The following is a 95506-nucleotide window of genomic DNA, read 5'->3' on the forward strand; positions in this document are numbered from 1 at the left end:
GTTAGGAAAACAAGTTGAGTACGAATACGAGTACAACCCCGGCTTGCTACAAGGCGTACCAAGAAGCTTAAGTCGCGATACATTAAGCCTTGGTGAATCGCTACCTTTCACTGGTGTTGACACTTGGACTGGCTATGAGCTTTCTTGGCTAAACGCGAAGGGTAAGCCTCATGTTGCTATCCTTGAGTGTAATGTTCCGATTTCGTCTGAAAACCTCATAGAGTCTAAATCATTTAAACTGTACTTAAACAGTTTCAATCAAACTAAATTTAACTCTGCAGATGACGTAAAAGCGACGTTAACCAAAGACCTTTCTGCTTGCGCCGGCGAACCCGTGGAAGTCACACTCACTTTGCCTAGTGCATTTGGGCAACTGGAGTTTAGGGAGTTTGCAGGAGAACTGTTGGATGATTTGGATATAGAAATTACTGACTATTCGCCCAATACACAGTATTTATCGTTATCACCTTCAACTGAGATTGTTAATGAAACGCTTGTATCTCATCTACTTAAATCAAATTGTTTGATCACAAGTCAGCCAGATTGGGCTAGTATTCAAATAAGATATGAAGGCAATAAAATTAATCGAGAAGGTTTACTGAAATACTTGATTAGTTTTCGCCAACATAACGAGTTCCACGAACAATGTGTTGAGCGTATATATAATGACATTATGCAACACTGTGCCCCAGAAAAGTTAACAGTGTGCGCACGTTATACACGAAGAGGCGGTTTGGATATCAATCCTTTCCGTTCTAATTTTGAAGCGCCTTATGGGAATTACCGTCAAGCACGCCAGTAGCTTGTGAGTTGTTAACTTGCAGCACTAGTTACTCGTTTCAGGCTAAGCTAAATTATAAAGACGAAAATAATGGAAGCAAAACAACTACAGGCTCTAAAACAAAATAACGCGCTTCTTTGCCAATTTATTGTGAGGCTCTCAGCGTTTTATGAAGGTTTCTCCGACAAACTTGATGACGAGCTTCGGACGTTGCGCGGCCACCTTTCTGGCCCCCCTAACTTCAGCCTTGCTGCAGTTAGTATTGATAAGCTAAATAAAGCGCTTCAACATCAAGAAGTAACGCTTAGAAAATACAGTGTCGAAACGCTCTCTTCACTTGAAGACGCAATGAAGCAATTGCAGAAGATTGTTTTTGAAGATGAAGAGCTAAAGACCCTCACCACCAATGAGCTTATAAAGTTAAATCAACCACATAACGATATCTTTGGAATTTATAAACTTTTCTCTAAAGCGATTGCACTTCACCGCATTGCACTAAACAAGAAAATTGTCGGCCTAAAACATTCTGAAAAAGAAATAGCCTTAGAGCCGGGGACGAGTGCTTCTACACAAAATGAAAACCCACACTATCGTTCAATATTGGTTGAGCTGAATCAACTGATAGCGTCGTATGCGCAAAAGAAGCCTAATGATAAACAACTAATGGATATCAAGCAGCGACTAGAACAAGGCATGGACGAAGATCAGTTACTGAAAAGTTGCGTTGTTATTTTACGTATGATTGTGCAGGACGCTATGTCAGAGGCCAGTTTCACCGGAAAAGTGATTCAGAGCTTACATAACTCACTGGGTCAGATAAACGATGAAGTGGGTGAGAGTATAAAGGGCAGCCAAAGCCAGTTTGAACAGCGCAAAGCGGGCAATGAACAACTAAAATCTCATATCGATAGTATTGAAGAAGCCGTGTCGGTAAGTGATTCGTTAGAGACACTTAAAGAACAAACTCAATTTTGTGTGCAAAACCTTGTTAACACCCTAAGTGAACAACAAAACAACGACGAACAAGGCCAAGAAGCTTTGATGGCGTTGCTTTCTTCTATGCAGGAAAAAATAGATACGCTGCAACAGCAAACAAGTGTATACAAGAAAAAACTCGCTGAACAAGTAATGCAAAGTCGCACCGATTCGCTAACTCGTTTACCAAATAGACAAGCATACAATGAGAAGTTAGACGAGGCCTTTGCGCAATATAAAGAAACAGGTAAGCCCCTGGCGGTAGCGGTTGTCGACATTGATCACTTTAAGTCGGTTAACGATAGATTTGGTCATGCTGCTGGTGACAAAACACTTCAAGTAGTGAGTAAGTTTTTAAAACAGCATTTAAAACGCCCAGAGTTTATTGCACGCTGGGGCGGAGAAGAGTTTGTTATGCTCTTCCCAGATACCACTATTGAAATGGTGGAAGATAAACTCAACACGTTACGCAATAAACTTGCTTCAATGCCTTTCAAATTTAAACAGGAAAAAGTCAAGATAACCGCCTCTTTCGGCGCTACGTGTTTCAATACAAATGACAGTACTGAATCTGTTTTCGAGCGCGCAGACGAGTATCTCTATCAAGCCAAACGAGATGGCCGTAATCGCGTAGTGACGGATTTAAGTACTGCGCAATAGGACGCAGATGTATGAAAAAAGTGCAGCTTAACCCTGTTGGTTCAATGAGCCAGCTCTCTCAAGTTGAAGTAGCTAAATTGCAAGACACGACCAATAGTGAACTTTTCTCTATGTTCAGGAATTGTAGTTTAGCGGTACTCAACAGTGGTGTTGATGAAGACAATTACGAAACCCTGTTTGCGCCATATGAAAACTTCGATATCAGACTGATTCGAAGAGAGCGAGGCGTTAAGATTGAGCTTGTGAACCCGCCAGAAGTTGCTTTTGTTGACGATAAGTTGGTCAGAGGAGTGCATGAACACTTGTTTGCGGTTCTTCGTGACTTGCTTTATATGGGCAACAAATACGCGTTTTTGCATCAAGCTCACCCAGCCGACAGTTCTGAAATCACCGACATGGTATTTGACATGTTACGCCACGCACAGGCACTTGAAGGCAACGATGGAGTAAATACCATCGTATGTTGGGGCGGCCACTCAATCAATCAGGTTGAATATAAGTATACAAAAGAAGTGGGCTACCAACTGGGCTTGCGCGATATGCATATTTGTACCGGATGCGGCCCTGGTGCCATGAAAGGGCCAATGAAGGGTGCCACTATAGGTCATGCCAAACAAAGACATAAATCAGGTCGCTATATTGGCATATCAGAACCAAGTATTATTGCAGCTGAACCTCCTAATGCTATTGTGAACGAACTTATCATCATGCCGGATATTGAAAAACGTCTTGAAGCATTTGTTCGCTTGGGGCACGGTATTATCGTATTTCCTGGTGGTGTAGGTACGGCAGAGGAACTTCTGTACCTTTTGGGAATTTTAATGAATGAGCGCAACGCACAACAGCCCTTTCCGGTAGTACTGACAGGACCCGCTGGCAGTGAAGGCTACTTTGAGGCAATCGATACTTTTATTGGTGAAACACTAGGTAGCGAAGCCCAGGATAAGTATCAAATTGTTGTGGATGATCCTGAAGAAGTAGCACGAATACTGTGCACAGGTTTAGAAAAAGTGAAAAAATTTAGGGGGGCTATGGGCGATGCTTTCAGTTTCAATTGGTCACTTAAAATTGAAGCCGATTTTCAACAGCCCTTTGTGCCAACACACGAAAGTATGGCTGCACTTCAACTTAATCATAACCAGAGTAAAAGTGATCTAGCAGCAAATTTACGAAAAGTGTTTTCGGGCATCGTCGCTGGTAACGTTAAAGCAGAGGGCATTAAACAGATTAAAGAACGCGGTCCTTTTGAGATTACGGGTGACGCGATATTAATGCAAAAAGTAGATACCCTGCTTGAATCGTTTGTTGCTCAACATCGAATGAAATTACCAGGCTCTGCTTACAAACCCTGCTACGTGGTTAAAGAAGCATAAGCAATTTTTTACATTTTTAGCATAACACGACGCATTTGCTTACGTTTGGCACTTATGTTTACAGACAAATTTAGGTTACACTAACTGATAGATTGTTACCGAATTTGTTATGCAGTGTGCCTACAGTAACGATCTGCCTGTATTTGTTATCTTATATTTTTATACGCTCATAGGGTTTTAACGACTATATGGGCTAAAAACGCGTCTCTACATAGCGTTAAGAACACGAGAAGTAACGGTTATGAATAGCAAAGTTATTCGTTTAATTTTGGCTGGCATTGCATTGTATGCGGTGTTTGTTTTTATGGTCATCGCATTTTATCCAGACAAACCTGAAAATATGGACTGGAAAGACCGTGAAGAATACAACCGTGTTCAAATTACCAAGCTAAAACTCGGTAGCACCCGTGAAGAGGTGCTCGCTCTGCTTGGTACGCCAGATATTACGGAAGCGAAACAACAAGGCGCGACCGTTATTCAAGTTATGTTCTTTAGAACCCAACACGTTAGAGCAGACGGATTAACAACCCAGGACGAATGCACACCGCTTTTATTTGAGAATGATAAGCTCATAGCGTGGGGTGAAGGGGCCTACTCAAGCTATCAAAATAGTTGAGTTTAAATGGAAGTGAACAATATCATTTCCGCCCTTTCGCGTCTTGTACACCCTCCCAAACATTCAACGCCAATAGACCAGTGTGTTAATCACTGGCTCAAGAATGCGAAACGGATTTTAACAATCGTTAATAGTGATCCCGCTATTGTTGTACCTATCATTCATATTGAAACACCGATGAGTGAAATTTCACGGCATGTGTTATTGCTTGCGTTATTTGGAAAATTAAATCAGTTTAACGAGCACTACCTTCAACACATTATTGCCGCACTACTTGCAACGCACTGGATCACTACGAATAGCGTGCACGAGGAACGCAAAGCACTTATAAGCTTTTTAACCAAGCGCCAATTGTTTGTCTGGCGCGACATCATTCGATTGCAGAAAGCATTTGCTAATACTGCTAGTTTACGTCGTATGTTGGCTGACTTGCGGTTAACGCAAGCGCAACGCTTGAGTGTAATTTCGCGATTGTGCGCAACAAGGAGTGTCAATTCCAGTGCCAGTACGATATTTGAAATTGTCGTCCGAAATATTGCTCCATTACACAGAGCGCTCGTATCAAATCTCGCTACGCTTTTTACACGCGCCGGTCCTGGAGCGAAAGTGTTCGTTGGCGGCAAGGCTGGCGTAGTTGTTGATATCCAGAAAGATCACGCTTTTGTTATTGCATTAAGTGATAATGATATAGATGGCACATGGCAACCATTCACTCGTTTGATGTTTCCAAAACCGCTATTTATACCCTACGAACACTTGGTAGCCTTATATTCCCAAACCTCTGACAACAGGCAGTACAAGGGAGGAAACGGATTTCTACCAGCCACATATGCAATTCAAGCTCCGCCTGCTTCACTTACCGCCATCATAGATGAGTTACAAAAGCGGGATTGCCAAATTCCCTCACTGTGCGAGAAAATAGAAAACGTTGAATCCTTTAACCGATTTCTAATGCATACCGCGAGTCAGGACAACCGGCTACAGTTACAGGTTAAAAATATAAAACAGGCCGTAATGACCTATGGCATTGAACGCGTTGGCGACATGCTCGTTCAGTTTGCTTTAATGGAAAGGCTCACGCAAAAACAATTTCCACTTATGTCAACGTGCAAGCAATTTACATTGCTTTGCTGCGCAATAGCCAGTTCCGTTGCCAGTATGACTAATACCAAATTCAGCCCTCAATCTGCAGCGCTAACAATGACATTTTTGTGCTCTCCGCTTTTTACCCTACCTGGTTTGAAAATAGCGCGTAAGCTTCCTGTAAACCCAGAAAAACCCTTTTCATTTAATCACGCTTTTCACGTTAAGAGTGAGATACCTTGGATAACGAGTGCAGGTGAGCTTGCTGGGAACTGGCATCAAAGTGCCTCATGGCGTGCCGTTATTCATCACTGCAACAAGCAAAATGAAGAGATTCCATCGTCATTGAAAAAAGAACACGCACTCATGCAACTGGCGTTTGCACTTGGAAAAATCAGTCTATTTCATGGCAACATTTTTACTTTAGGCCAAGACATCACGTTTAAAACACTTTTAAATCAACTTTCGCTTAGTCAAAAAGACATACAATCGATAATCACATCCCAATCGGCGCTACTTTTCTGCCCGCTCGCTTAAAAAAGTACATCGACCTTTATTGTTCATCATTTTTGTAAATACGGTTTATGCGAATAAATCTCGATAAGTGGCTATAACTTGCGCCGACTATCGTATAAAATACGGCAACTTTTGCGCTGCTTTACGCAACATCCCTACAAAATCAATTATAATAAGCTAGCAGGCAGACTTTGGCGCATTTCGCTCGCCAGACTACAATTTAAACCTAACGATTTTGACAACAGAATTATCAGAGGATCCCTCAACATGACTCAGCAACGCATTACAGTCATTCGTGGCGACGGCATTGGCCCGGACATTATCGATGCAACCACAAAAATTCTAGATAAGGTTGGCTGTGACTTTGCCTATGATTATGCCGATGCAGGTTTAGTGGCATTAGAAGAGCACGGTGAGCTTCTACCACAAGAAACGCTAGACCTTATTGCAAAAAACAAAGTTGCACTGAAAGGTCCTCTAACTACGCCAGTAGGTGAAGGCTTCACCTCAATTAACGTAAGCCTTCGCAAGCAGTTCAAACTGTATGCGAACCTTCGCCCTGTAATGTCATTCAAAGGCACCAAAGCCCGTTATGAAGACATCGATATCATTACGGTTCGCGAAAACACGCAAGGCATGTACTCAGGTCTTGGTCAGGTTGTTTCTGAAGACGGTAATGAAGCTGAAGCAATGAGTAAAATTACTCGTGACGGCGCAGAAAAGATCGTTACGTTTGCTTATGAGCTTGCTCGCCGTGAAGGTCGCAAGAAAGTAACCGCTGTTCACAAAGCAAATATCCTTAAATCAACTTCAGGTTTGTTCCTAAAAGTAGCCCGTGAAGTTGGTGAGCGTTACCCAGATATTGAATCTGCAGAGATGATCGTAGATAACTGCTGTATGCAGCTTGTTATGAACCCTCATCAGTTCGACGTAATTGTAACTACCAACCTATTTGGTGATATCCTTTCAGATCTTTGTGCAGGTCTTGTAGGTGGTCTTGGTATGGCACCTGGTGCGAACATCGGCGAAGATTGTGCAATTTTTGAAGCGGTTCACGGCTCTGCACCAGATATCGCAGGTAAGAACCTTGCAAACCCTACATCAGTAATTCTTGCTGCGGCGCAAATGCTTGAATACCTTAATATGGGTGACAAAGCTGAGAAAATTCGCGCAGCACTTAAAGATGTGATTGAAACGGGTGATCGTACTACTCGCGACCTTGGTGGTGAAGCTGGTACAACTGAATTCACAGAAGCGCTTCTAGAGCGTCTATAAAGATCATTGGTTACTGCAACTAGCAGTAACCATGTGATATTCATATTTAAAATAGCGAGCGTGTGCTCGCTATTTTTTTACCCTCGATAAAACTGTACTAAAACTGGTCTACCTTTTTCTCTCAAACTTCGTACCATCTCACTTGTACACATTTTGTACGCAAATCTACTACGATGTAATGCGTGCCTTTCTCGGAACAACAGCATTACAAATGCATGACAAGGAATGACAATGAAGAAAAGACTAATTGGTTTAGCTGCATTAGTAGCAATAACAATACAATCACCTGTAGCAACAGCGGCAGTATTCAATGATGATGACAGCCCTTCTACATACAGTGAGGTGACGAGCAAGCGAATTGACCTGAACAATGCTTCTATTGAGCAGCTAACCTCTCTGCCTGGCGTAGGTAGCGCTAAAGCACAAGCGATTATTAAATATCGAGAAGAGATTGGCCCCTTTCTGGAAGTTGCGCAACTTACGCAAGTAAAAGGAATTGGCGAGAAAATGTTGTCGAAAATACAACAGTATGTAGAAGTAAAACCGTAGAAATAAAAAATGCGCCTAAGTAGGCGCATTTTCAATAGGAGTTGTAAACTAAAGTAGCGCTAGCCAACAACAGAAGCAAGGTATTCTTTAAATTCATCTGCAAGTGCTGGATGACGAAGTGCGTACTCTACGTTCGCTTTCATATAACCTAGCTTACTACCACAATCATGGCTCTTACCTTTCATGTAATAGGCATCAACTTGTTCAAGTTTCATCAGCGCATCAATAGCATCTGTTAGCTGAATTTCTCCACCCGCGCCTGGCGGTGTGAATTCAAGTAAGTCCCAAATCTTTTCAGAAAGTACATAACGCCCCACTACGGCTAAGTCAGACGGTGCCTCATCCAATGGCGGCTTTTCTACCATTTTATGGATTTTAGCTGATTCACCGGGTGCTATAGATGCTCCGTCAAGGTCGGCAATACCAAACTTTGATATATCTTCTTGTGGTACCTGTTCAACCATTACCTGACTTACGCGACTCGTATTAAACTTAGCGACCATATCCGCTAAATTATCTTTTTTAGGATCGCTTGCAGCATCATCAATGATGACGTCTGGAAGTACTACGGCAAAGGGCGCGTCGCCAATAACCGGACGAGCACACAAAATAGCGTGGCCAAGACCGTTGGCAACACCTTGACGAACTTGCATAATCGTTACGCCTTTCGGGCAGATTGATTGCACTTCTTCTAGCAACTGACGTTTTACACGCTTTTCAAGGGTAGCTTCTAACTCGAATGATGTATCAAAGTGGTTTTCGATACTGTTTTTACTTGCATGAGTAACCAGAATTATTTCTTTGACGCCCGCTGCAACACATTCACTAACGACATACTGAATTAATGGTTTATCAACAACCGGAAGCATCTCTTTTGGAATTGCCTTGGTGGCTGGAAGCATTCGTGTACCCAAACCTGCAACAGGGATGACCGCTTTTTTAACCTGACTCATAAGTTAATATCCTTTTTTAAAATCCTAGTCACACGCCAATGACACATTTCGTGGCCAATTTTCAAGATCGTGTTCGAATTATCTATCATTACTCGTTTAGGTAATGCAATGGGTGTTCCAATTACCATTTTGGTACGCCATTGTATTAAAACAGGGCATTTGGCTAATTTTTTACCATAACAAGCACTTTTTTTGCGCTCAATTTTAGCGAATGCACTAAAATGGTGAAAGTGATTCTAGTAAAAATTTCGTAAAGTGTCTCTCATTTACCACATTTAGTATTGCAACTTAGTCAATTGGGCCTGAGCGTTTTTTCACGCCATCTAGGAGACCTTTACGCATGTAAGTGCCACGTAAATCGCCTTGCTCAAAGCAGTACCTATTAACAAGGTAACGCAGAGGTATTGCTAAAAGATGACGACATTTCCAATAAAGCGGTACATAACTTCTTTTTGCCAGTGTAAGGACGTTGCGAAATTGATAATAAAGGCGAATTGGTGAGCCTTGCTTGAAAGTCACCCCCATCACTTTAACGCGTGCGTCACCTTGGCGGTGGGGCATACACGCAGTTTGAGACTGAAAAACCTTAAACCCCTTGCTTCGCGCACGCCAACACCACTCGTGATCAACACCGTCAATAAACAGTCCTGTCTCTTTTTCACCTACGCATTCAAACGCATGCTTAGATATTAACATTCCAGAGGCGATGATCTGTTTTACTTCCTTCAAACATGCCGAATACGCTTTACCCTTCTGAAGAACGCCTTGGTCAACACACTCTGAAAACTGGCAGAAGATAGAAGGGCCAAGCGCAGCAATAGATTCTTTGTTTTCTACGTCTTTAAATTGTCCAAAGAGCGTCAAAGCGACGTCAGGCGTAAAAAGGCTATCTTGGTCGAGTAAAAAAGCGTAATTGCATGACGTCGAAAATAACGCTCTTAACCCAATATTCTGCGCCTCAGCAATGCCCACATTGTTGGGGCAATGTATATAAGTTAAATTGCCCTTGATTTGCGCTTCACAAGATGTTGGAGAATTGTCGACAAGCAATATTGGCCATAAGCTTATATCGAACATATCAACGAAGTGATTAATATGCGCAATATCTGGATGATACAAAATGACTACAATACCCGCGTTCAATGCTTTCCAAACCTTTCTAAGAAATGTCTATCTACCTTGTACGCTAATTTTACAACTTTTCCCGGCATTATGCGTAAAGATAATACTCCGCACGCATAGAAAAGGTTGTAAAAGGAGTACTGTCTCAGCGCTTTTATTGCGTAGAGTCGAGCCTTAAATTCATTGAGAGATTTACTCAGACCTCGACGTTTATAGAAATTATTGACTCGTCTAAATTTCAGCAATCTGTCTTTTAGATTCCTGAAAACATAACCTTTAGAAGCCAGTCGAATCCATAAGAAGTAGTCTTGCGTGTTACGTAGCTGCCCATCATATCGATGCCCATCAGTGAACACATTATATCGAACAACTACGGTTGGGTGATTGAGTGAACAACGTCTAGGTAGAATTCTGACAATCTGGCGATGAGATGCAGGCATAACCCGAGCACCGACCTTTTTCCCTCGTTCGTTAATTTCTGTTAATGCTGAACCGAGTACCGAAATATTATTGTGACGCTTTAAATAGTGTATTTGCCGAGAAAGGCGATTTACTTCAGAGACATCGTCCGCATCCATTCGAGCAAAGTAGGAGGGCTGATATTTTAAGCCAAAATCAATGGCAAAATTCATCGCTGTAGCCAAACCCTTATTCTCTTCACTAGAGACGAGAACAATTCTTTCATCGCGGGCAGATGCCGCGGTTACTGACTCCAGTATTGAACCAGGAACTGGGCCATCGAGCACAATGATAAACATGAAATCACGGTAAGTTTGGTGCTCAATACTTTCGATAGCCTCATTTAACCACTGGGCATTATCAGCCTCATAGACAGACATCGCCACTATGGTCTCTACTTTCTCATATTTAAAATTGTTATTGAGAATGGAAAATTGATTTTTCAAATAAAGACACCAAGGCTAGAAATAGTAACAATGCTAGGGAAAACACAATAAGCGCAGTACACTACGCTTTTTAAAAACAGCATGTTACAGAGAAAATACAGAGGATTCCATGACTTTACTGAAGCTATGCGGTAAAACGTTTAACGAACCGCAATACACTCCAAATGTGTTGGATAACTAAGCTGTATACGATGAGCATACCAATAAAGCCCCAAAACATTACGGGTTCTGGCACTTGATATACTTCACCTAAAATACCGATCAGGCAATAGCATGCCCCCAGCATTAAAATGGCAACTAATGACTTTCTACTACTTAGTCCTGCACGCATAAAAATATTATGCAAATGCTGACGATCAGGCTTAAGCATAGACTGCCCTTTTCTCGCTCTGCGATACATAATGGCAGCCATATCCATCAAGGGTAGGCCTACTAACCAAACTGCGGTGATTGGTCTGAATGCTGCTGCTTCATTCTGTGTATGATCAACCAACAACCAAACAATGGTGAGGCCAACGAACATACTGCCCGCATCGCCCATAAATATCTTATTGCCTTTGAACCCCTTCCAACTCAAGTTAAATGCAAGAAAAGGTACGATCGCGGCGACAATAATCAGGGGTTCCATGATCGACGCGCCATTGCCTGTAGCTATCAAAAAGCCAGCAACCGTCAACAAAATAACCAAGCTCATCCCGCCGGCGAGACCATCAATCCCATCGATCATATTGAACGCGTTGATTACGCCCACCACACAGATGATAGTGAAAAAATACCCGCCGATACCAAGCACAACATCGCCAGTACCAAAGATATTCCCCAATGATGTTATGTAGTTTTGCGCGCTCCAAGCCATAATAGCGGCAACACCGAATTGACACATAAGACGCCCCTTTGCACTTAAGTCAAAGCGATCATCTAACATGCCCAGCAAAACAACAAATGCAGACGCAGTAAAAAAGAGAGGATCATTTTTCATCCAGACATCAGTGGCAACACTTGCCACCAACACTGCCATAAAAATGGCCACGCCTCCCGTCAACGGGACTATACCTGAGTGGCGTTTTCGCGCAGAGGGCTGATCAACCAACCCAAATTGATGCGCTAGCGGCGTCATCACAACTAATAGTATGAGAGCCACAAAAAATGCAGTAAACAAAGGTACAAACTGCAAATATGCTAACATAAAACGTACAACCTCGAGCCTCCGCAAGTTCCGCTCCAGAACGTTTGCAGCAAGCTAAAAAATTTAGATTTTAAAAACGCTATCGATTCCATTTAATTACAACTTCCATTTCATCCAACATCATGAGGGTTTCGTTATTATGAGTTTGTGGATAGAAAACTGTACTATGATATAAGACATTTGCGCTGCTCACCACCCTCTCATGTAAAAATAACTGCTTCAACGCAACGCAAATTTGTTTTTTAGAGCCACTGTGGTCATTTCATACTCGCAAAAAGAGCCTAGCAACTGTATTACAGTCACTCCAAAAACGCTTACAGGCATTTCTACAAACATGCTTTTTCATAAACTTGTGGTATCCTAGCGCCAAATTGCTATATGGATATCAAAGCTAATGTTAAAACAAATTACGCGCTATATTCTTCCAGTCGTACTTACTATCAGCGTAAGCGGGTGCACAAGCGCCCCTAAAACGACGCATGCCGATATTCCACTGGTGCATTCATCTCTGGCTTACTCGTTAACGCCAGACTCAGAACATGCAATTAATATTCCCAAAGCCAATCTATTATTTAATAACCAAGAATCATTCGAGATACTTTTTAATGGTCAGCAATACAATGCCTATAAATACTATATCTCGGCTACTGGTAATAAATGTATACGCTTTATGTTACAAGACAGTGGGATACAAAAAACAGAAATTGAAAATCGATTAACCACGTGTCAACGAAATGGGCAATGGAAGGTCATTGCACCATTAGTGGAGCCATCATCCTTGGCTGCGAAGTAATCCGTGGAGAGTTTAACAATGAAAAAAATAATTACGCCGCTACTGCTATCTTTTTGCGCTTTTTCCATGACAACGTCTCTTGTAACAAACGCGCAGTCTATTGAGCAATTGCAAGAGTTGCGTCAGCGTGCACAGCAAAACGACACAACATCGAATGCTGCAAGACCAATATCGCCATTAGATATTTCTAGCCAGCGCACACTTCCTGGCGCGACTGGCGTTGAGAGCACCATGGGCCAATTTTCTACGCAGCCTAGAAACGGCATGCGTCTGCCTGGCGAGCCTACTATTGATACGGTATTTCCCGCTCAAGCCCCAATGGAAAACCCTCCGTTTGCGGCTAATCTATTCATCGGTGGTTTTGAGTCTGAGAGAACCTCAGGCTTAAACGATAACTACCTTGTTGCGCCGGGTGATAAAATCGCTATTTATTTGTGGGGTGCGGTCAATTTTTCAAATGTAGTCACCGTAGACAATCAAGGGAATATTTTTATTCCCAATATCGGGCCAATAAGCGTCGCAAATACACCAGCAGGTAGTGTAAATCAAACGGTGACAAGCAGAATCAAACAAGTCTACACCAATGACGTAAATATTTATGTCAATCTGCTTACCTCAACCCCTGTTTCAGTATTTGTTTCTGGCCCCGTTTTGCGCCCTGGTCAATACGCTGGCTTGGCGTCTGATAGCGTACTTTATTACCTTAAACGCGCTGGTGGCGTTGATTTCCAGCGCGGAAGTTTTCGTCAAATTGATGTTGTCAGAAACGGCGAGGTGGTAGCAACGGCCGACCTTTACGCGTTTTTTAGAAACGGAAAGTTACCAGAATTGTCATTTAAAGATGGCGACACCATTTTAGTGCATCCGATTGGCAATACCATCGTTGTTGAAACTGGTGCGCGCAACAGCTTTACCTTTGAATTTCTTAATGAAGAGCTAAATGGTAGCGTGGTAAATTACTTTGCGCGCCCAGGTGAATTCGCCTCACATGCATCTGTTGCAGGTGTGCGTAATAATAAACAATTTGCTCGCTACCTGAGTATTCAAGACTTTGCGGCTTTGCCGTTAAAAGCAGGTGACACTGTTGAGTATGTAGCCGATCACGAACCGCAAATTTATCGTATAAACGTAGCCGGTGCCTTCTCTGGCGCTTCACAGGTAATGGTAGATAAGGGCGCACGATTAATAGACGTACTCGATCACATTGAAGTTGATACTAAACTATCTGACACTCAGAATATCTACCTTTTGCGTGAAAGTGTTGCGATAAAGCAAAAAGAAATTATTGAAGAAGGGTTACAACGCTTAGAAAGAAGTATGTATACCGCACCAATAAGTTCAACGGGAGAAGGTACAATTCGAGCACAAGAAGCACAGCTTGTTGCCGATTTTATCGCGCGAGCACGACAGGTTGAGCCTCAAGGCCGCGTAGTTGTGTCTGAAAACGGTGACGTTGCTAATATTTTGCTTGAACCAAATGACACCATTGTTATACCTGAGATCACCGATCTCATTCATGTAGGCGGGGAAGTACTGCTACCGCAATCTGTTGTATTCAACCCAGATGCGACGACAGAGGATTATGTTGCATGGGCTGGAGGCTTTACAGAACGCGCTGAAGATGAGCGAATCCTTATTATGCATAAGAATGGGAATGTGTCCTTTGCAAGTGTCAGCGGTACATTTTTATCTGACGAGCACACTATGCTACAGCCTGGCGATCAAATTATCGTGCTTCCTGCAATCGACACCAAAATCATGCAAGCGGTTAAAGATGTCTCGCAAATTATCTTTCAGATCGCCGTTGCAGCAAACGCTATCGACAGATAGACAGTATGATTACATTTAAAGAACAACTCTATGCATGGAGAAGCGTGATATTCGCGCTTTTTCTACGTGAGTTGCAAAGTAAATTTAATGATAAATTTGGACTGGGATGGGCATTTCTTGAACCGTTTGCATTTATTTTCGCACTCTCCTATTTGAGAGGGTTAGTTAGCGGCGGAGATATCCACACTATTCCAATTTTTATCTTCATGATGATTGGAATGGTTGGCCTTCAGTCGCTAACCGTGTGTCTGCAATCTGTTTCAACATCTGTAAGGCGCAATAAGCCTCTCTATGCGTTTAGGCAAGTGCAACCAATATCTGCAGTGATCACCGCGGGCTTCTTGGAGTTCTCAATAAAGGTAATTGTAGTTGCATTATTAATATTAGCGATGTACCTCATGGACACCGAAGTATCTATTCACGACCCGCTACTATTAATAGGCCTCTTTTTATTGCTCTGGGTATTTTCAATTTCGATTGGCCTTATGTTTGCCATTGCAGCAGCTTTTGTACCGGAAGTGGATAAAATAAAGTCTATGCTTACCCGGCCGCTTATGTTTATCTCATGTGTATTTTTTAGCCTGCAAGATTTACCTGATGAATTTTGGCCCTATTTAACCTGGAATCCTCTCGTGCATTTTAATGAGCTAGCACGCTATGCCTGTTTTGAATCCTACGGACAAAAAGGCGTATCGCTCAGCTTTCTCATTGAAGTTACTGTCGCATCACTCTTTTTGAGTTTGTCGATGTACCACATTACTTGGAAAAAGGTGCTATCTCGATGATAAGAATAGAGAATCTCACTAAGAGTTATCCAAGTAAGATGGGGCCACAGTATATTTTCAGAAATCTAAATTTTGATTTTCCAACTGAAAATAACGTGGCCATTTTAGGTAAAAATGGGGCAGGTAAATCAACCTTGTTTAGGATGCTTGCTAAAAGCGAATATCCCGATAAAGGCCGCGTGTTGACCAACAAAGCTATGTCGTGGCCAGTAGCACTGCAAACAGGAATTCACCCTCAAATGACGGGGCGAGAAAACACTCGCTTTATTGGGCGAATCAATAATGTAACGTCACTTCCAGACTATGAAACAAGAGTACAAGCTTTTGCTGAATTGGATAAACGCTTCGACTTACCCGTCAAAAATTACTCTTCAGGGATGCGTGCGAAACTTGTTTTTGCGTGCTGTATGAATATTGATTTCGATATTTACCTTATCGATGAAGCGACATCTGTTGGCGATCCGCTTTTTAGAAAGAAAGCCCGCGAATCTCTTAAAGAAAAAAGTGAAACGGCGGGCGTTATCATGGTAAGCCACGAGCTAGACCAAATTCGCGAGTTTTGCACTTCAGCTGTCATTATCGATGATGGAAAGCTTACATATTATAACGATCTCGAAGAAGGCATCGACGTTTATACGCAGGATGCAGACAATAAGAAAACACTAAAATAGGTTAAAATAACAGTGGAAAAATCTCTTACTCAGCTCAATGCTCTTCTCAAGAAAAACAAAACGCTCATTCTTGTTTTGCCTTGGGCATTGTACGCATTTTATCTCATTCTTTGGGCTGCGCCCCAATATGAAAGTCAAAGCCAACTTATTGTAAAATCAACTGATGGTGGCAGTAGCTTTGATCCCTCGTCGCTATTAATGGCTGCTGGTGTGCCCGGCGCAGCTTCAGCAGGCGAAAGCCAGTTAATTGAGGCTTATATACAATCTGCCGATATGATTAACTATTTAGACGAAACTATAGGTCTTCGAGAGCACTATATCTCTGATGAAGCTGATTTTTTTAGTGGCCTGGCAACCTCTCACACTCGAGAGAGCTTTTATGAATTCTACTTATCACACATCGACGTCAGTGTTGACTCTGCATCTTCCGTAATCACCTTAAAAACCCGAGCATTTAACGCTGAGTTTGCACAAGTAATCAACCAGGCTATCGTCGATAAAGCTGAACAATTCATCAACAATATCAATAACAACCTAGCCAAATCGAAGTTGGCATTTGCGAAAGGTGAACATGAAATTGTTGAACAGAAACTTCAGCAGGCCAAAACTGACATTTTGGCCTTCCAGTCAAAATACAACGTATTAGACCCAACAGCCGAAGGCGCTGCATTTCAGCAAATAGCATTTTCACTAGAAGCCACGCTGGCACAGAAAAAGGCGCAATTGAGTACCATGTCTACTATGATGTCTGACGCTGCGCCTGAAATAATTAACGTTAAACGCGAAATAGCCGCCCTACAAAAGGAAGTAGAAAAACAAAAAGAACGCTTAAGCACTGCCGAAGATGAAAGTGAGGCACTTTCTGTCACCGAGCTTATGGCACAGTACAGCAACCTGCAAGTGCAACTTCAGTTGGCTATTCAGGCATACTCCTCATCGCTAATCACACTTGAAAACGCACGGGTAGAAACCTACCAAAAACTTCAGCACCTTGTCACGGTTGAGTCACCCACCTTACCCGATGATAACGCCTACCCCACCGTTATTTACAACTTGGTACTGTTTGGCGTAGCACTGTTACTTATCTATGGCATTGTTCGCATTGTTGTTGCCACTATCCGCGAACTGTAATTTTTTTAGCTTTCTAGTAATGACAACAACCGACTAAGTGATTAATCCTTAGTCGGTTGACAAACCTTTGATGAAGTTTATCGTCGAAATCTTGTGTCTTTATGCAAGCTCTAGTATAAGAAGCTATCCGCCTAAGGACCTATATCAAAGAGCCTGAGCAAATAAGTGCTCTACAATAACAACCATAAGCAATATGGAATAGAAATATAATTATGAAATCATCTAACGATACTAGCTTTTTCGGCCATCCAGGGGGCCTAAGAACGCTATTTTTTACAGAGATGTGGGAACGCATGAGTTATTACGGCATGCGCGCGCTTCTTGTACTTTTCATGACAGCAAGCCTACAAACCCAAGGGTTGGGCTTCACTGTGGCAACAGCTGGCGCTATCTATGGCCTATATACCGGTGCGGTATATTTTCTAGGTTTGCCCGGCGGTTGGCTGGCAGACCGCTTAATTGGTGGTAAAAAAGCCGTTTGGTACGGTGGTCTTATTATTTTTGCTGGTCACGTTGTGCTGGCGATAGACTTACAGAACTTATTCTTTGTTGGCCTTATCCTTGTTGCTACAGGTACGGGTCTACTTAAGCCAAATATCTCAGCAATGGTGGGGCAGCAATATGGCGACGACGATGGACGCCGAGACAGTGGCTATGCGCTTTACTACATGGGTATTAACATTGGTTCTCTTATTGCTTACCTAGTAACTGGCTACCTTCAGGAAAACTGGGGCTGGCACTATGCCTTTGGTGCAGCAGCTGTGGGCATGGCTATCGGTCTAGTTCAATACTACTTTAGCAATCGTTCGCTATCTGCTGAGTCTGTTGCGCCAGCTAACCCTTATGAAGGTGCTGCAAAGCAGCGCGCATGGATGAGTGTGTTTGGTGTTATAGCAGCCGCTGTTGTAGTTATTGTTTTAGCGCACATGGGTACCATTGTTATCGAGCCTGTTGTACTTGCTCAGCAAGTCGCCATCGCGTTTACTGTGATCTTCTTTTTATACTTCGGATTCATTTATTTCAAAGGTAAGCTAAGCGACAACGAGAAAAAGCGCATGTGGGCGCTGTTTTTGGTGTGTGTTGCTTCGGCGTGCTTCTGGTCTGGTTTTGAGCAAGCAGGCTCATCTCTTAACCTGTTTGCACAAAATTATACTGACCGAGTACTAGAAAACGGCTCTTTGCTTACTTCATGGTTCGGAATGGACGCAATTCCAACCGTGTGGTTCCAGCTTTCTAATTCACTATTTATCATTATTCTATCGCCTTTCTTTGCTGCACTTTGGATTAACTTAGCCAAGCGCATGATTGATCCGTCGTATACGATTAAATGTGCAGTCGGTATCATCATTATGGCGTCGGGTTTCCTTGTAATGTTTATGGCATCGCAGTATGCGGCACAGGGATTAAAAGTAGCACCTATGTGGTTGGTTACTACATACTTTCTACACACAGTTGGTGAGCTTTGCTTAAGTCCAGTTGCACTAAGCGCAGTGAGTAAATTGTCACCAAAACGCTTTGCCGGCCAAATGATGGGTGTGTTCGTACTGACCTACTCTATCGGTAACATAATCGCTGGTTTACTTTCAGGAAACTTCGATCCCGAAAACGTGCAAGAGATGCCAAACCTATACTTACAAATTGCCCTGTTTAGCATTGCTATCGCAATCGTGATTGGCTTGTTTAGCATAAAGTCTCGATTCTGGGAAAAAGCAGGTATGGAACAGAAGGCATAACTTACCTTGTTTAAATAACAAGTAGATTGCCATACAATGACCGCCGCAACGTCTAGTTTCGGCGGTTTTTTATTTTAAGAGCAATGTATGAAGTTTTATTTTTCCACTCGTGACATCCCCGCTCTAAAAGAGCTCCCTCTCACAGAGCGAATGAAGCTGTTAGATAAAGCATCAAAACGTCTATCTGTTCCTGAGAAAACCATGCTCAATGTGTTGAAGTTACTTGTGATAGTGCCAGTCTTTGCACTTATTTTGCAGACAGCAGCAAATTGGACCTCGTTACTGTGGGCTTTTGTGGTATTTTTATGTTATCCGCTATTTATCAAACCCATTCAATATTCAATGTGCGCTAAATATATAGCGTCTTCATCAAGCAAGGAGAATGCATGAAAACTATCTTAGTTACTGGTGGTGCTGGCTATATTGGTAGCCACACGGTATTACAGTTACTTGAGCAAGACTATGGCGTTGTGGTTTTAGATAATTTATCAAATGCCAGTGCAGAATCTTTGCGCCGCGTAGAATCACTTACCGGAAAGTCTGTCACCTTTGTTCAAGGTGATATTCGCGACACTGCCGTACTAGACGATATTTTCAGTGAGCACAGTATCTTTGCTGTCATCCATTTCGCGGGCCTAAAAGCTGTCGGAGAGTCTGTTGAAAAGCCACTTTCCTACTACGAAAACAATGTATACGGTACACTGACTTTGTGTAAGGCAATGCAAAAGCACAATGTGAAGAACATTGTATTTAGCTCGTCGGCTACTGTGTATGGCGACCCTGCTTCACTTCCACTTCGTGAAGATATGGCTACTGGTCAACCTACTAACCCTTACGGCATGTCCAAGCTAATGGTTGAACATATGCTAAGCGACCTCTATGTGTCGGATAATGAGTGGAATATTGTACTACTTCGCTATTTCAACCCAGTAGGCGCACACCACTCTGGTCAAATTGGCGAAGATCCAAATGGTATTCCCAATAACCTCATGCCTTATATTTCCCAAGTTGCTACAGGAAAACTCCAACAGCTAAGCGTGTTTGGTGATGACTACGACACGGTAGATGGCACTGGCGTGCGTGATTATATTCACGTGGTTGACTTGGCAAACGGGCACTTGAAAGCACTAGACCGTTTAGTGCTCAATATGGGATTAGACAAGTACAACTTAGGTACAGGTCAAGGCTATTCGGTACTAGAAATGGTTAAGGCATTTGAAAAAGGCTCGGGTAAAGCGGTGCCTTATAAGATTGCACCACGCAGAAGTGGCGATGTCGCAGCCTGTTATGCAGACCCTACAAAAGCCGCAACAGAGCTTAACTGGCATGCACAAAAAGGACTGGACGAAATGTGCGCCGACACATGGAACTGGCAGTCTCAAAACCCCATGGGCTACCCTAAAGATTAAGTAATCCACCTGTCGAGCACTTCATTACCTAAGTGCTCGACTTTTGACTAATTTCTTCTATCTTTTTTCTTGGCTACTATAAATAAAAAAATTTTGGTTGTCCTGTGAAACACCTTGTTTATTCTCTCTTTTTCCTTTCAATTTCGTCCAGCCTTGACGCAATTACCATAAGTGAAATTGCACCTGTACATTTTGGTTCGGTCTCTGCTCAATCTGGATTAACATGCACAATGTCCGAGTTTGGCGTTATTTCTGGTGCGTGTGACACAACGGATATTGATATTACCCTTGGAGAGGTTTTGGTGACTAACTTGCCAAGAAACGGCAATGTTGAAGTAATGATTACGGGAAGCACAAACACAGCGCTACAATACGCGCCCATCGCAGAACTTACAGGAGCAAAGGGCGGAACCGTTTTGTTATATGATAACCAGCCTGTTAACGTGACCGTAAAAGGAAACGGTGCCGATTTCACGATAACCGTTTTTGGTACCCTAACCTTACAAGATGATTTGTCGTTGTCAGGGGCATACACCGCCGATTACACACTGGAAGTTAATCAACTTTAAGCGTGTATCAGCGGCGATAATAACTAGAACGCATCTACTTATTGTCTATATCGTCTTTTTCTTTATCTTCTTTCTTGTCTTCTTCCGGAAGGTCGTAAGAATCAAAATCATTGCCTTCAAGCATGGCTTCGAAATCGGCAAAGTCATCAAGCTGTTCTTCACCTAATGCTTTATCAGCACTTTTTCCATCGGTAACTCTAAATTCTAAACGCTCAAAATAAGCGTTTTTGATAAAGGCATAATCATCTACAGCTTGCTCTAGTTGAGCTTCTTGATCAATAAGCTGCGCGCGTGTTTCTAATAATGATATACCAATACGCGCAAGGTTGAGTGTTCCGTCAATAAGCGTCATCGGAAATGCAAAACCATCTACATAATCGCCGGTGAAACTTCTTGGGTCACTTGGGCCTAAAAACGGCAACATAAGATAAGGGCCTGTTTCAACACCCCACACGGCCAGCGTTTCACCGAATTGCTCTTCTTTGCGTTCCAGTCCAATTTTAGACGCAACATCAATTGTTCCTACCAAACCAACTGTCGTGTTTATTAAAAAACGTGCCAAGCTATCTAAGCTATCATCAATCTTTCCTTGTAATAGATTGTTGGTGAAGTTTGCAGGTTCTCTTAAGTTTTCGGCAGCGTTTACCAAACCAGTGCGAGCAAACTGAGGCATAACAGTCACGTAGGTGATGGTTACAGGTCGAAGGATATAGGCGTCTAATACTTCCCAGTTAAAATCCCATACTTCACGGTTTACCGACTCAAAGGGGTCGCGAGGATCAGAAGTATCCACGGTCGTACTAGAATTGGTAGTTGCAGCCTGCTCTTGTGCGTTATTACTCGCACACCCACCCAAAAAACTGCTAGCAATTAGCAGTCCTGCAACGAGCGACTTTGAAAAATTCATAACTACAATTCCTTATTAATCGTGATATTGATTGGTGTAATCTGGCCTTGCTTGACAGGGCTCTCTACACTACCTTGCCACTCTCCTTGTGCCACAGCCACATTTTCATCGAGTGAAAGCCTAGCAGTTATACGCACGTCTGATAATGATAAAAGCGTATACTGGGGCATCATAGCATTGTCAGCGGTTAACCTAACAGACAAAGGGAATTCACCGATAGGTAACTTAACCACCGCAGCGGGCATTCTATTGCCCGAATTAAGGTCCTGTGCAAATACAATGAGATGACCCGATGTAGGCGCTTTTTCTTTCGCGCTTTGCGATAATTCTATTGAAACAGTAAAACCTGTCTGGCTGTCTTGCGCATCTCGCTCTATCTCGCCTTGAGAAGGTAACGCGCCTAATGCGATAGACTGCCCCTCAAGTTCATTCAAGCGTGCAGTTAAACGCTTAGACATGTCACTGTCTTTTGGTAGTTTATCTTTTACTTGATTGAAGAAACGCTTCGTATTATCCAAATCACCGAGTTGCGCCGATACCACAGCCATCATTAATGCTAAATTGTCGTTTTGTGGATTCTCATCGAGCAATCCTAAAAGCAATTGTTGTGCACGTTCTAGGTTGTTTACGTCACCTGTTGTCATTAACGCTTGGGCTAGGGTAATTCGACTGCTTGAATTAGTCGGGTCGAGACTCACAGCCTTATCAATTGCCTCAATTGCCTGCACCTCTTGCCCAATACTGAGCATAAGCCTGCCAAAATACATCCAACCCGTATCGTCTTCAGGCTCATTACGCAATCGCTGTCTAATTGCTAATGCAAGGTTTGCGATATCTTGCTGAGTAAGATTATTCGCATTACCACTGGTTAATTGCTGACTGAGCTCTGGCAACGCGGCTATCGCTTCGCTTGCTTGTACTACACGAGACATTTGGTTTACTTGTGAATAAACCACAATACCAGCACCTAATGCCAACGCACCGCCTATGACCAAAGGCAGCTTTGCGTTGCCTTTTTTGTGTGCTTGAAACGCGCTTTCATCAACAAGGGCGAGTTTTAACTCATCAACCGCTTGACGTTTGTCGTGCTCACTGATGAGTCCTTCATCCACTTCGCGTTCTAACTCAGCCAAACGCTGTTTGACGATTTGTGTGTTACTTAAGCTGTCTTGCTTCGCGTGGTTCTTTCTCTTTAGCCACGGAAAGGCAATAATCAACAACACTAACGTGATAAGTCCGGAAACGACGAGATAAAATTCAGACCAACTCATTCTTTTTCTTGCTCCAGCATAGCGTCGGCTTTTGCGAGCTTAGCCGCCATATCTTCTGGCGGCGTTACAGATTTACGTCTAACAATCACAACAAGTGCAATAAATATAAACAGCACTGGCCCCGCCCAAAGCCAGAGTGTTGCTGCAGTTACTGGTGGCTGATAATGTACAAAATCACCATAGCGCGCTTTCATGAAGTCGATAACCTCCTGCTCAGTTTTACCTTGTTTGAGCAGGCTATAAACCTTACGTCGCATGTCATGCGCTATCATTGCATCGCTATCAGCAATGTTCTGATTTTGACACATCGGGCAGCGCAACTCGGCGGTTAATCGCAAGAAACTGGCGCGTTGTTCGGCTGAGTCAAAACTAAAGCTCTCTTCAACCGCCTGCGCAGATGACAGGCTTAATACACCCAGCAGGATGAGCAGCATAAACTTACATGTTCGAATCATTTACTCTCTCCCTGCATGTCTACCTCGTAGGTATTGCTTGAAGTCATTTCAGCTTGAGTCACCAACTTGTTATATAGAGGACCTATTTTATTGTTCCATACCCTTTCGTTGATATCGCCAATATGATGCATACGGATAATTCCTTCGGCATCTATAACAAAGTGCTCTGGTGCGCCAGTCACCCCTAAATCGAGTGACGTATCACGGTAGACATCAAAAATGTTGAACGCATAAGGGTTACCATAACGACTGAGCATCTCTGTCACTTCTTGCTGAACACGACTTAGCGTCTTAGTACCAAAATCAGGATCTAAGTCTTGATCAAAGTACAAACCCACAATATGAACACCTTGCTCGTTTTTAAGCTGTGTTAAGTAGGGCATTTCCACAGCGCATGTTACGCACCATACACCCCACACATTCAGAATGGTCACCTTGCCTTTAAGATCGCTTGGCGTGTACATTTTCTCTGGATTCATTAAATCAGGCAGAGAAAACGCTGGCAGCGTTTTGTCTTGCACTTGCGAGTCCAACTCACGCGGGTCCGAAAAGAGCCCTTTGAACAAGAAAACTACCAGCAATATGAAAAGCACCAAAGGAATGGCCACTAACGAAGTCTTTTTCATTATGCCTCTCCTTTTGTCGCAGAGTTTTGTGCAACGTTATCAACACTAACGTTGCTTTTGTTCGAGACACCGCGTTTGCTTGCAGTCATTTTATTCAACACTGCGCTCACTTTCTTAACCTTCGCCATACGATAGCGCTTGTCACAAATTGAGAAAATCCCACCAATTGCCATTACAACGGCACCGGCCCATAGCCATATAACAAATGGCTTAATGTAAATACGAATCGCCCAAGCCCCGTTGTCTAATGGTTCACCCATTGCAATAAACAAATCCCTGGCCACATTTGAGTGGATAGCCGCTTCCGTCATTGGCATTCGCTGCACGATGTATAGGCGCTTTTCAGGCATAAGATGAGCCACTTTCTCTCCGTTTTTATAAACATCGAAAATGCCTGCATCAGCTTGATAATTGGGCCCCTGAACTTTCTTTACATCTTTAAAGGTAAAGTCATAGCCACCCAAACTTACCGTATCGCCTACATCCATTCGCACATCTCTTTCCAACTCATAATTAGATACCAACGTGATACCAATAATGACAATGGCAAAACCGACATGACCTAACACCATTCCCCAGTGACTTGGCGTTAATTTGCGAAGTTTGGTCATCAAGCTATTTTTGTCAGCGCCTTTTTCGGGCATAGCACTAATACGCTGAACCACTTCTTGAACAGTTGTGACGAGGATCCAAAATACCAGCACCATCCCCAATACACCCATATAGGTGGGTGCATCGTAAGCAAAATTCACCAGCACGCCAGCACTTATTGCAATGCCACCGGCAACAAGTAACTGTTTTTGAAGTTCACTGGCCTTTTGTTGCTTCCAACGTGTTAATGGTCCAAGGCCAAGTATCAGTACAAAAGGCACTATCAAAAGGGTAAACATTTGATTAAAAAACGGCGCGCCAACAGAGATACTTCCCAGTCCCAGTTCCTTGTGAATTAACGGTAAAAGCGTCCCTAACAGCACAACTAATGTCGCTGCACAAAGAAACACATTATTGCCCATTAGCAATACTTCACGCGAAAATGCTTGATAACGACCAGGGCTTTTCAGTGACGCTGCACGGAGGGCATAAAGCAGTAACCCTAACCCGCTTAATACAATTAAAATACCAAGGATGAACAGTCCCCGCGTAGGATCACTGGCAAAGGAATGAACGGAAACAATAACACCTGAGCGAACTAAAAACGTTCCCAACAAACTGAGGCTGAATGCCGCTATGGCTAATAACACTGTCCACGATTTAAAGGCTTTTCGCTTTTCAGTTACCGCAAGAGAGTGCATTAGCGCAGTACCTACCAACCACGGCATAAAGGATGCGTTTTCAACCGGGTCCCAGAACCACCAGCCTCCCCAGCCGAGTTCGTAATATGCCCACCAGCTACCAAGCGCAATACCTACGGTAAGAAACGCCCAAGCAGCAATCACCCATGGACGTGACCAACGGGCCCATGTTGAATCTAATTGACCAGAGATAAGCGCTGAAATAGCAAAAGCAAAAGCAACAGAAAAACCAACGTAGCCCATGTACAACATGGGCGGATGGATTATCATGCCAAAATCTTGAAGTAACGGGTTTAAATCCCTTCCATCGACAGGGAAAAACGGCAACATGCTATTAAATGGATTAGAGGTTAATAACATAAACAGATAAAAGCCGATGCCTACCATTCCTAGCACGGCAAGCACACGTGCGACCATCGCAAGCGGAATGCCCTTACTGAAAATAGCGACCGCCACTGTCCATACTGACAGCATCAAAACCCACAGCAAGAAAGAACCTTCGTGTCCGCCCCACACTGCCGTTATTTTGTAGTAAATAGGCAATCGACTATTAGAATGCTGTGCTACGTAAGCCACGCTAAAATCATCTGTCACAAAGGCGTAGGTAAGACATACATAGGCAATAAGCGTGAAGATGAATAACCCTATCGCCAAAGGTTTTGCCGTCGCCATTAGCGCTTCATGTTGGCGATGTGCCCCCCACAGCGGATAAACGGCGAGGAGGATAGATAATACTAATGCGAGTGTTAGTGCAATATTTCCAATCTCGGGAACCATGCCTTAGTATCCTTGTGTCGATTGACTTGCATCACTGCTATCAGAATTCGCGCTCTTGGGCATATTGTCAGGTTTGACGTGCTTTATGCCTTTCATTTTTTCAGCTAATTCTGGCGGCATATATTCTTCATCATGCTTTGCCAGTACTTCTTGCGCTTTTATGTGTCCAGTTTGGGTTAAAACACCTGTCGCAACTATGCCTTGTCCCTCACGAAATAAATCGGGCAAAATACCTGTGTAAGTTACCGTTACTGTAGGGCCCGTGTCGATTAAGTCGAAGCTCACCGCCAAGCTTTCGCTGTCACGCTTAACACTGCCAGGTACGACCATACCGCCTATGCGTAAACGCTGTCCAATTTGTGGCTTCTGCCCGTTTTTACCTTCAATAATTTCGCTAGGCGTATAAAACAGGTCAATACTGTCGTTTAATGCATAAAGCATTAATCCAATTGCACTTACAACCAAAAAACCGATAATTCCAACTACGGCTAATCGCTGCTTTCGTCTCGGGTTCATGCAACTATCTCACTTCGAATTTCTAATACTAAAAAAATGGCACCTCGGTGCTGTGCCTTCTTGAACTTTATTCCACTTGAACACGTTTGCTACGCAGTACGTGTATGCACAATAAATACACTAATACTTATCGTCCTGCGCTTCCTGTAAACGTGCTTTCTTGATGCGTGCTTTGCGCGCTTGCTCGGTTATCACTGCTTTAAGCAAAGACTTTTGCTTGATATAGCTTTGAATTACTACCAGCGCCATTGCACCAAAAGTAATACCGAAAGATAGCCACACATAAAAAGCGTATCCGCCCATGTTGAGAAAGTCGGTAACGGAATCAAACTGCATATTACTTACCTGCCTTTAGTGCATGCTTCGCTAATTGTTGCACCCAAGGGCGATGCATTTCTCTTAAAACAATTTCATTTCGCAATCTTACGGTTGTGACTGCACCAATAAACAACGCAAACCCTAATAAGTTAATCAGCAATGGCCATAACATTTCCGGCGCAATTGACGGGTTATCAAATTTACTGATTGTTGCTCCCTGATGAAGCGTATTCCACCACTCTACTGAGTAATGAATAATGGGGATATTCACCACGCCTACAAGTGCCATAACACCTGCCGCTTTGCCAGCCTGCTGTTTATCTTCAAATGCACCGTATAGCGCAATAACTCCCATATACAAAAACAATAGAATTAGCTCAGAAGTTAACCGAGCATCCCATACCCACCACGCTCCCCACATAGGTTTGCCCCATGCTGCGCCGGTAAATAACGCAATAAAGGTCATCACTGCACCCACCGGCGCCATGGCAATCATGGACATGTATGCAGTACGCCACTGCCACACCATACCAACTAATGCAGCCACTGCCATTGCAACGTAGGTCCCCATGGACAAAATAGCGCTGGGTACATGGATATAAATAATGCGAAAAGAATTGCCTTGTTGATAATCTTGCGGTGCGAATGCCAAACCCCAAACGGTTCCAACACTCAAGCACAATGCTGCACCAACCCAAAACCAAGGTTGTAATGTTAAACAAAGTTGGTAGGCACGCTCAGTTTTAGCGTAGGGGTGTAACCACTTCCACATTAGTTTTGACTCACTTTTAACGAATACGCTATGGCGAACGGAGCTAAGGCCGCTGCCAGCAAAAGCATAGCGGCGATGATAGCAAGTTGTGAATGATAAGGTAATTGCAGTGCGGCAGAATCCACAGCAGATGTGGCAAATATCAGTAACGGAATGAAAACAGGAATGAGCAACAGGGCTAAAAGTACGCCCCCTTTCTGTAACCCCACTGTCAGACCCACTGCAATGGCACCAATTAGCGACAATAACGGTGTGCCTAGTAACAACGTAAGCAACAACGCCAAGTACATATCAAATGATAAATTCAAAAACATCGCCAATAAGGGCGACAATAAGAGTAAAGGAACGAAACTCACTAACCAATGTGTTGCAACTTTCACCGCGCTAATGGCTGGGAGTGCCATGCCCGACAAAACGTACTGCTCTAACGAACCATCATTAAAGTCATCTCGGAACAAGCGTTCCATCGCCATCAATGACGATAATATCGCTGCTATCCAAATAACGCCTGGACCGATACGTTGCAACGTATCAGGTGACGGGCTTACGCCAAGGGGAAAGAGCGTTACCACCATTAGCAAAAACATGAGGGGCTGCACCAATTCAGCTTTTTGCTTAAACGCGATGTGTAAATCACGTTTGAAAATCCCGTGATACAATGACATTAAAATCGATACTCCAAGTCAAACACGCGATGCGCACCCGCCAAATCTGATAAAGGTTGATGCGAAGTTGTCAGCACAATCCCCCCTTTATCGACATGTGACTTCATTGTTTGTTCAAGTAATGCAATGCCTTTTACATCAAGCGCCGTAAAGGGCTCGTCTAAAATCCAGACTTTTGCTGGCTTAAGCCAGAGGCGAGCAAGCGCCACACGTCGCTGTTGCCCTGCGGATAAATATCGAACCGGAACATCCTCAAGACCAACCAAGCCAACGCGAGCAAGGGCGTCATACAATTTATCTTGCGTAACACTAACACCATGCTGTAAGAGCCAAAATGACAAGTTATCTAGCGCGGAAAGACTATTGTTATTACCTGTTTTGTGGCCGAGATAAAAAAGGGCTGCGTAGTAATGCGCTTTTATCTCCTTGATATTGCTCCCGTCGTATTTAACTTGTCCAGCGTCAGCATCGCTTAACCCTGTTAAAATACGCAGTAAGCTGGTTTTTCCAGCGCCGTTGGGACCGCGCAAGTATAAGAGTTCACCAGAGTTAACTACCAGCGAAAGCCCTTCAAACAGGCTTCTATCTCTTTTAATGCACGTTAAACTGCATGCTTCTAACACAGCCTATAAACCCCAAAAAATCGTCAATCTGAAAAAACCGCAATAGTTTACCACATGACGGCTTTTTCGCAGTCGTGAATTCCAATTAAATATGATTTACTTCAATGACAAAGCACGAGTTTGTGTGCTGGCTGCTGTGTATTGTGCTTAAATGAATTAAATAATGTTTGCCCGCTAGTTGCCGATACGCTTTCTATGACATCACACCTGACCTCACTCATTGCCAACGCAGTTCGCCAAGAATCGGCCTCTGTGGCAAACGTTGCAGGGCAATCAACGTTAGCCAATCAAGCAACGGGAAATCAAGTGGCCCTCTCTCAAGCTGTCGCATTGGCTAATGCTGCGAGGGTAACCGTGGCGCGATTGCCAGAGCATATTCTTGCAATAAGAACACCTTCATCAACATCACAGTCGCTCAACATTAAAGTACCCGTTGAGGTAACACAGCAAGCGCACCAAAACCCGCAACTTGCAGTGCTCCCCAATAACAATATTGGTGACAAAAACGTTCCAGCTATTCTAAGCGCCACGACGAACACCACGCATCAAATCGAGTTACCCCATGCGCAGCGTGGTGCATTATTTAAAGCTCTAATGCAGGCACTGGAAAGCGGCAGCTCAGCGGCTTCTGTCAATGGAAAATTAGTTACCCTAGCAAATGGTCAGTTTGCCCTTGATACAAACAATAAGAGCTTACCAAATTCTTCTTCCAATGTATCTTCGGCGACACTTTCGGCACAAACACAAGGTGCAATAGCGCTGTCCATCAGCAGCGCAGAGCAAAAAGCGTTACTGCAAAAATGGCTGGGTTCTCACGTTACCCTGACTCTAGCGAATGGCACAAATTCAGGCGCTAGCACGCTACAAGCAACGCTCTCGCCTACCAGCGCAAATACATTAGACGCACAAAATCGCACACAGCCTCTCAGGCTCAGTAATATGACTGGCGCAACTCACACCCAAGTTATTGAAGCTGCGTTAAAGCAGGGTACAGTAGCACTTGAGTCTAAAAGTCTTAATAGCACTTCTTTAAAGTTTTTTTTACCGAGCGACATCACGCAAACGCCCAACGTTTTAAAAAGCGCAACATTAATTGGATTAAGTGACAATGCAGGCAAAACTCGCGATGGCTTTATTACCATTCAGTCGGCACACCATAGAGCCTTAGTTTCTATCGCACTTTCTCAAACTCAGGCGCAAGCACTGCCCGTATTAGACAACAAACAAGTAGCGCAAATCGATCTAACATTGCTGCCAAAAGCAACGCTTATCGACGGTAAAACGCCTTTGGAGAATCCGTCTCTCCAGCAACAAGATAGGATCAATAAACACGCAGCTACTGCGGTTTCACATGCTTCGCTAAAAGACAGTGATGTACACCGCGCTATTATGACCTTATCGCGCGTTTTGCTCAGTCAAACGGGAAATACTCAACACGCTTTATCTCAACTACTTTCTATTGTAGAGGGAACAAGTAATATTGCGGTCAATCCCCCCCAAAACGCCACGGCTAGCCCTACTGAAAAACTGGCAATAGAAAAGCTCTCACAGCAATTAAAATCCCTTGATGTGCTAAACGCAAAACCTTCAACCCGACAGGTGTTGAATATGGGCAGCAAAACGCAAAACACCGATACTTCAACAGCGGCGACCAACAGCCTGCAACGAGATAGCGCGCATCAACCCGAGCAGCAAAAAACAGAAACTACCGCGAAACATGACCTTGCAGCACTTGCAAAACTACTGGGTAATCAAGCAAAGGCGGCTTCAAACAGTTTACTTTCAAATGCGTTACAACAACTCACCGGCACTGGCACCAAGATTAACGTAACCTCGTCTGTCATGGCAGACGTAGAGCAAAAATTGCAATCACCTGCGCAGGGCAGCGTTTCTGGTGAACAAATAGCGTCGTCCAAACCAACCTCCGAGTTGGCAGAGCAAGGTTTATCACAACGAATTCAACAGGTATTTACCGCCAATGCACTACTTATGACACCATTGACGCTGACCTCTCCGGTAGCGTCATCAAGCTTTGTTCAGGGGTTAGTCGCTTTAGTTCAGCTTGCTCTAGCTGGTCGCGCAATACAGCGCCAACCATCGCTAAAATCACTTGCTGACGCCCCCGACTCAATCATTTCGAAAACACTAACAAACATGGGCGTGCCCGGGCAGCCAAGCAAAGTAAGCCAGGAACTAAATCAATTAGATGGTCGCCATCAACTGTTATCCCAATTGAAAACCTTATTGGCCTCACATCAGCAAGCAAAATTAGCCAGTGCAGAAAGCAGAATTCAAGGGCAAGATAGTCTTTACTACGTATTTCCCTCGCTATCTCAACAGCATTCGCCTACCGAACTGCTTGTTCAGCGCGAGCAAGAAAAGCCTAATCAAGCACGGCAAGAAAAAGGCGAACGCAAGTTATGGAACGTTACAATGAAGTTAGATATCGGAAGTACCGGAGCAGTGTTGGCAAAATCCAAAATAGACAATGACACCATTACCCTCGACTTGTATGCGTCTAACGATGTGATACTTAAGCGACTGGCAGATACCCTTCCCTACCTCAAAAAACGCCTTACCGAACTAGGCTTAACCGTTGAGCAAACTACCTTTCAGCGAGGCCATATTCCCGAGTCGTTAAATACACGTCCTCATCAAATATTTGAGACGCGCGTATGAGTGACACACAAAAAGCAAAACGGGCTATAGGGCTTAAATACGAAGGGGGTGATAAGAAAAACACCCCAAAAGTAGTTGCAAAAGGCTACGGCGATCTCGCTGAGGCAATTATTGCGATGGCGCAGGAAACCGGGATCCTCATACACGAAGATCCCTACCTTAGTGAAGTACTCGCTACGTTAGATGTTGGGCAAGATATTCCAGAATCCTTGTACTACGTAATAGCTGAGTTACTAGCGTATTCCTATGTACTTCAAGGAAAAATCCCTCCCGGCTGGGAGGGAATAATTAAACGTATAGACTTTGAGGTATAAGGTGTGCTGAAGCAGCGTATACCGTAAACGCTTTATACGCGTTAGTAAGGACCGTCTATGACAGGCTCTTGCTGCCACAAAGAGTGATAGATGTTGTTGCCTCTTAGGTAATACACATGATCGCTATGCAACACGCTTCTATCTTCGTAGCTGCCATAATAATTGTCATTATCTTGAGGCTGAGTGATGCTTCCCACTAGGGATAATGCTCTTTCTTCGCTATCAACCGCTAACAATTGCAAAGCATAGTGTATTGAAAATATACCTTCATCGCTTATCCATGATTCAGATGGCAATGCAAAGCGATACCCCGTTGGCGTTTTTAACACCGATAACGCTCTATAATCGTATTCAGCCCCAGTATACGTATCAGGCCACACGTACTCGTTAAGTAATATAGGATTTTCAGGGTCTACGACATCAAACAAACTTACCTTCATCCCATCTTCCACCGGCGTTGTCATGGGTTGCTCGCCAGCGCTGGGAATATTCGCCCCAATAACTTGTTGCCCTATTCCTAACAGCAAGCCATTTTCCATTGGATGTAGATAGCTTGAAAATCCAGGAATTGTAAGTTCTCCGCGTATAAATGGTGCTTCTACATCAGAAAGATCAATAACGTAAAGCGGGTCGATTTGCTCAAAAGTAACCACATATGCCTTATCGTCAAAGAAGCGTACTGCATAAACATCTTCTCCGGGCTTTCCTATTGGCGAGGGCTCGTTGTCATTAGGAAGTGTGGTCACTTCAACTAACTGGCGACCTTGCTGCTTAAGAACATGTAGATAGTGTTCAGGGTCATCCGCTAAAAGGCCTTGTGTTGTGAGTGCCATAAAATAATTATCACGCTCAGACATCTTGAGTTGGGCAGAACTACTCCAGCCAAATATGCCTTGCACCTTCCCCGTAGCTTGATATTCAATGCCGTTGTCCAATGATACCTTATGAAAAACAGTATCATTGCCTTGGGTTGCATGTAAGTACATATTGTTATGTGTCATGAATAAGCCATGTGCTTCTACAATGGTACATAGAGCCGAATATGTTGAAGGCGATGACATATCAATTTTTACCACACTAAGCATTTGCACGTGGCCATTCTTATTTCTCGCATTTTCGGGCACGAGACAGCTATCTAAGTCATAAAGCGGTGAAGACTGATCATTGATAGTGATGTATGGCACTAACGACGCATTATCCAATGCGAGTAGATGTTGGTAATACTTAATGCGGCTGCTTGTAGTGTCATCAACGGCTGGCAGGTTGTCAGCAAAAGGCACATACTGCATCGCAAGATATAAATCATTCCCTATTCGCCTAGAGCTAATGAGACGCCCATCAATTTTGACTTTGTGAGGTGTTGTTGGCGCATTAGGTAAGGTAACGTCAATGAATTCTATCTGAGTGTCGTTGTCTGGGCTGTGCCATGGGCTTGAGGTGGCAACAGCGTCTTCTAATGGGTAGTAGCCAAACTTACGGGTAATCACACCGAGGCGCTTGTCATGAAGATACATGCCAGCCATTTCTTGCTCAGACTCAAGCGGAATTTCAGCAATAACGTCAAGAGAAAAATCATTTTGTCGTTTCAATATTCTCACGCGATTTTCTATGCCTGATTGTGAGTCCCAGGTAGGTAAATTGGCGACATAAAAATACTCGCCGTCATATTCAATACGGTCGGCCTCGTCTACGCCATCAATCTGCGTTGTGGTCGTTGAAAACTCAGGGGCTTCTGCGGCTACATCACCACTTCCATCACTGGAACTTTCGCGTTGTTGCACATTTACTAAATACAGACCATTTTTGACATACTGGCTCGCCGATATATGTGGACTTTGTCCCAATGGTGAATCAGTAGAGGTGGTTAACGTAAGCTGTGGCGCTTGTTCTTCATCGCCGCCATCTCCACTGCTACACGCGGTTATAACGCAAGTAGAGAAAATAAGTACCGCCATGCATTTTGAAATGCCGTCTATCCCGTGTTTCGATTTCATGTTCCATATCCTTGTTTGAGTGAAACCCTGAAATCCATAATAGAATCGCATTGCATATCAATCAGATCCAAACTGAATATAAATGTGACAATTTGTAATCGAGTACTGTTTCACGCTTTACAGTTTGGTAGTCTTAGCACCTCAATGTTGTTAAAGGGAATTTGTGTGCTGCTGCGTTTCGCTCTTTGTGTGTTATTCACAAGTATTTATCATGCATCTGCATGGGGCTGTGAAAACTCGCTAGTCTGTATTGAAGAAGACAACTGGTCTGTTGGCGTCGCCTTTGGTGTCGGCGCGCGCACAAACCCATTGGTTGATGGCGACGCAATTCCACTTATCATTTTGCCCGATGTTGCATGGTATGGTGAGCATGCCTATTTCGACAATGGTGAGTTTGGCTATCAGTGGCAACCTCACCAAGATATAACAACCGAAGTATTCTTTCGTGCCAATACAGAACGCGCGTATTTTGCTTTTTGGCAACCTAGTAACATTCTATTACCCACAACAAGTGTGACTGATGGCGTGGACACGCCAAACCCTAATGAACCAGAGGAAGCGCCGCCGCGCTATATTTCAGTTAATGATATTGCTAGCCGCAAGTGGTCGTTGGACGCAGGTGTTCGCACTAATTGGTTTAATGACCAAGACAGATGGTCACTGACTTTCATTCATGATGCGCTTAATGTACACAATGGATTTAGCGCCACAGGCCGGTATCAGCACGATACAAAGTGGCAAGATTGGACTTTCTCTACCCACTTCTCGGTCACCTACAAAAGCAGCGCGCTTATAGATTACTACTACGGTATCAGCGAACGAGATACAAATGATGAAACGCTGTGGTATAGCGCCGATAGTACATTTCAATTTACTGGCGGCCTGCTTTTTAACAAACCACTAAATCAGCAATGGCATTGGCTTGGTAGAATTCAATTCACCACGTTGGGCAGTGGAATGACTGATAGCCCATTGGTATCAAAACGCTTCGTTACCAATATGTTTTTCGGCGTTGGCTATCGGTTTTAGGGTGACGTAATGCGTAATTCACTGTTTGTCACTTTCTCACTACTGTGGTTGCCAGTTTTCGCTACAGAGCAAAACCCTACCTCATTTTCCGTATTCCCAAATGAATGCATAGCGACTCAAAAAGGGGATATTTGCGTTTTGCCTATCACATTGACCTACCCTGAACTAAGTTCACACGAGCACTGCTTGCACATGAATGAACAGGTTTTAGGGTGCTGGTTACCCAACCAGCTCCCCACTGAGCTTAACGTAGAGTTAGATGCGGACTCTACACTCACTCTTGTTAATGAGGACAACAAAAAAACTCCCTCTGTATTACTTAAAGTAAAGTACCGACAAGCCTCTACACATCGACGGCGTGTTAGAAATCCGTGGAGTATATTCTAATGAAAAAGTTAGTTTTGGTTGAAGATGACGAGCGTTTAGCCTCATTAGTTGTTGAGTATCTCCAGCGCAATGGCTTTAGCGTTTCGCGACTAGCCTGCGGTGAAGGCCTTGTGGAATTGGTTAAGTCGGTAAGGCCAGACATTGTCATACTTGACGTTATGTTACCCGGTGAAGATGGCTTTGCCTTGTGCAACCAACTACGACAATTCTATACGGGCCCATTACTCTTTATGACCGCCAAAAACGAAGACTTTGATCAAGTGATAGGTCTTGAACTAGGTGCAGATGATTATGTCGTCAAACCCGTAGAACCCCGCGTGCTTTTGGCGCGGCTCAATGCATTGCTTCGACGAACAATGTCTACAATTCCACAAGATAGCAAAAGTGATGTCTTAAATTTTGGTTCGCTTTCTATTGATAAAACATCGCGTCGAGTAACACTTGCCGGTAACGTCGTTACGCTAACCAGTCACGAATTCGACTTACTTTGCCTCCTTGCTGACAATGCCTCGCAGGTCGTAGACCGAACGACTCTGTATAGAGAACTCATTGGTCGAGAATACGATGGACTTGATAGGTCCGCTGATGTACGCGTATCACGCCTTAGAAAAAAGCTATCTGACGACCCACAAAATCCCTATCGCATCAAGACAATATGGGGTAAGGGTTTCTTTTTTGTCAGTGATGCTTGGAACGAGTAATGACCCGTCTATTTGTAAGCTTTTATCTCTTTGTCGCCATCGCACTTGTGCTTATAAGTAGTACATTAGAGATCGTATTACCTAACGAAAATCATGAAAAAACGAGAGAAACCCATATTTTAGAGTCTGTACTGCCACTTGTTGTTTCAGACAGAACATCACTTATTGAACGACTTGATAGCATTGGTGTGGACTATGATATAAAGCCGATAGACTCTATTGGCTGGTCGTCTAACGAACGTGATGCATTTTCCGAAAAACGCGTCATAACTTTATTCGATGAAGAGGCCAAATATATCTATGCACCAATTGGGAACGAGGAATTCATTGCGCTTACACTGCCCTACGAAAAAGTATCCACTCCCTATCTCATTGTTTATCTGTTTGTTTTCCTCGTTTTGCTTGGCTTAGCAATGGCGGTATGGCTTTGGCCTTTATGGCGGGATCTCTCTCATATAACTCGTGAAGTAAGCCATTTAGGTCAAGAAACAGAGCGCTTTTCTATTTCACTTAAAAAACGTTCTATCATGCAGCCTATTGCTAATCGGCTAAATTTACTAAGCGATCGCGTACACAGTTTACTTCGCGATCAACGAGAACTAACCGGTGCCGTCGCACATGAATTTAGAACACCGATTGCAAGACTAAAATTTGCTTTGGAGATGAATCCTTATCCAAATAGTGAAGCATTCGACGGGATCCTTGCCGATATCGACGAACTAGAAGGCCTCGTTCAAGAGATGCTCGACTATACGCAGTACGATGCCATTACACCTGAACTCAGCATCTCTGATATTCCCATCAAAGAGTTATGCGAAAACCTTGTTGAACGTCTTGCTATGACAACGGGTAAGTCATTAACTGTACAGGGAGAAAACGTTGTAATGCGTGGCGATGGCCATTTTGTCGAGCGGGCGGTGTCTAACTTACTTACTAACGCCATTCGACATGCACATAATATGGTGTCTATACGAATTCAGACAAACGCAAATACTATTAGCATTTCAGTATGTGATGACGGAGACGGTGTCTCTGAAGACTTAGCAGAGCGCATATTTGAACCTTTTTATCGACCCGACAATAGTCGCGTTCGCTACTCGGGTGGCGCAGGATTGGGCCTGGCGATTGTGCAGCGGATCCAAAGTTGGCACAAAGGCACGGCAAGCGTAGTTCCTAGCGATTTAGGTGGTGCGAGTTTTATCCTAACTTATCCAAAATAGTACTAATTAAAAAAACCGTTTAGTACTAGTACCAAACGGTTTTTTATTTATCGCGTTAATGTGTTCAACGTCATAGTCAAACAATAAACATTATCTAAATAGTACTTTCTCTTTGTTGAACCAGTGAATACAGAACATTATTAGACCCGCCGCAATCACCGCTGTTGAGGTAAAAATACCAAACAACGCAAAGTAGTCCATTGTACCTTTAAACAATTCCTTCATTGCTAATGCAACGTTGGTTAATGGCACCCAAACCCATCCGCCTTTTAACTCTACGCCAGGCATCATGGCAATAATTACTGGAAAGATTACTACCATAATTAATGAGCCCATGTAGCTTTGTGCTTCTTTGAACGAGCGCGCATAGATCGATAGCGATAATAAAACCGCGGCAAACACAGCAACAACAGGTACCAACATCAAGAAAATAAGTAAAAAGTCCACAAGACCAATCATCGACATGATTTTTACGACAAACTCTACGGCCATACCTTGGGACAGCACCAGCCCCCACAAGGCCATGGATGACACTGTAATAAGCGCCGTAATAATCCCTGCCGTGGCAATGGTAATAAACTTACCCAATACCAGTTTATGACGATCCATTGGAGAAATAAGCAGGGTTTCAAGCGTGCCTCGCTCCTTTTCACCTGCACCTAAATCTGCTGCTGGCGCCATTGCCCCTTGCAAACACAAGATAAAAATAAAGTACGGTAACATACCGCCTAAGCGCTCACCCCATACCTCTCGGTCGTCTGCAACATTTTGCTTTTCAATTTCAATGGGCTTCAGCAAAGCTGTTTGTTGCGTTTCGTTGAGACCCAACTGAGAGAATGCTGTTTGTTGGTAAGCATCAGAGAATTCATCAACAATGTCAGATACACGTCCCATCACCTTGTTGAGCCCAGCATCATTCAAGTACAGCTGTATTTTATGCTGTCCTGATTGCAGAACATCACTGTTAAACGTCTCTGGAATCACTAACACAAAGTCTAACGTCTCGTTTTTGATAAGCTTCGCATAGTCTGTTTCATTACCAATGGATACTGATTCAAACTTGTCTGAAGCATCATTGAACGACTGTACGATAGCAGGTGCATAGGCTTCACCAACAATGGCATATTTCAGCACTTTGTTCTCAGCTTTATCGGCGGCAGAGCTCATAAAGAAGAAAGCCACACCAAAAATAGCTGGAAACAACAAGAGCGGAAGACCAATCATAAAGATAATGGTTTTTTTATCGCGCAATAGCTCTTTAAATTCCTTCTTAAAGATTAACCACATTGCTCATCTCCTCAGAATCCATTGATAGTGTTTTTAGGAAGCTCTTGTGCATCTGTCCGCCAGACAGCTCACTAAAGGCTGATAACGTGTCGTTAAACACCGTTTCACCCTGATTAATAACAGTAACCTTGTCGCAAAGGGTTTGTACTTCGTCTAGATGGTGAGTAGAAAAAATAACAGGCGTGCCTTTATCTTTTAGACGCTGAATAAACTCCATTACCGTGCTGGTTGCCATAATATCCAAACCAGTAGTAGGTTCATCAAGCACTACAAGCGCAGGCTCGTGGATCACAGCGCGAGCAATAGACACTTTTTGTTTCATACCAGACGAGAAGTTTTCCGCGCGTCTGTCTAAGAAGCTTTGCATATCAAGTAAGTCTGCCATCTCTTCAATACGCGCGTTTATCACGTCTTTTGAGATACCGTGCAGTTCGCCAAAGTAGCTAATATTTTCACGGCCACTCAAGCGTCCGTACAAACCGGTAGAGCTTGACAAGAAACCAATTTTCTTGCGAGCAATATTAGGGTTAGCTAACACGTCTTCACCGCCAATTAACACTTTACCGCTGTCTGGCTTAAGCGCGGTCGATAGCATACGAAGTGTTGTTGTTTTACCCGCTCCGTTAGGCCCTAACAGACCAAGCACTTGGCCTTTTTCACATGTAAAAGACACATCTCTTACAGACTGAAAATAACGCCCCTTTAATCGCGGATCCTTCTTCTCTTGCTCACTTAGCTTTTTGGGGTTTTCTACCTCAAAACGCTTTGCGAGACCTGATATTTCAATCATTTCCCTTCCCTCTTTTAAACCTAATTTTTAGCTTTTTCGTTATTTATTGATAGAACAAGCAATATGCCCACTAAGTCAGTGAGAACTGTGCTTAAACATTGCTTAGGTAGTCTTTGCAATTTTATTTTTATTACAGCATCCCTACTTTTTTTTGATTGCACAAGCTTCTAAAGGAAAAGAAGTGTTAACAAATATGTTGTACTCGCATTTGATTTCCACAAAATCGTACACATAAAAAAACCCACCTAAACGGTGGGCTTCTTAATTATATATGAGCGCTACTTTTTATTCTGGCAACACATCATCTTCTTGCTGAGGAATTGCTTCTTCTGCTTTCATCGTCTTAGAAAGTAATAATTCCTGACGAATCTTAGTTTCAATCTCGTTGGCAATTTCAGGGTTCTCTTTAAGGAACTTCATTACGTTCGCTTTACCCTGACCAATGCGGTCGCCCTTGTAGCTATACCATGCGCCCGCTTTATCAACTAACTTTTGCTTAACGCCTAGGTCGATAAGTTCAGCTTCTTTACTGATACCTTCACCGTAGCGAATCATAAATTCTGCTTGTTTAAACGGCGGCGCGACTTTGTTCTTCACAACCTTAACGCGGGTTTCGTTACCCACTACCTCGTCGCCTTCTTTAACTGCACCAATACGGCGGATATCTAGACGAACAGACGAGTAGAATTTAAGCGCGTTACCACCAGTAGTAGTTTCTGGGTTACCAAACATAACGCCAATCTTCATACGAATTTGGTTGATGAAGATACATAGTGTGTTTGAACGTTTAATGTTTGCCGTTAGCTTACGCAGTGCTTGCGACATAAGACGTGCCTGAAGACCAACGTGAGAATCACCCATGTCACCTTCAATTTCCGCTTTCGGTGTAAGTGCCGCTACCGAGTCAACAATAACCACATCTACCGCACCAGAGCGCACTAACATGTCACAGATTTCCAATGCTTGCTCACCCGTATCTGGCTGAGACACAAGCAGCTCATCAATGTTTACGCCAAGTTTTTCGGCATACACAGGGTCAAGCGCGTGCTCGGCATCAACGAACGCACAAGTTTTGCCTTTGCGCTGTGCTTCAGCAATAACTTGAAGAGTTAGCGTTGTTTTACCTGATGACTCTGGACCATAAATTTCTACAACACGACCACATGGCAAACCGCCTATACCTAACGCAATATCGATGGTAAGTGAGCCTGTTGAAATAGCTTCAATATCCATGGCCTGGTTATCGCCCAAGCGCATGATTGCACCTTTACCAAATTGCTTTTCAATTTGGCCAACTGCGGCGGTTAAAGCTTTTGATTTATTATCGTCCACGTCATTATCCTCTAGGATTAGCGGTTAAATTCTGTATTAAGTAGCGTTGTTATCAATAACACTACCAAATGATGACTGCATTCTATACTGTACAAGCATACAGTTTCAACCAGTGTTTTTATTTTTCACTCAACATTTTTATCAAATGGGTTATAGCAAAGGAAATTGCAGCACTTCGCACTTGGTCACGATCGCCACTAAACACCTGTTTTATTTGTGTTGTCTTATCACCACAAACAAACCCAAACCAAACAGTGCCTACTGGTTTTTCAACACTACCGCCCCCCGGCCCGGCTATTCCGCTCACCGTTACCGCTAGCTGTGCACCACTTTTACCACACACGCCTAGCGCCATTTCTTTTACCGTTTGCTCGGATACCGCACCATATTGTTCAAGGGTTTGTTGGGTAACGCCAAGCTCGCGCTGTTTTGCGTCATTAGAATAGGTCACCCACGACTGATTAAACCAATCTGAACTGCCAGCAACGCTTGTAAACGCAAAGGCGACGCCGCCCCCTGTGCACGACTCTGCTGTAGAGACCGTCCACTTTTTTTCCCTTAACACGTCGCCTAGCGCCAATACTTGTGCAGTTAATGCGCTATCAAGCTGTAAAGGGCTAGCGTTTGCATTAGATTCAGTTGAAAATGTCGAATTCATAACGTTATACCTGATTACACCTGTTGTGCTTGATAACTTCAATGCTTGATCTTAGTGGCCGTGAGTTTATCATTTATTCCCGTCAACAGGCATTAAACCCAGCAACAAAATTACAGAGGCTTTTTTTGGAATCACATACTCCCATGATGCGCCAATACCTTACTATTAAGGCGCAGCATCCGAATATTTTATTGTTTTATCGCATGGGTGACTTCTACGAGTTGTTTTATGACGATGCCAAAAAAGCCGCCGAGCTGTTAGATATTTCTCTTACCGCTCGAGGAAAGTCAGGCGGTGAGCCCATTCCTATGGCGGGTGTGCCCTATCACGCGGTTGAAAGTTACTTATCTCGCCTAGTTAAAATGGGCGAATCTGTTGCTATTTGTGAGCAAGTTGGCGACCCAGCAACCAGTAAAGGCCCTGTTGAGCGTGCCGTTCAGCGTATTGTCACGCCTGGCACAGTCACCGATGAAGCGCTGTTAGAAGAACGTCGCGATAATATTTTAGCGGCGGTGTGCGGGCACAGCATGCACTACGGCCTTGCTACCCTTGATGTTACCAGCGGACGCTTTGTTATTTTTGAAAGCGACAGCGATGAAGGGCTTCTTGCCGAAATACAGCGAGTAAACCCCGCCGAGTTGCTCTATCCAGAAGGGTTTGAGAGCCTAGCGCTGATTGAAAACCGCAAAGGGCTTCGCCGTCGCCCAGAGTGGGAGTTTGATATAGATACGGCTAACGAGCAGCTAAATGCGCAATTTGAAACAAAGACCCTCGAGGGCTTTGGAATCAAAGGGGTTACTAAAGGCTTAGGTGCCGCAGGCTGCGTTTTACAATATGTAAAAGATACCCAGCGTACGGCGTTACCGCACATTCGCCGTATTCAAACCGAGCAGCAAGATAGCCGAGTACAGCTTGACGCCGCCACACGCAGAAATCTAGAGCTTACTCACAATCTATCTGGGGGTCAGGAAAACACCCTATTTAGTGTAATGGATACCACCACTACGGCCATGGGTAGCCGTATGTTACAGCGCATAATCCATTCACCGCTTACTGACCAGCATGAACTTCATAGTCGCTTGGATGCAGTAGAGACCTTTATTAACGATGATCCAGAAGACATTCGCGGTGCACTGAAACATATCGGTGACATAGAGCGTATTATGGCGCGTTTGGCGCTTCGCTCTGCTCGCCCTCGAGATTTTGCGCGTTTGAAAAACGCGTTTAACGCACTGCCGGATTTGCAAGATGCCCTGGGCCGTTTCGATACAGGGCAAGTAAAAAGCATCAGCGAAACCATTGGCACTTATCCTGAACTACAGGCGTTATTGAACGAAGCCATCATCGACAATCCGCCTGTAGTCATCCGCGATGGCGGTGTCATTGCTGAAGGCTACAACGCTGAACTTGATGAGTTGCGCAAACTCTCGCAAGGTGCGACCGATTACTTAGATGCCATGGAGCAGCGCGAACGCGAGCGCACTGGAATTTCTACCCTTAAAGTAGGCTACAACAAAGTGCACGGTTTCTTCATTGAAATAAGCCGAGCAAATAGCGCCTTAGCGCCAGCAGAGTATATTCGCAGACAAACCTTAAAAAATACCGAGCGCTACATTACGCCCGAGTTAAAAGAGCACGAAGACAAGGTACTTAGCAGCCAAGGCGCAGCGCTTGCACTTGAAAAGCAGCTTTACGAGGCGTTGTTTGATAACTTCGCACCTTATCTTAATAACCTGATTGAAACTGCATCGGCGTTGGCAAAACTTGATGTGCTATGTTGTTTTGCCGAACGTGCGCTCTCGCTTGACTGGCACCGTCCGCAGTTAAGTCACGAATGCGCGCTAACTTATGATGCAGGTCGTCATCCTGTTGTCGAAAACGTCATGAAGGACCCGTTCATTGCTAACCCGCTTGTGCTTAACGACACACGACGAATGCTAGTTATCACCGGTCCTAATATGGGCGGTAAATCAACGTACATGCGTCAAACGGCGCTCATTGCATTGCTGGCCTGTATCGGCAGTTTTGTGCCCGCTGAAAATGCGCATATTGGAAAGATAGACCGTATTTTCACCCGCATTGGCGCCTCTGACGATTTGGCGTCTGGACGTTCAACCTTTATGGTGGAAATGACAGAAACCGCGAATATCTTAAATAATGCCACAGAGCACTCACTAGTATTAATGGATGAGATTGGCCGCGGAACCAGTACTTACGATGGCTTATCATTGGCGTGGGCGTGTGCCAGTTATCTAGCGAAGCAGCTAAACGCATACACGCTATTTGCAACGCACTATTTCGAACTTACTGAATTGCCTGAGTCCCAACCAGGCGTGGTAAACGTGCATCTTGATGCCATAGAGCACGAAGATACCATTCGCTTTATGCACACGGTATCAGAAGGCGCGGCCAGTAAGAGCTTTGGTTTACAAGTTGCACAATTAGCCGGGGTACCTAAACCTGTAATAAAAGCAGCGCAGCAAAAGCTCGCCATTCTTGAGTCGTCGCACATAATGAGTAGCGATGAGGCGAAAAAACCTGGTAAGAGTACCTCTGCTAAATCCAAGGGTTCTACTGTCGTCGGTCAAACTGTCGTCGGTCAAGCCGAAATGCTGTTCCCTGATAAGCCCCATCCAGTTATAGAAGCCCTAGAGAACTTAGCGCCGGATGAACTATCACCTCGCCAAGCACTTGATCTTATCTACACATTAAAACGCTTAAGCCAATCTTAAGCGCATACAAATTGTGCATCATGTGGGCAAATTGATTGTCTGCCCACATGATTTTGCGTATACTATCGCCCCGTCCAAAGTGTAGCTGGTTTTGTTCTAAACTCAGCCTATATTTACCATACAACCCAAACGTTCTAGGTTTCGCATGACAAATTATATTTTCGTCACAGGTGGTGTAGTTTCATCGCTAGGTAAAGGTATTGCTGCAGCATCGTTGGCCGCAATTCTTGAAGCTCGCGGTCTCACCGTAACCATGTTAAAACTCGACCCATACATCAACGTCGACCCAGGCACTATGAGCCCTATTCAGCATGGTGAAGTATTTGTTACTGATGACGGCGCTGAGACCGACCTTGATCTTGGTCACTACGAGCGTTTTATTCGCACCCGCATGACTAAACGCAACAACTTCACTACCGGTCGCGTGTATGAAGAAGTATTGAAGCGTGAACGTCGAGGTGATTACCTTGGTGCTACTATTCAGGTTATTCCTCACATCACTAATGAAATCAAGCGCCGCGTAATTGAAGGTGCTGAAGGTCATGATGTGGCTATTGTAGAAGTTGGCGGAACAGTAGGTGATATCGAATCACAACCGTTCTTAGAAGCTATTCGTCAGCTAGGTACTGAAGTAGGCCGCGAACGTGCGATGTTTATGCACTTAACGTTAGTGCCTTATATGCCTGCATCAGGTGAAGTAAAAACTAAGCCTACTCAGCACTCTGTAAAAGAGCTTCGCTCAATTGGTATTCAGCCAGACATTTTAGTATGTCGCTCAGTGGGCGCGTTACCAGCCAGCGAGCGTTCTAAAATTGCACTTTTCACTAATGTTGCTGACAAAGCTGTTATTTCACTGAAAGACGTAGACAGCATCTACCGCATTCCAGCGGCGCTAAAAGCACAAGGTATGGATCAGCTAGTAGTAGACCGTTTTGGTCTTGACTGTAAAGAAGCAGACCTATCTGAATGGGAACAAGTGCTGTATGCAGAGTCTAACCCAACAGCCGAAGTAAACATCGGTATGGTAGGTAAATATGTTGAGTTACCAGACGCCTATAAGTCAGTTAACGAAGCGCTGAAGCACGCAGGCCTTAAAAACCGTCTGACTGTGAACATCCACTATGTAGATTCACAAGATGTAGAAAGCAAAGGTACTCAGATTTTAGAAAAACTGGATGCCATTCTAGTACCGGGTGGCTTTGGTGAACGCGGCATAGAAGGCAAAATTGCCGCTGCACGTTATGCGCGCGAAAACAAAGTACCCTACCTTGGTATTTGCCTGGGTATGCAGGTTGCCCTAATTGAGTATGCGCGCAACGTTGCAGGCATGGAAAACGCAAACAGTACTGAGTTTGATGCTGAAACACCATATCCAGTAGTGGGTCTTATTACAGAATGGCTGGACGCGGCAGGGACTACCGAAACCCGTACAGAAAAGTCAGACCTTGGCGGCACAATGCGCCTAGGCAGTCAACTTTGTCACCTTATTGAAGGCACCAAAGTACACGAAATGTATGGCAGTGCTGAAATTTACGAACGTCACCGCCATCGTTACGAAGTCAATAACAATTTACGTGACCAAATTGAAGCTGCGGGTTTAAAAGTAAGTGGTTTGTCCACTGATAAGCGACTTGTAGAAGTTGTCGAAATCCCTGATCATCCATGGTTCATTGCGGGCCAATTCCACCCTGAGTTCACTTCAACCCCTCGGGATGGACACCCATTATTTACTGGTTTTGTAGCTGCGGCTGGCAAATACCAGAAAGAAAATCACTAATTTCTAATAAAGGGGCACTCTCTCCCGTTGCGCCCCAATCAATTGTTGAGGAAAAAACATGGCGAAAATTAGTCGCATTATCGGACGCGAGATCTTAGATTCTCGTGGTAATCCAACAGTAGAAGCAGATGTATATCTTGAGTCTGGCGTTATGGGCCGTGCTGCAGCACCTTCTGGTGCCTCTACTGGTAGCCGCGAAGCACTAGAACTACGCGACGGCGACAAGTCTCGTTACCTAGGTAAAGGCGTAACAAAGGCAGTTGCAGCAGTTAACGATACCATCGCGCCAGCACTTATCGGCAAAGACGCACTAGCGCAAGCTGACATCGACGGCATCATGATTGACCTTGATGGCACAGAGAACAAAGAAACACTGGGTGCAAACGCTATTCTTGCTGTATCACTTGCTGTAGCAAAAGCAGCGGCCGCTGAAAAAGGCGTAGCCCTTTACGAGCACATTGCAGACCTAAACGGTACATCTGGCCAATACTCAATGCCAGTACCTATGATGAACATCATCAACGGTGGTGAGCACGCTGACAACAACGTAGACATTCAAGAGTTCATGGTACAGCCAGTTGGCGCGAAGAGCTTTAAAGAAGCACTACGTATGGGTGCAGAAATCTTCCACGCACTTAAGAAAGTACTTTCTGCTAAAGGCCTTAACACGGCAGTTGGCGACGAAGGTGGTTTTGCGCCTAACCTTAGCTCTAACGCTGAAGCACTAGCGGTAATCGTAGAAGCCGTTGAAAATGCTGGCTATAAAATGAATGAAGACATCACGCTTGCACTAGACTGTGCGGCGTCTGAATTCTACAAAGAAGGTAAATACGTACTTTCTGGCGAAGACAAGAGCTTCGATTCAGAAGCGTTTGGCGACTATCTTGCTGACCTTTCTTCACAGTACCCAATTGTGTCTATTGAAGACGGCCTAGATGAAAGCGACTGGGACGGCTGGGCAAGCCTAACTAAGAAGATTGGTGACAAAGTACAGCTTGTTGGTGACGACTTGTTTGTAACTAACACTAAAATTCTTAAGCGCGGTATTGATAACGGCATTGGTAACTCAATCCTTATCAAGTTCAACCAAATCGGTTCACTAACGGAAACGCTTAACGCAATTAAGATGGCAAAAGACGCAGGCTTTACTGCGGTTATCTCTCACCGCTCTGGTGAAACTGAAGATGCCACAATTGCAGATCTTGCCGTAGGTACAGCCGCAGGCCAAATCAAAACGGGTTCACTATGCCGTTCTGACCGTGTTGCTAAGTACAACCAGCTACTTCGCATTGAAGAAGCGCTTGGCGATGCAGCTACCTATAAAGGTCGCAGCGAAATCAAAGGTCAGTAATACTGCCTTAGAAGCAAAACAGAGCCGCTACCACTAGCGGCTTTTTTGTGCACACTTTTTAATCCAAGTAGCATCAGGCGACGAATCTTGCTAGGGTTAAGAAAAGACTAATAAGTATTCGACCCCCAATGGCTGTAGGCGACAAACTTTCCCACTCTCAAGTTGGCTTTTTTAATGAAGCAGGCGAACTAGGCTCAAGCCACCCTCAGTTCAATGAGATATGTACGGCCTTGTATGAAAGAGAAATCATCTCTCTTGCCCACGGTGAAATAAAAAATCTATCGTTACTTAAACGACGAATGGGCGGTCTGCCCTATCATGTTAAAGCTATTGCTCGATATATGGTCAATAATCAAACATCACCCAACCCGACACCACTAGAAGTCGATACACACAATGGCAGCTGGCTTGCAAAGCAAATGGCAAAATGTCCTGGAATTAATCACTTAGATGACACTGATAAACGAAAAACTTGGTACAAGAAACATGCAGAGTATGGCCTTGTCGTTCCTGTTTTAGTTTTGAGCATTGAAGGTTCGCATATCGAACTGGATTCTATTGATATGGCTAGTCAAGATAACACGCAATTGCATCTCAACAAGAGCGGTTGGTTTTCAAATAATGGGGACATTATTCAATCCGATACCCATAGCGAGAAGTCGTCTCCAACTAGCCCTCTATCAATAGAAAAAAGAATATTACTTAGACCCGTTAAAACTATTATGAGCGCAGCATGCTGCGGACATATGTGGGGTTTCAAAGCCAAGCGAACTCCTCGAGCACTAACTCTCCGGGAGATGCGCTTATCGACACAAATAAATTGGAAGAACTTTTCAATTTTGAAGAAGTAACCGCACAACACACAGCATAAAAAATCACATAAAACGCATATAAAACCAAAATCACAACCCTCCCACACCACACCACACCAATTTAGTACATCCATCCTAATCGCACCGTCAAAGCGTCGCTAAAGTCAAAACTCACTTGCCAAAAATTCCAATTTCCCCTATTAGCACCGTCACTTTTAGGATAAACATCCTAAATAATCAAAATAAAAAAGTTATACACGAAAAATATAGTCATTATAGAAATCAATGGTTGACCTGTTGCGCTCACATGGTTACATTGTCGCTATCAACTTGGTCAGCAAAGAAACAACAGCACATGCGTATTCGTTTCATTCTTCTATCTCTACTCCTTATGGCAGCCAGACTGCACGGGTAGATTGCGACCAGCGATTAAACATACAAAAACCCGTGCCAAGCACGGGTTTTTTTTTAACTATTCAACTGAGAGAGCGTCATGACAAATCAAGTGAAGATCTTTGATACCACATTGCGAGACGGCGAGCAGGCGCTGCCTGCCAGCCTAAGTGCCAAAGAGAAGTTACAGATTGCACTGGCGCTCGAACGCTTAGGCGTTGATATTATTGAAGCAGGCTTTCCCGTATCTTCACCGGGAGACTTCCGTTCCGTACAAATGATTGCAAAGGAGGTTAAAAACTCCACTGTTTGTGGGCTATCTCGTGCCTTGCCAGGTGATATCGACGCGTGTGGACAAGCATTGAGCGTTGCAGAACAGTTCCGAATTCACACCTTTATTGCGACGTCTGAAATTCACGTAGGCGCCAAACTTCGAAAGTCTCAAGACGAAATTGTAGAGATGGCGGTAAAGGCAGTAAAACACGCCAGACAATATACCGATGACGTAGAGTTTTCATGTGAAGACGCGGGGAGAACCCATATCGATTACTTATGTCGTATGGTTGAAGCGGCTATTAACGCTGGCGCTACGACAGTAAATATTCCAGATACAGTAGGTTACACCACACCAACTGAGTTTGGCGGCATTATTCAGCAATTGTTTAATCGCGTCCCTAACATAGATAAAGCAACTATCTCGGTACATTGTCATAACGATTTAGGATTAGCGGTAGCAAACTCATTGGCTGCGGTAGAGCAAGGTGCAAGGCAGGTCGAATGTACAATAAACGGTATCGGCGAGCGTGCCGGTAATGCATCACTTGAAGAAATAGCCATGATCTTACAAACCCGTAAGAACATGCTAGGTTTTGACACCAACATTAATTCTACTGAGATTTCACGTACATCGAAGCTGGTCAGCCAGCTTTGTAATATGCCGGTTCAAGCCAACAAAGCCATTGTGGGTGCAAATGCGTTTAGTCACTCGTCAGGCATTCACCAAGACGGTGTCTTAAAAGCGCAAAACACGTATGAGATTATGACCCCAGAAAGTGTGGGTATAAATAAGAACAACCTTAATCTTACCTCTCGCTCGGGTCGTCATGTAATCAAACATCGCTTAACCGAGCTTGGTTACAAGACCGAAGACTACGACCTAGAAGCAGTCTATGACGCCTTCTTAAAGTTAGCGGATAAGAAAGGCCAAGTGTACGACTACGACCTAGAAGCCTTGTTATTCTTTGACAAACAAAAGCACGACCAAGCACACTTCCAGTTGCTTTATCTTCAAGCGAACTCAGGGCGTGAAATTATCCCAAGCGCTACGGTAAAAATGAAAGTGGGCACTGAAGAGATTACCCAATCCAGCATTGGTAACGGCCCGGTAGACGCAGCTTATAAAGCCATTATGTCTATACTAGGTCACGAAGATTTAGAAGTTGTCGACTTTAAACTAGATTCAAAAGGTGAAGGTGCCGACGCCTTGGCACAGGTGAGCGTTATTGCCACTTACAAAGGTCGCCGTTTTCACGGCATTGGCCTTGCCACAGACATCGTAGAAGCCGGTGTAAAAGCACTGATATTTGTACTAAACAACACTTATTTAGCTGACAAAATCGATCAGCAGAAAAACCAACAAGAACGCGTTGCAGGAGTTTAAATGAGCCAGTATTCAATTGCCGTATTAGCCGGAGACGGTATCGGCCCAGAAGTTATGCAGGAAGCCAACAAGGTTTTAGATGCTGTTGAAAAGAAGTTTAACGTCACCTTAAACCGCACTGCATATCCGGTAGGTGGCTACGCCATTGATACTGAAGGCGAAGCCTTGCCCTCAAAAACGCTATTAGGTTGCGAGCAAGCCGATGCCATTTTATTTGGTAGCATTGGCGGCCCTAAGTGGGACACATTACCGCTTGAACAACGCCCAGAACGTGCCGCGCTGCTTACCCTTCGCAGCCATTTTGACTTATTCAGTAACTTACGCCCAGCGCGTATTTACCCGGGCCTTGAGAGCTTGTCTCCCCTTCGAGAAGACATTGCCAAATCAGGCGTAGACGTTTTGGTAGTGCGCGAATTAACAAGCGGCATTTATTTTGGTCAGCCAAAAGGCCGTGAAGGTGAAGGCGAAGAAGAGTTCGCGTATGACACTATGCGCTATAGCAAACGTGAAATTCGCCGTATTGCTATTGCAGCGTTTGAAGCGGCACAAAAACGTCGTGGTAAAGTAACGTCGGTGGACAAAGCCAATGTACTGGTAACCAGTCGTTTATGGCGTGAAATTGCAGAGGAAGTAGCAAAAGACTACCCGGATGTTGAGCTTGACCACATCTATATCGATAACGCCACCATGCAAATAATGAAAAACCCAGCACAGTTCGATGTCATGCTGTGTTCAAACCTTTTTGGCGATATCGTTTCTGATGAATGCGCCATGATGACAGGCTCTATGGGTTTGTTGCCATCGGCAAGTATGAACGAAGATGGCTTTGGTCTTTACGAGCCAGCAGGCGGTTCAGCGCCTGATATTGCTGGCCAAGGCATTGCAAACCCTATCGCACAAATTCTATCAGCCGCCATGATGCTGCGTTTTAGCATGAACTTGAATGATGCTGCAGACGCTATTGAAAAAGCCGTTGTTGCAACATTAGAAGCAGGTGTACTTACAGGCGAGTTACTCCCTTCTGACAAACGCAGCCAAGCAGCAAGCACGTCTCAAGTAGGCGATGAAATCGTTAAACAATTAATGGCGCAGGAGTAAAAAAACCTCATGGCCAAGACCTTATATGACAAAGTGTGGCAAGCCCACATTATCGACCAAATTGGTGAAGACAGCTTAATTTATATCGACCGTCACTTAATTCACGAGGTGACGTCGCCTCAGGCGTTCGCTGGGCTTAATGAAAAAGGCCGTAAAGTACGACGTCCTGATCGCACCGTTGGTACCATGGATCACAGTATATCAACCCGCTCACTAGCAATCGACGCATGTGGGCCAGCTAACGCGCTTCAGCTACAAACCTTGGCTAAAAACTGCGAAGAACACGGCATACAGCTTTTTCCAGTAGGTCACCAAAAGCAAGGTATTGTGCACGTCATGGGCCCGGAATTAGGATTAATTCAGCCAGGTATGACCGTGGTGTGTGGCGACTCTCACACTGCAACCCATGGTGCATTTGGGGCACTAGCTTTTGGTATAGGTACTTCTCAGGTAGAGCACGTACTGGCTACACAAACGTTGAAGCAAAGCCGCGCGAAAAGCATGCTAATCAACGTAAATGGAAAGCTTCCGGTTGGTATAACCGCAAAAGACATCATTCTTGCCATTATTGGTAAAATTGGCCACGCCGGCGCTACTGGCCATGTCATTGAATATGCGGGTGAAGCCATTCGCGGTTTAAGCATGGAAGAGCGCATGACCGTGTGTAACATGAGCATCGAAGCTGGGGCCAAGGCAGGTCTTGTTGCACCAGACGAAAAAACTTTCGCCTACCTTGAAGGTCGCGAATACGCACCTAAAGACCAAGACTGGGAAGACGCAGTCGCTTACTGGAAAACCCTTTACACCGAAGAAGGCGCAACATTCGACACAGTGGTTGAACTAGAAGCCGCCGACATTGCACCTCAAGTTACGTGGGGTACCAACCCGGGTCAGGTTATTGGCGTGAACACCCCTGTACCTGCACCAGAAGATTTTAGCGATCCGATTGAAAAAGAAAGTGCAGTAAAAGCGCTTGAATACATGGGTCTAAAACCAGGCGAAAAACTTGCCGACGTTGCCGTAAACCACGTATTTATCGGCTCATGTACCAACGGGCGTATTGAAGATATGCGCGCCGCCGCACAAATTGCCAAGCGCGGCAAAGTAGCCGATTCAGTAACTGCCATTGTGGTTCCTGGGTCGGGTAATGTTAAGCGCCAAGCAGAGGCAGAAGGCTTAGATAAAATATTTATCGATGCGGGTTTTGAATGGCGTTTGCCAGGCTGCTCAATGTGCCTTGGCATGAATGACGACAAATTAGTAGCGGGCGATAGATGTGCTTCTACCAGTAACCGAAACTTTGAAGGCCGACAGGGCCGCGGTGCACGCACTCACTTGGTAAGCCCTGCAATGGCAGCGGCTGCGGCGATTACTGGTCGCTTTGCTGACGTACGAGATTATCAGGAGTAAGTTATGTCTGAACAAGGTTTTACACAACACACAGGCATTGCTGCGCCACTTGATCAGGCCAATGTCGATACCGACCAAATAATTCCAAAACAGTTTCTAACTGGTGTAACTCGTGCTGGCTACGGCAAACATTTGTTTCACGACTGGCGCTATTTGGATCTAGAAGAAAAAGAGCCAAACCCAGCGTTTGCGTTAAACAAGCCTGAGCACAAAGGCGCAAGTCTACTACTAGCTCGCGAAAACTTTGGCTGTGGCTCAAGCCGTGAACACGCACCATGGGCGCTGGCCGATTTTGGTTTTAAAACGGTAATTGCCACCAGCTTTGCAGATATTTTTTACGGTAACTGCATTAATAACCAGTTAGTGCCAGTGGCACTATCGAGCGAACAAATGGACGCTTTATTTGCTGCGGTTAAGGCAGACCCAGCAACTAAGATTACGGTTGATCTTCCCGCACAAACTGTGAACTTCAACGATACCAGCTTCGGCTTCGATATTGCCGAGCACCACAAAAATAACCTTATTAAGGGTTTAGATGCCATCGGCCAAACGCTAGAGCTTACAAGCGCTATTGAAGCCTTTGAGAAGAAGCAGCCTTCATGGCTGTAATTTGAAATAGCGGGCAGTTGTTACCGTTTTAACCTTACAACCAGCTAAGCGCATCAATAACGGCATATACAGAAAGCTAAACACTGTGTATGTCGTTTTTTTTCGCATATACTAAGGCTAATTGAGTTAAAAAAAAGACGAAAGAACTCACCTTTTTCAGTGGATTATCGTAGCATTCACACCTATTGTAATTAGTATAAAGCCGTCGTACCAAGACTCACAGGAGAGATAATGCTAGAACAAGTACCCATTGATGAATTGATACCAGGGATGTACGTCAATCAAGTACTTGAACAAACTGGAGCGCTTAAAATGCGCTCAAAGGGCATTGTCAAAACTCAAGCCATAATTGATACCTTAAAAGCAAAAGGCATTTTATTGCTTGAAGTTGATATGGCGAAATCAAAATTGCCAGAAAAAAAGACCCCAACGCCTCCGCCTGCACCTCAAGATGAAGTCAAAGAAGACCGCCCTAGAGCAGTTGCCAAGCCCGTTGGCAGAGAATCCATTAGCGAGGCGAGCGATCTTTACGAAAATGCACTGACAATACAGAGCAGTTTTTTGAAAGGCCTTAAAAACGGTGCAGTAAAAGACTTATCGCCCATGGAGTCGTTATCTGAAAGCTTAATAGAGAGTGTTTTTGACAACAAAGACGCGCTTAGCTGTCTGACGATGATAAAAGAAACCGATAAGTACTTGTTGGAGCACTCAATAAATTGCAGCATTTTAGGCGGTATATTTTGCGAGTACCTCGGTTATGACAGAGATACCATAGAACAAGTTAGCTTAGGCATTTTGCTGATGGATATTGGCATGTCATCGCTTCCAGATGAAATACGAAACAATACGGGAAAATTTTCTAGTGACGATTGGGAAGTCATGAAAACCCATGTGGAAATTGGTGTAGACCTTGTTGAGCAATGCGGCGAGATATCAGACTTATCTCTTAACATTGTTGAACAGCATCACGAACACGTGGACGGCAGCGGTTATCCGAAAGGCCTTACTGGTGAAGAGATAAGTGAGTTTGCACGTATTGCAGCTATTGTAGACGCGTACGATGCCATGACGTCTAACCGTCAACACAAAGACAGCATTACACCGTCGCAGGCACTCAAACGCTTGACCAATTCAGAACACCTCGACCAAGACCTAGTAAAACAGTTTATTCAATGTATTGGCGTTCACCCAGTAGGTTCACTCGTAAGACTGAAAAGTGGAAAATTAGGCATTGTCAGTAGAGTTAATCCGAAAGATCCTGTGAGTCCTCAGATAATGACGTTCTACAGTGTTACATCACAACATTTTAATGAAGTGAAGCGCATAGACTTGAGCGTTCACGACGACGAAATTGTATCAGGTGTTAGGCCAGAAGAATTCAATTTGAACCTTCCTAAGTTTTTTAAAGACGTTTTCGTTAACCAAATGCCTATCTAAATTTCATCTAACTTAGTCATCGATAAAACTAAAAAAGGCCACAGCGATAAACACATGTGGCCTTTTTGGTTCTCGACTAGGTTAGCGTTTACCAATCAGTCAATGCCGCCATAGTAAAGAGTTCATCTTCAAAAGACAGCACAACACGCTGGGCTTCAATGTTGATAATTTGCACCTTATCAGCAATCCACTCGCCTTCTCCCATTTGTCGGCCGTTCACACGTACCCACCTATCAGCTGGGCGCGACGCATACATGTGCGCACTAAAGTTCATGGTGGGTAGACGCGTCAAAAGTCGCACTGGAAGTTGATCTACACGCGGGATGTCATCTCTCGTGGTTACGGGAATCTCAGCTTCTTGAGTATCTTCGCGAGCTTGCGAGTCGAGCGCTTTTACCGCAGCGTTGAATTTTGCCATCAATTCAGGCGACACTGATACATCTGAATTGCTTTGCCCGTTATTTAATACTCTTCCCTCATAGTCATTGTCTGGTGTTTGAGGCTGAGCCACGGGCGTATTATTAACAGAAGGCACTTGCGCAGATTCAAGCGCGTTGTTTTGAACACCCGGTTCTGACAAGCTACCCGCCGAGGGAGTATCTAAATTTGTACCCGATTCAGGCGCTGTTTTTACCTCTGTACTCAAATCGCCTTTAGCAACTTGTCCACTATCATTATTTGAGACCGCTTTTTCCCTGATAGGCCCACTAGGCGCAACATCTGAGGCGGGTGATACATTTTGGGCTACAGAACTTTCTGACAATTCACCTGTGATAACAGGCCACCATCGCTCGGTTGTTGCACCCGTAAACCCAATAGCCAAACCACCAAAGATGACAATGGCAAACGTTGCCACCTGCTTACTGTATATTTTCCATGCCGAGGGAAGACTCTCTACCGTTGGCAGAAATAAGCTGCGATTAAACTGTTCATTGAGCGATTTATCAAACTTAGCTGAAGTGTCGTACTGACCACGAAGTAACGCTTGTGTTTGCGTGCGATGCTGCCCTACCGCTGGGGCTATTTCTACGGTTTGCTCAGGGTCGATTTCCAGTTCTTGGACACCCATTTCAGACAAGCCCTGCACCATGGCCTCACTTGTCACAAGCCCAGACTTTCTTATTTTGACCGGTCCATTTTGTTGAGTGATTTGAACGATCACCATGCCAGGCTTGAGCTTATCTATTGAAACTACATTAGACATACAAGCTCCCTACCCCATAGCCACACAGAATTGCTATTACAAAGGTCGCCACTAACACCCACTTACGGTGACTTTGTACGCGCTGACTCACTACGTCATCACCTAAGATTTGCTCTGCAGCCGCTAAGAATATGGGCTTTTGTACTACCGCGTGTTGCTTAGTAAACGATAATGTCAGTGCTCTGTCGCACAACAAGTTAATCACGCGAGGAATACCGCCCGTAATTTGATGGACCGCACGCAGTGTCGACTTGCTGAAAATGCTTATGTCGCCATCAGCCACGCTGAGACGGTGTGCTATGTAAGCGCTCACTTCTGGCGCGGTTAGCGGCAGAAGGTGGTACCTTGCAGTAATACGCTGTGCGAGTTGGCGTAACTCATTACGCTTCAATAATTGCTGTAGTTCTGGTTGACCTATCAGCACTACCTTAAGTAACTTTTCACGGTTAGTTTCCAAATTGGTTAGCAAGCGAAGTTGCTCAAGCACTTCAGGTAATAAATGTTGCGCCTCGTCCACCATTAATACCGTGTTAATACCCGCTTGATGGTTTTCGGCTAACTTACTAAGAATTAAGTCAGTGAAGTATTTAAGACTGGCTTGTTGAGGCTGATACTCAAGCCCGAGTTCATCACACACCGTTGCCAAAAGCTCAAGCGCAGAAAGCGTTGGGTTTAAGATCATAGCCACCTGCGTATTATCAGGTAGCTGCTGAAGTAGCTTTCTCGACACCGTTGTTTTGCCTGTACCTACTTCACCTGTAAGCATCACAAAACCGCCGCTTTCTCTTAGCCCAAACGTTAAATGGGCTAACGCTTCCTTGTGCCTAGGGCTCATATACAAATAATCGGGGTTTGGCGCGATAGAAAAAGGATTATCGCTTAACCCGAAGTAATTCAAATACATGGTCGCTGCTAAAAATAGTTAAAAACGACGATTAAACTACCAGACGCTAGGCCTTAGTGAAAGCACTGAAACAATAATGAATGGAGCAGAAAGCCCATACACTGCGAAATTATCTTTAAGATTGGTATACTTCGCGTCATATTTATTCTTTAGTGGTTATTCAGTACCACCTTTTTCTTTCAGTTAGGTTTATACGAGGCAGCATGCAGGTATATTTAGTAGGCGGTGCAGTGCGCGATGCTTTACTTAATCGCGATATTACAGAACGCGACTATGTAGTAGTGGGCGCAACGCCAGACGAAATGTTACGCCAAGGCTATACGCAGGTAGGTAAAGACTTTCCGGTATTTTTGCACCCAAAAACCTCTGACGAATATGCCCTTGCGCGAACAGAGAGAAAATCAGGAAAAGGATATACGGGCTTTATTTGTGATGCGTCAACCTCAGTCACGCTGGAAGAAGATCTTATGCGGCGCGACCTTACTGTGAATGCCATGGCGCAAGATAGCAGTGGCACTATTATCGACCCGTATAACGGTCGAGTAGATCTTGAAACTCGTATATTACGTCACGTGTCTGATGCGTTTAGCGAAGACCCTCTTCGCGTATTCCGTGTGGCTCGATTCGCAGCACGCTATGCCTATTTAGGGTTTACCATTGCGCAAGAAACAGAAGCGCTAATGACAACGATGGCAAAAAGTGGGGAGCTTAAAAGCCTCACGGCGGAACGAGTATGGCAAGAGACCAAACGAAGCCTACAAGAAAAAACGCCTGAAGTATTTTTCCAAGTACTGAGCAACGTACACGCGCTTGAAGACTGGTTTTGTGAAATTGTACCAACCATTGAAGACGCCATACCAACCTTGGCTCTGTCTGCAACAATAAAACCCTGCAGTAACACAAATAGCCTAACAGTTAGATTCGCGGCACTAACCGCACACCTCTCTGAGGATGAAGTTAAGAGCTTGTGTACACGACTAAAAGTGCAAAACCAAGTGAGTGATGTCGCGCTGCTAGTGTGCAAATTTAAGGCGTTATTGCTAGAGAAAGACAATACAGCTCAAGCATTGCTTACCCTTTTTAATGGATGTGACGCGTGGCGGCGAGCAGAGCGCTTTTTGATGGTACTTGATGCTGTTGCACCTTACGCACAATACCACGGTATGAACTGGGACATACGCAGAGAGCAAATCCTTTTAGCATTAAATGCCGCGACACAGGTTGACGTTCAACAGATCATTGCTCAAGGCATAAAAGGACCTGCCATAAAGCCTGCATTAGAAGATGCAAGACTAGCCGCAATTGCACAAATAGCTACAGAATAAGAATAATAAACACCAAGAGAACCCAATGCTTAGTTATGACGCACTTGTTCGCAAAACGCTGACTGCATTTATCGTTAGTTTACTACTTGTCATGCAGCAAGGTTGTAAAGAAGACGCGCCTGTATTTCCTGTTGAAGAAACTCGACTAGCCAAAATTCCTGTTAAACAAGCAGCATTATCTAGTGACGCCAGCTTGGCAGCCTTTATCCATAATGATCATTCTGTGTCAGTGTGGGACACCAATAGCAAGCAACAACGATATATATGGCGTCAGGATGAACTGGGCCAAGAAGCGCTAGCTATCATCACACTCTCAAACAACAAAAAATGGCTGGCGGTTACAGGGCATTGGAGTACCACATTAATAAACCTGCATACGGGTAAGATATTAGGTAGCTGGCAGTTTCACGGGAAAGACTCTGGTGCTACGGCTTCATCAATGCAGCTTTCTCCCGAGGGCGACAGTGCGCTGGTTGGTATGACTGATGGAACCGTACTCGAGTTAGACTTTGCACAAGGAACTGCTTTGCAATTCAGCCACAATACAATGAAAGTACTTCACGTGGGGTATGCATCCGAAAGCTACGCATTCGCAGGTGGTATAGACAAACAATGGTTCTTATGGGATTTAACGCAAAATGATGTAGTGCATCAACGGCACTATCGCAGTCGCATCACGGCATCGGTGATAGATTCACAATCACAACGTGCGTTTATATCTGATGCACTGAACAGCCACGAAATTATTGACCTTGCCCACAATGCAGTAATTTCAGAACTTTCGTTTTTTGAGCGGTTTCGCTTTTTTAGAAAGGGATTATTTCTTGAAAATGGTGAGTACCTTGTAACCACGTCACCTAAATCTGTAGTAACCCTGTGGAATGCCAACACCGGCGAAGAGCAAGCATCGTGGGAAATAACACGTTACTCAAGCGAGGCCACCACTCATGCGTTAACAATAAACAACGACGGTGACCTTGTTACTCTTTCATCTGACGGTGTTTTGCAAAGCTGGGATTACAGAGCATTGATTGTTACACCTTGAGCCCAATAAATAAGTCACTCCGTTTGAATTAAATCACCCGGCTCGCAGTCAAGGGCCTCGCACAACGCGAGCAAGGTACTAAAACGAATTGCCTTTGCTTTTCCTGTTTTAAGGGTAGAAAGGTTGGCCATAGTAATACCCACTCTTTCTGACAACTCAGTTAGTGACATTTTTCGTTGAAGCATCACCATATCTAAATTTATTTTTATTGTTTTCTTCATTTTAAATTGTCAGCGTCTGCTCTTTATAAATTTCCACGGCCTCGTCTAATAGCTGCGCAAGCACCAACAACGCCAACCCTATAATCAGCCCGGTAATAGGTAAAGATATTGAGGGAGATAGCTCGATTTGAGCATTAAAGCTGCCAATGTCGTTCAAAATCATTAATCCACCAGAATAAATAACGATAGGGTATACAACGCAACTCCCTATAACGATAAACGCGATACGCCTGATATACATTGCATTAGCTTGCGTAAAGTAGTGGCGCTGAGCAAAATTAGCGAACAACTTTCGTAAGTAATGAAGCGTAATCATCACAACAATGGCTTGAAGAACATAAATAAAGTTAGAAATATACCAAGCCGATTTACCAAGCGTATTGTTGAGCTTTATTTCTGCTTGGCCTTGTATGATTTCACTGATCTTATTTGTATCGTTCTCTGGTGCATTCGCGACTTCATCACTAGGTAATACCCTAAAATTCAGTGGATAATTAATATCCGTATGACGAGCCTCTTGGTCAGACGGAATACTGAGACCTACGACGATTATCATCACTAGCCCAACAAACATCAGTGCACCAAAAAGATAAAATACCCCATCAAATAGTTTTTTTAACCGCAAGGCCAATATAGGTGTTGTTGTAGTGTTCGTGTCCATAGCGAAACCCTGTTCAAAATTCACTCACCAACTATAGCGCAAATTTATTACAAAACAACAAAACTTTATTGATAAACAATAAAACATTTTTGTTTATCAATACAAAGAAATAAGTAACCACTATGTAATTTCGAAAAAACACTTTGCTTTCATATCCCTTATCGCTATGCTACCCAGCAAAGATTACAAATGTAATCACAAGATAAAAAAAGAAGCAAATGACAACAAGATGAAGTCCAGTCTAATTTCAAAAAGCATGAGGGTGATGCATTGTGACAATATCTAAAACACTTTATTCGAAACACATAACACACTTACTCACTAATACTGTATTTAACGGTATCGGACTACTGCTATGCTTATTAACCATTGCAGGTTGCACCAGCAAACCCACTGTACATATTTACGGAAAATACATAGCGCCTTCGCAAGTGCAATCGTTAAGTGAAAGCCTCAGTGAAAAAGGGCTGAACGTTGAAGTAAATGATTTTGAATTCCCTACTACCATAACCTCAAATACGCTACTGTACTCGCTGTTATTGCAAGCGCCAGAAGCCATCGACTACACCAGCGATGCCGCCAAATCTAATGGTTTACCAATAAATAGTGTCCAACCACTTTCACAGGGTAATCATTGGTATACCAAAAACTCACTCGCTGTTTTCTTATTTCCTGATGGAAAACGCCCCAAAGGCACCTTACTTGCTCAAGACCTTGTACATAGCTACGTAAGTAAGGAATGTGGCGAAGGCCAACGGTTACGTTTGAATAAAGACGGAACCTATCAACTTACCCTTGAAATCGATGAGTCCACTGTTAGCGCACAAGGTCACTGGAAATACCGACAATTCCCCTACCTTGAATTGCGAGAGCTAAACTCACCCTATGCGAACTACTACTTTGAAATATCGCGCGAGCTGAGCGAAGACCAAGTAAGTAAACTCAGTCTTATCCACTTACAGTTGCTCAATGCCAATAGTGCTAACCCGTTGGCACCAGAATGTGTATTTACCCATGGTGTTCGAATTTAAACGCAGTTTTTCTCTATGTTTTGGCGCAGCAATGCTACAATACGCCCCATTCATTTAGAGCGTTTTTTATACTATGACTTTCGAAGAACTCGAATTAGACGAAGCACTGTGCCACGCAGTTGCCGATATGGGGTTTGAAACTCCAACTAGCATACAAGAATTAGTGATCCCGCACGCACTAGATGGGCGGGATATCTTGGCATCAGCGCCAACAGGTACAGGTAAGACAGCGGCGTTCTTGCTACCTGCGTGTCAGTTTTTGCTCGACTACCCTCGCAAGCAACCGGGTGCCACGCGCATTTTAATTTTAACGCCGACTCGTGAATTAGCGCTTCAGGTATACGAGCAAGCCGTAGCTATGACCAAACACACTCAAATTGTGTGCGGTGTAATAACCGGCGGTATTAACTATGGTACCGACAAAGAAACCTTGAGCAAAAACTTAGACATTCTTGTTGCAACGCCTGGTCGTCTACTTGAACACATCGAGAAAGAAACCGCGGACTGCCGTGATATCGAATGCCTAATTCTTGATGAAGCCGATCGCATGCTAGACATGGGCTTCTCCACCGTAGTGAATCAAATTGCAGCGGAAGCACGCTGGCGCAAACAGAATTTATTGTTTTCAGCTACGTTAGAAGGTGCAGGCGTTAGAAACTTTGCTCATGAGATTCTGAACAATCCAGAAGTTATCGAAGCAAACCCTTCGCGCAAAGAGAAAAACAAAATTCACCAGTGGTATCACCTTGCTGATGACATGAACCACAAGCAAGCCCTGTTGGTTAATATTCTTCAGCAAGAAGCTACCACCACAACGGTAGTTTTTGTTAAAACCCGCGACCGTCTGCAAATGTTAAAAGACTTTTTGGCATCAAAAGACATTCCAGTGTGTTGGCTACAGGGTGAAATGCCTCAAGATAAACGCATTGCAGCACTAGCGCGTTTCAAGAGCGGTGAAGTACCTATCTTACTTGCCACAGACGTCGCGGCACGCGGTATTGACGTACCAAACGTAAGCCATGTAATTAACTTTGATATGCCGCGCAAAGCCGATGTTTACGTTCACCGTATTGGTAGAACAGGTCGTGCTGGCGCAAAAGGCACTGCTATCTCGTTAGTTGAAGCGCACGACTTTGAAATGGTAGCGAAAGTAGCGCGCTACATGGGTGAGCCATTAAAAGCCCGTGTTATTGATGAGCTTCGCCCCAAAAACAAAACACCAAAGATTGGCCCGAAAAAGAAAAAAGTAAAGGCCAAAGACAAAGCCAAGAGCAAAGCAAAGCCAAAAAAGCGTAAGTAAATAAGCATGAATCAGGGTGTGCGAGCTAAAGAAAGCATATTTTCTTTTGATACTCGCCCTGAATCTAAGCACTACAAAGAAAGCGCACGAGATCGCGTGATGTACGAGGATGTGGGAGGGGCAATGCTGGAGCAAACCCTCTGCCGCATGGATGCGGCAGCGGAGCGCACACGGACGTGTTTACAGCGTGTTTGTGGAAGCATTGCCCCTCCCGCAGCCGATGTTCATCGCGCGGCCTCGCAGCCAATTGAAAAGAGAGTACTATGAAATTTCCTGAGAAAATTGTTTTAGCAACGGGTAATCAAGGCAAGGTGCGCGAGTTCGCGTCACTGTTTGCTGATTATGGTGTAGACGTTGTTGCGCAAAAAGAATTAGGGGTATCTGATGTGCCTGAAACAGGCACTACCTTTGTTGAGAATGCCATCATTAAGGCTCGCCATGCGGCACAGGTAACAGGTCTTCCTGCTATTGCTGACGACTCAGGCTTAGTAGTAGATGCTCTTGGTGGTGCACCTGGTATTTACTCAGCCCGTTATGCTGGCGCTGATGCCACAGACGATTCTAACATCGACAAGCTGCTAACTTCGCTTGATGGCGAAGCCAAACGTAAAGCCCATTTCTTCTGTACATTAGTGTTTATGCGCCACGCAGATGATCCTGTTCCTTTAGTTAGCCAAGGAAAATGGGAAGGTGAAATACTTACCGAGCGCTCTGGTACTGACGGCTTTGGCTACGACCCAGTATTCTTTGTGCCTAGCCATAGCTGTACCGCGGCAGAGCTTGAAAAAGCAGAAAAGAACCGCATTAGCCACCGCGGTAAGGCATTGGCCATTTTGCTTGATAGCATGAGAGCCAACTTTGCGTAATCCTCCGCTTAGCCTTTACATTCACATACCCTGGTGTGTGCAGAAGTGCCCTTACTGTGATTTCAACTCTCATGGGCTTAAGTCTGAGCTTCCCGAAAAAGAGTACGTTGCACACCTGTTAGATGACTTAGCCATTGACGCCAAGCGCATTGGCGATCGCCCAGTAGAAACCATTTTTATTGGTGGTGGCACACCCAGCTTGTTTTCCCCAGACGCCATGGCCGATATTTTAAACGGTGTAAAAGCAAGGGTTAACTTAAGCGATGACGCTGAAATTACTATGGAAGCCAACCCAGGTACGGTAGAAGCAGGACGATTTGCCGGCTTTTATCAGGCTGGCGTTAATCGAATATCTGTGGGCATTCAAAGCTTTCAGCCAAAGCACCTAAAAGTGCTTGGTCGTATTCACAACGAAAGCCAAGCCGAAAATGCCGTAAAGCAAGCACACAGCGCGGGCCTGCCCACATTTAATTTAGATCTTATGCACGGCTTGCCAGAGCAAAGCGTCGACAATGCAATGGCTGATTTGCAGCAAGGCATTGCGCTAGACCCTTATCATCTGTCTTGGTATCAGCTTACGATTGAGCCAAACACGCCTTTTTATTCTCGTCCTCCTGAACTCCCTGATGACGATGTGTTATGGGACATTCAGGAAAAAGGTCACGCGCTTTTAGAAGCGGCTGGCTACCATCAATATGAAATATCAGGTTATGCAAAAACGGGCCATCAATGCCGTCACAATTTGAACTACTGGCGTTTTGGAGATTACCTTGGTATTGGATGTGGTGCGCATGGCAAAATAACAGATGCCCAAAATGGCACTATACATAGAACAGTAAAAGTTAAGCACCCTCGCGGCTATATGGAAATAAGCCGGCCATATTTAGATAGCGAAACGCGGGTTGCCAGTGACGACCTTCCCTTTGAGTTTTTTATGAACCGCTTTAGATTGGTTGAACCCTGCCCTATTGAGGACTTTACCAGCTTCACTGGCATTAGTTTATCAACGGATGTTAAGCGTGCACTCGATGATGCACAGCAACAAGGTTTACTTACCGCTAACAACAGTCACTGGCAGGTAACCCATAAAGGTAGAAGATACCTTAATTCTTTACTCTCGTGTTTTGTATAGCGCACAAAAAAGCCCGATTTAATCGGGCTTTCTTTTTTGAACCGTAATAATGTTGTAAGCCTCAAACGCTGGCACTGATTCTCGTAGCTTTTCTTCGGCTATATCTAAGCGTTTTAACTTCTCACAGAACCACTCAGCTTTCTTTCGCAAAGTTGTGGCTTTATCGCCCACATCTAACTGTTCACCAACATTGTTAAGCTGACGGGTTATTTCAGCCACTTTCTCTTGGTTCACTTCGCCGCTATTCGTATTAATGCCACTAATCGCAGATAAGATACCACCAACAGACGTGGAAATAGCTTCTTCTAATTGCGCTTCAATTTCACTATCAACGAAGTCATCAACACTCTCCAGCGATCCGGGGCCTATGAAATAGTGGTTACTGGCGTGCCTAAATTTATCTTTAACGCGATTTTGAACCCGTTTCATGGCCGTGTTCAAACGCTCATAGCTTTCGTGATCGCTACCCACTAAACCTAAATACACATGCTCAATGGTATCTATTGCCAAGTCGACACCTTCTGTTGCAAGCACTATCATTTTTGGCACTACATAATGCAAACCAGAAGAATACTCATAAAGCCATTTTCGCTGTTCATCATCTAATGTTTGCCAGCGACCGCCAATGAAAAGTTGAGACTGATTATTTATTTGAAGTACGGTGCGGGTTTTATCCATTACCCTAAGCTGGTTTTTGTTCACGGCAATGCCGTATGCAAAGTCGATGTTGCAGGTATACTCAGCCTGCGCCGATGTAGAGAGTCCAGCGAACAAACAAATTGTGAAGAGTGCAGCCTTTAGGCGCGATATCATTTTCATAACAACATTGTGGCTAGCTTATGGAAAAATGAAAGCCATCATGAGTCTAACGTGCTAAAAATCAGGTTGAACATGAGCTAAAAAGAAAGCACGCATTATAGTGCGTGCTTTTCAGAGTAAAAGTGTTAGGTAAGTATCTTATACCAAAGACTAGTATTAAGTCTGCTTTGTCATTTCATCAACAATTACTGACTGTAAAAAGCGCGGTACGACGCGTCGATTTTACTCGGTGTACGTGCGCACTAATCTCACGTAAATGAATCGGTCTTTCTCTTTAATTGAATGACTTGCGTTAAAAAACGCCACTACCCATGCCCTATCAGGGTCATCAACCGACGGTGTTGATGTCCAAAAGTCATCTGGAGGCGTTGCAGGAAAAAGTGACGTATTTATGGCCGGACGCACACAGTCGCGCTCCGTTAGCGTGGCTAACTCTTTAACGTTTGGCAATCGCCAACCTAGTAAATCTTCGTTACTTGCTTGTTGTGCTAACTGCAGTGCCTGCTGCCATGTGTATTTGACCGCTTCACCACTACACGTTGACCCGTTCCACGTTTGCCCTTCAGAGCATCTGCGCCAAACAAGGTCAGTAGTTGTATCTAGCAAGGTACTTGATGTTACCGCTGAAAAGTTATCGTTAGGGGTTGTCTCTAACCCATCAGACAAACATTCCTGAGCATTCACAGCGAACGAAACCAACATGCTAGCGGCCACCAACAATGCAGATAAAAATGTTTTACCTTCTTTTCGCTTTTTCATAATTATCGCCCTGCTCTTACTAACCGTACTCGTGCGGCAGTAGATTTATTGAGAAAATTATCCACACCAGAGTCAAAATCTAATGCCCATGCATTTTGCGCATTATCGCTGTTTACACCGTCTGCGCTTGGTACTGACGTCCAGTACCATAAAGGCTCTGTCGATACGCTTCCGGTATTTGGGAAATAGTCTTCATCAATAGCAACATCGTCGGCAATACCTAAATGCATTAACGAGAAAAGCTCGTGGTGGGTAGGCAGTCGCCAATCATAAAACCCACACAGGCCCTGGGCATTAACAGCGGCCACATAAGCTGAGGTGTTGCAGTTTGTGAGTAAACAAGTTGCGTTAGCACCGGTTTCATCGCCTTCAAAACCGCCGTTCACTTCTTCGCTGTACCACGAATAAGTAAATCCACCATCTTGAAAACTACCATCATCGGCTTTCACTTCCCACACAAGCCCTGTCACGTTATCGCGAACACATGACCAGCTATCAGCAGAGCCGTCTTGTTCATCGCCATTGGCATTAAGGCGGGTGAAATCAAACCCAGCCTTGCCCCTTCCCGCTTTTTCAATAAAACCGTTTTGCTCAATGATGTCGGCACCTCGCTGGCCGTCTTGACCGGGAAAGTCGTTCTGTTGAGCTTGTGTTAGCGCATCGTTAGTGGCCTGCTGTAAAAAGCCGGTATCGTTTATAAGCGGTGTGGGCATAGGGCGAATTTGTACGTTAATAGTATCCTCAACACTATTGCCGTTTGCGTCGGTTACCGTAAGGGTGTAAGTCACTACTGTCGCGGCCGATACCATTGGAGCAATGGCAAATGTAGACAGAGCAGTATCATCATCAATGGCATTACTATAAACGGGGTTTTGCTTTGCTGATTGCGCAGTTGTACTTATGTTGTTGCTTCTTTCCCACGAATAAACAAGTGGTTCTGCGTCACTAATGCTAGTACTAGCTTCACCATCCAAGATAACCACTTCGCCGCTGAACACGCCTTGCGAATATCCCGCATTTACAACGGGCACTGTGTCTTGCTGTGACTGTACCGTAATAGTTACTGTGTCAGTATCGGTTGCACCTTCTAAGTCGGTTACCATCAACGTAAAAGAAAGTGTTTGCGAGTCGTTGGCAACAGGCGTGACAATAGTTAACGTAGAAAGGTTCGTGTCTACTCCGCTTATTACATTGGTTCCACTTGTTTGAGACCAGCTGTAATCAGAAATAGATGACTCAGATGATGCCGCATCGGGGTCTGTGCTGCCTGAACCATCAAACACAATTTCGACACCACCAGGGAACGTATTCGCCGAAAGGCCATCCCATTGCGGTACGTCGATACTGGCTTCTGGCGCAATGTTAACGGGTGCAACAGTAATAACAGTTGCGTCGCTTGCCGTATTACCGCTTTGATCATTCACTGATACAGTAAGCGTGTATTGCGTAGCATTACTGACAGCTGGCGCAACAAAACTGGCTGCAGGCGAACTGGTGTCTTCATGAGTAATAGTAAGAGAGGGTGAAGCGCTCCAGTTGTACGTATAGGTGCCATCGCCGCCGCTAACTTCAGCACTCAATGTATACGTTACGCCTTCAGTCACTGTGGCATTTGGTCCTGCACTTACCACAAGGGTAGAGTTGCCAGAGCCCGAGCCATCACCGGAACTGCTGTCGCTACCGCCACCACCACAGGCAAATAACATTAACATTGCCCCAAAAATCGCTACTGCTCGAAATAAGATAACGCCAATGCTGCTATGCGTATTATGGCTAAATGGCATAAAAACTCTCCACACACGTTAACGTGTTAAACACGAAAAAACGTGTATTTGTTAAAGCTAGAACAATGTGGCGTTGATGGCGGGCCAACTATACCCTTTATGTCACGATGGCCACTGTCATGGTAGGTTAGAGCGAGCGTTTAGATTCTTGCGCTTCTGAGATCATTACCTGTAGCGCTTCCAATTGCTTTTTACCTACTGCCACATCTGTCATGTCGTAAATCATCATGCTGATATAATCTACTTTGCCAGTCGCTGAAGTCAGCGGCGACAATGTGATGTTTTGATACATGAAAGACTCACTTCCTGTAATCGGCCGATAGTTAGGAAACTTAAATAGATAAGGGCGTTGTTCCCATGTCATAAATGCACGGGTTTTGAGATCAAACACAGGCTTGGCCTTCTTCATAAACCAATCTTGTTTGATGCTGGGGAACAAGGTGAAAAGCGATTTGTCGCGAACTTCACTGGGCAAAAGGCCACTGTGACTTTCCATGAAACCGTTCCACACTTGCACTGAAAAGTTGCGATCAAGAACAACGATACCCACGTCGACAGACTGCAACATGTCCATCATCCAGTGGAATTCTTGCAACTCGTCTAAATGTTGGCTCATTAAAAGTCCTCCAACAAGTGGGCAAGCTTCGAATTCATCATCTTCATCGACTCTTCAGTAAAAAGCAAAATAAGGTCACACTGCACATTGTAGCCTTCCAAACCGTAGCTCAACTCAATGGCCAGGGTTCGCTTCCACTTAATTTGATTCATGCTAATTATTTCAGTGATTGCCCTGTGTTGACCTAATACAATCGGATGACCTTGGCTGAAGTTAATATCCATTTGATTAGCAAGGCCGGTTAAACAGGTTCCAATCAAAATACTGGCAGCGTCCATCAACAGCTCTAGCTGTAACTGGTCGTCAACTTCGCCTTCTACGTTAAGAATTTTAGCAACATCATCAAAACTTGAGTCACTTAAAATACACAAGGCTTCACCACTTACACCCGGGCCCAAGAAGCCCTGGCAAACTGCGGTAACCTGTTCGTGACTTTCGATGTCGGAAAGCATCATGTGAAGTTCAGACACTTCGATAAGATTTACATTCGGGATGGGCAATTCAACAAACACATTCATGATGCGCGCAAGGTGATCCCCTGCTTGCCCCATAGCAATATTGGTTATCTCTTGATAACAATCGCGGATATCTGGGTCGAGTGGCGATGCTTCCTCTTGAACTTCTTCTTCGGCATGCAGAATATTGAACTTATCTAGCACGTCGGCAAGTGTTTTGGGATCCACCGGCTTTCGAATAAAGTCTAGTGCCCCCAAAGCAGTAACGCGCTCGTGTGCTTCCGGCTGAATATCCCCAGAAACCACAACTACCTTGGTACTAAGACCTTGCTTTTTGATTGCCTCCAGTGTGCCATAACCATCAAGAACTGGCATATTGAGGTCAAGAAGAAGGAGATCCCCCTTACCTTCAGCAAGTGCAGTGAGCGCCTCTTGGCCATTTTTTGCAAAGTGCACCGCAACTTCCCAATCTTGAGGAAGGCATTTGGCAACTTGTTTACGTGCAACTAACGAGTCGTCGCAGACGAGAACAGAAAACATTAAGCTCTTTTACCACCTAGTTTTTGAAACCAGCTTTCACCGAAATTTTCACTTATTAGCATTGTATCGGCATTACTTCGTTTAACTGAAGAGACGATTTGCAGTTGTTTATATTGTGCTACTAAACATCACTCTAACAAATAGCACTTTTGTAGAAATTTGCCAGCAGCTTTTACATTTTCAAGCAAAGTAAGCATTGAATAATAGTGGAAGAACAAAGGCGGTAAAGACACCATTAACGCACAGCCCAAGTGTTGCCATAGCAGCAACATCGTCTCCCATATGAATTGCTTTGGCAGTGCCCACGGCATGTGCAACCGTACCCAACGCTATTCCTTGCGCTTTTTTATTTACAATTGAAAGAAACGCAAATACAGTCCCTGACAAGATAGCGCCTACCACGCCAGTCACAATCACAAAAACCGCCGCCAACGCAGGAATGCCGCCAATATGCGCAGACGCTTCCATTGCTAACGGCGTAGTGATGGATTTCGCAAGCATAGTTAGCTGCATCGCTACAGGTGCATCGAGTAAAAAAAGTGAAAACCATGCACTTACCGGTGCTATTACGCCGCCAAAAGCAATGCTCAACAGTAACCGCCATCCGTAATGCTTAAGTATTTTCCATTGCCGAAAGATAGGCAGCGCCAAAGCCACTGTCACAGGCCCGAGTAGCCAATGTAAAAGCGAAGCATGCAACTGATAGTCACTTACGCTAGTTTGTGAAATGAATAAAAACAAGCCCACAGTAGTGGCGGTAATAATGAGCGGATGAGATATGGGATGGTTATTCAGACGCAGGTGCACCTTTAGCGCAACTATATAACTTACAATAGAAACCAATAGCCAAGCCATTCCCTTAATGCTAAATGCGTGTTCAAGAGCTTCAATCATAAGGGCTATTGTCACCTTTTTTGATAAACAGGCGCTGAGAAAACCATGCCGTCGCCCCAAGGCTTACCGCGGTAGTTAAAACAATAGCGATAAATAGGCCTACAGCATTTTCTACAATATCTGCCCAGTAAAGCGAAACACCTAACACGGCAGGAACAAATAATAGTGACATGTGCTTAAGAGGGAAAAGTGCGAATTTAGCGACATGACGCTCGAACGAGGGCGCGGCAAACAGCACGCCTAACAAGAGTAATAAACCAAGTAGTGGTGCCGGAATAGGTAAAGCAGTGACGTGCACAATGAATAGGCTTAGGTAATAAGCACTAAAAACAAGTGCACCACCCACTACATAGTGAAGGAATTGTCGCACGTTTTTCCTATTTCTCTTAGGCCGCTAATAGTAACCAAGGAGTGTAGCGATTTAGTGCTTGCTCTACCAGCACGACCATGGTCTTAAGACAATGATACTTCGCGGGTAAAAGCGCAGACAATTACCTTGTTTGCCAGAATTGGTAGTAGTATTTATGGGTTATTTTAAACGCCTCTCCGCCTTGCATGATAACGCGCTGTTGATTGTACTTTTGCTCTAAGTGAGCTACGTGTTTTGCGTTAACTGCCACAGAACGATTACAGCGTTTAAAATGCTGCTCGCCTAAGCGTTTTAATAAGTCGCAAAGTGTGGTTCGCACAACAATGTTTTCCGACAAGGTTTGCACACACATATAGTCGCCAGCCGCTTCAATCCACTTAATTTCGGCAGGGTCTAGGCAACACCAACCATTTTCAGAACGAATACCGACAACACTGGGCTCTTTGTGTTGTGAGAGTTGACGTCGAAGTGTGGCAAGTAAGGCAGACTCTGTAACACCATACTGTTTACATAACCCTTCTACCAATAAGTTAAATTGGTATCCACGTTCATAGTAGTGGTATTTGTCTTGTACACGGTAAATAGCCTGTGCGACTTGCTCATCGTCAAATGGATGAATAACGAAGCTAGACGCATTGTGCTGAAAAGCCAGCAGTGCTTCATGGTCTTTTTCGCCAACGGCAATCCAGTATCGAGACGCTAAATTCCGACTCGACTGCGCGACAGAATAAAACCCAATTGAGTTTGGGTGTTTCTCGGCCAACGCTAAACAATGCCCTGTCGACTCAGCTTCAAAGATCTGCGAGAAAATATTGATCTTACGCAGAATATCAACAAGTGCCTGTTGTTGAGAAAGTGATTGTAAGAAAACCAGTGCGATCATCTGCTTTCCCTTGCATACGCTAATAATGTAATTTGCTACCCACTAATGCGGATAAGCGCGTATAAAGCCTGGGCGAAAAAGGAGCTGCAGGCTTTGCAGCCCAAATCGCCAGGGTTAAAAACACAGTATCTATCGCTTAGCAGTTAGCACACTTGGCTCAGCACTGACTCGTCGCGCTATAAGCGCACCGTTTTTCGTTGCATTATGTGTTAGCGCAAACGTAATCATATCTTCACCGTTACATACCAAACCTTCGTGAAGGTCTCGCATGCTCAAACCCGTCGCTTTTACAGCGCGGTCTAGTTTTAAACGGCTATCGCTTTTTACGGCTTCGCAAACAGCAATTAAATCGTTTTCCATTTCTTTAGGGTAACCACCTGCTTGTGCTGCAGTAGCAGTAGCACCTACAGCAAAAGTAAGACCGATAAGGGTCATTTTAGTAACGCGGCGTGACATAAACATAACAAGTTCCTCTGATAATATTCGGCAACGCGGTGACTACCTCTTTTTGCCTCCGCATCATTAAATTAGTGAAACTTTGTGAACATCACGCTATAAATTCGTTAAAGCCCCGCTATTTGCGACGTTGCGACAAGTGCACAATTTGCGAGGTTTAATAATCGGGCTAAACTGTAATTAGTCGTGCTTAACACACACTTTGAAACATTCGCCCAAAAAGATGTATCCTCACCATTATAAAAACGACACCAGGGAAGGATTATGTTAGAGCAACAGCAATATCATCACATCAGAGAACACATGCAGCCTGGTGACATCATTGCATTTGGCGGCAATAGCCTATTCTCACGTTGGACTAAACTCACTACCCGCTCAGTTGTGACGCATGTTGCCATTGTCACAAAAACAAAAATGCGCGACGAATCAAACCGCTACTTTAATCACGTTATGGAAGCCACCTCGTTTAATGGCAAGCGCGGTGTTATGACAAACCGTTTGAGCGAGCGCATTTCTTCTTATGACGGTGACGTGTGGTGGTTACCATTGTCAGACGCCTCGCGCAGTGTATTTGAGCAAAACAGAAAACATTTTTTTGACTTCATGGTTGAACAAGACGGTAAGCCTTATGATGTATGGCAATTGTTTGGCTCGGCTGTTGATGCGCTGGACGACCATCCTGTGTTTGGCGACATTACATACAATCAAGAAGATTTTGATAGCTGGTTTTGTTCTGAGCTAATCGCTGAGGGCTTAAAAACGGCAGGCGTCATTTCAGGTGTTAATGCGTCGGAAGTCACCCCCGTCGACATTTGTAGATTTAATATTTTCAAAAAACGCTATGTGCAGTTTAAAGGGAAAGGAAAAATGATTAGAGGGTTTAATTCATTAACTGCAGACAACTGGGGCCAGATTGCCTAACCCCATCAACAAAACAGGTGTGTACAACACACAACATACGTTATTAAAACGTGCTGTCTTGGTGAATTTTGATGAACATGCTAGTACCAATTTTTGAATAATCAATTTTGTACTCTTTGCCGTTCAATGTTTGAATAAACAGCAATGTTTTCTCGTCACCAAATACGTCGCTGGTTGTAACGTCAACCAATTCCATGTCCATCATCTTTGCATCGCGCTTATTTTCAGGCACTTTGCCTTCATACTCTTTAATGCCCTTGTAGGTTACAAGGATTGGCGGATGCTCGTCACCATTGATTACCAATAGATCCAATTTTCTTATTTTATGAATGATGGTATTTCGACCACTAGTAATAAAAGGTTTTTCAGTCATTTTCATCTCCGCGACCACTTACCTGCTTTTTTATTATGTTAACAACTTTTGTAATTGACTGAGTTTATCACGATGTTAACAAACAGCACATAAGCATTTGGTTGATATGTAAGTACAAAGTATAACCACAAAATGTAGCAATTGAGTAAAAAAACACTAATTTTTGTGCCTATTATGGGTTTTTAAAAACTTTTCGTCAGTCAAGCTGTTCAAAAAAGCAACGAGCGCTGCTTTTTCAGATTCTGAAAGGGAAAAACCTTTAATAAAAGGACTGCGATACGGGTTTAGTTCGTTAGCTTTGTTTCCACCACGGGCATAAAACTCGACAACCTCTTCAAGACTACCAATACTGCCGTCGTGCATGTAAGGCGCGGTTAAGGCAATATTACGCAACGTTGGCGCCCTGAACTTCCCCATATCTTTTTTATTGTGGCTTACGCTATAAAGCCCCATGTCTGAGGCGGGATAACTGCCCTTTCCATCTTCATTGTATAACCCTGTGTTATGAAATGGCTGTACAGCAAATGCCTGAAAGCTGTGTTTGGAAGACTGGGTAAAGTTAACTCCACCATGACAATGAAAGCACTCTGTGCGCTCAGAAAAAAACAGGTTTAGCCCTTCTATTTGCTGGGCGGTTAAGGCGTCATCGTTGCCAGCATAGGCATAATCGTCAAACGCACTATTAAACGACACCAAACTTCGAACATAGTTGGCCAGCGCCTTCACCACCGCGTCCATCGTAGGGGCTTTTGTACTATAAGCTTGTTCAAATAGTTGCTGGTAAACGGGGGTATTTAAGCGCGCTAAAATTTGCTGTTCGTTGCCTGTAACGCCCATCTCAATAGGATGCTCGTTAAACAGCGGGATCATAATTTGCTTTTCAATACTTTCTAGATTGTTGTGCGCCCACGTAAAAGTTGCATTGTAGGCAACGTTAACCAGCGCCAATGCATTGCGATTTAATGCATCACCCGCTGCGCCAATTGACACCGGCTTGGGTTCTGCAAAGGCGTATTCAGGTGCATGACAACTGCTACAAGATAACGTGTTGTTGCCACTTAATGCAGTATCAAAAAATAGCGTTTTACCAAGTAAAACGCTTTCTTCTGTCATGGGGTTATCTTTAGGTACCACGGGCTTAGGTACATAGTCGGGAAGCGGCCATGTGTAAGGCGTAGGCGCTTTGCTGCAAGCAAACAAAACAAGCAGCAACGTTGCCAATAACAACGGCTTAATACCACGAAAATTACTCACCATTGCAATGACTACGTGTTAAAACACTACCGACTGCCACTTTATCCAAGGCCGATTAACTAAGTTTTGAATTAGGCGCTTACAAGGAACTGTGTCTGGCGATTCAAACATACAATTAGGCGCCTCGTTAATATCTACTTTTGTAATGATATCGGCTAAGGACACTTCTAAATCAAGATCGCTATCAAGCTGCACCATAGGCAACACGAACTCAACGCGATTGGTATAAGCGCAAGATTTCTCTGGCGGCCTTACTGCCGACTCAGACTCACACCCTACACTCCCCAAATGATAAGACCATTTCCGTGACGTATCGCCATTTTTCGACAGATCTAAACGCAAGAATTTATGGCCGTTTTGCCAGCTCCAAAACATTGAACTGTCGTTTAGTGGTGACGGTTGAGAAAGCGGGTTTGCATGGTTCACGTCAAAAGGTAAGCCCATAGTAAAGCGAAGGCTAGTAGATAATTTTAAAAACGCCTCTGACACATCAAGCATAATTTTGTCGTTAGCATTTGATGGCGAACTGCATAGATCGTGAAATTTAAGTAAGGCCACATCCGGCGTTTGCCACTCGTTCTGCTTAAACTTCACACGCTGCCATTTACCATCAATCTTCATTTCAGGTTTGCTAAGGTAAAAAGCAAAATAGTCGACATTCCACCCCTGCTGACCAACATGCATGATCATGGGACATGCACCACTATCAATGCCTATCATCTTTACTGGGATCTCGCCCGGCTGACGACTGCCAAAATCAATTGCGTCGCATCCTGTCAATGTTACGAGGAAAGCTAAGAGTAACGATGACATGACACGCTTGTGGAAAAGCCTTTTCATTAGATTATGTACTTCCATTCAATATCTGGTACTTTTTTATGCAGACTCAATATCATCAATTGCACGGATGACAAGATGAAAGCATCAAATTTACTGCCAATAGTGCTGCTTTTGGCATTTACTAGTCAAGACACAAACGCGCACACTGACCACGACAAAGCCCGATTTGTTGCACAAGACGGTGTTGATGCCGGTAAGTGTGACAATCGTTTTAGACCCTGTAAAACGTTACTTTACGCCGCGCGTCAAGCAAATAAAGGCGATAAAATTTTAGTGGCTGAGGGCGAATACCACTTCGACAGCGCATCTCACTCACAAGTGCTCAACGACAGTTTAATGCCGGTGCTAGGTGGTTTTTCTCGCGCCGACCATTATCAGGTGCAAAATCCTACTGTAAACAAGACAACACTGGTTAACGTGCCTTTGTATCTTTCCCAAGACCTGTACAACAAAGGGTTCGACAGTATTACAGATGGCAAAAGCACAGCGTCAGGCATTCGCGCAACCGCCGAAGATATGGTGCTTTCCAATGAAGTTTCTGCCAACGAGGCCTGTGTAGATGGCATGGCAGGACGCTTCCCCTGCGATAAGGTTACACTGCTTGCCAATGTGCCAGTAAGTTTACTGTCGTCAGTATCGGGCAGTGCTAACGATATATGGGGACATGTTGACCTTAATACTCAAAGGGAATATGCCATCGTAGGCATGCGAGCCAGTATTGCGGTGGTAGATGTTACTGAGCCTACTTCACCTGTTGTGGTGGGCGAAGTGCAAGGTCAAAGCACCTCATGGCGTGACGTTAAGGTTTATCAATATTACGACAGTACGGCAAATCGCTGGCGCGCGTACGCTTACTCAAGTGCTGACAGCGTAACCGAAGGCTTCACCATTATTGACTTGAACGACTTACCTAACAGCGTAAGCCTGCTAAAACGCAATTCCGACGACAATCGCGCTCACAATATCTATATCTCAAACGTAGACTACACCTTTAACACAGCGCTTAATAATGCACGTGTGCAATTACACCTAATGGGTCAAGACAGTGATGGCGGTGCATTTCGTTCGTATGCCCTGCAAATACCGCAAACACCATCTGCTACCTATAAACCAAGCTCACTTAACCGCAACGACTACGCGCATGACGCTTCATCGATGTTGATTACCGATGAACGAGCGCAAAGTGAATGTAATAACGCTGAGGGCGACGGCTGTACAGTAATGCTCGACTTCAATGAAAACGAATTACGGTTGTGGGATCACACCAACACCTCGTCTGTAGAAGAGTTAAGTAAAATAAGCTACGCCGATGTAGCCTATACCCACAGTGGTTGGTTTAGTGAAGATAAGCGTTACGCTTTTGTGCATGACGAATTAGACGAGCGCAACTTCAGCCTTAATACCCGCGTTATGGTGTTTGATATTACGTCGCTTACTACGCCAATACTGGCGGGTACTTGGACAAGCGACAATACCACTATCGATCATAATGGCTATGTGCGAGGTAATCGCTACTACATGTCAAACTACGAGCGCGGCCTAACCATACTGGATATTTCAAACCCAGCAGCACCTGAGCAAGTTGGCTTTTTTGATACTTATCCTGCGTTTGACACCACCAATTTCAACGGCGCGTGGGGCGTATACCCGTTCTTACCTAGCGGAAATATATTAGTGAGTGATATACAACGCGGCCTGTTTATTTTAAAAGACGACACGTTAGAAAATACCACGACAGTGGCGTTGAGTAACACTATTGCCACAACCACTGATGACACCACATTTACGCTACCTGTTATGAAAATGGGCCCTGGCGCAGTTACGGTAAACTACGAGGTGATTAATGGTTCTGCCAACGCCGATGACGTGACGCTTGCAAGCGGCGAACTTTCATGGGGACAAGACGACACAGATGCGCAAAATATTGCGCTAACTATAGCGCCAAATCGCGCAACAGAAAGCGATGAAATGTTTTTTGTACGTTTGTACAACCCGCAGGGTGGCGGTATTACTCCGGGCCTAGGCTACGCAAGGGTAACAATTGAGGGCGCTGAACAAACTGGTGTTGCCGAACTGAGTGTAGATGCTGTTACCGTACTTGAAACCGATGCTTTAGTAAGTGTTAACGTTACTCGACAAGGTGGCGCTGAAAGCGATTTAACCATTACCTACACTATAGAGAGTGACAGTGCTGTTGCTGGCGAAGATTTTGAAGCCCAGTCGGGCACATTGACGTGGGGCGAGGATGAAACGCAAACTCAGTCTATTACCGTAACCTTGTTAAACGACAGTATTGAAGAACCCCAAGAGCAGTTTTTCATTACCCTAAGTGCTGACGACGAAAGTCAACTTGGCAGTTTTAATCAAACGGTAGTCACTATTAAAGACGATGAAAGCAATCAAGCCCCCGTGGTTAATGCTGGTAACGACTTTGCTGCCCTGCTTCGCACTTCGCAAATACTTCAAGGTAGCGCAACCGACCCTGAAGGTGTGCTAGTTAGCGTACTGTGGGAGCAAACCGCAGGGCCGCAAGTTACTATAAATGACGCAGAAACGGTGCGAGCGAGTTTTACCACGCCAGACAACGAAGCCACACTTACGTTTACCCTAACGGCTACTGATGAGTTTGGTGTAAGCACCAGCGACAGTATTTCGGTTGACGTTCAAGCCCCTGCCGAAGTGGTAGATTTGGGCAACGACACTGTATCAAGTGGCGGCGGTGGCAGTATGGGAATACTAAGCCTTACAGGTTTAGTCGCGCTTTTATGGCAACGTAGACGGCGTTTGACCAATACTCTATAACCGCCCCATAAAGTACTTTAGAACAATGCAAAGAAGCGGTACGCCCAGAGCAGAATATGTTCAATACGTACCGCTTCACGCAGCAACTTGAACAAAAATAAAGCAAACACATCACAAAGCCCTTAGTGGGGCGTGACAAGGCAAATAAAACTGCTTATACTTGCGCTCGCTTGTGATTGTTATGACTAACAATTTCAACGCATCTTATCTAAATGGCCCTATAGCTCAGTTGGTTAGAGCATCCGACTCATAATCGGCAGGTCCCCTGTTCAAGTCAGGGTGGGGCCACCATTTTTCCTACTCTTCGATGATAGTTACTACTAGCCTGATTTGGCTTGTGCTACCTCTGTGCTACTTGATATATTAACCTAGGGCTCGAGACATTAAAGTGTTTTGTCAGCGCAATTAGGATAGTATTTGAGTATATAAATACAGGAAAGGACATCAAATGACCCCTATACATATCAATATGTTACCTGCTAGCAGAAGTGGGCGCTAATAGTATGAGTCAATTTGAACAACATCTGCATAGATGGTTTGCTAGAGATGTTAAAAGTAGTGCTGTTAATTTTTTATCTGAATATCAATTCGCTCTTGGGACTGATATTGGATCTAGAAGGAGCCAGAACCAAGACCGGGTCGCAGCATTACACTCAGGAATCAACTCGCGAAATCCTATATTTGCTTTTGCAGTTGTGGATGGCATGGGTGGTATGCAAGATGGAGCTGAATGCGCTAATATCGCGATTTCAGGTTTCTTCTTCTCATTACTTCAAAATAGACATTTACCCTTCTTAGAAAGATGTAGACAATCCGTTATCTATGCGAATAACTCGGTAGCAAATTTCGCTAATCAAAATGGTGGGGCAACCTTATCTGCGATTGTATTTGATAAACAGCATCCGCCTGCATTGGTTCACGTGGGTGACTCTCGCATTTTCACTTACGGGAATGGACAAAAGCTTTCTCGTAAAACAACCGATGACTCACTTCAAGAAGCGTTGGGTGGTTCAGGCAGAGAGCTCCTTCAATTCGTTGGTATGGGAGACTCCATAGCTCCAAAAGTAGAGTTCCTGAGCTATGACGCTCCGAACTGTTTTATTTCCACTGATGGTATTCACTGTATTGATGAATCGACATTAAGTGATGTCCTATCAAACGCACAAGACTTCAAACAAACAACTGAACGTCTGATTGCTATAGCTAGATGGATTGGTGGCAGAGATAACGCGACATCGGCTCTTTTCAACATTGATAAAATTGCCAGCTACCTGTCAAAAGCCAATGACCATGGCATTCGAATTTGGGATCCTTTTGGGGAATTAACTACTCAATGGCTTAAAAGCGATGACCCTCCTCAAAAGCAGAAAGTACAGGAAGATGAGGATAATAAGCCAGATAACGTTGATGGGATAGATGAAGTAATCAACTCGAGACGCCCCAAAAAGCAATATAAAAGAAAACAAAATAAAAAAAGTAATGAAAATGGAAAAAGCAGCGTCCAATTAAAAATTGAAATGGATGGTGGTGACAAGGACGAGAAAGAGAATAATGATAGCGAATAGGTATAAGTTCATTCAACCAATCGATGAGAAAGGCGGTATGGGTGAAATTTTATTATTTGAAGATACACACCTAAGCAGAAAAGTAATACTTAAAAAGCTGCAAAATGGTGTCGACTCTAGAAGGCTTCTCGATGAACAAAAAACATTAGCTAAGCTAAGGTCAAAGCACGTAGTTCAGTTGTTTGATATTGTCGTAGTTGAAGAAGCTCTTAAATCTCAAGGCCTCATTCTTGAGTATATCCAAGGTGAAAACTTAAAAGTAGGGTCTTTTTCTGACAACCTAGAGCTGATGAAAGTCCTGTGGCAAATTTCCTGTGGATTAGCTGAGATCCATTCATTCGGAATCATTCATCGTGATATCAAGCCGCAAAACATAAAAATTGATAATGAAGGCGTGGTGAAAATTCTGGACTTCGGACTTGCCAGAGAGGAAGATGAAGCCGTCACTAAGAGTGTTATTGGAACCCCAGTTTATATGGCCCCAGAACTTTGGGGTGACAGCACAATCAGCTTTAGCAACTCAATTGATGTCTATGCATACGGTATACTTTGCTTGGCTTTGGTAAGCAAACAACCGCCGCAAGCAATACTCGCACGCCCCCCAGAAAAGTTAACAATTGATGAATTCAAAAATCGCCTTCCAAACTTTCATTTAGAAATAATTAAGGTATTGCATAAATGTGTTTCTCATTCACCAAATGAACGCCCATCAATGGCATCTGTCCGAGATATTCTAGCAAAATATCTTCTTCAGGACCGGCATAGAGCAACAGTAGTGTTAAATAACTCAACCAATACGTTAGACAAGAACAACAGAAAAATTAAGTTGACTGCAAACGTAGGCTCTTTGGCCTTAGAGTACAATGGCTTTGATTTTATAGTAACTGACATCAACGGAGACGTGACCGTCAATAATCAGGTTGTACCCATCGGTTTTAAAATGCCAGGTTGTAGTGTTCTTACGTTTGGAAAAATTAATGGACTACGAAAGTTTGTGACTTTTGATGTTTCTAACCCGGAGGTCATGCCATGAACTCAGGAACGGTTATTGCCAATAGATATGAAATTAAATCCAAAATTGGTAAGGGTGGGATGCAAGATGTCTTCCTTGCGTACGATAGTGTGCTTGAATCAAATGTTGCGCTCAAAACTCCTTTACCTGGGCAGGGGAATCTCAGGTTTAACCAAAGTGCGATAATTGCAGCCCGAATCAATCATCATAATGTTGCTAAAACATATGACTATTTTGAATTCAATGGAAACCTTTTTTTAATAGAGGAGTTTGTTGAAGGTGAGAATTTAGAGGACAAGCTTACATCGTTTGGCGCAATAGACCCACACCTAGCCGCCAGAATCTTTCTACACATTGCAAAAGGTCTTGCTGCTTCACACCATGCTGGTGTCGTCCATCGCGATATCAAGCCTAGTAATGTTATAGTTGAGCCCGGTGTAAATCTTCATCAACTAAAACTTACCGACTTCGGTATTGCTACCTTAGCCGAGGAAATTTTTGAAGAAGCAGCAAAGGAAGGTGATTTAACCAGATCTACATCAGGCACAATCAAAGGAGCGTTACCTTATATGGCTCCTGAAATGATGTTCAGGCAACCGGGGGAGCACCCAGGCAAAGAGGCCGACATCTGGTCACTTGGAGCTATGATGTTTAGAATTCTTACGGGTGAGGTTCCATTCGGGTATTATTTGCAAGCTGCAGTGAACGTTCAAAATCGTAATCGTACCCAGTGGCCTTCATTCATGACTAATAATCCTCAATTCAAACCTTTGGCAACTGAGTTGCAAGCTATGGTAGAGAGATGCCTTAGCTATGAGCCAGAGCACCGCCCTACTGCAGATTCACTAGTCACTGAAATTTCCGAACTATGTATAATCGGAGTAAACAGAAAAGAAGGTAGGGTTAAAAATCTAATTCAAAATGGCTTTAGTGGATTCATTGATGGTCCTCAAAAAACCACTAGTTTTTTTAGTATGGAAAGTCATTACGGAAAAACTAAACCGGCTGAAAATGATAAAATTTGTTACGCTGAATTTAATGGTTCACCTAGAAATCGAGCTCACCCGGTAATAGTTATAAAATAAATTTTTAGCTATTATAAGAGCCATGTTGATTTGCGTTGAACTTTTCAGTTTAGCGCAAATAGACTTCCGTGATCTCTGGTCTGAAATGTCCCATCTCTTGAGAAACAACTTCCAACGCAACTGCGCGGATGTGACCTAGCGCGATTAACTCACTCACACGCTCCTGTGCATAACTATGCCGAAGCCCATGAGCGCCAGTTGAGAAAAAGAGGGTGCGCTTAGATGCTTTACTAAAAGAATCTGACCATCGCTTCCCTGCCCCAATATCATAACGCTGAAGATAATTAATTTTCCGGTCTTAGACTGTCATTGGGTTATCGAATCTGCGCTGTTCGAGTTGCTCAGCCAAGTCGTTAGGTATTAGTACGTGGCGTACCAACCCGCCTTTCCCTTGAACAGTGTACAGTTGACCTTCCCGCCCAGTCCATTTTGAATGTAGCGCAGGACGTTTGTCAGGATTTCGCTCTTCTGCTCTGGCAAGCGTTAGGAGCTCATGTGCTCTTAATCCTGCAGCATACGCAATTTGGGTGGAAAGTTGATGTGTTTCACTTTGATGTTCGGATACCGCTTGTGCCTGTGCTGAAGTGTAGGCTCTGGACTTTTTAATTTCATCCAGCTCTGACTTTACACGATATAAGGTTGTTTTAGGGGTAAGTTTGCCATTCAGTTGCATCATTGCCTGAATGGCTTGGCGCTCCATATCGAGCGCTTTCTGCCCTACAGCTTCCGCACGATATTAAAGATAATGCCTAGCAATGTCTGGTGCCAGCGACTGAAGACCATTAAGTTTGTTTTCCTTTGACCACTTTGCGACAGTTCTTAGAGCATGTTCGAAATTACGAGCTGTTCCATATGACTTGATAATTCTCGATTTGATCAGCCCTTTAACGACATTTTCTGCCTGCGTTTCCGCTTTAGCGAACTTAGGCATTTCTGTCCAGCCAGCGTTTCAACGTAGTCCAATTTACCGCAACGCGTTTACAACCAAGTCAGCATTGAAGCGATATTTTACTTGCACCAGACATCTCCAATTATATAGAGCGTCACTGCTACCTGAGAAAAAACCGTTGTACAAGAGGAGAATCGACACAAATCGAATTTAAGACACAGCATTACCACCAGCTTAAAGAAATCTAAAATGCTAATATCCAATTAAGAGTTTACAGTTAAAACTTTTACCTTCCTGATAACCCGCAGCGTGCAGTTTTAAAGAGAAATGGGTTGAAAGCTGGGCTACTAGTCTCTGACACCTCAACGTGATTTTTAAAACAACTGGAGCATTAGCAATAATGGACTATACCGAAATTGAAAAATACCCTTCTGATGAATTCAGAACACCGGAAAACATCAAGTTACCTGATATTCGTAACGGAAGCTTTGGAAAGGCCGGAATTGAAAAATTTCACAAGGCTATAGCTAATTTCCAACTTGAAAGCTATGTTCCTAAGGGGTTAGTCATTCAATTTGATACCGCCAGAAATCTATTCTTGTACGCATTTCATGTTTATAGATTTTTTCCTATAGCCCAGCACCAACTTTACGTAACGTTAGAGCGGGCAATTAGAGAATGTGTTGGCTCCGATGTACTTGATGAATATCGAAAAAATAAGAATCAAACAAGGGGTGCAAGAAAATATTCAAGGGGCTTAAAGTTAAACTTAACTTACATAACTGAAAAAAAACTCATTCAAAACGAAGACTTTAGACTGTGGCAAGAAGGCAAAGCCCGCAGAGCAGAGGATGAATATCGCGAAAAGATTCTAGAAAAAATGAGTTCGGATAACCTCTCTTCGTATACATGGGATGAGTCTGAAATTAAATACAACGAAGTAGAATACAATTACAATTATTTGGAAGTACTGCTCGAATGCATTCCTAACCTAAGAAATTCTATGGCTCATGGTTCTTCTTTTTTACATGGTGGCGCAACATATGATTATGAGATTGTTTCAGTAATCATTAATAAAATATTTGAGCGAAATAAACCTGAGCAATCTGTAAACAGTGAAAAATAAAAAAACGGGCCAGCCCAGAAAAGCCTAGCCCGCTTTTACGTCGGGAACTCAGTGCTTAACTTTTGTTATTCGGGCACGGTTTCAACTAGCACCACAGGTGCGCCAGTATCACTTGCATTAATTGCAAAACGTAGCGTTTGCGATTCACTTACCGTTAGCTGAATGTTACCTGCACCTTGCGACAAGGTTAACGACTCACCTACATTAATCGCGCCGCCGTTACTGCCTAAGTTGGGCGACGACCAGTTGGCTTCAGCCACTTTAAATTCATGGGTGCCCGCGGTAACCGTGAAGCTTATTGCATAAATACCGGCACCTTCGTAGGTCATGGGTCGAGATGTACCCCAATCACCCATAATACCGCGCACGTATAGGGTTGTATCACCATAGGGGGCTGGCACTGCGTTGGGGTCTTGTGTAGTAATGATGAGCACAGGATTGGCGTCGTTAGCAGCATCTAGCTCAAACGTATAATCCCCGTCACTAATCACATTAAGCGAAAGGTTGTTACCGCCGTTGGTGAGGGTTGCCGACTGCCCCGCGCCCACGGTTATACCACCGCCTATGTTAGCAACATCAAAGTTTTCATCTGCCAGTTTGAATTCATAACCACCCGACAGTAACTCAACTTCAATGCGGTATGTATCATTGCCGACATACTCTAGCGGCAACGAGGTATCCCACCCGTTCATACTACCTCGCAAGTACACGGTTCTATCGCCATACGGTGGCAAGGCAGATAGTCCATATCCTTGCTCACCATTTTGTGGCTTCACAAAAATGGCAGTAGTCAGTGCAGGCACGTTGAATGTGCCATTACTAAACGTCGCACCTTGCACACGCTCATCGGCAGACGCCTGCTGGTTAGCGTGAAGCTCAAAGCCAACCGCATCGCTAATGGTAAAGCTTTGGTCACTCTGGGTGCCGTTAAATAGCACAACTATGGCATCGTTGTTTTCGTCAATATCAGTCAGGCCAATACCATCATCAAGACTCATCACAATAAGCCCTTGCACTTGCCCTTCTCCGGTATTGTGAAAACGGATGCGCTGTGAAATATCCTGCGCACTGGTTAGTCTAAATAGCTTGCTGGTAGCTCGTACATTTAAGAACTCTTTGAATAATGACGAGGTTAGCTGAATATCTTCTGCGCCAAATTGCGAATTAGGGTTAGCAGATACTTGGCTAATTTCACTCCATCTTGCTTGGTTGTCTTGCACTAATGGTAAACCAATATTCCAGTTGCTCATGGTTTTGGTGAAATCAACACGGTTAAACCAGTCACCGGCGTCGTAGGTGTTGCGATCCATTGATTTAGAACGAATTAAGTCAGACCCCATATGCAAAAACGGGATCCCTTGGCTTAATAACGGAATAGACAAGGCAACATTTTGCACTCGCACGCGATCTTGTAACGACATATCAGCAGGCAAGCCATATTGAAGTTGATCCCACAACGCCTCGTTGTCGTGCTTAGAAATGTAGTTAACGGTATCGGCAGGATCAATGCTGTAACCGGCAGGTTGTCCATTCCAGTTATAGTCATAGGCCGACAAGTATGAACCATCGGCGGCAACGAACTGATAACTGCCTAAATTGCCTACTAAACCAATTCTAATAGTATCTTGGTCGTGCAAGCTGCCACCTTGATTAAACAGTGCAGCACTGCGCACTGCTTCACGCTGCCTGTCAGAGAAGGTCCCTACCTCAGAGCCTGCCATATTTAGCTGTGCAGCTTGTTCAAAGCGACGATTGTTAACCACTTCACCGAAATTCCATCCCTCCCCATAAAAGTAGGTGTCTGGATCTACGGCGCGCACTGCTTCGCGCGCGTCTAGAATAGCCTGTTTTGGAATATGCCCCATTAAGTCAAAACGGAATGAATCAAAGCCAAAATGCTCAGCAAAACTAACAAGCGAGTCATTCATTAGCTTGGCCATCATTACGTGCTCGGTCGCTGTATTTTCGCAACAGGTTGAGTTTTCAATTCGCCCTGTTGTTTCGCTAAGGCGCTGGTAGTAACCGGGTACCACTTTGTCTAACACTGAATTGTCATACAATCCCGAAGATGCGGTATGGTTATAAACCACATCAAGCACCACACGTAGTCCCATTTCATGCAGAGCTTGGTTCATAGCGCGCATTTCTACAATACGGGTTTCGCCATCTGGGTCGGTAGCATAACTTCCTTCTGGAGCCGCAAAGTGATGCGGATCATAACCCCAGTTAAATCCATCGTATGCACGCATCGATTCAACAAGAGCTTGAGCGTCTGTCGTACTTGGTGAATAGCTTTGTAAAACCTCAAGTAACGTTGCGTTGTCATTTTCAATACCACACACAGGGGCCTGCGCATTTACGCTACACAATTTGCCAACGGTGTCGGTTATATCCACGCGACTTGCATCGTCTTCACGTATAGTTGCAATATCGTTAGCAGGTAACATATGAAAGTGCGTAAGACCGGCGTTTTGCAGTGATTGAAGGTGTTGAACAGGCGCTGAGTTTGACTCAGTAAACGCCATGTATTTACCGCGATTTTCTTCACTGGTGCTTTCATCAAGAATACTGAAGTCTCGGATATGACTTTCGTAAATAATGATGTCTTCTGGATCACCTGCCAACGGCACTACATGGTTATCCCACCCTGCTGGTTTTAGGTCAGCATCGTCAAGATTCACAAACTGCGTATAACGCCCATTAGTCGACAGTGAAATAGAGTATGGGTCGGTCGTTTCTACCACTTCGATATTTTGAGTTAGCGGATGATAAACACTTAGCTCGTAGCGATAGAACTGTCTATCAAGGGTCGATTTCTCACCCGAGTAGTGCCAAATTCCTGTTGCAGCATCTAGCGTCATGGGTTGAGTGCTTTGCAGTACTTTCGCTTTGTTATAAACCTTCAAATTAACCGACTGCGCCGTTGGAGCCCACACCGACGCGGTTACAGTATCGCCGTTGTAAACTACGCCTAGCTCTGCTTCGTCAGCGTCATTAGCGTTACGGGTATACAGGTAGTCTAATACTCGTGGAATTTGCACTCGTGTTGAGTCAAGTACATTGCCTTCAGCATCTTTTGCTACCGCAACAAGCTGACCTGTAAGCAACTGCTTAACATCTGCCTCACTAACATCTAGCGAAAAGCCTGCAAACCCGTTTAGATGAGGGTTCGCGCTGTAGTGACTTTGTTCTGCTGGCGCCAATGTCATTGGAATACGTGTGGCAGAATCTAAGGCCCCAACGTTAAGTAGCGAAACTCCTGCACTGTCGGCATCTAGGCTGGCGTCATTAGAATAGTAAAGGGCAATATCGGCAGCATCGCTGTGCGAGGTAAGCCACAACAGGGTATTATCATCCATCCAATGTGCTCTTGCGCCATCAAGAAATTGCGGACGACTGTCAAGCGGCGTGTACCAAAGTTCAGGAAAGCCATTAAACGTGAATACTTGATTACCATACTCTGGCTCAAAACGACTATCAGCATCACCCAGAGCTTTGTCGTTACCTTTGTGCACAATAAAGTTGTAGCAGGCGGCTCCAGGTTCAACGGTTAAAATATAGTAAGCACCGAACTCTGGGTGAACGCCGTCTGCTGGGTACGGGTCTGGCCAATTGCTGAAATGCGTGCTTTGGGTGGTAGGCGCCGCGTAGTTACCGCACGCTTGCCCATTCCAAAGGTGCAAACCCCATCCGTCATATTGACCATCTTCGCGGTTGTAAAACACTGCTATTTGATTTTCGTCCAGCGTAAGTCCTGTACCACCTTCATCCTCCACAAAAGCATGCACACTTAACGACAGTGAAAAGCGTGCACGCTTCACCTCAAACCTTGCAGTAACGGTAGCGCTCTCACCACTTCCAAGCGACTCTGCATCAAGTGTTATATAAGGCACGCCTTCCTCTTCGCCACTGGCATTTGCTAGCGTGTGGCTTGAGGCATCAAACATGATTCGGATAGGCCCATTCAATGCCGAGTCGCCGGTATTTTGAATGGTAATAGTCGAAACGTACTGCCGGTTAATGCGGTCAAATACTGGTCGACTGGCGAATTGGGTTTCTGCCGATTCGGTTTGCTGCCAATCGGCAAGCGAAGGGGCGCTGACCATTGCCAAAAATGGCAAACAAAAAATGGATGTTCTATTCATCACCCCTCTCCTTATTTGGCAACGTGCTTGCGGCGGAGCGCCAGCACACCTAAGCCTAATGCCAGCAATAGCGATGTTTGTGGCGCAGGCACGTCTGCGCTTGCGGTCAGCGACACATTGTCGAAAGTGAATGTTGATGAAAATGACTCGATGTTATAGCCCGGTGCTAACATAAATTCGAGGTAGTAGCCGTCGTAAGTATCATCGATTTGTGTGCTAAAGGTACCGCTGCCATCTTCATATCCGAAAAGCAGCGTTTCAACGTCAATACCATTGTTTAGCAACACAAAGAACGCATCTGAAAAATCGTCGCTTTGTAAGTCAAAACCACTGAACAACCAATCAAAACTTAAATCTAATTTTGTACCGTTTGCTACGCCTGACAAATTAAGTTGGGTGAATAGCGAATTAGAGATGCCATCCGGAATTAGGTTATTAGTGCTCAATTGAGCAGAACATTGTCCAGCATTATCAACAATTGCGAAATCACTGGTATCGGCAGGAGCTCCGAACCCATCCGAATCCAAACTCCAAGCGCTGAAGTCGCACGTTTGAAAGTCACCATTTGTTATGAAGTTTGCGTTTGCTTGCGCGTTTAAAAAAAGCGCTGCGAAAGCGACTAAAGCCTTAATATCCATTTGCCCACCCTGTTGTTAAATATTAATTTCCAGATGTAAAAATATTGTTTACACCGGCGAATACTATTTAAACAATTAACGCCTTGCTAGCGCGAAACAGCGAAAAGTGAGCTGAATACGTATGCAATGCATACATAGGAGGAAGCTTATAAATTAATAACTTACGAATGTTTCTTAATGGACTGAGAGATAATTGCGTCAGTACACTCCTGATCAATATTCAAAGCAGTAATCGGGAATGGAATGACAATACCCTCTTCATCGAAGCGCTTTTTAAGGGCTTTGATAAAGGCACTTTTGATAAAAAAACGATTGAAGTATTCACGCGTTCTGAGCATCACCGTTAAATTGATACTTGAGTTGTCAAATGTGTGAAACAAGACAAACGGCTGAAAGGTTTTAACGCCGTATTCATGGTTGGCCAATATGTCTTCGGCCACGGCTAAACACACTTTTTCCACCTGCTCTAAGTCAGAACTGTAGTGAACACCTACTTCAACGGGTACCGACAGCTCACGCTCTGGGTAGTAGTAATTGATCAATTTTGAATTAGACAACTTGCTGTTTGGCATGATCACTATGTTATTAGGCAACATTCTAACCCATGTAGACCGCCAGCCAATTTTCTCGACAAAGCCCTGCTCTCCGGAATCAAGTTCAATGAAATCGCCTATTCTAATAGGTTTGTCCATGACCAACTGTATACCTGAAAAGAAGTTTTCCAGCGTGGGCTGAAGTGCAAGAGCCACAGCCAATGAGGTAATACCGAGTGATGCCACAACGGGCGTAATAGAAATCCCCATAGTACTTAAAATAATAAGCACCGCCATTATTGCGAAGACAGCACGCACTGCCCCACTGGCAATTGCACTGGTATTCTTTACTAACGTTGATTGGTCGCGATAACGTCGAAGTGAATAGGTAACAAAACGTTCAAGAAGCAGAAAAAGCGTAATAATAAGACCAGCTTCAATAGCAATGCCCAACGCATGTAAAACGGCTTTATCTTCCACTTGGAAAACCGCTACAACGCTTTTCACTAGTGATAAGACAATAACCAAGATAAGCAGGTTTAACGGCGCATTTAGAGAAAGTACCAGCACGCGATAGATATTCGACATGCTGCTTGTTTCAGAGCGGGCTTTTTCTTTAAGCCGCACCAAAATAAGGCGTTTTATCACAAAAAGCAAAACCACAACGGCGACTAAACTGACAATAGCCATAGCCTGCTGATTTTGTAAAACACTAGATATTTCCACGACTTAAAAGCTCCATACGCATAATAATAAACCGTATTTTAAGATTCATAATCTTGTGATTAACGTTTATACGCAAAAGCCACACCAGATGATCTCGTCACGCAATGTTAAGATATATCAGGCCGTAAGCTGCTAGCTTTCTTCGGCTGGAGAGTTCACCTTAACATTGTATTTCTTCGCCAAGGCAATAAGCTTGTCATCATCAGGATATAGCGCTAATGCAGTACTCACGATGCGTTGTCCCTTGGCGATCCAGTTTTCTTCATAGTAAGCCGCTTCACTGTTACCTACATCGCTACTTTTACTGCCTTGCTCTAACAGCACTAACGCATAGTTGTGAAGGTAAGCAAGTTGCGTTTTGCCAGCCTCAAACCCTTTATCGAACCATGCTATGGCTTTGGCGTTGTCGCCTTGCTCCATGTGGTAGTTTGCTATTAAAAAATAACTTAGCCACTGCGAGGGCCACTGGGTTGATGCGGTTTCCAAAAATGCAAGCGCGCGTACTTTATCGCCTACTTTTAGCATGTCGTAAGCTGCACTGGTGTACTGATAAGGTTTCATTTCAGCTGAAGCCTTATTGGGAGGAACAGGTGCTAAGTACCAGTAGCTACCCCTACCCCACGTGCGTTCAAAAAGTTCTAACGACATTTCATGATTGGCGGTCTCGCCAGTATGCAAAGTAACAGCCCCCTTATCACTATCAAAGCCAATTACTACTGCATAGTGCCATTGAGGCAATAACGCGATTGATAAGTTTTGAAATACAATAACTGGGATGTCGTCTTTGACTAACGCCATAACGGAAGAAAGTGTTCCGCGCTCTGTGTAAGGCAAGAATCCGTATTGTCTTGTTGCGCTGACCATTTCTAACTGCAAGCTACCTTCTTTGTTAGGAATAAATAGCTTGGGCGCTATTTCCTCAGGTGATGCAGTAACACCATAGTAGCCAAATACTTCAGATAAGGTCGTGGGACCACAGTAGAATTGCTGTTGAGGATAAAATGGCACGGAGTCGATAGTGTGAGAGTCAGGCAGCGAGGTTAAGCCTTGCTGACGCAAACGATCAGCTTGCGGGGTAGACTGACACCCCGCAAGTAACAACAAACCTATCACGATAAAGATTTGTTTTAGTGATACCGCCATATTACTAGTTACTGACTGGACGAATAAACGGATAAACGTCAGTTACACCAGCCAAATCTAAAATAGCAATAACGGCAAGAACGGTCACTACCGCACCTACAATACCAGCACCAGCTGGAGCCTGATTAATTTCAGTATTAAGCTGGGCAATCTCGCTGTCTGTCATGGCGTTGATTCTTGCAATGGCATCGTCGCTATCCACACCCAAACCTACAAGCTTGCTTTGCACATCTGCGCGGCTAACCATATCTATCAATTGCTGCTTGTTATAGTGAGCAGCTTGGGTCTGCATAACGGTATCGGAGCTAATCGCTTCTGCCTGTACACCACCAGCCATAAGTACTGTTGCTGAAAAGCAACCAATTGCCATAGATTTTAAATACTTCATTAGGTTTCCCTCTTTAGTTTGCATCAAGGTAGTAGCCGTTAAGACGCTTCGTTTAACATCAATAAACGTCTACACTGTATTTGCATTTATGTTTTCAAGGCGCATCAGCAGAAAATTATTTGCGAGCGCCGTTATTGTTGATAGCAATTAAAGCGCCAATACGGCATCTACGTTTAATAGCGCAGAAATGATTCAATAATAATGGTGCACTAACGCGGGCAATTATTGAGTGAAAAAGAGAGCAAGCTATTGAGAGTGTTGCACAGGTATTTTGTATGTTGGCTTGTGGTGTTGTGTGGACTGGGTGCCTGTAGCACCAATGACTTTTTTCGCCAAAAAGCCAAGCCCATCCCCCTTGAAAGGGCTTATGGGTATGGGGTTTTACCCGATTTAAGTGGACTCAATAACAGGGCGTTAAAAGCCAAATGCGAACAGCAGGAACGTACAACGGCATTAGGGGTTACGTTACTTTTGCATTGCACTTACGAATTGCTGAGCAGAAAAAATGTAAGCGCTGAAAATCGCCAGTTTGCCCTTCGCCATTACAACTGGGCTGTGGGGACTTTATTCCAACAGCGCGACATTCAGAGCAACTTGGTTCAAGTAAATTATTCCGGTCCTAGTAAAATTTTCTTAGTGGATGACATGATCCCAACCGAAGATCGGCTACAGCCGACCGTGTTTGGACAACTGGGCAGTGCTGCGGTGAGTTTTCAGAAAAACAGATCAAGTGAAAATACCAATATCGATCCGAACTTTCCTCTAGAGGGCATGTTTTCCTCCTACAGCATTTATGCCAGTGCAGTAACACTTGAAGGACTTCGACTTCACGTTACCTTACACGCCGTTCCCGTTAACAAAACAACGTATGTCGATTTTTCTCAGCAGCAATATGCCCTGCGCTACTCTGAGGGTGCCGCATTTCTAGGTTTACTACAAAGTGCAGATATCCACAATTTCAGTTGGTTAGGTTTCACCAACGCGGAAAAAGCAGAAAGTCGTATGGGCGTATTTAGTTTAGGTCCGCTGTCATCATCAAAAACGCCACTTATTATGCTGCATGGACTAAACTCAGATCCGTTGATTTGGCGATATCTCACTATGGCCATTTTGAACGACGAAACATTAAGTCAGCGTTTTCAAATATGGCATGTGTATTACCCTTCTGGCCCGCCTCCCTTTTACAATGCTATGCGCGTACGCAAGCTACTTAATCAACTAAAAGTGCGCGTTAGCCCTGAACCTTCATTGGAAAGTGCAGTTATCGTTGGCCATAGCATGGGCGGAGTTATCGCAAAACTTCTTACTAGCCAACCCCATGATAAACTGTGGGACGCTACTTTCACGTCTCCACCAGAAAGCTTATTGAGCGAAGACGATACAGACGTGCGCGATGTGTTTTTATTTTCTCCGGTATTTGAGCACAACACCGTTTTCTTTTTAGATACTCCTCATAGAGGGTCGGATGTTGCCAATAGCCTTATAGGAAGTATTGGCTCATCTCTTATCAGCTTGCCGTTTAACTTCAGAGAACTCTTTCGTGGTTTTATTGAAAAGGTCGGCATTAATAAGTTAACGCAGGCTATGCTGCCATTTTTACAAAATTTCGGCCCCGATAGCGTGCAGGTATTGCGCCCTAATCACCCCTTAATGACCGCCCTTGCGACAACACCTGTTGAAGGAAAAAGTTATTCAATAATTGGGTCTACCAACGCGCTTGAGTGCGATACACCAATACGCTGCGCAGCCATTAGCGACTCTGTGGTCAAGTATTCAAGTGCGTTTATTGAAGATGCCGAAGAAACCATTATCGTTGCTTCGTCACACAATTCATTCAAAAGCACGCAAGCTATCCAATTCATCGTAGAAAAGCTGCATGATATTGATAAATAGCGTATTATTTAGTGATATTCGCAAAACCTACTATTAACTGGTGTCAGTGTGCGGGAGCTACTACGTGTCTAGAATGAACTACCATCATCTGTACTATTTTTGGCGTGTAGCGAATACAGGCAACCTCACTCAGGTTGCGAATGAAATTCACTTATCTCAATCTGCCATCTCAGCTCAGCTTAAGCAGTTTCAAGAGAACATGGGAGTAGCACTACTTACTCGCAAAGGCCGCTCATTGGTGCTTACACCGCAAGGAAAGCAAGTACTTGCCTATGCCGATGAAATATTCTCAAAGGGTGAAGAACTTGAGAACCTAATCAATAAGGGGCTACCTTCACAGTTGAGTCATATTTCGATTGGCGTACTTTCAAACCTTTCGAGAAATTTTGTCGAAAGCTTCACTCTGCCATTGATCAACGACAAGTTTGCGACTTTTTCGCTACAAACCGGTAGCTTAGACTCGTTGCTTGAAGGGTTATCAAGCTTTCGCTTCGATATTATCTTAACCAATCACAATGTCGAATTAGGCCAACAAAACGGTATTTGGCACAGTGAATTAGTTTCTCGCCAAGCTATTGAAATTATTGGCCCGTCTAAGCCCAAACGCGCGCGAAAGTTCCCGCAAAGTTATGCAGATGCCTCGTGGGTTTTACCTTCTCAGAACAGTGAAATACGTTCGGCGTTCAGTATTGCCTGTGCCAAGGTGCAATACGCACCAAAGATAAAGGCGGAAACTAACGATATGGCTATGCTACGACTACTGGCTCGTGACAGCGGCGCTTTTTCGGTGATGCCTTCCGTTGTAGTACGTGATGAGGTGGCCAATGGGCTGCTACATGTGCAACAAAGCCTACCTGATGCCTATGAACACTTTTATGCCGTTACATTAGCAAAGAAAAAAGTGCCACCTCATGTGCAAAACATTATCGACAATGCCAAAAATAGAGAAAATTTCGTTACGCAGCCACTGTCTAGCTAACCTGCCACTACACGTCCAATACGATTATTAATCGCTATCCACGGTGTGCTGGTTGGCGTACTTTCTAAATAAATGCACGACAGTGCGAGTTTATCTAATTGATGCAGTGCAGCGTAGAATTGGGCACTGTATTCGCTAGCGTCATCAGAAAGTTGGATATGACAATCGTCGTCTAGTTGCCCAGCTAAACGTGGCTGTGAATAGCTAATGACACCTTCATTGGATCTGAGCCCTCTTCTCTCAAGTTCTTCTGTTGATAGTAAGAACACGGGCGTATCTGGTTGGTAATGTTGCTTGGCACTACCTGGCACTGTAATACCTAAATTGGACGCATAACGCACTTTGCACCCTAATGCACGTTCAAGCATTACATCGTCAATGGGGCCAGGACGTAAAATTGTCGGCACATCCTGAGTTACATCAATAATGGTTGATTCAATGCCAACTTCGGCACTACCGCCGTCAACAACTGCCGCTATGCGTCCATTGAGCGACGTCAAAACATGTGCCGCGGTAGTCGGGCTTATGAATTTATATCGATTGGCCGATGGCGCAGCCAGACCAGTTCCCGATGCCTGTATTAAAGAAATGAAGTCTTTACTTGCTGGGCATCTAAGCACTACAGTGTCCTGCCCTCCCGTCACCGCATCTAACACCCAATATTGTTTTTTAAGCAATATTGACAATGGACCAGGCCAAAAGGCATTGGCCAGCTCAAAAGCGATATCCGGAATATCTTTGGCCCATTTCGCCATATCAGCGGCACTTGCAATATGTACGATAAGAGGATTAGAAGCGGGACGCGCTTTGGCTTCAAATATCTTCGCTATTGCACGCTCGTTGGTCGCATCCGCAGCTAACCCATATACGGTCTCTGTTTTAATCGCGACGCACTCTCCAGCCTGAATAAGCGTTGCAGCTCGACTGATATCGTAAGGAAAGGCTAATGTAGGTGTGTCTGTATTCATGATGAACCTAGCAATTATGTCTCATGCTATCATCCGCCAAAACAAACTATAAATAAATTTCAATTTTTACAAACTATACATTCATTTAAATTAACTTCAAATACCACAAATAACAGTAAAGCATTGAAATTAAACATTTAATACAAATACAATT

89 protein-coding genes and 1 tRNA gene (1 of these 90 only partly in view) are annotated in these 95506 nt (G+C 44.2%); 48 read left to right on the top strand and 42 right to left on the bottom strand.

The genetic code is table 11. From position 1 onward, the window contains the following. The 7 genes from queF to LHL20_RS04085 all read left to right on the top strand — a co-directional run. A protein-coding gene (gene queF / locus LHL20_RS04055; protein WP_226432337.1) for an NADPH-dependent 7-cyano-7-deazaguanine reductase QueF crosses the window boundary here: on the top strand, positions 1-802 show its 3' portion. Its footprint begins 56 nt before the window's first position; only the last 802 of its 858 coding nucleotides appear in the window; its start codon lies beyond the left edge, outside the window; the stop codon is at positions 800-802. Positions 803-871: 69 nt separating this feature from the next. After that, positions 872-2416 (top strand): GGDEF domain-containing protein, encoded by a 1545-nt coding sequence (locus LHL20_RS04060; RefSeq protein WP_226432338.1) that lies wholly within the window; start codon positions 872-874, stop codon positions 2414-2416. An 11-nt stretch (positions 2417-2427) separates the two neighbouring features. Beyond that, positions 2428-3789 carry a nucleotide 5'-monophosphate nucleosidase PpnN gene (gene ppnN / locus LHL20_RS04065; RefSeq protein WP_226432339.1) on the top strand — a complete coding sequence of 454 codons (1362 nt, stop codon included), beginning with the start codon at positions 2428-2430 and terminating at the stop codon, positions 3787-3789. 241 nt (positions 3790-4030) lie between these two features. Then, positions 4031-4405 carry a DUF3192 domain-containing protein gene (locus LHL20_RS04070; RefSeq protein WP_159623683.1) on the top strand — a complete coding sequence of 125 codons (375 nt, stop codon included), beginning with the start codon at positions 4031-4033 and terminating at the stop codon, positions 4403-4405. Between the two features lie 6 nt (positions 4406-4411). After that, entirely contained in the window at positions 4412-6025 is a 1614-nt protein-coding gene (locus LHL20_RS04075) for a histidine kinase (RefSeq protein ID WP_226432340.1), read from the top strand. A gap of 246 nt (positions 6026-6271) precedes the next feature. Beyond that, positions 6272-7279 carry an isocitrate dehydrogenase gene (locus LHL20_RS04080; protein ID WP_159623685.1) on the top strand — a complete coding sequence of 336 codons (1008 nt, stop codon included), beginning with the start codon at positions 6272-6274 and terminating at the stop codon, positions 7277-7279. Between the two features lie 231 nt (positions 7280-7510). After that, positions 7511-7828, top strand: a complete 318-nt coding sequence (locus LHL20_RS04085) for a ComEA family DNA-binding protein (protein ID WP_226432341.1) — start codon at positions 7511-7513, stop codon at positions 7826-7828. Positions 7829-7887: 59 nt separating this feature from the next. Here the strand turns inward: LHL20_RS04085 and galU are convergent, their stop codons facing one another. The 4 genes from galU to wecA form a co-directional block, all read right to left on the bottom strand. Beyond that, positions 7888-8781, bottom strand: coding sequence for a UTP--glucose-1-phosphate uridylyltransferase GalU (gene galU, locus LHL20_RS04090; protein ID WP_226432342.1), 894 nt, complete (start codon positions 8779-8781; stop codon positions 7888-7890). Between the two features lie 288 nt (positions 8782-9069). Continuing rightward, positions 9070-9924 carry a glycosyltransferase family 2 protein gene (locus tag LHL20_RS04095; RefSeq protein WP_226432343.1) on the bottom strand — a complete coding sequence of 285 codons (855 nt, stop codon included), beginning with the start codon at positions 9922-9924 and terminating at the stop codon, positions 9070-9072. Continuing rightward, complete coding sequence (locus LHL20_RS04100; protein WP_226432344.1) at positions 9921-10808, bottom strand: glycosyltransferase; 888 nt, start codon at positions 10806-10808, stop codon at positions 9921-9923. The genes LHL20_RS04095 and LHL20_RS04100 overlap by 4 nt, the downstream gene beginning before the upstream one ends. Before the next feature lie 124 nt (positions 10809-10932). Continuing rightward, positions 10933-11994, bottom strand: coding sequence for a UDP-N-acetylglucosamine--undecaprenyl-phosphate N-acetylglucosaminephosphotransferase (gene wecA / locus LHL20_RS04105; protein WP_159623695.1), 1062 nt, complete (start codon positions 11992-11994; stop codon positions 10933-10935). A 394-nt stretch (positions 11995-12388) separates the two neighbouring features. Between wecA and LHL20_RS04110 the strand changes: the two genes are divergently transcribed. The 9 genes from LHL20_RS04110 (at position 12389) to LHL20_RS04150 (ending at position 20915) form a co-directional block, all read left to right on the top strand. Then, positions 12389-12787, top strand: a complete 399-nt coding sequence (locus tag LHL20_RS04110) for a hypothetical protein (RefSeq protein WP_226432345.1) — start codon at positions 12389-12391, stop codon at positions 12785-12787. A 66-nt stretch (positions 12788-12853) separates the two neighbouring features. Further along, positions 12854-14617 (top strand): polysaccharide biosynthesis/export family protein, encoded by a 1764-nt coding sequence (locus tag LHL20_RS04115; RefSeq protein ID WP_413228878.1) that lies wholly within the window; start codon positions 12854-12856, stop codon positions 14615-14617. Positions 14618-14622: 5 nt separating this feature from the next. Next, entirely contained in the window at positions 14623-15402 is a 780-nt protein-coding gene (locus LHL20_RS04120; RefSeq protein ID WP_226432347.1) for an ABC transporter permease, read from the top strand. Further along, positions 15399-16073 (top strand): ABC transporter ATP-binding protein, encoded by a 675-nt coding sequence (locus LHL20_RS04125; protein ID WP_226432348.1) that lies wholly within the window; start codon positions 15399-15401, stop codon positions 16071-16073. The genes LHL20_RS04120 and LHL20_RS04125 overlap by 4 nt, the downstream gene beginning before the upstream one ends. A gap of 12 nt (positions 16074-16085) precedes the next feature. Continuing rightward, on the top strand, positions 16086-17204 hold the full coding sequence (locus LHL20_RS04130) for a capsule biosynthesis protein (RefSeq protein ID WP_226432349.1): 1119 nt from the start codon (positions 16086-16088) through the stop codon (positions 17202-17204). Positions 17205-17416: 212 nt separating this feature from the next. Further along, complete coding sequence (locus LHL20_RS04135; protein WP_226432350.1) at positions 17417-18937, top strand: peptide MFS transporter; 1521 nt, start codon at positions 17417-17419, stop codon at positions 18935-18937. A gap of 87 nt (positions 18938-19024) precedes the next feature. Further along, entirely contained in the window at positions 19025-19327 is a 303-nt protein-coding gene (locus LHL20_RS04140) for a DUF6170 family protein (RefSeq protein WP_226432351.1), read from the top strand. Then, positions 19324-20346 carry a UDP-glucose 4-epimerase GalE gene (gene galE / locus LHL20_RS04145; protein ID WP_226432352.1) on the top strand — a complete coding sequence of 341 codons (1023 nt, stop codon included), beginning with the start codon at positions 19324-19326 and terminating at the stop codon, positions 20344-20346. Before LHL20_RS04140 ends, galE begins: the two co-directional genes overlap by 4 nt. Before the next feature lie 230 nt (positions 20347-20576). Then, positions 20577-20915, top strand: a complete 339-nt coding sequence (locus tag LHL20_RS04150; RefSeq protein WP_226432353.1) for a hypothetical protein — start codon at positions 20577-20579, stop codon at positions 20913-20915. Between the two features lie 34 nt (positions 20916-20949). On the opposite strand, the gene LHL20_RS04155 is transcribed toward LHL20_RS04150, so the two are convergent. The 10 genes from LHL20_RS04155 to ccmA form a co-directional block, all read right to left on the bottom strand. Beyond that, positions 20950-21822 carry an MlaA family lipoprotein gene (locus tag LHL20_RS04155; protein WP_226432354.1) on the bottom strand — a complete coding sequence of 291 codons (873 nt, stop codon included), beginning with the start codon at positions 21820-21822 and terminating at the stop codon, positions 20950-20952. 2 nt (positions 21823-21824) lie between these two features. Next, entirely contained in the window at positions 21825-23093 is a 1269-nt protein-coding gene (ccmI, locus tag LHL20_RS04160) for a c-type cytochrome biogenesis protein CcmI (RefSeq protein WP_226432355.1), read from the bottom strand. Further along, on the bottom strand, positions 23090-23527 hold the full coding sequence (locus tag LHL20_RS04165; protein WP_226432407.1) for a cytochrome c-type biogenesis protein: 438 nt from the start codon (positions 23525-23527) through the stop codon (positions 23090-23092). The genes ccmI and LHL20_RS04165 overlap by 4 nt, the downstream gene beginning before the upstream one ends. Before the next feature lie 17 nt (positions 23528-23544). Continuing rightward, entirely contained in the window at positions 23545-24174 is a 630-nt protein-coding gene (locus tag LHL20_RS04170) for a redoxin family protein (RefSeq protein ID WP_226432356.1), read from the bottom strand. Continuing rightward, positions 24174-26243, bottom strand: a complete 2070-nt coding sequence (locus tag LHL20_RS04175) for a heme lyase CcmF/NrfE family subunit (RefSeq protein ID WP_226432357.1) — start codon at positions 26241-26243, stop codon at positions 24174-24176. The genes LHL20_RS04170 and LHL20_RS04175 overlap by 1 nt, the downstream gene beginning before the upstream one ends. 3 nt (positions 26244-26246) lie before the next feature. Beyond that, positions 26247-26759, bottom strand: a complete 513-nt coding sequence (gene ccmE, locus LHL20_RS04180) for a cytochrome c maturation protein CcmE (RefSeq protein WP_226432358.1) — start codon at positions 26757-26759, stop codon at positions 26247-26249. 120 nt (positions 26760-26879) lie between these two features. Then, on the bottom strand, positions 26880-27095 hold the full coding sequence (gene ccmD / locus LHL20_RS04185) for a heme exporter protein CcmD (RefSeq protein WP_226432359.1): 216 nt from the start codon (positions 27093-27095) through the stop codon (positions 26880-26882). Between the two features lies 1 nt (position 27096). Beyond that, positions 27097-27849, bottom strand: coding sequence for a heme ABC transporter permease (locus LHL20_RS04190; RefSeq protein ID WP_226432360.1), 753 nt, complete (start codon positions 27847-27849; stop codon positions 27097-27099). After that, a complete protein-coding gene (gene ccmB, locus LHL20_RS04195) occupies positions 27849-28514 on the bottom strand; it encodes a heme exporter protein CcmB (protein WP_202264048.1) in 666 nt (221 codons plus the stop codon). The genes LHL20_RS04190 and ccmB overlap by 1 nt, the downstream gene beginning before the upstream one ends. Continuing rightward, a complete protein-coding gene (gene ccmA, locus LHL20_RS04200; RefSeq protein WP_226432361.1) occupies positions 28514-29137 on the bottom strand; it encodes a cytochrome c biogenesis heme-transporting ATPase CcmA in 624 nt (207 codons plus the stop codon). The genes ccmB and ccmA overlap by 1 nt, the downstream gene beginning before the upstream one ends. Before the next feature lie 195 nt (positions 29138-29332). Between ccmA and fliK the strand changes: the two genes are divergently transcribed. Beyond that, the gene (gene fliK, locus LHL20_RS04205) at positions 29333-31816 is read left to right on the top strand and encodes a flagellar hook-length control protein FliK (protein WP_226432362.1); all 2484 of its coding nucleotides are present in this window, start codon (positions 29333-29335) and stop codon (positions 31814-31816) included. Continuing rightward, entirely contained in the window at positions 31813-32130 is a 318-nt protein-coding gene (locus LHL20_RS04210; RefSeq protein ID WP_159623737.1) for an EscU/YscU/HrcU family type III secretion system export apparatus switch protein, read from the top strand. Before fliK ends, LHL20_RS04210 begins: the two co-directional genes overlap by 4 nt. 41 nt (positions 32131-32171) lie before the next feature. Here LHL20_RS04210 and LHL20_RS04215 read toward each other — a convergent pair whose 3' ends face one another. Beyond that, a complete protein-coding gene (locus LHL20_RS04215; RefSeq protein WP_226432363.1) occupies positions 32172-34124 on the bottom strand; it encodes a beta-propeller domain-containing protein in 1953 nt (650 codons plus the stop codon). A 165-nt stretch (positions 34125-34289) separates the two neighbouring features. On the opposite strand from LHL20_RS04215, the gene LHL20_RS04220 reads away from it, so the two are divergent. Genes LHL20_RS04220 through LHL20_RS04235 form a run of 4 tightly spaced genes read left to right on the top strand, consistent with a single transcriptional unit; the run spans position 34290 to position 37461 of the window. After that, a complete protein-coding gene (locus LHL20_RS04220; protein ID WP_226432364.1) occupies positions 34290-35153 on the top strand; it encodes a MipA/OmpV family protein in 864 nt (287 codons plus the stop codon). Positions 35154-35162: 9 nt separating this feature from the next. Then, on the top strand, positions 35163-35540 hold the full coding sequence (locus tag LHL20_RS04225; RefSeq protein WP_226432365.1) for a DUF3019 domain-containing protein: 378 nt from the start codon (positions 35163-35165) through the stop codon (positions 35538-35540). Further along, positions 35540-36241 (top strand): response regulator, encoded by a 702-nt coding sequence (locus LHL20_RS04230; RefSeq protein WP_202264042.1) that lies wholly within the window; start codon positions 35540-35542, stop codon positions 36239-36241. The genes LHL20_RS04225 and LHL20_RS04230 overlap by 1 nt, the downstream gene beginning before the upstream one ends. Then, positions 36241-37461, top strand: coding sequence for an ATP-binding protein (locus LHL20_RS04235; protein ID WP_226432366.1), 1221 nt, complete (start codon positions 36241-36243; stop codon positions 37459-37461). Before LHL20_RS04230 ends, LHL20_RS04235 begins: the two co-directional genes overlap by 1 nt. Before the next feature lie 90 nt (positions 37462-37551). Here the strand turns inward: LHL20_RS04235 and LHL20_RS04240 are convergent, their stop codons facing one another. From LHL20_RS04240 to LHL20_RS04255, 4 genes are all read right to left on the bottom strand, one after another. Continuing rightward, positions 37552-38748, bottom strand: a complete 1197-nt coding sequence (locus tag LHL20_RS04240) for an ABC transporter permease (protein WP_159623749.1) — start codon at positions 38746-38748, stop codon at positions 37552-37554. Beyond that, positions 38732-39538 (bottom strand): ATP-binding cassette domain-containing protein, encoded by an 807-nt coding sequence (locus LHL20_RS04245; protein WP_226432367.1) that lies wholly within the window; start codon positions 39536-39538, stop codon positions 38732-38734. The genes LHL20_RS04240 and LHL20_RS04245 overlap by 17 nt, the downstream gene beginning before the upstream one ends. A gap of 285 nt (positions 39539-39823) precedes the next feature. After that, positions 39824-40870 (bottom strand): recombinase RecA, encoded by a 1047-nt coding sequence (recA, locus tag LHL20_RS04250; RefSeq protein WP_039223325.1) that lies wholly within the window; start codon positions 40868-40870, stop codon positions 39824-39826. A gap of 118 nt (positions 40871-40988) precedes the next feature. Next, a complete protein-coding gene (locus LHL20_RS04255) occupies positions 40989-41528 on the bottom strand; it encodes a CinA family protein (protein WP_226432368.1) in 540 nt (179 codons plus the stop codon). Between the two features lie 143 nt (positions 41529-41671). Between LHL20_RS04255 and mutS the strand changes: the two genes are divergently transcribed. The 10 genes from mutS (at position 41672) to LHL20_RS04305 (ending at position 54807) form a co-directional block, all read left to right on the top strand. Beyond that, complete coding sequence (mutS, locus tag LHL20_RS04260; RefSeq protein WP_226432408.1) at positions 41672-44260, top strand: DNA mismatch repair protein MutS; 2589 nt, start codon at positions 41672-41674, stop codon at positions 44258-44260. A gap of 145 nt (positions 44261-44405) precedes the next feature. Then, positions 44406-46037, top strand: a complete 1632-nt coding sequence (locus LHL20_RS04265) for a CTP synthase (RefSeq protein ID WP_202264037.1) — start codon at positions 44406-44408, stop codon at positions 46035-46037. Between the two features lie 58 nt (positions 46038-46095). After that, the gene (eno, locus tag LHL20_RS04270; RefSeq protein ID WP_014975823.1) at positions 46096-47388 is read left to right on the top strand and encodes a phosphopyruvate hydratase; all 1293 of its coding nucleotides are present in this window, start codon (positions 46096-46098) and stop codon (positions 47386-47388) included. Positions 47389-47516: 128 nt separating this feature from the next. Next, positions 47517-48239 carry a hypothetical protein gene (locus LHL20_RS04275; RefSeq protein WP_226432369.1) on the top strand — a complete coding sequence of 241 codons (723 nt, stop codon included), beginning with the start codon at positions 47517-47519 and terminating at the stop codon, positions 48237-48239. A gap of 246 nt (positions 48240-48485) precedes the next feature. Further along, positions 48486-48719 carry a hypothetical protein gene (locus LHL20_RS04280; protein ID WP_226432370.1) on the top strand — a complete coding sequence of 78 codons (234 nt, stop codon included), beginning with the start codon at positions 48486-48488 and terminating at the stop codon, positions 48717-48719. Continuing rightward, entirely contained in the window at positions 48694-50253 is a 1560-nt protein-coding gene (gene leuA / locus LHL20_RS04285) for a 2-isopropylmalate synthase (RefSeq protein ID WP_226432371.1), read from the top strand. Before LHL20_RS04280 ends, leuA begins: the two co-directional genes overlap by 26 nt. Then, positions 50254-51351 carry a 3-isopropylmalate dehydrogenase gene (leuB, locus tag LHL20_RS04290; protein WP_226432372.1) on the top strand — a complete coding sequence of 366 codons (1098 nt, stop codon included), beginning with the start codon at positions 50254-50256 and terminating at the stop codon, positions 51349-51351. A 9-nt stretch (positions 51352-51360) separates the two neighbouring features. Then, complete coding sequence (gene leuC, locus LHL20_RS04295) at positions 51361-52761, top strand: 3-isopropylmalate dehydratase large subunit (RefSeq protein WP_226432373.1); 1401 nt, start codon at positions 51361-51363, stop codon at positions 52759-52761. 3 nt (positions 52762-52764) lie between these two features. After that, positions 52765-53370, top strand: coding sequence for a 3-isopropylmalate dehydratase small subunit (leuD, locus tag LHL20_RS04300; protein WP_226432374.1), 606 nt, complete (start codon positions 52765-52767; stop codon positions 53368-53370). A gap of 231 nt (positions 53371-53601) precedes the next feature. Beyond that, positions 53602-54807 (top strand): HD-GYP domain-containing protein, encoded by a 1206-nt coding sequence (locus tag LHL20_RS04305; RefSeq protein ID WP_226432375.1) that lies wholly within the window; start codon positions 53602-53604, stop codon positions 54805-54807. A gap of 88 nt (positions 54808-54895) precedes the next feature. Here the strand turns inward: LHL20_RS04305 and LHL20_RS04310 are convergent, their stop codons facing one another. Both LHL20_RS04310 and LHL20_RS04315 read right to left on the bottom strand, forming a co-directional pair. Beyond that, positions 54896-56011 carry a general secretion pathway protein GspB gene (locus tag LHL20_RS04310; RefSeq protein WP_226432376.1) on the bottom strand — a complete coding sequence of 372 codons (1116 nt, stop codon included), beginning with the start codon at positions 56009-56011 and terminating at the stop codon, positions 54896-54898. Beyond that, positions 56004-56915, bottom strand: coding sequence for an ExeA family protein (locus tag LHL20_RS04315; protein WP_226432377.1), 912 nt, complete (start codon positions 56913-56915; stop codon positions 56004-56006). Before LHL20_RS04315 ends, LHL20_RS04310 begins: the two co-directional genes overlap by 8 nt. A 203-nt stretch (positions 56916-57118) precedes the next feature. Here LHL20_RS04315 and LHL20_RS04320 point away from each other — a divergent pair, with 203 nt between their 5' ends. Beyond that, entirely contained in the window at positions 57119-58240 is a 1122-nt protein-coding gene (locus tag LHL20_RS04320; RefSeq protein WP_226432378.1) for a CCA tRNA nucleotidyltransferase, read from the top strand. A 25-nt stretch (positions 58241-58265) separates the two neighbouring features. Continuing rightward, complete coding sequence (locus LHL20_RS04325; protein WP_226432379.1) at positions 58266-59285, top strand: WD40 repeat domain-containing protein; 1020 nt, start codon at positions 58266-58268, stop codon at positions 59283-59285. 14 nt (positions 59286-59299) lie between these two features. Here the strand turns inward: LHL20_RS04325 and LHL20_RS04330 are convergent, their stop codons facing one another. Then, positions 59300-59506: a helix-turn-helix domain-containing protein gene (locus LHL20_RS04330; RefSeq protein ID WP_226432380.1), complete on the bottom strand. Its 207-nt coding sequence runs from the start codon at positions 59504-59506 to the stop codon at positions 59300-59302. A 1-nt stretch (position 59507) separates the two neighbouring features. Then, on the bottom strand, positions 59508-60167 hold the full coding sequence (locus tag LHL20_RS04335; protein WP_226432381.1) for a DUF2975 domain-containing protein: 660 nt from the start codon (positions 60165-60167) through the stop codon (positions 59508-59510). Between the two features lie 272 nt (positions 60168-60439). Between LHL20_RS04335 and LHL20_RS04340 the strand changes: the two genes are divergently transcribed. The 5 genes from LHL20_RS04340 to hemW all read left to right on the top strand — a co-directional run bounded on the left by LHL20_RS04340 (position 60440) and on the right by hemW (position 64496). Then, positions 60440-61198: a hypothetical protein gene (locus LHL20_RS04340; RefSeq protein ID WP_226432382.1), complete on the top strand. Its 759-nt coding sequence runs from the start codon at positions 60440-60442 to the stop codon at positions 61196-61198. A 73-nt stretch (positions 61199-61271) separates the two neighbouring features. Next, complete coding sequence (gene srmB / locus LHL20_RS04345; protein WP_226432383.1) at positions 61272-62498, top strand: ATP-dependent RNA helicase SrmB; 1227 nt, start codon at positions 61272-61274, stop codon at positions 62496-62498. A gap of 6 nt (positions 62499-62504) precedes the next feature. Continuing rightward, on the top strand, positions 62505-62765 hold the full coding sequence (locus tag LHL20_RS04350) for a hypothetical protein (protein ID WP_226432384.1): 261 nt from the start codon (positions 62505-62507) through the stop codon (positions 62763-62765). Then, positions 62762-63364, top strand: coding sequence for an XTP/dITP diphosphatase (locus tag LHL20_RS04355; RefSeq protein WP_159623784.1), 603 nt, complete (start codon positions 62762-62764; stop codon positions 63362-63364). The genes LHL20_RS04350 and LHL20_RS04355 overlap by 4 nt, the downstream gene beginning before the upstream one ends. Beyond that, positions 63357-64496 (top strand): radical SAM family heme chaperone HemW, encoded by a 1140-nt coding sequence (gene hemW / locus LHL20_RS04360; protein ID WP_226432385.1) that lies wholly within the window; start codon positions 63357-63359, stop codon positions 64494-64496. Before LHL20_RS04355 ends, hemW begins: the two co-directional genes overlap by 8 nt. A gap of 18 nt (positions 64497-64514) precedes the next feature. On the opposite strand, the gene LHL20_RS04365 is transcribed toward hemW, so the two are convergent. The 9 genes from LHL20_RS04365 to LHL20_RS04405 form a co-directional block, all read right to left on the bottom strand. Further along, positions 64515-65309, bottom strand: coding sequence for a DUF2884 family protein (locus tag LHL20_RS04365; protein ID WP_159623831.1), 795 nt, complete (start codon positions 65307-65309; stop codon positions 64515-64517). A 228-nt stretch (positions 65310-65537) separates the two neighbouring features. Then, positions 65538-66074: an Lcl C-terminal domain-containing protein gene (locus LHL20_RS04370; protein WP_226432386.1), complete on the bottom strand. Its 537-nt coding sequence runs from the start codon at positions 66072-66074 to the stop codon at positions 65538-65540. Positions 66075-66076: 2 nt separating this feature from the next. Next, positions 66077-67786, bottom strand: coding sequence for an Lcl C-terminal domain-containing protein (locus LHL20_RS04375; protein ID WP_413228879.1), 1710 nt, complete (start codon positions 67784-67786; stop codon positions 66077-66079). A gap of 199 nt (positions 67787-67985) precedes the next feature. Beyond that, positions 67986-68474 (bottom strand): PAS domain-containing protein, encoded by a 489-nt coding sequence (locus LHL20_RS04380; protein WP_159623788.1) that lies wholly within the window; start codon positions 68472-68474, stop codon positions 67986-67988. Next, entirely contained in the window at positions 68474-69469 is a 996-nt protein-coding gene (locus LHL20_RS04385) for a response regulator (protein WP_159623789.1), read from the bottom strand. The genes LHL20_RS04380 and LHL20_RS04385 overlap by 1 nt, the downstream gene beginning before the upstream one ends. Positions 69470-69649: 180 nt before the next feature. Then, complete coding sequence (locus LHL20_RS04390) at positions 69650-70363, bottom strand: LrgB family protein (RefSeq protein ID WP_226432388.1); 714 nt, start codon at positions 70361-70363, stop codon at positions 69650-69652. Next, on the bottom strand, positions 70356-70733 hold the full coding sequence (locus tag LHL20_RS04395; protein ID WP_226432389.1) for a CidA/LrgA family protein: 378 nt from the start codon (positions 70731-70733) through the stop codon (positions 70356-70358). Before LHL20_RS04395 ends, LHL20_RS04390 begins: the two co-directional genes overlap by 8 nt. 121 nt (positions 70734-70854) lie before the next feature. After that, positions 70855-71616: a LytR/AlgR family response regulator transcription factor gene (locus tag LHL20_RS04400; RefSeq protein WP_202264002.1), complete on the bottom strand. Its 762-nt coding sequence runs from the start codon at positions 71614-71616 to the stop codon at positions 70855-70857. 129 nt (positions 71617-71745) lie between these two features. Then, on the bottom strand, positions 71746-72078 hold the full coding sequence (locus LHL20_RS04405) for a DUF3718 domain-containing protein (RefSeq protein ID WP_159623793.1): 333 nt from the start codon (positions 72076-72078) through the stop codon (positions 71746-71748). 258 nt (positions 72079-72336) lie between these two features. Between LHL20_RS04405 and LHL20_RS04410 the strand changes: the two genes are divergently transcribed. Beyond that, positions 72337-72993, top strand: coding sequence for a hypothetical protein (locus LHL20_RS04410; protein ID WP_226432390.1), 657 nt, complete (start codon positions 72337-72339; stop codon positions 72991-72993). A gap of 43 nt (positions 72994-73036) precedes the next feature. On the opposite strand, the gene LHL20_RS04415 is transcribed toward LHL20_RS04410, so the two are convergent. The 3 genes from LHL20_RS04415 to LHL20_RS04425 all read right to left on the bottom strand — a co-directional run bounded on the left by LHL20_RS04415 (position 73037) and on the right by LHL20_RS04425 (position 75460). After that, positions 73037-73366 carry a hypothetical protein gene (locus LHL20_RS04415; RefSeq protein ID WP_159623795.1) on the bottom strand — a complete coding sequence of 110 codons (330 nt, stop codon included), beginning with the start codon at positions 73364-73366 and terminating at the stop codon, positions 73037-73039. A 156-nt stretch (positions 73367-73522) separates the two neighbouring features. After that, a complete protein-coding gene (locus tag LHL20_RS04420; RefSeq protein ID WP_226432391.1) occupies positions 73523-74623 on the bottom strand; it encodes an MbnH family di-heme enzyme in 1101 nt (366 codons plus the stop codon). 15 nt (positions 74624-74638) lie between these two features. Beyond that, the gene (locus tag LHL20_RS04425; protein ID WP_226432392.1) at positions 74639-75460 is read right to left on the bottom strand and encodes an MbnP family copper-binding protein; all 822 of its coding nucleotides are present in this window, start codon (positions 75458-75460) and stop codon (positions 74639-74641) included. Positions 75461-75535: 75 nt separating this feature from the next. On the opposite strand from LHL20_RS04425, the gene LHL20_RS04430 reads away from it, so the two are divergent. The 5 genes from LHL20_RS04430 to LHL20_RS04450 all read left to right on the top strand — a co-directional run bounded on the left by LHL20_RS04430 (position 75536) and on the right by LHL20_RS04450 (position 81924). Then, entirely contained in the window at positions 75536-78262 is a 2727-nt protein-coding gene (locus LHL20_RS04430; RefSeq protein ID WP_226432393.1) for a choice-of-anchor B family protein, read from the top strand. Positions 78263-78476: 214 nt separating this feature from the next. Continuing rightward, positions 78477-78553, top strand: a tRNA-Ile gene (locus tag LHL20_RS04435). Between the two features lie 212 nt (positions 78554-78765). After that, entirely contained in the window at positions 78766-79827 is a 1062-nt protein-coding gene (locus LHL20_RS04440) for a PP2C family protein-serine/threonine phosphatase (protein WP_226432394.1), read from the top strand. Next, positions 79814-80860 carry a serine/threonine protein kinase gene (locus LHL20_RS04445; RefSeq protein WP_226432395.1) on the top strand — a complete coding sequence of 349 codons (1047 nt, stop codon included), beginning with the start codon at positions 79814-79816 and terminating at the stop codon, positions 80858-80860. The genes LHL20_RS04440 and LHL20_RS04445 overlap by 14 nt, the downstream gene beginning before the upstream one ends. After that, positions 80857-81924 (top strand): serine/threonine-protein kinase, encoded by a 1068-nt coding sequence (locus LHL20_RS04450; RefSeq protein WP_226432396.1) that lies wholly within the window; start codon positions 80857-80859, stop codon positions 81922-81924. The genes LHL20_RS04445 and LHL20_RS04450 overlap by 4 nt, the downstream gene beginning before the upstream one ends. A gap of 298 nt (positions 81925-82222) precedes the next feature. Here LHL20_RS04450 and LHL20_RS21165 read toward each other — a convergent pair whose 3' ends face one another. Beyond that, positions 82223-82624: a hypothetical protein gene (locus LHL20_RS21165; protein WP_319003208.1), complete on the bottom strand. Its 402-nt coding sequence runs from the start codon at positions 82622-82624 to the stop codon at positions 82223-82225. Between the two features lie 589 nt (positions 82625-83213). On the opposite strand from LHL20_RS21165, the gene LHL20_RS04460 reads away from it, so the two are divergent. Next, positions 83214-83939 carry a hypothetical protein gene (locus LHL20_RS04460; RefSeq protein WP_226432397.1) on the top strand — a complete coding sequence of 242 codons (726 nt, stop codon included), beginning with the start codon at positions 83214-83216 and terminating at the stop codon, positions 83937-83939. Between the two features lie 65 nt (positions 83940-84004). Here the strand turns inward: LHL20_RS04460 and pulA are convergent, their stop codons facing one another. The 5 genes from pulA to LHL20_RS04485 all read right to left on the bottom strand — a co-directional run bounded on the left by pulA (position 84005) and on the right by LHL20_RS04485 (position 91512). Next, the gene (gene pulA / locus LHL20_RS04465; RefSeq protein WP_226432398.1) at positions 84005-88084 is read right to left on the bottom strand and encodes a pullulanase-type alpha-1,6-glucosidase; all 4080 of its coding nucleotides are present in this window, start codon (positions 88082-88084) and stop codon (positions 84005-84007) included. A gap of 11 nt (positions 88085-88095) precedes the next feature. After that, positions 88096-88722 carry a PEP-CTERM sorting domain-containing protein gene (locus LHL20_RS04470; protein ID WP_226432399.1) on the bottom strand — a complete coding sequence of 209 codons (627 nt, stop codon included), beginning with the start codon at positions 88720-88722 and terminating at the stop codon, positions 88096-88098. Between the two features lie 161 nt (positions 88723-88883). Continuing rightward, complete coding sequence (locus LHL20_RS04475) at positions 88884-89945, bottom strand: mechanosensitive ion channel family protein (RefSeq protein WP_264180781.1); 1062 nt, start codon at positions 89943-89945, stop codon at positions 88884-88886. A 168-nt stretch (positions 89946-90113) separates the two neighbouring features. Then, entirely contained in the window at positions 90114-91124 is a 1011-nt protein-coding gene (locus LHL20_RS04480; protein ID WP_226432401.1) for a PA2778 family cysteine peptidase, read from the bottom strand. Positions 91125-91128: 4 nt separating this feature from the next. After that, positions 91129-91512, bottom strand: a complete 384-nt coding sequence (locus LHL20_RS04485; RefSeq protein WP_226432402.1) for a PA2779 family protein — start codon at positions 91510-91512, stop codon at positions 91129-91131. A 255-nt stretch (positions 91513-91767) separates the two neighbouring features. On the opposite strand from LHL20_RS04485, the gene LHL20_RS04490 reads away from it, so the two are divergent. After that, positions 91768-93405 carry an esterase/lipase family protein gene (locus tag LHL20_RS04490; RefSeq protein WP_226432409.1) on the top strand — a complete coding sequence of 546 codons (1638 nt, stop codon included), beginning with the start codon at positions 91768-91770 and terminating at the stop codon, positions 93403-93405. A gap of 73 nt (positions 93406-93478) precedes the next feature. Beyond that, the gene (locus tag LHL20_RS04495; RefSeq protein ID WP_226432410.1) at positions 93479-94384 is read left to right on the top strand and encodes a LysR family transcriptional regulator; all 906 of its coding nucleotides are present in this window, start codon (positions 93479-93481) and stop codon (positions 94382-94384) included. Here LHL20_RS04495 and LHL20_RS04500 read toward each other — a convergent pair. Then, entirely contained in the window at positions 94381-95352 is a 972-nt protein-coding gene (locus tag LHL20_RS04500; protein ID WP_226432403.1) for an L-threonylcarbamoyladenylate synthase, read from the bottom strand. The two genes, LHL20_RS04495 and LHL20_RS04500, sit on opposite strands and share 4 nt — an antisense overlap. Positions 95353-95506 lie beyond the last annotated feature (154 nt).

It is taken from the genome of Alteromonas sp. McT4-15, assembly GCF_020515205.1.
Classification (GTDB): Bacteria; Pseudomonadota; Gammaproteobacteria; order Enterobacterales; family Alteromonadaceae; genus Alteromonas.

What these genes read in the sequence shown, in the direction of transcription:
- LHL20_RS04060 (WP_226432338.1), top strand. Translation starts at nt 872, where the DNA reads ATGGAAGCAAAACAACTACAGGCTCTAAAACAAAATAACGCGCTTCTT.
- ppnN (WP_226432339.1), top strand. Translation starts at nt 2,428, where the DNA reads ATGAAAAAAGTGCAGCTTAACCCTGTTGGTTCAATGAGCCAGCTCTCT.
- LHL20_RS04070 (WP_159623683.1), top strand. Translation starts at nt 4,031, where the DNA reads ATGAATAGCAAAGTTATTCGTTTAATTTTGGCTGGCATTGCATTGTAT.
- LHL20_RS04075 (WP_226432340.1), top strand. Translation starts at nt 4,412, where the DNA reads ATGGAAGTGAACAATATCATTTCCGCCCTTTCGCGTCTTGTACACCCT.
- LHL20_RS04080 (WP_159623685.1), top strand. Translation starts at nt 6,272, where the DNA reads ATGACTCAGCAACGCATTACAGTCATTCGTGGCGACGGCATTGGCCCG.
- LHL20_RS04085 (WP_226432341.1), top strand. Translation starts at nt 7,511, where the DNA reads ATGAAGAAAAGACTAATTGGTTTAGCTGCATTAGTAGCAATAACAATA.
- galU (WP_226432342.1), bottom strand. Translation starts at nt 8,781, where the DNA reads ATGAGTCAGGTTAAAAAAGCGGTCATCCCTGTTGCAGGTTTGGGTACA.
- wecA (WP_159623695.1), bottom strand. Translation starts at nt 11,994, where the DNA reads ATGTTAGCATATTTGCAGTTTGTACCTTTGTTTACTGCATTTTTTGTG.
- LHL20_RS04110 (WP_226432345.1), top strand. Translation starts at nt 12,389, where the DNA reads ATGTTAAAACAAATTACGCGCTATATTCTTCCAGTCGTACTTACTATC.
- LHL20_RS04115 (WP_413228878.1), top strand. Translation starts at nt 12,854, where the DNA reads ATGACAACGTCTCTTGTAACAAACGCGCAGTCTATTGAGCAATTGCAA.
- LHL20_RS04120 (WP_226432347.1), top strand. Translation starts at nt 14,623, where the DNA reads ATGATTACATTTAAAGAACAACTCTATGCATGGAGAAGCGTGATATTC.
- LHL20_RS04125 (WP_226432348.1), top strand. Translation starts at nt 15,399, where the DNA reads ATGATAAGAATAGAGAATCTCACTAAGAGTTATCCAAGTAAGATGGGG.
- LHL20_RS04135 (WP_226432350.1), top strand. Translation starts at nt 17,417, where the DNA reads ATGAAATCATCTAACGATACTAGCTTTTTCGGCCATCCAGGGGGCCTA.
- LHL20_RS04140 (WP_226432351.1), top strand. Translation starts at nt 19,025, where the DNA reads ATGAAGTTTTATTTTTCCACTCGTGACATCCCCGCTCTAAAAGAGCTC.
- galE (WP_226432352.1), top strand. Translation starts at nt 19,324, where the DNA reads ATGAAAACTATCTTAGTTACTGGTGGTGCTGGCTATATTGGTAGCCAC.
- LHL20_RS04150 (WP_226432353.1), top strand. Translation starts at nt 20,577, where the DNA reads ATGTCCGAGTTTGGCGTTATTTCTGGTGCGTGTGACACAACGGATATT.
- LHL20_RS04155 (WP_226432354.1), bottom strand. Translation starts at nt 21,822, where the DNA reads ATGAATTTTTCAAAGTCGCTCGTTGCAGGACTGCTAATTGCTAGCAGT.
- ccmI (WP_226432355.1), bottom strand. Translation starts at nt 23,093, where the DNA reads ATGAGTTGGTCTGAATTTTATCTCGTCGTTTCCGGACTTATCACGTTA.
- LHL20_RS04165 (WP_226432407.1), bottom strand. Translation starts at nt 23,527, where the DNA reads ATGCTGCTCATCCTGCTGGGTGTATTAAGCCTGTCATCTGCGCAGGCG.
- LHL20_RS04170 (WP_226432356.1), bottom strand. Translation starts at nt 24,174, where the DNA reads ATGAAAAAGACTTCGTTAGTGGCCATTCCTTTGGTGCTTTTCATATTG.
- LHL20_RS04175 (WP_226432357.1), bottom strand. Translation starts at nt 26,243, where the DNA reads ATGGTTCCCGAGATTGGAAATATTGCACTAACACTCGCATTAGTATTA.
- ccmE (WP_226432358.1), bottom strand. Translation starts at nt 26,759, where the DNA reads ATGAACCCGAGACGAAAGCAGCGATTAGCCGTAGTTGGAATTATCGGT.
- ccmD (WP_226432359.1), bottom strand. Translation starts at nt 27,095, where the DNA reads ATGCAGTTTGATTCCGTTACCGACTTTCTCAACATGGGCGGATACGCT.
- LHL20_RS04190 (WP_226432360.1), bottom strand. Translation starts at nt 27,849, where the DNA reads ATGTGGAAGTGGTTACACCCCTACGCTAAAACTGAGCGTGCCTACCAA.
- ccmB (WP_202264048.1), bottom strand. Translation starts at nt 28,514, where the DNA reads ATGTCATTGTATCACGGGATTTTCAAACGTGATTTACACATCGCGTTT.
- fliK (WP_226432362.1), top strand. Translation starts at nt 29,333, where the DNA reads ATGACATCACACCTGACCTCACTCATTGCCAACGCAGTTCGCCAAGAA.
- LHL20_RS04210 (WP_159623737.1), top strand. Translation starts at nt 31,813, where the DNA reads ATGAGTGACACACAAAAAGCAAAACGGGCTATAGGGCTTAAATACGAA.
- LHL20_RS04215 (WP_226432363.1), bottom strand. Translation starts at nt 34,124, where the DNA reads ATGAAATCGAAACACGGGATAGACGGCATTTCAAAATGCATGGCGGTA.
- LHL20_RS04225 (WP_226432365.1), top strand. Translation starts at nt 35,163, where the DNA reads ATGCGTAATTCACTGTTTGTCACTTTCTCACTACTGTGGTTGCCAGTT.
- LHL20_RS04230 (WP_202264042.1), top strand. Translation starts at nt 35,540, where the DNA reads ATGAAAAAGTTAGTTTTGGTTGAAGATGACGAGCGTTTAGCCTCATTA.
- LHL20_RS04235 (WP_226432366.1), top strand. Translation starts at nt 36,241, where the DNA reads ATGACCCGTCTATTTGTAAGCTTTTATCTCTTTGTCGCCATCGCACTT.
- LHL20_RS04240 (WP_159623749.1), bottom strand. Translation starts at nt 38,748, where the DNA reads ATGTGGTTAATCTTTAAGAAGGAATTTAAAGAGCTATTGCGCGATAAA.
- LHL20_RS04245 (WP_226432367.1), bottom strand. Translation starts at nt 39,538, where the DNA reads ATGATTGAAATATCAGGTCTCGCAAAGCGTTTTGAGGTAGAAAACCCC.
- LHL20_RS04255 (WP_226432368.1), bottom strand. Translation starts at nt 41,528, where the DNA reads ATGAATTCGACATTTTCAACTGAATCTAATGCAAACGCTAGCCCTTTA.
- mutS (WP_226432408.1), top strand. Translation starts at nt 41,672, where the DNA reads ATGATGCGCCAATACCTTACTATTAAGGCGCAGCATCCGAATATTTTA.
- LHL20_RS04265 (WP_202264037.1), top strand. Translation starts at nt 44,406, where the DNA reads ATGACAAATTATATTTTCGTCACAGGTGGTGTAGTTTCATCGCTAGGT.
- eno (WP_014975823.1), top strand. Translation starts at nt 46,096, where the DNA reads ATGGCGAAAATTAGTCGCATTATCGGACGCGAGATCTTAGATTCTCGT.
- LHL20_RS04275 (WP_226432369.1), top strand. Translation starts at nt 47,517, where the DNA reads ATGGCTGTAGGCGACAAACTTTCCCACTCTCAAGTTGGCTTTTTTAAT.
- LHL20_RS04280 (WP_226432370.1), top strand. Translation starts at nt 48,486, where the DNA reads ATGGTTGACCTGTTGCGCTCACATGGTTACATTGTCGCTATCAACTTG.
- leuA (WP_226432371.1), top strand. Translation starts at nt 48,694, where the DNA reads ATGACAAATCAAGTGAAGATCTTTGATACCACATTGCGAGACGGCGAG.
- leuB (WP_226432372.1), top strand. Translation starts at nt 50,254, where the DNA reads ATGAGCCAGTATTCAATTGCCGTATTAGCCGGAGACGGTATCGGCCCA.
- leuC (WP_226432373.1), top strand. Translation starts at nt 51,361, where the DNA reads ATGGCCAAGACCTTATATGACAAAGTGTGGCAAGCCCACATTATCGAC.
- leuD (WP_226432374.1), top strand. Translation starts at nt 52,765, where the DNA reads ATGTCTGAACAAGGTTTTACACAACACACAGGCATTGCTGCGCCACTT.
- LHL20_RS04305 (WP_226432375.1), top strand. Translation starts at nt 53,602, where the DNA reads ATGCTAGAACAAGTACCCATTGATGAATTGATACCAGGGATGTACGTC.
- LHL20_RS04310 (WP_226432376.1), bottom strand. Translation starts at nt 56,011, where the DNA reads ATGTCTAATGTAGTTTCAATAGATAAGCTCAAGCCTGGCATGGTGATC.
- LHL20_RS04315 (WP_226432377.1), bottom strand. Translation starts at nt 56,915, where the DNA reads ATGTATTTGAATTACTTCGGGTTAAGCGATAATCCTTTTTCTATCGCG.
- LHL20_RS04320 (WP_226432378.1), top strand. Translation starts at nt 57,119, where the DNA reads ATGCAGGTATATTTAGTAGGCGGTGCAGTGCGCGATGCTTTACTTAAT.
- LHL20_RS04325 (WP_226432379.1), top strand. Translation starts at nt 58,266, where the DNA reads ATGCTTAGTTATGACGCACTTGTTCGCAAAACGCTGACTGCATTTATC.
- LHL20_RS04330 (WP_226432380.1), bottom strand. Translation starts at nt 59,506, where the DNA reads ATGAAGAAAACAATAAAAATAAATTTAGATATGGTGATGCTTCAACGA.
- LHL20_RS04335 (WP_226432381.1), bottom strand. Translation starts at nt 60,167, where the DNA reads ATGGACACGAACACTACAACAACACCTATATTGGCCTTGCGGTTAAAA.
- srmB (WP_226432383.1), top strand. Translation starts at nt 61,272, where the DNA reads ATGACTTTCGAAGAACTCGAATTAGACGAAGCACTGTGCCACGCAGTT.
- LHL20_RS04350 (WP_226432384.1), top strand. Translation starts at nt 62,505, where the DNA reads ATGAATCAGGGTGTGCGAGCTAAAGAAAGCATATTTTCTTTTGATACT.
- LHL20_RS04355 (WP_159623784.1), top strand. Translation starts at nt 62,762, where the DNA reads ATGAAATTTCCTGAGAAAATTGTTTTAGCAACGGGTAATCAAGGCAAG.
- LHL20_RS04365 (WP_159623831.1), bottom strand. Translation starts at nt 65,309, where the DNA reads ATGATATCGCGCCTAAAGGCTGCACTCTTCACAATTTGTTTGTTCGCT.
- LHL20_RS04370 (WP_226432386.1), bottom strand. Translation starts at nt 66,074, where the DNA reads ATGAAAAAGCGAAAAGAAGGTAAAACATTTTTATCTGCATTGTTGGTG.
- LHL20_RS04375 (WP_413228879.1), bottom strand. Translation starts at nt 67,786, where the DNA reads ATGTTAATGTTATTTGCCTGTGGTGGTGGCGGTAGCGACAGCAGTTCC.
- LHL20_RS04380 (WP_159623788.1), bottom strand. Translation starts at nt 68,474, where the DNA reads ATGAGCCAACATTTAGACGAGTTGCAAGAATTCCACTGGATGATGGAC.
- LHL20_RS04385 (WP_159623789.1), bottom strand. Translation starts at nt 69,469, where the DNA reads ATGTTTTCTGTTCTCGTCTGCGACGACTCGTTAGTTGCACGTAAACAA.
- LHL20_RS04390 (WP_226432388.1), bottom strand. Translation starts at nt 70,363, where the DNA reads ATGATTGAAGCTCTTGAACACGCATTTAGCATTAAGGGAATGGCTTGG.
- LHL20_RS04400 (WP_202264002.1), bottom strand. Translation starts at nt 71,616, where the DNA reads ATGATCGCACTGGTTTTCTTACAATCACTTTCTCAACAACAGGCACTT.
- LHL20_RS04405 (WP_159623793.1), bottom strand. Translation starts at nt 72,078, where the DNA reads ATGTTTATGTCACGCCGCGTTACTAAAATGACCCTTATCGGTCTTACT.
- LHL20_RS04410 (WP_226432390.1), top strand. Translation starts at nt 72,337, where the DNA reads ATGTTAGAGCAACAGCAATATCATCACATCAGAGAACACATGCAGCCT.
- LHL20_RS04415 (WP_159623795.1), bottom strand. Translation starts at nt 73,366, where the DNA reads ATGACTGAAAAACCTTTTATTACTAGTGGTCGAAATACCATCATTCAT.
- LHL20_RS04420 (WP_226432391.1), bottom strand. Translation starts at nt 74,623, where the DNA reads ATGGTGAGTAATTTTCGTGGTATTAAGCCGTTGTTATTGGCAACGTTG.
- LHL20_RS04425 (WP_226432392.1), bottom strand. Translation starts at nt 75,460, where the DNA reads ATGAAAAGGCTTTTCCACAAGCGTGTCATGTCATCGTTACTCTTAGCT.
- LHL20_RS04430 (WP_226432393.1), top strand. Translation starts at nt 75,536, where the DNA reads ATGAAAGCATCAAATTTACTGCCAATAGTGCTGCTTTTGGCATTTACT.
- LHL20_RS04440 (WP_226432394.1), top strand. Translation starts at nt 78,766, where the DNA reads ATGAGTCAATTTGAACAACATCTGCATAGATGGTTTGCTAGAGATGTT.
- LHL20_RS04445 (WP_226432395.1), top strand. Translation starts at nt 79,814, where the DNA reads ATGATAGCGAATAGGTATAAGTTCATTCAACCAATCGATGAGAAAGGC.
- LHL20_RS04450 (WP_226432396.1), top strand. Translation starts at nt 80,857, where the DNA reads ATGAACTCAGGAACGGTTATTGCCAATAGATATGAAATTAAATCCAAA.
- LHL20_RS21165 (WP_319003208.1), bottom strand. Translation starts at nt 82,624, where the DNA reads ATGGAGCGCCAAGCCATTCAGGCAATGATGCAACTGAATGGCAAACTT.
- LHL20_RS04460 (WP_226432397.1), top strand. Translation starts at nt 83,214, where the DNA reads ATGGACTATACCGAAATTGAAAAATACCCTTCTGATGAATTCAGAACA.
- pulA (WP_226432398.1), bottom strand. Translation starts at nt 88,084, where the DNA reads ATGAATAGAACATCCATTTTTTGTTTGCCATTTTTGGCAATGGTCAGC.
- LHL20_RS04470 (WP_226432399.1), bottom strand. Translation starts at nt 88,722, where the DNA reads ATGGATATTAAGGCTTTAGTCGCTTTCGCAGCGCTTTTTTTAAACGCG.
- LHL20_RS04475 (WP_264180781.1), bottom strand. Translation starts at nt 89,945, where the DNA reads ATGGCTATTGTCAGTTTAGTCGCCGTTGTGGTTTTGCTTTTTGTGATA.
- LHL20_RS04480 (WP_226432401.1), bottom strand. Translation starts at nt 91,124, where the DNA reads ATGGCGGTATCACTAAAACAAATCTTTATCGTGATAGGTTTGTTGTTA.
- LHL20_RS04485 (WP_226432402.1), bottom strand. Translation starts at nt 91,512, where the DNA reads ATGAAGTATTTAAAATCTATGGCAATTGGTTGCTTTTCAGCAACAGTA.
- LHL20_RS04495 (WP_226432410.1), top strand. Translation starts at nt 93,479, where the DNA reads ATGAACTACCATCATCTGTACTATTTTTGGCGTGTAGCGAATACAGGC.
- LHL20_RS04500 (WP_226432403.1), bottom strand. Translation starts at nt 95,352, where the DNA reads ATGAATACAGACACACCTACATTAGCCTTTCCTTACGATATCAGTCGA.